This is a genomic window from Photobacterium indicum (genome assembly GCF_003026215.1).
Lineage (GTDB): Bacteria > Pseudomonadota > Gammaproteobacteria > Enterobacterales > Vibrionaceae > Photobacterium > Photobacterium indicum.
The window spans coordinates 1-115,343 of record NZ_PYOC01000015.1; the positions used below are offsets into that span (position 1 = coordinate 1).

The window sequence follows — 115,343 nt, forward strand, 5'->3', positions numbered from 1 at the left end:
TCGACTTAAAATTTCACGAGTGCCCACACAGATTGCATGGTCAAATTGTTAAAGAACATACTGACTAGGTTGCTGGCTAAGCGCCGTGCTCCGTGTCAGTGAGGTCGCATTATAGAGACTTCGATCACATTGGCAAGGGGTATATTGAAATAAAACCGTCATATTCGTTTGGGTGTCTACTTATCGTTCGAATGGTCGATTTATCGATGTAAATCACACCACAACCTCGCTATTCTCTTATGTAATGATTCAATAAAGGTAGCTCTTATGCACTCAGCACCACGATCTTATAAAGGAATAACGCCGACTATTAATGAAAATGTTTATATCGACAGCTCAGCAGTCCTTATCGGAGACATTGAATTAAACGCTGATGCCAGTATTTGGCCTTTGGTGGCAGCAAGAGGCGATGTAAACCACATCAAAATTGGCGCAAGAAGCAATGTACAAGACGGGGCTGTTTTACATGTCACACGGAAAACACCCAATAACCCCACTGGTCATCCTTTAATTATTGGTGATGATGTGACAATAGGGCACAAAGCAATGTTACATGGCTGCCATGTTGGTCATCGTGTATTAGTCGGAATGGGTGCAATTCTATTAGATGGCGCCATTATAGAAGATGACGTCATTATTGGAGCGGGAAGTTTAGTACCACCAGGCAAAGTACTTAAAAGTGGTTTCCTCTATATAGGTAGCCCTGTTAAACAAGCGCGCCCATTAACTGATAACGAACGCGCCTTTCTTCCAACGTCAGCTGATAACTATGTCAGGCTTAAAAATGAGTACTTAGCTGAAAGTGAAAATCTTTAACCAATAAAGATACAACCTTCACTATCAAACTCTTCATCTTCTATCTGCTCTTCTGCCAACTCCTCTAAATCAAATCGATTGGCAGAGAAGGCAGCGAGGATCTCAGATTCAGTGACTAGTGGCTGTAAGGTATGTTGCTGCAGCCATTTAAGACTTACCCAACAAGTAATCAACGCTCCACCTTGCTGGGCAGGGAAGTTGACGGCTTGCTTGTCACCATCCCAGTTTTGAAGGTCGGAAAATAAAATATTTTGATTCATCTCGTTCTCATTACTCCTGAAGCATACGGCGTAACTCTCGCAATACCTGCTTGGCACCAGGGCGTAACCCTCGCCATAACATAAAGCTTTCTGCAGCTTGACCAACAAGCATACCTAGCCCATCAACTACTTTTCCAGCACCTAAATCTCTAGCCCATAAATTGAACGCGGTAATTTGAGCGCTATAAACCATGTCATAACAAACCATATCATGTTTGATCAGACTTTCTGGCAAGCCAGGCAACTGCCCACTTAATCCTGCAGAAGTTGAATTAATGATCACATCAAAATTCGGTTGATTCAGTGTATCGATTGCAGCCGACGAAACAGAACCAAAAGACGCAAATAGTTCAGCCAGCTGCTGTGCTTTAGATAATGTGCGATTAGTTATTACTAACTCGGCAGGGTTTTGAGCAAGCAAAGGTAAAATAACACCACGTGCAGCTCCACCAGCTCCAACTAGCAAAATACGCTTACCAGCCAATTCAACTTGATTGAGTAATAAATCTTGAACTAGACCCTCACCATCAGTGTTATCTCCTAAGATACCACCGTCATCTAGCTTCTTGAGCGTGTTGACAGCACCGGCTAATTTAGCGCGTTCGGAAAGTTGAGTCGCATATTGATATGCGTCCTCTTTGAAAGGTGCCGTGATATTGCAGCCTCGCCCTCCCGCAGAGAAAAAGTTATCCGCAGCAGATTTAAAACCATCAGCTGGCGCTAGCTCTGCCGTGTATTCCATCTTCTGCGATGTCTGACGGGCAAATAATGTATGAATGAAAGGTGATTTACTTTGTGCAATAGGGTTGCCAAAAACAACGTACTTATCCATGTGCTCGTAATCCAAAAAACTTGAAGTCAATTAAGGGCCGATAAATCGACCCTATCACTGCATTAAATGAAGCTCAAACAGTTCGTACTGCTACCATTCTCGCGGCTTAAGGTAGTTTTCATACAAATCAGCTTCCGCTGATCCGACCTTAGGCTCATAACAGTATTCCCAGCGAGCGAGCGGTGGCATTGACATTAAGATTGACTCGGTACGACCACCGCTTTGCAATCCAAACAGCGTGCCTCGGTCATACACCAAGTTAAATTCAACATAGCGCCCTCGACGATATAGCTGAAATTCACGTTCTCTCTCACCATAAGGGATATCTTGGCGACGTTGAACAATAGGCAAGTACCCGTCAATAAAGCCGTTACCAACCGCTTGTGTATAAGCAAAGCTTTGTTCAAAGCCCCACTCATTCAAATCATCGAAAAACAAACCACCGACACCGCGCGTTTCATTACGGTGAGGTAAGAAAAAGTATTTATCACACCATGCTTTATGCTGGTCATAAATATCATCACCAAATGGGGCACATAAATGCTTAGCTGTGTTATGCCAATGCTGACAATCTTCTTCAAAAGGATAAAAAGGGGTTAAGTCAAAACCACCACCAAACCACCATACTGGTGCTTCACCTTCTTTTTCAGCAATAAAGAAACGTACATTGGCATGAGATGTCGGGATATAGGGACTATTAGGATGGATAACTAATGACACGCCCATCGCTTCAAAACTACGACCTGCGAGTTCAGGACGGTGAGCAGTAGCAGAAGCTGGCATTTTAGTACCAAAAACATGGGAGAAATTAACGCCAGCTTGCTCAAACACACTTCCTTGACGAAGAACACGGCTACGGCCACCGCCACCTTGTTCACGTTGCCATTCATCTTGTTCAAATACTGCCCTCTTGTCTTGGTTTTCCAAGCTTAGGCATATTTGATCTTGAAGCGACAATAAAAAAGCTTTCACTGCGTGTTTATCAACATGTTCCATTATTTATCCTTGTTCTAGCTAACCACTAACCCTGACGCAGTACAGTATCACTAAATGCATCTCGAATTTCTGTTGGGTTTTCACGTCCACCAGTCTCACCTTCTAAAATAGCACTTAAGTGCTCACCTAACTGACTATGTACTTCAGCCACAGTCTTACACGGTGGTAAGCCAGTTAAATTCGCACTGGTGGAGGTGATAGGTTTACCAAACTGATGACAAAGCTTTTGCACTAAAGGGTGATCACTCACTCGAACGGCGATGGATGTAAATTTACCTGTCAAAAGAGGGGAAATACCTTTCTTCACAGGCATCACCCAGGTAACAGGCCCAGGCCAGGTCGAAAATATTTTCTGCTTTTGTAAATCACTAAGCTGGGTATCATCAATATACGGCTGTAGTTGTTGATAATTTGCCGCAATCAAAATCAAACCTTTCTCGATCGGACGCTGTTTTAAAGCAAGTAGCTTTTCGATAGCTTGTGGATTATCAGGATCGCACCCAACACCAAATACACCCTCTGTCGGGTAAGCAATGACCTCTCCGCTTTGTAACGCAGATACAACTTGCTGCAAGTTGTCCATATCGACCTCGTAAATAACCATATTAAATGCAATAAAAAAGGCGCTCTAAAGAGAGCGCCTCTTAAATTCAATGGCTATTATTTAGCCCTTTAGACGCTCTTGTAAAGCAGCATCTTTCGCAATAACTGCTTCAGCGTTCTTTTGACGATCAGCTTTTACTGCTAATGCTAGCTCTTTGTCGCCAGTCGCTAGAATTTGAGCCGCTAAGTAACCAGCATTTTTTGCACCAGCACTGCCAATTGCAACAGTAGCAACAGGCACACCACCAGGCATCATTGCTGTTGAAAGCAATGCATCCATACCTTGTAGAGGGCCGGCATCAATTGGCACACCGATAACAGGTAATGTTGTAATACCTGCAACAGCACCAGCTAAGTGAGCAGCTAAGCCTGCGGCACAAATAAATACGCCACAACCACGCGCTTCAGCATCAGTCACATAGCTATGCGTTGCTACTGGTGTACGGTGAGCAGAAGTAACTTTCACTTCAGTAGTAATTTCAAAAGATTTTAAAACATCAAGCGTTGCCTGCATTACTGGCAAATCTGAATCTGAGCCCATCAAAACAGCTACAAATGGCTTAGTCATCATCTTTCCTTCCATATTTAAGTGACGTAATCGTTTGCGTCAGTATTATAAAGGAAATTTCGAATAGATCGATAGCGATTATTGTTGAATGTGGTGACACTTCTTATCTGCACATTGCAACTTGATGCCAGTTGCAAAACTTTTCTCTATTAATAAAGGAAAACCACAAGTTTCACATTGCTGTGCGACAGGCTTATTGTTTACAGCAAAACGACATGCTGGATATTGGTCGCAAGCAAAGAATGCTTTGCCATAACGAGACTTTCGTTGAACGAGGTGCCCTTTGTGACAATCTGGACACAAAATTTGAGTATCGTCCGCTTTTTTCTCTAAGGGCTCAATATGCTGGCAATCAGGAAAACTCGCACAACCGATAAACATCCCAAAGCGACCTTGTCGTAAAACCAGTTCATTATCGCAAATAGGACATGGCTTACCAAGGTGCTTCACTATGTGCCCGTCGTTCTGATTAAGTGGACGAATAAAGTCACACTCAGGGTAATTTGAACACCCAAGAAAAGGACCACGCTTGCCATAACGCGTTTGTAATTGACCACCACAGGTCGGGCAGGGTTCTTCTTGCTCTAACGCATGCTCATGGGCATCAAATAACTGGTCGTGAACTTTGCCGGCCATACTACATATTACTCGCTAGGGCAGGGTTATCGATAATTAGTGAATGTATCCATCTTCTGCTCCGTAAAGCAGTTCTTCCATCTGAGTGTAAGCATTTTCATTACCAGGTGCGTTAAAGAGCACCATTAAAATAATCCACTTCAAATCATCTAATACAAAGTCGCTTGTTTCTAGTTCCATCACACGATCAATAACCATCTCACGCGTATCGGCACTTAATACATGAATTTGCTCTAAATAGGTCAAAAATCCGCGACATGTTACATCCATTCGAGCCATCTCTTGTGGAATATAAACACGAATAGACGTTATCGCACTATTATTCATGTACGGTATGGTTTCTGTTTCTTGCAGAGCAGCAAGCTTTTCAAGCCAGTTTAATGCCTTGTAGATATCATCTTGATGAAATCCGGCACGACTAAGCTCATCTGAAAGTTCATCCTGATCAACCAATAGCTCCACGTCGCTTTGGATATAGGTTTCAAACAGGTACATAAGAATATCCATCATGACTAGCCCCTCCTCGTTCTGATATAACCACCGGGCACTGTACTCACAACGCCTTGCAATTCTAAATCTAGTAATTGCATCATAACTTCATGTATGGGCAGTTTACAGCGTTCAGCAACCACATCAACGGGTATTGCTTCTTTGCCTACGGTAGCCAACACGGCTGAAAATGGCAATTTTTCATTTTCAGGTTGTGGCAACGACAAGTTCATTTGGCTATTTATTGCGCATTCCGTCAGCGCACCTACCTCTTCAAATATATCGACCGGACTTTCTACCAGTTTAGCACCAGATTTTATCAAGGCATTACAACCTCGACTGCCAGGATTATGAATCGAACCGGGTAAGGCAAAAACATCTCGTCCTTGCTCTAAAGCATAGCGTGCCGTAATTAATGAGCCACTTCGCTCTGCAGCCTCTATAACAAGAACACCAACCGACAGCCCGCTGATCACTCTATTACGACGAGGGAAATTTTGTGGCCGCGGTTTTTCATCAGGCCAAAACTCAGAAACCAGAGCACCTTGCTCGATAATTTGACTGGCAAGGGTTCGATGACTCGCAGGATAAATATGGTTAAGTCCTGAACCTAATACTGCAATTGTCGCACCACCATTTTTTAATGCGCCATAATGCGCTTGACCATCGATGCCTAATGCTAAGCCACTGGTAACAACATAATTAGCGGCAACCAATGCCGCAGAGAAATCATACGCCGCCTCACGCCCATCAAGACTGGCAGAACGGCTGCCAATAACGGCCAGTTGGGGTTCACGTAACCAACGATCTTCACCACGAACAAACAGCAAAGGCGGGGCAGATGCTATTTCTTTTAATAAAGCAGGGTAAAAAGGAGAGTCTAAGGTAAGAATGGTGTGATTATTTTGCTCTGCCCATATTAGTGCATGATCAATACGTTGCCGTTTGGGGTTATGCAATGCTGCAACTTGCGCTGATGATAAGCCAATGGCACGAAGTTGCTCGGCGGGCATTTCGATTAATTCTATCGGCGTCGCATATTGCAATAATTTGCTAATTCTACAACCCCCTAAATATGGGACCGCCGCTAGAATTAGCCAACTTTCTAATATTGTCATCATTCAACTAAATATGGAGGTAACGCAAGCACACCAGCACGAAAGGGCTCTAGGCTACGTGTTACGACTGCTAAACTAAAATACTCATATGGACGGATAACCATTACTTCGCCAATATACAGATTACTGAGTTGTCGTTTTGCAGATAACCAGTGTTGTGTTTTTTTATACGCATAATTACCTTTATCTCCTGTTACTTCCGCGCCAGGTCTAAATAACTGTAATACATTGCCTGCCGCGAGATTATCTAAATGACCACGATCAAGTACAACAACTTGAGATGTCGCTATATACTCATGTCCTTCTAAGTGCCCTAACACACTGGCTTGAATCTCGGCAGGTGCTGCTGATGGTGAAAAGTTCATATCAACAGCTGCACTATCTAATGGTGCAGGCAATAAAATGTCGTTCTGACTGATCTCTTGACGAAAAGATTCCACCGTCATCAAGCTCATATTCTCTTGTATTTCTGACGTTCTCAGCTTGGCAATCTCTTTGAGTGACACGACTTTCGCTTTGGTCTCATCGTTACGGGTAAAATCAGTTTCAACACGATATACCCACCACTCAGTGCCTAACAATAACTCGGTATCAACCCAGATCCTGTCACCTGATGACATGTATCCCTTCTTATCACTTGCCCCCAAAACCCGAGGAAGTTGAGCTGCGCTTTTGGCTGTGATCAATTTATTTTCAGCTAAATAAGGAAAGAGTAATGTTTCTTGTAGCGTGGTAATAGCAGAGTGCTTAATCCGGATCTGAGGCGATAGCACAACGGTCTTTTTTAACTGTAATTGCGGACGACCATTTATCCATACCAGATGCAATTTATCACCCGGATAGATTAAATGAGGGTTTTGAATATAATTGTTCGCCTGCCAAAGTTGAGGCCATAACCAAGGATTATCAAGAAAGTAGGCAGAGATATCCCATAGCGTATCGCCTTTTTTAACAATATAAATTTCAGGAATATTTTTATCAACAATCGGTAACTCAGCGTTTGCCCAACGAACTGGTAATGAAGATATCAGAATAAACAATAAGACGCCCAGCCTCATGTTGTGCCTTCCTTGTCGATGATTACAGAATCATATAAATACAAGAAGCAACGGTGGCATTCGTTTTAAAAGATGTCCAAAGTAACCTAATCAGGAGGAAACGGTTTTAGGCACAGTTCAACTTTTATTCGTTCGTATACATCTGATACCGAGCAAGTTTGCTGACTGCCTCCAATCTACGGCATTACATTGTGTTCATTCTATTCACCAATAATGCAAAGAATCGTTGCCACCCATCGTTATCGCTTACAATGTTATGCAGCCAATGCTGTTATTTGATCTTTAAAATGACTAGAATTAGAACAAGTAAGTAATTTTCATTTTCAAAACAGTTTAATTTTTTCGAGTATCTATGTCTCTATTGCAAGTATTAACATTCCCTGATGAACGCCTGCGTACTATTGCTAAGCCAGTTGAAGCAATAACACCAGAAATCCAGAACATCGTCGATGACATGCTAGAAACCATGTACGACGAAGAAGGTATCGGTTTAGCCGCAACCCAAGTTGATATTCATCAACGTATTGTGGTGATCGATATTTCTGAAGAGCGTGACCAACCAATGGTACTGATCAACCCAGAAATCACAGATAAACGTGGTGAAGATGGGATTGAAGAAGGCTGTCTATCGGTACCAGGCTCTCGAGCATTAGTTCCTCGTGCGGCAGAAGTTTCTGTTAAAGCACTTGATCGTGATGGTAACCCGTTCTCATTCGAAGCCGATGACCTGCTTGCAATCTGTGTACAGCACGAACTTGATCACTTAGCTGGCAAGTTGTTTGTTGATTACCTGTCGCCTTTAAAACGTCAGCGTATTAAACAGAAACTAGAGAAAATGAAGCGTTTTAACGACAAAGACTAATTAATCCGAGGTTACCTTGAGCAAACCGTTACGTATTGTATTTGCTGGTACACCTGACTTCGCCGCCCGTCATCTGGCGGCGTTGTTGTCTTCACAGCATGAAGTTATCGCCGTATATACCCAACCAGATCGTCCTGCTGGTCGTGGTAAAAAATTAACCGCGAGCCCGGTTAAAAATATTGCGTTAGAAAATGATCTGCCCGTGTATCAACCAGCATCATTGCGCAATGAAGACGCGCAACAAGAACTTGCGGCGTTAAATGCCGATATCATGGTCGTCGTAGCTTATGGCCTACTACTGCCTAAAATTGTGTTAGATACGCCTAAACTGGGTTGTATCAATGTACATGGTTCTATTTTGCCACGCTGGCGTGGTGCTGCACCGATCCAACGCTCAATTTGGGCTGGCGATGAAGAAACCGGTGTAACCATCATGCAAATGGATGAAGGCCTTGATACGGGTGATATGCTAACTATCGCCACACTAGCTATCGAGCCAACAGATACCAGTGCGACGATGTATGACAAGCTGGCGGGATTAGGTCCTAATGCTTTAATTGACTGTCTATCTGAGATTTCAGCAGGCACTGCCATTGCTAAAAAGCAAAATGATGAACTTGCTAATTACGCAAAGAAGTTGAGTAAAGAAGAAGCTAAAATTGACTGGGCAATGGAAGCAACCGCGATTGAGCGTTGTATTCGCGCATTTAACCCATGGCCAATGAGCTACTTTGCTGTTGCTGAACAAAATGTCAAAGTATGGCATGCCGTTGTTGAAGCTGACAACCAAGGTAAAACACCGGGAACAATTTTATCAGCCGATAAACAAGGCATCACGGTTGCGACAGGTAAAGGTGCACTTCGCCTTATCGAACTTCAACCTCCAGGAAAGAAAGCCATGAAAGCGCAAGATATTTTAAACTCGCGCCGAGAGTGGTTTGAACCTGGCACTCAACTGTAATGTTAAAGCCAGTGCCCAATCACTGGCTTTTTATTTTCCACGTCGTTAAAAATAAATTCAGGAAATACGCATGAACGTAAGAGCCGCAGCAGCCCAGGTTGTTTTTCAGGTTGTTGATCAGGGGCAATCCCTTTCAGCTGCACTACCAGCAGCCCAGCAGAACATTCGAGAACGTGATCATGCTTTGCTGCAAGAGATTTGCTACGGCGTATTACGCTGGTTACCCCGTTTAGAGTCGATTACTACTCACCTAATGGACAAGCCTTTAAAAGGTAAGCAACGCGTTTTCCACCATTTGATTTTAGTGGGTTTATACCAACTAGGTCATATGCGTATTCCCGCTCATGCTGCTGTCGCCGAAACAGTTAATGCCACTAAAGATCTCAAGAAAACCCAGCTACGTGGCTTAATTAATGCCATTTTACGTAACTACCAGCGCCAACAAGAACAGCTAGATGCACAATCAGTCAGCCACGATGCCGGTAAATATGGCCATCCAGGTTGGTTATTAAAAATGCTGAAAGCTAGCTATCCTGAGCAGTTGGAAGCGATTGTTACAGCTAATAACACCAAAGCCCCAATGTGGTTGCGCGTCAACCGCCAACACCATACGCGCGATGAATACCGCGCATTACTTAATGATGTTGGCATCGAGACAGACTTACACCCAGAAGCCGCTGATGCACTTCGTTTGTTGTCACCTTGCGATGTGAGCAAACTGCCTGGTTTTGCTGATGGCTGGTCATCAGTACAAGATGGTGCCGCCCAATTAGCAGTCGATTTCTTGCAACCACAAGCTGGCGAACTGATTCTTGATTGCTGTGCAGCGCCTGGTGGTAAAACTGCACATATCATGGAGCGTCAACCAACGGCTAAAGTGGTTGCCATTGACTGTGATGAACGCCGTTTAACCCGTGTTCATGAAAACCTTGCCCGCCTTAAGCTTGATGCAACAGTATTGTGTGCCGATGCACGTTACCCTGCTGATTGGTGGCACGGTGAAAAATTTGACCGCATCTTACTCGATGCACCTTGTTCTGCCACGGGGGTTATTCGTCGTCATCCAGATATTAAATGGTTGCGTCGAGCAAGCGACATTGAAGCGCTCGCAATCCTTCAAGCTGAGATTTTTGATGCTATGTGGTTACAGCTGAAATCTGGTGGCATCTTGGTATATGCGACCTGTTCGATTACACCACAAGAAAACAGCGAACAAGTGAAAGCATTCCTTGCCCGCACAGCCGATGCGACCTTGATCAATCGTGGACAAGAAGCCGATAGTGATGTGGAACAACCTGGTCGTCAGATCTTACCGGGTGAATCTGATATGGATGGTTTCTACTACGCTGTTCTGCAAAAAAGCTAACACCAAAGCGTACCTCAAAAAGCCTAAATCGTTCTAACTCAAGACATATCATTATGCTCTTGAGTTAGAAGCGTAGTAACCTACACAGAATACTTTAATCAGGCATATGCTATGAAAATCATCATTCTCGGCGCAGGTCAGGTCGGTGGCACACTGGCAGAGAACCTTGTCGGTGAAAACAACGACATAACGATTGTTGATAAAGACCCAGAACGTCTGCGAGAACTGCAAGATAAATACGACCTTCGGGTTGTACAGGGTTTTGCGAGCCATCCACGTACTCTACGTGAAGCAGGGGCTCAGGATGCTGATATGTTAGTTTCGGTCACCAATTCTGACGAAACCAATATGATTGCCTGCCAAATTGCATTTTCTTTATTTAATACCCCTAACCGCGTCGCTCGTATCCGCTCTCCGGAATACCTCAAAGAAAAAGATTCTTTATTCCAATCAGATGCTGTTCCTGTCGATCACTTGATTGCTCCAGAAGAGCTGGTAACAGGGTATATCGAACGCTTAATTGAATACCCTGGCGCACTGCAGGTTGTCAGTTTTGCCGAAGATAAAGTCGGTTTAGTTGCCGTTAAAGCGTATTACGGTGGGCCATTAGTCGGTAATGCATTATCAGCATTACGTGAGCACATGCCACATATCGACACCCGTGTTGCGGCTATCTTTCGCCAAGGCAAACCGATTCGTCCTCAAGGCACCACCATTATTGAAGCCGATGATGAAGTATTCTTCGTTGCAGCCAGCAATCATATTCGCTCGGTGATGAGTGAACTTCAACGTCTAGAAAAACCTTATAAGCGTTTAATGATCGTCGGTGGCGGTAATATTGGTGCCGGTCTCGCCCGTCGATTAGAACAGGCTTATAGTGTTAAGCTCATTGAGCGTAATCCTGAGCGCGCTGAAAGCTTGTCTGAAATGCTCGAAAACACCATCGTGTTCTGTGGTGATGCATCCGATCAAGAGTTATTAAGTGAAGAGCACATCGAACAAATTGATGTATTTATTGCTGTGACTAACGATGATGAAGCAAACATCATGTCTGCCATGCTTGCTAAACGCATGGGAGCCAAAAAAGTCATGGTGCTTATTCAGCGCGGGGCTTATGTCGATTTAGTGCAGGGCGGGGCGATTGATATTGCAATATCGCCACAGCAAGCGACGATTTCAGCATTATTAACTCACGTACGAAAAGCCGATATTGTCAATGTATCGTCATTACGTCGCGGAGCAGCTGAAGCGATTGAGGCAATAGCCCATGGTGATTCAACGACCTCTAAAGTTGTTGGTCGCTCCATTGGTGAAATCAAGCTACCACCAGGCACGACCATTGGCGCAATCGTCCGTGGTAATGAAGTCTTAATTGCTCACGACCGAACCATGATTGAACAAGATGATCATGTTGTTATGTTCCTCGTCGACAAAAAATACATCCCTGATGTTGAGCGTCTCTTCCAACCTAGCCCATTTTTCCTATAACTTATGGTTAATTTCCGTCCCATAATGTTCGTGATCGGGTTGGTTTTATCTAAAATCGCCCTTTTCATGTACATCCCAACCCTGGTTGCCTTTTTTACAGGTACTGGTGGGTTCATCGATTTCGCCACCGCGGTTATTATTACTCATACCGTGGCTTTTCTATGTCTAACATTTGGTAAAACCAAAGAGTTTAAGCTGGGGGTCAGGGAGATGTTCCTGATCACAACCTTAGTGTGGACAATTTCCAGCGCCTTTGCGGCACTGCCTTTTGTCTTCATCAATCACATCAGCTTTACCGATGCCTACTTCGAAACCATGTCGGGCATTACGACAACGGGCTCAACGGTGCTTAGTGGGTTAGATGATATGGCACCCAGTATTCTGCTTTGGCGTTCAACATTACAATGGCTAGGTGGTATTGGATTTATTGTAATGGGCGTCGCCATTCTACCCATGTTAAACGTAGGTGGGATGCGACTGTTCCAAACCGAATCGTCAGATTGGTCAGAAAAAAGTTCACCAAGAACCAAAAGTGTTGCCAAGAATATAGTTAATGTTTACATAACCTTAACTATATTGTGCATCATTGGTTTTGTAATGACAGGCATGAATACGTTTGATGCAATAAACCATGCTTTTACCACCTTATCAACAGGTGGCTATTCAACCTCTGATAGCTCAATGAATAACTTTTCCCACAGCGCACATTGGGTTGCAACCTTCTTTATGTTCGCGGGTGGTTTACCATTCCTCTTATTTGTACAAGCACTGCGAAAAAGAAGCCCAGGAGCTCTATTTGCAGATGCCCAAGTAAGAGGCTTCACTTTATTAGTACTATCAGCAGGATTAGTGGTTGCACTTTGGTTAACCTGGAAGCTGGACTACAACTTTATTGATGCACTGCGCGTATCGCTGTTTAATATAATTTCTGTGGTGACAACAACAGGGTTTGGCCTTGATGACTTCACTGCATGGGGACCGCTACCCAGCATCATTTTTGCTTTCATTATGTTGGTGGGTGGGTGTTCAGGATCGACATCGGGGGGGATTAAAATCTTCCGTTTTCAAGTCGCTTTTGCCTTGTTACGCAAACAGATGATGCAGCTGGTTCATCCTTCAGGTGTATTTATCCAACGCTATAATGGTCGCCCAGTCACTGATGGTATCGTACGTTCGGTTGTAGCTTTTGCGCTAACTTTTATTCTGACCATTGTGGTTATTGCCGCGATATTAGGCATACTTGGCTTAGATCCTGTCACCAGTATTACAGGTGCTGTTACCGCCGTTGCCAATGTAGGTCCTGGAATGGGAAGTATTATTGGACCAACGGGTAATTTTGCCAGCTTACCCGATATGGCTAAATGGACATTAAGCATTGGAATGTTAATGGGACGCTTGGAAATACTCACCGTGCTCGTGGTCTTTTTTCCTGCATTTTGGCGTGACTAATATACTGTTACCAATAAAAAAGAGAGCATATATGCTCTCTTTTTTTCTATCTGTACCAAAGCGTGTATGCCGAATAACTTAACTCAAGGTACTTATTTCAGCGAGAATGAGAACGGATAAGGCTACTTGGAATCATTAAATCGGTTTAACGTAATAATAAATGGCAAAGAAATGGCAGACCGTTCCACCTAAAACAAACATATGCCAAATCGCGTGGTTATAAGGAATGCGTTTATTCACGTAAAAAAACACACCTAACGAATAAATAACCCCGCCTAAACCCAATAATACTAAGCCACCAGTCGAAATTGAGATCGCTAACTGATAGACCACAATCACAGATAACCAACCCATCGTCAGATAAGTAATCAAAGATAAGCGCTTAAACCGGTACACAAAGATAATTTTGAGAGCAATGCCAATAATGGCAAGTCCCCATATGACAGACATTAAGGTAATAGCCAATGGGGTACGTAAAGAGATCAATAAGAAAGGAGTATAAGTGCCAGCAATTAATAAAAAGATAGCGCTATGATCAAACGTTTTTAAAGCCCGCTTAGCACGTTCATAAGGGATAGCATGGTAAAGCGTTGAGGCGAGGTACAGTAAAATAATACTGCTTCCATAAATGCTCAAGCTCGCCATACTCATAAAGTCAGCATTCTCAGCGTTGCCCTGGTTCAGTAACAGTACCAAACCAACAATACCGAAAATTAAACCTAAACCATGGCTAACACTATTCGCGATTTCTTCTGTCACTGAATAACCTTGCTTCAGTGCGACACTCTTTACCATCCTCAGCTCCCGATAGCGTTAATACTCAATAGAAAAGCAGTATGACACATTTCAGGGTACACGTGTAAGCTGAATTTTCCATTCATCAATATCAACACATCAGCCCCTTCTCGTCATGAAAAGGGCCAACACAATTTTAGGTTGTTTGATCAAGGTAATCGAGCACTTTCTGACCAGCTTCAGTCGGTGTGCATTGCGCTGAAATATGGCAATGACGCTTCAACTCACCCCGGCCTAAAAACCCAGATAACATCCCTGAAATCCCCTTTAAGCGTCGATCGAGTTCAAACCATAGTTGCAAACCATCACAGTCTCGATAAGCGACAACTTCAAGCTCACGCCAAAGACCATGATATGGCCCTGATACGGGTACAAATTCGAATTCTTGTACAAACGGTAAATCAAACCCAGAAGCAGCTTCACATTCCACTTGAAGAATACGTAACCCTGCGTTTTCTAATGCGGTAAAAACACCATCCATCAATGGTTCAGGACGTACAGTCAGTGTATCGGTATCTTTAGGATCGCGTGCTAAAGGTATATCAAGGTAGGTATCGAGCCACACTTTAGCATCACCAATTGTCACCGGAGTATTGAATGGCAACTCAAAATCAACGTCAAATTCGCGTTCTTCATTAACGCCGATAACAAATGATTCTGGCAGCGACCATGAAGCCAAGACACAGGTTTGCGGTCTTTTTTCTTTACGGTGCTCGCTATCACCACGACTGACAGGCACTTCATCAATATAGCGGCAACATAGCTGCACGTTGATATTATCGATCTGCTGCTCGGTTGCTCCCCCCTGGACATGAATTACTACAGGTAGCTTTTCACCAGGAATCAACACATCACGCTTTAAAACAGTATCAACTTTTGCAGCACCAATCCCTAAACTGGCAAAACTCTTACGAAAGAAAGACATGAAAACTCCTGTTAAAAATGACAATGAAACGGTTAAAGAATCATATGAAATCAGTTTGTTTATCTTGCAAAGGTAGAAACAAAACCGCAAGCTCTTTAAAAATTCATTGTCATTTTTGAGGCAACTGATACCAACAAGGTTATTGATTACTTAAGTAAGTCGACGGTTGCTTGACGTGCGCGATCGGGATCGCGAGCAATAATACCGTCAACAATTCGCTGATGAATATCCAATTTAAGTAAGCGTTCACGAGTGATAATGCGGAAATAGTTTTCAAATACAGCTTTAAACAAGTTACCAAATGGGCTGATAAAATGATTACCTGATGCAAAATAAATTAACTGATGAAAACGAGTATCAATTTCAATCCATTTATCTTGATTAAAATCATCCCCTAGCAGGTGCATTTCTTGCATTAAATACTGCAGTTCTTCACGATCAGCATCACTCGCATTTAATGCCGTTAATGCCGCCGCTTCTGGCTCTAATGTCATACGAACCTGTTGAAATTCTGCAACCAGCTCTGAATGCTCACTAAAATTTAACCATGCCAATAAGTCCTGATCCAAGTAATTCCAATTACGCTTCGGTAATACACGCGTACCAATACGGGGGCGAGGATGTACCATGCCTTTCGCAGCAAGCATTTTAATCGCCTCACGTACCGCAGTACGGCTCACACCGTACATTTCACCAAGTTCAATTTCACCCGGTAAAATATCACCAGGGGCATTTTCCCCTTGTAAAATACTTCGACCAATCGATTCTGCTAACTTATAAGACAAGTTACGATTAAGTACACTTTTCTGCTGTTCCATCAATGTTCCCTCTACGGCTATTTTTATAATAGTTGCCAATTTTTATATTGCGCATTACATCACAAAGTCACGGTGCTGGAACCGCTTATCTTCACAGTTGCTACACATAACAACGCATTCTCTATTTTCAGCCAAATATCAGCATAATTACCATCATCTTCCGTTGATGCATCGCTCGACTTATCGGCACCTTGCTGCTATTCTCAGCGCCGAAAATAATACCAAACAACCCGGTCATTTTGTTCTGGATGGGCTTTGCCTATGGGGATACCCCTGCTTAATGATTGTTTATTCTTTTTTGGCCACGGATGAGCCTGACTATTGGTGAATCATGCGACCCGCATCTCCCGTCAGGTATGTAAGAAATACCCCTCGCAGTCCATCACGTTTACGCAGTACCGCTCATGCGCCGACATTTAAACCTAAAAATGTACCGCAAAGCACCGCTGATATTCATGCAATACCAACCTCTCAGCCCGTTTTAACCAATCCGGTTACTGATGAACAAGCTGCGTAAGTATTCATGATGTAACTCAAAGGCAGTGATCATTTCACTGCCTTTTGTTTATCTAATCGAATCAACTTTTCAAACCCATCCCCAATAAGCAAATTCCGTTGCTGTCTCCAGTTTGAATCAACGCATTTTTTGATATAATTATTTCATAATAAAATTATATCAATATTTGCTCAGCCTTAATTTTGGAGAAAGTAATGAAAACGCATCGTGTAAACGAGCTTATCGAGTTAATCCACCCTGAATGGAAAAAAAATTCAGACCTAAATTTAGTTCAATTTCTACTGAAACTAGCAGAAGAAGCAAAGTATGAAGGTAAATTAGAAGATTTAACTGACGATATCCTGATTTATCATCTGAAAATGCGTAATAGCGACGAGAATGCCATGATCCCAGGCATCGCTAAAGATTGTGAGAATGACTTCAAAACCGCCATTCTTCGTGCACGTGGCATAATCAAGTAACCCCCCAGAATTCCCATCATATATGGCTGAACATCAGATCAGCCTATTTTAACTTCTCATCTGTTACACCCTTTGGGGCTGTCATCTGCACCTATTGCTGAAACTATGACCTTGTTAGAGTAATCAGAAAAATGACTGTTATATAATCAACTGATAACATCTATCGGTAATTATTTACATTAACGGTCAGGCAACGTATCTGAACCGATCCTTTTGCTGTGTCAGTGCAAGGAAATCCAAGGAAAGTAATGTCATGAGCCAAGAGAAAATTAAAATAAAGGATGTCACCCCTCAACAATTTAACCCCAAAACACATAAAGGCACATCAGATCGTTTTAATCCAAGCAACCAAATTTATGTCCGTGCCGTAAAAGGGGTTTATCAGCAACTTCGCCAGCGGATGGGGTGGCTATTAATGGTGCTCTTTATGGGCGTACCCTGGATTCCTTATGGTGATCGACAAGCAATCTTGTTAGATATCGGTCAGCAGCAATTTAACTTCTTTGGCACGACATTATGGCCTCAAGATCTCACCATTCTGGCATCATTTTTCATGATTGCCGCGTTCGCACTCTTTTTTGTTACCACCTTTTTAGGGCGTGTTTGGTGTGGGTATTTCTGTCCGCAAACAGTCTGGACCTTTATCTATATCTGGTTCGAAGAAAAACTAGAAGGCTCGGCCAATAAACGCCGTAAGCAAGATTCACTCAAGCTAACCAAAAAACTACTGGGTAGAAAAATACTCAAGCACATCGCATGGTGGGCAGTAGCACTCGCAACAGGGCTTACATTTGTCGGTTACTTTGTCCCTGTCAAAGATTTAGTAGTCGATTTTTTTACGTTTAATGTCAGCTTCTGGGCGGGTTTCTGGGTACTATTTTTTGCGGTATGTACCTATGCCAACGCCGGCTGGATGCGATCAATTGTTTGTATTCACATGTGCCCATATGCACGATTCCAATCAGCCATGTTTGATAAAGACACCTATATTGTCGGTTACAATGAGGAACGAGGCGAAGCCCGAGGCCCTCGTTCTCGCAAGAAAGACCCGAAAGAACTAGGCTTAGGCGATTGTATTGACTGTGATTTATGTGTTCAGGTTTGCCCAACGGGCATTGATATTCGTGATGGGCTGCAATATGAATGTATTAACTGTGGTGCTTGTGTCGATGCATGTGACAAAACCATGGATCGTATGGGGTATGAAAAAGGGCTGATCAGCTATACCACTGAACACAAGCTAGAAGGTCATAAAACCCATGTTATGCGTCCTAAATTAATCGGCTATGGCGCAGTCATGTTGGTAATGGGCGGATTATTTTTCTACTTAATTGCCTCGGTTCAACCGATGGGGCTGGATGTGCTTCGTGATAGAAGCCAGCTATTTAGAATCAATAATGAAGGGTTAGTTGAAAATACCTATACCTTGAAAATTCTGAATAAAACCCAACAAGACACCACCTTTTCGCTGTCAGTCGAAGGGTTAGAAGAAATCGAATGGTATGGCGCTCAAACCGTAAAAGTGTCTGCAGGTGAAATCTATACCTTGCCAATCAGCTTAGGCGTTGACCCTTATGTTATGAAAGCGCCAATTGCCGATATCACCTTTATTTTGCACAAAGGCGAGGGCGAAAATGAAACCACACTGCAGACTGAAAGTCGTTTTATTGGTGAACTTCGCTAGTCTTACTTAATCAGTAATATCAATAAAAGGGCCAGAACAGGGCCCTTTTTTATTATGATGGTATAAGATACATCACTAATTTGGTTCTGGATGTTGCCGCAATGACTCAACAAAGCTTTAGTTTTTCTGACCTCACGCCTGATTTATTACTCGATGCGCTCGACAGTGTGGGTGTGTATGCCGAATCAGGATTACTGGCGCTAAACAGTTATGAAAATAGGGTTTATCAGTTTAAAGCTGATGATGGCGCCCGCTACGTGGCAAAATTCTATCGCCCACAACGTTGGACTAACGAGCAGATTCAAGAAGAACATGATTTTACACTTGAGTTAGCGGATCAAGAAATTCCAGTTGCGGCACCTATCGTATTTTCGGGTGAGACTTTAACGCATTTTAAAGGTCATCGTTTTACCTTATTTCCAAGTATGGGGGGTCGTCAGTATGAAGTTGATAATATTGATCAACTTGAGTGGGTGGGGCGCTATCTAGGGCGTATCCATAACATAGGTAAAAGCAAAAGCTTTGTTCATCGTTCCACAATGAGCCTTGATGAGTACCTTTATCAACCACGTAAAATTTTAGAAGATGCCGATTTTATTCCTGACTACCTCAAAAAAACTTTTTTCTCAGATCTCGATCTACTCATTAAAGAGCTAGACCAACGTTGGCACTCTGATTGGCAATCCATTCGCTTACATGGCGATTGTCACCCAGGTAATATTTTATGGCGCGATGGCCCTTTATTCGTCGATCTCGATGATGCGCGTAATGGTCCTGCAGTCCAAGATTTATGGATGCTATTAAATGGTGATCGTAATGATCGACTCGCACAACTTGATACCTTGTTAGAAGCTTACACTGAATTTTCTGATTTCAATCCAAAAGAATTGCAACTTATTGAACCTTTACGCGGTCTTAGAATGGTTCACTACATGGCTTGGTTGGCAAAACGTTGGCAAGATCCTGCATTTCCCCGTGCATTCCCATGGTTTGCAGATGCAAAATACTGGGAAGGACAAGTGCTATCATTTAAAGAGCAAATCGCGACATTAAATGAACCGCCGCTGCAACTAATGCCACAGTGGTAATCATCTAGAAAATAACACAACATAAATAAAACAATGGAAAGTAGCTAAAGGCTATTTCTTAAAACTCAGGGAGTACACCGCAACATGATGAAGAAACTTTTGGCTCTAGCGAGCGTAGCACTATTATCTTTTTCCGTTCAAGCTGCCAAGTTTACTGAAGGCGATTACTACAAAGTACTTGAACTACCTAAATCAAGCAGCCCGATCGTTACAGAATTTTTCTCTTTCTATTGCCCACACTGTAATAGCTTTGAGCCAATGATTCAGGAACTGAAAAAGCAACTGCCAGATAATGCTAAATTCCAGAAAAATCATGTTTCTTTCATGGGTGGCTCTATGGGTAAATCCATGAGTAAAGCTTTCGCGACATCTATCGTTCTCGGTATCGATAGCAAGATGACACCAGTACTTTTCAATCGTGTTCATGGGATGAAAAAGCCACCGCGTAATGATGCAGAATTACGTCAAATCTTCGTTGATGAAGGTGTTAAAGCAGAAGATTTCGATGGTGCCTACAATAGCTTTGCCGTTAATTCGATGGTTAATCGTTTTGATAAAGGCTTCCAAGATAGTGGTCTAACGGGTGTTCCAGCTATTATTGTTAACAATAAATACCTAGTACAGACAGGTAAAATACAATCTTCTGATGAGTACTTCGAGTTAGTGAATTTCTTACTTAAAAAGTAATATTCAAGCGAGTACACAGCAGTATAGAAGGGGGCTTATATGCCCCTTCTTTTTATCCCGCATTAGGTATTACTTTTTATGGATAAGATCCTCATCAGCGCCTGTTTATATGGCTTACCAGTACGTTATGATGGAAAAGATAACCAGCTGACCTATAGCTTATTACAACAGTGGATACAACAAGATCGCTTAATCATATTATGCCCAGAGGTTTCTGGTGGGTTACCCACACCTCGACCGCCAGCAGAAATTCAAGCAGACGGAACCATCAGAACCAAGAACAATATCGATGTTACTGACGCCTTTTTACAAGGCGCACATCAAGCCGTCAGACTGTGCCAGCAACATAATATCAAGTTCGCGATCTTGAAAGAAAATAGCCCCTCATGTGGCAGCCATTTTATTTACAATGGGCAATTCAATGGCACAAAGGTTACCGGGCAAGGTTTAACCGCAGCTGCACTAACAAAGATGGGCATTCAAGTCTTCAATGAAAACCAACTTAGTATCTTAGACGCGGTCCTTGACTCATAAGCCACATCCACCTCCGTTTGATCAAACCACTTGAGCAGTTAAACGCTTTAATAATCGATCCATCGAACGATAACCTAATGCCTCGGCAAGGTGCCCACGCTCTATCTTGTCTTTCCCCGCTAGATCGGCAATCGTTCGCGCCACTTTAATGATTCGGTGGTAAGCCCGAATAGATAAACCAAGTTGATGTAATGCGCTTTCTAGAAATTCTGCATCCTCTTTGACTAGCGCACAGTGAATATCTAGCTCACGAGTAGACAATAAGGCATTAACCTTGCCGCCACGGGCTAACATCACCTTTCTTGCATGATGAACTCGCTGTTGGATAACCGCACTGGTCTCCCCTCGATCCCCCCCTTCAGCCAATGTGCCACGTGGTAGGCCTGGGATTTCTATCGACATATCGAATCGATCCAATAACGGACCAGATAAACGGCTAAGGTAACGTAATATCGCTTGCGGGTTAGTCCGCGACTGGTTGCCTTCGTAATAACCTGTAGGGCTAGGGTTTAAGGCGCCAATCAATTGAAAACGAGCAGGAAAACAGGTTTTACTGGCTGCACGAGAGATCACAATTTCACCAGACTCTAACGGCTCACGCAGTGAATCTAAGACCTTTCGCCCAAACTCTGGCATTTCATCTAAGAAGAGAATGCCATTATGTGCCAAGGATATTTCACCCGGTTTAGGCACAGACCCCCCGCCGACTAAAGCCGCCATCGAACTTGAATGGTGCGGGGTTCTAAAAGGCCGTTGAAGCCAGTTACCTTCATGCAATGACTGCTGAGTCAATGAAGCAACAGATGCTGTTTCTAGGGCTTCTGTGTGCCCCATTTCAGGCAATAAATCACACAGGCGAGAAGCCAGCATGGTTTTACCCGTACCTGGTGGGCCTAAAAACAATAAGTTATGCCCACCAGCCGCAGCAATCTCTAACGCACGCTTACCCTGCTGCTGACCGATAATATCTTGCATATCGCGATCATTTTTAGGGCGTTCTTGGGCTATTTCAGCCTCGTTTCGATGATGTAACTGCAATTGTTGTTGACCACATAAATGCCCACAGACAGCCAGTAAATCGCCAGCAGAACGATGTTTTTCTTTCCCCACCAGCGCAACTTGATCGCCATTATCATCAGGAACAATTAAACATCGTCCAGCCTTCGTTGATGCTAACGCTGCTGGCAACGCCCCTTTAACCGGGCGTAAATCGCCCGATAATGCGAGTTCACCAAGAAATTCATATTCGTGCAGTTTATTCATCGGAATTTGTCCCGACGCAGCCAAAATACCCAGCGCAATTGGCAAATCAAATCGCCCCCCTTCTTTGGGTAAATCGGCGGGTGCTAAGTTGACTGTTAGACGACGTGAAGGGAACTCAAAATTCGCATTTACAATCGCACTGCGAACCCGATCTCGTGCCTCTTTGACCGTGGTTTCTGGCAACCCAACCAAATTGAAGGCAGGCATTCCGTTACTCAAATGCACCTCAACGGTAACGGCGGGCGCGTCAACACCCACACATGCTCGGCTGTGAACAATCGCAAGAGTCATTCTTAATCGTCCTGTTTAGATTACATACTAATAAGTTAATGAAACGCTTCTATTTCGTTTCACAAAAAGCCTATTTATGCAGATTGTTTGCAAAGAAATCATAAGTTTTTTCTTGTCATGCGAGTCATGTCTGTGTTACCACTTAGGTAGAGCGACAATTAATCAATAAAATCGGACAGACAATAAATGCCATTTAACGCCAAAGCCCTACAACTCATTATTATCGTCATCGTGGTGATTATGTCACCACGAGGGGAATGCTAGGCGTTAGGTAGCAAGAAACATAACAAACGCATAAGCCCCCGCACTGAAAGGTTCGGGGGCTTTTTTAAATATTCAAAATCAGCAATAAAAAGCAATGCGGAAGCACGTTTTTAAGGAGCAGCAATGACAGGGGCAGAGTTAGTTGTACACGCGCTGCAGCAACAAGGGATAACCACGATATTTGGTTATCCTGGTGGCGCAATTATGCCAATCTATGACGCACTCTATGATGGTGGCGTCGAACACATTCTTTGCCGTCATGAGCAGGGTGCTGCAATGGCTGCGATTGGTATGGCTAGAGCCACTCAAGATGTTGCTGTATGCATGGCGACATCCGGTCCAGGTGCCACTAATCTTGTAACAGGATTAGCCGATGCTTTTCTTGATTCTGTGCCTATGGTTGCGATTACTGGACAGGTAGCCAGCTCGCATATTGGCACCGATGCCTTCCAAGAAATGGATGTGATTGGTATGTCATTGTCTTGTACCAAACACAGCTACCTTGTTACAGACATTAATGATCTCGCGCCCACGTTAGCTGAAGCGTTTATTGTTGCCAAAGCAGGTCGACCTGGCCCAGTTATTGTTGATATCGCCAAAGACGTACAACTCGCCCAAGCGCCTGTTGAATTACTGCCGTTTATTGAAGAGCCAAGCATTCCGGTTGCAACGTCAGAATCAATCGCTGAAGCGCAGCGTCTTCTCGCCGCCAGCCAACGCCCTGTATTGTATGTAGGTGGTGGTGTTCAACTAGCGAAAGCAACCGACACCGTACGTACTTTTTTAAAACTAAACCCAATGCCAGCGGTCAGTACACTGAAAGGGCTGGGCACAGTAGAGCGTCACGACCCCCATTATTTAGGCATGCTGGGTATGCACGGCACTAAGGCGGCGAACTTAGTCGTTCAAGAATCTGATTTATTGATTGTAGTGGGTGCCCGCTTTGATGATCGCGTAACTGGCAAGCTTGATACCTTTGCACCGCATGCGAAAGTTATTCACCTTGACATTGATGCCTCTGAATTTAATAAATTACGTATCGCAAACGCGCCACTACGCGGTGATATCAATGTGATCTTACCGCAATTAGAACTGTCACAAGACATCTCTGCGTGGGTACAGCACAGTGAAACATTACGTTCTGATTTTAAATGGCGTTATAACCACCCTGGCGATCTAATTTATGCACCACTGTTGATGAAACAACTATCCGATATGATGCCCGACAGCTCGGTAATTTCGACAGATGTCGGCCAACATCAGATGTGGGCAGCACAACATATTCAACCTCGTGAACCACAAAATTACATCACATCTGCCGGCCTAGGTACGATGGGCTTTGGCTTGCCCGCAGCGATGGGCGCGAAAGTCGCCAGACCAAACGATGAATCTATCCTAATATCGGGGGATGGTTCATTCATGATGAATGTTCAAGAGCTTGGCACGTTAAAGCGTAAGCAAATTCCAGTGAAAATGGTGCTGATCAATAACCAACGCCTTGGCATGGTAAGACAATGGCAATCACTGTTTTTTGATGGACGCCACAGTGAAACGATCTTAGATGACAACCCTGATTTTGTCGTATTAGCCAGTGCGTTTGGTATTCCAGGTAAAACAATCACCAAGAAAGAAGAAGTAGAGCCAGCACTAAAAGAAATGCTCGCAAGTAAAACCGCCTATTTGCTGCATGTACTTATTTCTGAAAAAGAAAATGTATGGCCATTAGTGCCACCCGGTGCTGCAAACCAAGATATGCTGGAGAATACCTAATGGAAAGATACCTACTCGATATCAAAGCGGATGATAAACCAGTATTACTAGAGCGAGTTTTGCGCGTTATTCGCCACCGTGGTTTTATAATTAAACAAGTTAATGCAACACAGAATCACGAAAGTAAGATAGCAAGTGTAGAAATTATCGTCGACAGTGACCGTCCGATTACAACGCTGATCAATCAAATAGAAAAGCTTTGGGATATACGCACCGTCAAAACCACATTATTAGAAAACCAAGATTAGTACAGAAGGAAGGTACACGAGATGGCAAACACAGCAGATTACATTTGGTTTAATGGTGAAATGGTTCCTTGGGCAGAGGCAAATGTTCACGTCTTAACCCATGCTATGCACTATGGTACGTCGGTTTTTGAAGGTATTCGTTGCTATAACACCCCTAATGGTCCCATTGTTTTCCGTCATAAAGAACACATGGATCGCTTAAAGAATTCAGCAAAGATTTACCGTTTCCCAATTCCATACTCATCTGAAGAATTAATGGAAATTTGTCGCGAGACGATTCGCGTCAACGAACTAGAATCTGCTTATATTCGTCCATTAGGCTATGTCGGTAATGTCGGTCTAGGAGTTTGCCCACCGGTTGATACTGAAATGGATCTTATTGTTGCGGCTTTTCCTTGGGGTTCTTACCTTGGTGAGGAAGCGTTAGAAAGTGGCGTCGATGCCATGATTTCAAGCTGGAATCGCGCAGCGCCTAATACCATTCCAACCGCCGCAAAAGCGGGCGGTAACTATCTTTCATCATTATTAGTCGGTAGTGAAGCACGACGCCACGGTTATGCAGAAGGCATCGCACTGAGTGTTGATGGTTACCTCTCTGAAGGCGCTGGCGAGAATATCTTTGTGGTGCGTAACGGGATCCTATCTACCCCACCAGCAACAAGCGCAATCTTACCAGGCATCACCCGTGATTCAATCATGGTGCTAGCCAAAGAGATGGGCTACGAAGTACGTGAAGAAAATATCGCGCGTGAAGCACTCTACCTCGCAGATGAAGTATTCATGACGGGTACCGCAGCAGAAATTGTGCCAGTTCGCAGTGTTGACCAAATCTCGGTAGGTGAAGGCAAGCGCGGCCCTATCACCAAAGAAATTCAAGCTGCTTACTTTGGTCTATTCAACGGAACAACAGAAGATAAGTGGGGCTGGTTAGATTACGTTTACCCTAAATCAGATAAGTAAGCGCCCCAATAAGCACACCATATTATTCGTTCATCTTGCCACACTGATTAGAACGGCAAGATGAACAACGCAATAAAAGGATTTTTACTGTTATGCCTAAGTATCGTTCAGCCACCACCACCCACGGTCGTAATATGGCCGGAGCCCGCGCATTATGGCGTGCGACAGGCGTTAAAGATGAAGATTTCGGCAAGCCGATCATTGCTGTCGTTAACTCTTTTACGCAATTTGTACCAGGCCATGTTCATTTAAAGGACATGGGACAGCTAGTGGCAGGGGAAATAGAAAAAGCGGGTGGTATCGCCAAAGAATTCAATACCATTGCCGTTGATGATGGTATCGCAATGGGACATGGCGGTATGCTGTATTCCCTACCGTCGCGAGAACTCATTGCTGACTCGGTGGAATACATGGTTAATGCGCACTGCGCCGATGCAATGGTGTGCATCTCTAACTGTGACAAAATCACCCCAGGTATGCTAATGGCCTCACTGCGACTCAATATTCCAGTGATCTTTGTTTCTGGTGGTCCGATGGAAGCTGGTAAAACAAAGCTGTCTGATCAGATCCTAAAGCTGGATCTTGTTGATGCCATGATTCAAGGTGCAGATCCTACGGTGTCTGACGAACAAAGCGAACAAATAGAACGTTCTGCTTGTCCTACGTGTGGTTCATGTTCAGGCATGTTCACAGCGAACTCCATGAACTGTCTAACGGAAGCATTAGGATTAAGCCAACCAGGTAATGGTTCAATGCTGGCGACTCACGCCGATCGCGAGCAACTCTTCATCAATGCGGGTAAACGTATTGTTGATCTGACTAAACGTTATTACCTCAACGATGATGAAACCGCATTGCCGCGTAATATTGCCAATAAAAAAGCCTTTGAAAATGCCATGGCGCTCGATATTGCCATGGGCGGTTCAACCAATACCGTATTGCACCTATTGGCTGCGGCACAAGAAGGTGAAATAGATTTCAATATGGACGACATCGATCGTATGTCTCGTCTTATACCACACCTTTGTAAAGTAGCTCCCTCAACACCCAAATACCACATGGAAGATGTACACCGTGCTGGTGGTGTTTACAGTATTTTAGGTGAGCTTGATCGCGCTGGTCTGCTGCACAACGACACTCACAATATACTTGGTCAAACATTTGCTGAATCACTGGCTGAATACGATATCGCGGTAACAGAATCACAAGCGGTGAAAGATTTCTTCCGTGCCGGCCCTGCTGGTATTCGCACCACCAAAGCCTTCTCGCAAAGCTGTCGCTGGGACACCTTAGATGACGATCGCACCAATGGCTGTATTCGCAGTAAAGAAAATGCATTTAGCCAAGATGGCGGGCTCGCTGTCCTTTCTGGCAACATCGCACTCAAAGGCTGTATTGTTAAAACCGCAGGCGTTGATGAAAACAGCTTAACCTTTAGCGGACCAGCCGTAGTTTTCGAAAGCCAAGATACTGCTGTTGAAGGTATTCTTGGGGGCAAAGTGAAATCTGGCGATGTGGTTGTTATTCGTTATGAAGGCCCTAAGGGGGGGCCGGGAATGCAAGAAATGCTTTACCCAACCACTTACCTTAAATCAATTGGTTTAGGCAAAGAATGTGCCTTAATTACTGATGGTCGTTTCTCTGGCGGCACAAGCGGCTTATCGATTGGTCATGTTTCACCTGAAGCAGCCTCTGGTGGTACGATTGGCCTCGTGAACGATGGCGATATCATTAATATCGATATTCCTAACCGCAGTATTGAATTACAAGTTGATGACGCAGAGCTTACCCAACGCCGTGTAATAGCAGATCAGCAAGGTTGGAAGCCTGTTAACCGTCAACGTGAAGTATCTTACGCATTACGTGCGTATGCATTACTTGCAACCAGTGCCGATCAAGGCGCTATCCGTGACAAATCTAAACTCGAAGGATAATAATGATGAGCGAAGTAACACAGGCCAAGGATGTAGAGCTATTAAGCGGAGCCGATTACCTTCGCAATATTCTTCGCGCACCTATCTATGAAGTGGCGCAAGTTACGCCTCTCCAAGATATGGATCGATTGTCAGCAAGGATCGGCAATCACATCCAGTTAAAACGAGAAGATCGCCAGCCAGTTCACTCGTTTAAACTGCGTGGTGCTTACAACATGATGTCTCAGCTAACTCCTGAGCAACGTAAAGCGGGGGCTATTGCAGCCTCTGCGGGTAATCATGCTCAAGGGTTAGCATTATCCGGCCATAAGCTTGATGTTAGTGCAACCATCGTTATGCCACTGACCACACCTGCGATTAAAGTCGATGCGGTGAGAAGCTTTGGTGGCAAAGTGGTTTTGCATGGTAATAATTTTGATGAAGCCAAAGCCCACGCTGAAGAATTAGCGCAACAATATGGTTATACCTTCATTCCACCTTTTGATCACCCATCCGTAATTGCAGGACAGGGCACCATAGGGATGGAGCTGCTCCAACAAAATGGGCATCTTGATTATGTTTTTGTTCCTGTTGGGGGCGGCGGTTTAGCGGCTGGAATATCGGTATTACTTAAACAGTTAATGCCGAATATTAAAATCATCGGTGTGGAAGCTGAAGATTCAGCCTGCTTGAAAGCCGCGCTCGATGCAGGTTGTCCGGTTACACTCGACCAAGTTGGCATGTTTGCTGACGGTGTCGCTGTAAAACGCATTGGTGAAGAAACATTCCGCTTATGCCAGCAATATCTTGATGAGGTTATTACTGTTAGCAGCGATGAAATTTGCTCTGCCGTTAAAGATATTTTTGAAGATACCCGAGCCATTGCAGAACCATCTGGTGCACTCTCTTTAGCGGGACTCAAAAAATACGCAGAGGTACACCAGCTACAAGATAAGCAGCTAGCATCCATTTTATCGGGAGCTAACCTCAACTTTCATGGTCTACGCTATGTATCAGAACGTTGTGAATTAGGTGAGAAACGAGAAGGTCTCTTAGCGGTAACAGTGCCTGAGAGGCCTGGGGCTTTTCTTGATTTTTGCCATATATTAGGTGGCCGAGCAGTAACTGAGTTTAACTACCGCTACAACGACGATGCACTGGCTAATGTCTTTGTGGGTGTGCGCTTAATGCAAGGGCAAGAAGAGCTGGATGGCATCATTCACGATCTTCGAAAAGGGGGCTACCCCGTTGTCGATTTATCAGATGATGAAATGGCAAAAGTTCACGTGCGCTATATGATTGGTGGGCGCCCATCAAAGCCACTAAAAGAACGTTTATATAGCTTTGAATTTCCAGAGTACCCTGGCGCACTATTAAAGTTTCTTAAGACGTTAGGTACACATTGGAATATCAGTCTATTTAATTACCGTAACCATGGTGCAGATTATGGTCGAGTATTATGTGGCTTTGAGCTGGAAGATAAAGATCTGCTGTCTTTTACTAGCCACCTACGTGAATTAGGCTACCAATGGAAAGATGAAACTGAAAACCCAGCATATAAGTTTTTTCTTGCCCAATAGCGACATGAATAATAAGCCAACAAAAAAGCAGCCTATTGGCTGCTTTTTTTATTTTCGTTTTACTGAGGCAACATAATCAATCCAGCAAGAAACAAAACTCATATTATGTTCAATTAACTTCGAGCGCATCGAACGAGGCACTTGTGCAAATAGATCTAGTAACACTTGAATGTCATTTTTATCTTCAGATGATATTGGTCCTTCATCTTCATAGATAAACCAAATTAGTGGTCGTCCTGTTATATCGGCAATACTCACTAATGTTGATATTCTAGGTTCTGTTTTCCCCGATTCGAGATCGAGATACGTCTGACGAGCCAACCCTAATGCCTTTGCCATCGCAACTTGGGTAATATCTTTTCGCTCTCTCGCTTCTCGAATTTTAGTTGCTGTCCGTAATTTTACGTTTTCCACCCGTGTATCATCCATTAATCATTACAACAGGCCGTTCAAATAGCGCCATAAATCAGCCGACCTTTGCATTATTGACTTACATATTAGACTAGTATGACGTTGATATGATTATCATCACCCTATGTACAGTTAATATGTGATATCACCCCGCACATGCCCACCTAGCTGTACAATTAAAGCCAGCAAACGCCCACAATAACATGCAATTTAGATACTTGTTCACCGCTAACTGTATAAAAATAGACTACTTACGTTTGTGAGTTAACGCTTTGGTATATTCCGCCATAAAGCCCGCTAAATTAATGCTCTGCTGCAAAATAATGTTACGAGCAGAATGAGGTAATCGGCTAAAGTATTGTAGCAAACGGTCAATCTCTTCTTTATATTCACTTTCTAAAATTTCAATGCCTTCATCCCCGTAAACAAACCAGGTTAACGGACGCTCGGTTATTTCAGAGATTTCTGATAGTAAACGTACTTTTGGTTCCGTTTTACCGGTTTCGAGATCAAGGTACGTCTGACGAGCAACCTGTAATTGTTGAGCCATATGAACTTGTGTTAACCCTTTCCACTCTCGTGCTTCTTTAATACGCGCAGCGATCTTGGCTTTAGAATCTGTCATGCCTAACCTCCAATACAAAAATAAATGAAGAATGCCTAGCAACCATGACAACACTTGCATGTAGTAAGCCAACTTGCAGATTGATTTACCAACCTAACAAATCAAAGACTTAATTAAAAATCAGCAACTTATTCTTATATTGGATTGCAGAAAGTAAAAATGCGTTATGGTATTTTCATTTCGCAATAAATGCGTCACTGATGTATTAAAGAATAGACCCAGCATATTTATACGGGCATCGAAACGACAAAAGGCGCCATAATTGGCGCCTTTTTCTCAATAGTGAAACACTTATTGATAAGTGCTTTTACTCAACAGTAACGGCTTTCGCTAAGTTGCGAGGCTGATCAACATCGGTTCCTTTAATCAATGCAACATGGTAAGACAATAGCTGCATCGGTATCGTGTAAAAAATCGGTGCGATGAACTCATCCACTTTTGGCATGGTGATAATTTTCATGCCTTCACACTCTTCAAAACCAGCGTCACTATCAGCAAACACGTACAGCAACCCACCACGCGCACGCACTTCTTCAATATTTGACTTAAGCTTTTCTAATAAATCATTGGTCGGTGCAACCACAATCACAGGCATATCGGCATCAATCAGTGCCAAGGGCCCATGTTTAAGTTCACCCGCGGCATACGCTTCTGCATGAATATAAGAGATCTCTTTTAATTTTAAAGAGCCTTCCATTGCGATTGGGTAAAACTCGCCGCGACCTAAGAATAAAGCATGGTGCTTATCGGCAAAATCTTCTGCAAGTTGCTCAATAGGCTTATCAAACGCCAATGCTTTTTCAATTTGAGTCGGTAGCTGGTGGAGGGAAGTAACGATCTCTTTTTCTTTTTGCGGATCAATGACACCTCTCTGTTTACCCAATGCCGTTACGAACATCAACATTGTTGCGAGTTGAGTAGTAAAGGCTTTGGTTGATGCCACACCAATTTCAGTGCCTGCACGTGTCATGAACGCCAGATCAGATTCACGTACTAACGACGAGCCTGCGACGTTACAAATTGTCATAGCAGACATGTAACCTTTTTCTTTCGCCAAGCGTAGCGCAGCTAACGTATCTGCCGTTTCACCAGATTGCGACAGAGTGATCAGCAGGCTGTTAGGGCGAGTAACAAACTTGCGGTAACGGAACTCAGAGGCAATCTCCACGTCACAACTAACACCTGCTAATGCTTCAAACCAGTAACGTGCTGTCATACCCGCATTATACGAGGTACCACACGCCACAATTTGCACGTGTTCTACGTTACGTAAAATATCAGCAGCACCAGCACCAATACTTTCAACAATTACCGTGTCATTGCTGATACGACCTTCCATAGTGTTAATCAAAGCACTTGGCTGTTGATAGATTTCTTTTTGCATGAAGTGGCGGTATTGACCTTTATCTGCCGCATCTTGCTGCAAATTAGATTCATGTACTTCACGCTCAACCGACTCACCATTTAGGTCGAAGATATTCACTTCGCGACGTGTAATCTCGGCCACATCACCTTCTTCAAGGAACATAAAGCGACGCGTTACATTCAGTAGGGCTAGTTGATCAGACGCTAAGAAGTTTTCACCAATACCTAAACCAATGACCAATGGGCTACCAGAACGAGCCACGACTAAACGATCAGGATCTCGACGATCCATAACGACGGTACCGTATGCGCCTTCCAGTTGAGCTGCTGTTTTCTGTACCGCTTCTAATAATGTTTTAGCGCTACGTAATTCCCACTCGACAAGGTGAGCAATCACTTCAGTATCGGTTTGAGAAGCAAAAGAATAACCACGTTCAATAAGTAATGAACGTAATACTTCATGATTTTCGATAATGCCATTATGCACTAGCGCAATGTTTTCACCAGATACGTGTGGATGAGCATTCGCTTCTGAAGGCTCACCATGTGTAGCCCAGCGAGTATGCGCAATACCTGTACCACCAATAATAGGGTTGCTGTCGACTGCATCTGCCAGTTCTTTTACTTTACCTAAGCGACGAACACGTTGCAGATTACATTCTGTATCCAGAATAGCGACACCAGCAGAATCATAACCACGGTATTCAAGACGACGTAAACCTTCGACTAAAATTTCAGCCACATCACGTTGTGCTACTGCACCAACAATTCCACACATATTTTGATCTCCTAAATTTTATTCAACTGAGGTACAGATAACCTGTACCCCTTGATGTTCTATTTGTTCTTTCGCTTCAGCGCTTAAGCCATCATCAGTCACCAGCGTACTGATATTGCTCCACGGCAGTTCCATGTTGGGAATTTTTCGACCAATTTTGTCTGATTCAACCATTACGACAACTTCACGGGAAACTTCTGCCATGACTCGGCTCAAGCCAATCAATTCATTAAATGTTGTAGTACCACGAGCAATATCAATGCCATCTGCACCAATAAACAACTGATCAAAATCGTATGACCGCAATACTGATTCCGCCACTTGACCTTGAAAAGCTTCTGAATGGGGATCCCATGTGCCTCCCGTCATCAACAATGTAGGTTCATTTTCAAGCTCATTTAAGGCATTCGCTACATTCAACGAATTCGTCATCACAATTAAGCCTTGTTTGCTGCCTAATAAACTAATGAGCGAGGCGGTAGTACTACCACTGTCGATGATGATGCGATTATGGTCACGAATACGTAAAGCGGCCGCTTTAGCAATGGCTAACTTACGAATCGAAACATTGTCTTCAACATCGGCGGAAACTATTTCTGAAGGCATCGCAATAGCACCACCATAGCGGCGTAGCAATAAGCCATTAGTTTCTAATGCGGTAAGGTCTTTACGGATGGTAACTTCTGAAGTAGCAAAGAAAGTCGCGAGCTGATCAACGCTAACTTCACCTTTTTCATTCACTAAGCTCACAATAGTGTGGCGACGTTGCTGAGTGTTTCTTTTAGACATTATGTTTTGATTCGTTAGCATTAAGTTTCGAACTGAAACTTAATGATAGCAAAACAAAACAAATAAGATCAATACGAAGAAGGAATATTGCCGTATTTTTTTAATCATAAGAGGCTGCTTTGTGGCTACTATCACGAAACACGGGGATCAACAGACGAAAAAAAGGCAGATAGAAATCTGCCTTTTTCCATTTTAACAATACAGTGACTACATTATTTTTGCTTTACTGGGCGTTTCCAACCTTTGATAGTACGGGCTGGAGCGCGAGTAATGACTAACTCACCTTCACCAATATCACGGTTAATCGTTGCACCAGCCCCAATAGTCGCCCCTTTGGCAATTTTAACAGGAGCGATTAATTGGGTATCAGAGCCAACAAAAACATCATCGCCAATTTCAGTCTTAAACTTATTCACACCATCATAATTACAGGTAATAGTACCAGCACCGATATTGACCCGATCACCGATATCAGCATCGCCTAAATACGTAAGATGATTTGCTTTAGAGCCACGTCCAAGACGTGATTTCTTCATTTCAACGAAGTTACCCACGTGAGAGTCACCCACCAGCTCAGCCCCTGGGCGCAAGCGAGTAAATGGACCCACAGTACAGTCTTCACCGACAGTCGCACCTTCAATCACGCTGTAAGGCCGAATAACACTGTTATCATCAATCTCACAATCTTTTAGCACACAGCCCGCACCAATAAGTACATTGTTACCGATTGAAACGTTACCTTCGATGATCACGTTAACGTCAATCTCAACATCCGTACCACATTGCAACTTACCACGCAGATCAAAACGTGACGGATCGCGTAGCATTATGCCTTGCTCTAATAGACGTTCAGCTTGCATAGCTTGATATGCGCGCTCTAGTCGTGCCAATTGAATGCGGTTATTAACACCTTCAACTTCAATTGGATTAACCGGATGAACAGCTTCGACAGCACGGCCTTCATCATGCGCTATCGCAATAATATCGGTTAGGTAGTACTCACCTTGTGAATTTTCATTTTTCAGCTGACCTAACCAACGCTTCAGATCGCCACCATTTGCGACCATCACACCAGTATTAATCTCTTTGATCAGCTTTTGCTCTTCACTGGCATCTTTCTGTTCAACAATCGCCACAACCGGGCCATTACGGCGCACAATACGCCCGTAACCAGTCGGGTTATCGAGTACGACAGTAAGCAGTGCAATACCGCCGTCAGGCTGAGCATCAAGTAAGTTAGTTAATGTGTCACCGCTAATCAATGGTACATCACCATATAGGATCAGTACTTTTTCATTATCAGCTAAACCAGGAGAGGCTTGATTAACCGCGTGACCAGTACCGAGTTGTTCAGCTTGCAGTACCCAGCTTACAGGCTCATCAGCCAGCACTTGCTGCATCGTATCACCGCCATGGCCATACACTAAATGGATATGGCTTGCACCAAGATCACCACAAGTATCAATGACGTGTTTAGCCATAGGCTTACCAGCAAGCGTGTGAAGTACTTTAGGCAGGTTTGAATACATACGGGTGCCTTTTCCCGCAGCGAGAATCACAGCGCTAAAGCTCATGATGGTTATCCTTTTTGATGCATATATGAAATCAAAACTGCAAGCATTGTAGCGCTCTAATTGATGATATTTAAGAGTAATGCCTTAATTTCCTCTAAGTATTAACTGTATTTTGACGCATATAACACCCTATAGACCCAAAGAGTTGCCCCCAAAAGTACCCGTGAGGTAAATATTAGATATAAAAAAAGCGACCCTAAGGTCGCTTTTTACGTCATACGTCTGACTTAACGCATTTTTTTCGTCAGCTCGATTACTCGTAACTGAGCGATTGCTTTAGCCAGATCACTGGCCGCTTGAGCAAAGTTGATATCGCCATGCTGATTATGGATTTGCTCCTCAGCTTGACGTTTAGCTTCTTCAGCCTTAGCTGCATCCAAATCTTCACCACGAATAGCGGTGTCAGCAAGTACCGTTACTGTACTTGGCTGAACTTCAAGCATACCACCAGAAAGATAAATAACTTCTTCCTCGTCATTCTGCTTGGTGATTCGAATCATACCCGGCGTGATAGCGGTCAGCAGCGGTGTGTGTCCTGCGTGTATACCCAGTTCACCTTCGCTACCGGTCACCTGAACATTTTGAGCTCGACCAGAGAATAATTTCTTCTCTGCGCTTACAACGTCAAGGTGGAAGGTTATCGCTGCCATGTCACCTCCTACTTAGCTTAAAGCTTCTTCGCGTTTTCCAACACGTCTTCGATCGCGCCGCAGTACATAAATGCCTGCTCTGGGATGTCGTCGTATTCGCCAGCAAGGATACCATTGAAGCTACGTAGCGTATCTTTCAGTGATACGTAGATACCAGGAGACCCCGTAAAGACTTCAGCAACGTGGTAAGGCTGAGTTAGGAAACGTTCAATCTTACGTGCACGTGATACGGCTTGCTTATCTTCTTCAGATAGCTCGTCCATACCTAGAATTGCAATGATGTCTTTCAGCTCTTTATAACGCTGTAGCAAGCTTTGAACGCCACGTGCAATGTCATAGTGCTCTTGACCAACAACCAATGGATCTAGCATACGAGATGTAGAATCCAATGGGTCGATCGCTGGGTATAGACCCAAAGAAGCGATTTGACGAGAAAGTACAACAGTTGCATCCAAGTGCGCAAACGTTGTTGCTGGTGATGGATCCGTCAAGTCATCCGCTGGTACATATACCGCTTGAACAGATGTGATAGAACCACTCTTCGTTGACGTGATACGCTCCTGAAGTACACCCATCTCTTCAGCCAGTGTTGGCTGGTAACCTACCGCTGATGGCATACGACCTAGTAGAGCCGAAACCTCAGTACCCGCAAGGGTATAACGATAGATATTATCGATGAATAGTAGTACGTCACGACCTTCGTCACGGAAACGCTCTGCCATCGTTAAACCAGTCAAAGCAACACGTAAACGGTTACCAGGAGGCTCATTCATCTGACCGTAAACCATCGCAACTTTTGATTCCGATGGGTTTTCGATGTTTACAACACCCGCTTCCTGCATTTCGAAGTAGAAGTCGTTACCCTCACGAGTACGCTCACCAACACCTGCGAATACAGATAGGCCTGAGTGCTGAAGTGCTATGTTGTTGATAAGTTCCATCATGTTGACGGTCTTACCTACACCAGCACCACCGAACAAACCGATTTTACCACCCTTAGCGAATGGACAAATCAAGTCGATAACTTTAACGCCAGTTTCTAGCAGTTCAGTCGCGTTAGACTGTTCTTCGTAGCTTGGTGCTTCACGGTGAATAGCGTAACGCTGTTCTTCACCGATCTCACCACACTCATCAATTGGCTGACCTAGAACGTTCATGATACGTCCTAGAGTCGCAGTACCAACTGGAACTTCAATTGGGCGGCCTGTATTTTCAACAGACAAGCCACGACGTAAGCCATCAGAAGTACCCATTGCGATACCACGAACAACGCCGCCACCAAGTTGCTGCTGAACTTCCAGTATTAAAATACCGTTTTCTTTTGCATCAACTTTAAGGGCGTCATAGATCTGTGGTACAGAGTCTTGTGGAAACTCTACGTCGACTACCGCACCGATGATCTGTACGATCTTACCTGTAGCCATCGTTAATCCTCTAAACTTATTAATTCTTTGCCTTAAACAGCAGATGCACCGGAAACGATTTCTGACAGTTCTTGTGTAATAGCACCTTGACGGGCTTTGTTATACACAAGCTGTAGATCGTTAATAATATCTCCAGCGTTATCTGTTGCAGCTTTCATCGCAACCATTCTAGCCGCTTGCTCACTCGCAAGGTTTTCAACCACGCCTTGATACACTTGTGATTCAACATAGCGAACCAGTAGGGTATCTAGCAGAGGTTTAGGCTCGGGCTCATAAATATAATCCCAAGAGTGGCTACGCTGCATTTCTTCGTCTTCTGACTTAGGCAAAGGTAGCAATTGATCGATCACTGGTTCCTGAACCATAGTGTTTACAAACTGGTTGTAAACTAAGTACAGGCGATCCAATTGGCCTTCATCATATTTCTTTAGCATGACACCAACAGTACCGATCAGCTCTTCAATCGTTGGGCTATCGCCCAAACCTGAAACCTGAGCGACAACGTTGCCACCGTAGCTATTAAAGAATGCCGTAGCTTTAGCGCCAACTAACGCTAAATCCACTTCAGCACCTTTATCAGACCAAGTTTTCATGTCTGCCATAGCACGTTTAAACAAGTTAATGTTCAAACCACCACACAAACCACGGTCTGTTGAAATAATGATGTAACCTACACGCTTGGCTTCACGCTCCTCAAGATAAGGATGCTTATACTCGAGGCTACCAAGGGCGATATGACCGATCACTTTGCGCATAGTTTGTGCGTATGGACGTGATGATTCCATTGCGCCTTGCGTTTTACGCATTTTAGACGCTGCAACCATCTCCATCGCTTTAGTGATCTTTTGCGTGTTTTTAACACTACCGATCTTGTTACGAATCTCTTTTGCGCCGGCCATCGTTACTCTCCGTTAGTAGGTGATCGCAAACGCGATCACCAACCAATTACCAAGTTTGGGTAGCTTTGAAATCTTCAACCAGTTTAACGAACTGAGATTCGACTTCACCGTTCCACGCACCCGTTTCATCAATCTGAGATACTAGCTCAGCAAATTGACCTTTAGCATAAGAAAGCAACGCAGCTTCGAAGTCAGCAAGCTTAGTCAGCTCGATGTCATTCAAATAGCCTTTTTCAGCAGCAAAGATAACCACTGCCTGTTCAAAAACAGACATAGGTGCATATTGCTTTTGCTTCATCAACTCAGTCACTTTCTGACCGTGATCAAGCTGCTTTTTAGTTGCCGCATCAAGGTCAGACGAGAACTGAGCAAATGCTGCTAGTTCACGATACTGTGCAAGAGCAGTACGAATACCACCAGACAGTTTCTTAATGATCTTGGTTTGAGCAGAACCACCTACACGAGATACAGAAATACCAGGGTCAACAGCTGGACGGAGACCACCGTCAAACAGCTCTTTCTGTAGGAAGATCTGACCATCAGTGATGGAGATTACGTTCGTCGGTACGAATGCCGATACGTCACCAGCTTGCGTTTCGATAATTGGAAGCGCAGTCAGTGAGCCGGTCTTACCTTTAACTTCACCATTAGTGAACTTTTCTACGTAATGCTCGCTTACACGAGATGCACGCTCTAGAAGACGAGAGTGTAAATAGAAAACATCACCAGGGTAGGCTTCACGACCTGGTGGACGACGAAGAAGTAGAGAGATCTGACGGTAAGCAACAGCTTGCTTAGACAAATCATCATATACGATCAACGCATCTTCACCGCGGTCACGGAAATACTCACCCATTGCACAACCAGAATATGGTGCAAGGTATTGTAGTGCAGCCGCTTCAGAAGCAGATGCAACAACAACGATAGTATTTTCCAATGCGCCATGTTCTTCCAGCTTACGAACTACGTTAGCAATAGTTGAAGCTTTCTGGCCAATAGCAACGTAAACAGAGTAAATACCAGAATCTTTCTGGTTGATGATGGCATCGATTGCCATCGCCGTTTTACCTGTTTGACGGTCACCGATGATCAGCTCACGCTGACCACGACCGATTGGAATCATCGAATCGACAGCTTTATAACCAGTCTGAAGTGGTTGATCAACTGACTTACGATCGATAACACCTGGTGCAATAACTTCTACAGGAGACGTTATATCGGTATCAATAGGGCCTTTACCATCGATCGCCTCACCCAGTGTGTTAACAACACGACCAAGTAGCGCAGGACCAACAGGAACCTCAAGAATACGACCAGTACCTGTTACTTTCATGCCTTCCTGAAGGTCAGCATATGGGCCCATTACAACAGCACCAACCGAGTCACGCTCAAGGTTAAGTGCTAGTGCAAAACGGCCACCAGGTAATTCAATCATTTCGCCTTGCATTACGTCTGCAAGGCCATGGATACGAATGATACCGTCACTTACTGAAATGATGGTACCTTCGTTGCGTGCTTCACTAACAACATTGAAATTTTCAATACGTTGTTTGATCAGTTCGCTAATTTCCGTGGAATTAAGTTGCATGCTCCAATTCCCTAATCAAGACTGCAAAGTATCGCTCAGGCGGGTTAATTTACCGCGTACTGAGTTATCGATTACCAGGTCTCCAGCTCTAATTACGACCCCAGCAATCAGGGTCTCGTCTACACTGCAGTTCAGCTTCACTTCACGATCAAGACGCTTACCAAGTTTCTCACTAATAGCTGCAAGCTGAGCATCATCTAAAACCACCGCAGAAATCACGTCAGCTTCGATAACTTTTTCATGTTCATTTTTTAAGAACAAGAACTCGTCACGGATATTAGGTAGTACTTTAAGGCGTCCATTTTCAGCCAAAACTTTTAATAAGTTCTGGCCGAATTCGTTGAGTTGCTCACCGCAAACTGAAACAAAAATTTCAGTTAGCTTTTCAGCAGCAAATCCACTATCCAAGATATCTTGCATAGTTTTATCATTTACCACTTCACCAGCAAAAGTAAGCATTTCAGCCCATTGGACTAGCTCACCATTCTCAACCGCAAAATCAAAGGCTGCTTTAGCGTAGGGGCGTGCGATAGTAGTCATATCCGACATGTGCTTGCCCCTTTAATTACAGTTCTGCAGTGACTTTGTTAAGAAGATCAGCATGAACGTCTTTATCGATCGTACGTTCAATGATTTTCTCAGCACCAATCACAGCTAGAGTTGCAACTTGTTTTCTCAGGTCATCACGAGCGCGATTGCGCTCAGCTTCGATTTCAGCTTGGCCTTGAGCAAGAATATTCTTACGCTCAGCTTGCGCTTCTATTTTAGCTTCATCGATGATCTGAGCTTTACGTTTGTTTGCTTGCTCAATAAGCTCGCTCGCTTCACGTTTCGCATCTTTCAATTGATCAGAAGCATTCGCTTGCGCTAGATTCAGGTCTTTGGCTGCGCGATCTGCTGCAGCCAAACCGTCAGCAATTTTTGTCTGACGTTCTTCAATCGCTTCCATAAGCGGTGGCCATACATATTTCATGCAGAACACGACAAATAGGAAAAAAGCGATAGCCTGACCCAGCAAAGTTGCATTCATATTCACAACGCATCTCCTTAAAAAGGGTTGCTATGGGTCCATTTGCGACTGTAATAAACCATAAGGTTAAAAACAGCTATTGATTAACCAGCTAGCTGACCAACAAATGGGTTTGCGAATGTGAATAGTAGAGCGATTACGATACCGATCATTGGAACCGCATCAAGAAGGCCGGCGATGATGAACATCTTAACTTGTAGCATTGGTGCCATCTCAGGCTGGCGTGCAGCACCTTCAAGGAATTTACCGCCTAAAAGTGCGAAGCCGATCGCTGTACCAAGGGAAGCAAGACCTACAATGATGCCCACGGCAATTGCAGAAAAGCTTAGTAAAGTTTCCATCACTATCTCCAGTTTATAGTTGTCGGCTAAAATGCCAGTAAAAAATTGAACAAAAAAATTTACAAATAATTGTTAATGATTGTCTTCATGTGCCTGAGACAGGTACACAATAGTCAACATCATGAACACAAAAGCTTGAATCGTAATGATCAGAATGTGGAAAATTGCCCACGGTACCGAACCTAGCCATTGTGCCCACCACGGCATTAGTGCCGCAATTAGAATAAACACCACCTCACCAGCAAACATGTTGCCGAACAGACGCATACCCAATGAAATAGGCTTCGCAAGTAGCGATACCACTTCAAGAAGAAGGTTGAACGGAATCATAATTGGGTGATTGAACGGATGCAGAGCCAGTTCTTTAGCAAAGCCGCCAAGACCTTTCACCTTGATGCTGTAATAAATCATCAATGCGAATACGCCCAACGCCATTGCCATGGTGATGTTAACATCTGCAGTTGGTACTACCTTAAGATAAGGAATACCCAGACCATGTTCTGCGGCATACGGAATAAAATCAATTGGAATTAAATCCATGATGTTCATCAGCATAATCCAACAGAAAATAGTAAGTGCCAAAGGAGCTACCAATGGGTTGCGGCCATGAAAAGTATCTTTAACGTTGCTATCAACGAATTCAACCAATATTTCCACAAAACACTGTAACTTACTTGGAACTCCTGATGTCGCCTTTTTTGCTACTGAATGGAAAAGCCCTAAAAAGATAAGACCAGTCAATACAGAGAAAAATAGGCTATCTATATGCACCGTCCAGAAGCCACCATCACCCACTGCCAAATTGGTCAGGTGGTGAGTAATGTAGCTTGACGGCGTTAGCGCTTCACCTGGCGCAGCCATAACTCATCCTATTTGTTGCTGTTAATAAATAAAACTGGCCCAAAGATGTTAATTCCAAGAACCAGCAAATAGGTCAGCTTGAGGGGAACAAGTTCCACCTCCATATACAGGTAAACAATGGCAAATAGGATGACTGTAATGAGGATTTTTAACACTTCCCCACCAAAAAATGATGCCATCACCAGTCGTGCCTTGCGAGCACCACTAAAGAGAAAAGCACACGTGGCAAAAACCGTATTGGCTATCACAAAGATGCCACCACCGATTAATGCCGAGATTCCCCAGTCAACACTGACAGCAAATACTGCCATTAATGCCGTTGTTAAAACGACGCCAGCTTGCAATAACAGTAACCGCTTCGCCAATTGGCGTCCTGGTCTAACTAGCGCCGATACCATGTATTCGTTCCTCGAGTCCATTCCACTACACAATCGTCGTGCTGGGAAAACTGCGAAAATTATACGGCTCATTAGATTGAATGCAATCTAATAGCAGCAAAAAAAAGAGTAAGATTTTACAACACAATAACTTGATCACGTCGTTGTAAAATTTGCAACAAAATATGCACATTACCGATCACAGTTCCTGACCAAAGATTGCAATAAGTTGCTTAAATTTGTGCGCTTCATCAAAACTGATAACAATCTTGCCTTTACCATTTTTTTGGTGGTTAATTGCTACCTGCGTTCCCAATCGTTCACTTAAACTATTTTCTAGTGCTTTAACCTCTAAATTCTCAGCAGGTTTAACACGTTCGCTAACAGGGTTAAGCAGTTTTTTGACTAACTTTTCAGTGTCACGCACATTCAGCATTTTAGCCACAACGGTTTCTGCAGCTTCTAACTGCATATTAGCGTCCAAGCTAAGCAGAGCACGTGCATGGCCCATATCAAGTTGACGACGTTCAAGCATACGCTTTACGGGGGCTTCTAACTGATTTAAACGCAGTAAGTTAGACACAGCAGCACGAGACTTACCCACCGCTTCCGCGATTTGCTGATGAGTCAGAGAAAACTCACTCTGTAAACGTTCTAATGCCTGCGCTTCTTCAATTGAATTAAGATCTTCACGTTGAATATTCTCAATCAATGCAATCGCAATCACTGCGCGGTCATTAACATCCTTAATAATACAAGGGATACTCTGAAGCCCAGCTTGACGAGCAGCTCGCCAACGTCGCTCACCAGCGATAATTTCATATTGTTGAGATGCCAACTTTCGCACCACAACAGGCTGAATAATACCTTGCGCACGAATAGAATCACTTAACTCAGCAAGTGCTTCCTCCGACATTTCTTTACGCGGTTGGTATTGGCCAGGCTGGAGCAGATGAATCGATAATTCTCTTAACGCACCATCTGCTGATAATGATTGTGCTTTTTCTGCACTTTGCTGCTTTGCTTGCGCCACAGAACTTGTTGCTAGCAATGCATCAAGGCCTTTTCCTAGGCCTCGTTTACTCATGTTCATGATCAACCCTTATGCGTTGATAGCATCGGCGCTATGTGCCAGTTCGTCACGGCGAATCATTTCACCGGCTAAGGCTAAATAGGCTTTTGCACCACTTGAATATTTATCGTAATACATTGCAGGGCGACCATGGCTCGGTGCTTCAGCAAGACGTACATTACGCGGAATAACAGTACGATACACTTTATCACCAAAATGCTTCTTAAGCTGTTGAGAGACTTCGTTTGATAGCCTATTTCGAGGATCAAACATTGTCCTTAACAAACCTTCAATTTTAAGATCTGCATTCACAACGGCAGTCAATTTGCTGATGGTATCCATCAATGCCGTTAAACCTTCCAGCGCAAAATATTCGCATTGCATAGGCACTAAAACGGAATCAGCAGCAGTCATAGCGTTGATTGTAAGAAGATTAAGGGCGGGAGGGCAATCAATAAATATGAAATCATAGTTATCACGAACTACCTCTAAAGCATTACGTAAACGAACTTCACGTGCAAATACTTCCATCAACTTAATTTCTGCTGCCGTAACATCCCCATTGGCAGCTATCAAATGATAGCCCCCAGTGGTATCTGTAATGACTACATCGTTAAACGGGGTTTCTTCGACTAAAAGCTCATATGCCGTTGCATCCACTTGGTATTTATCAACGCCGCTCGCCATCGTTGCGTTACCTTGCGGATCTAAATCTATAACTAAGACTTTTCGTTGCGTTGCCGCTAATGAAGCCGCTAAATTAACGCAAGTCGTGGTTTTACCCACGCCTCCTTTCTGATTTGCTATAGCAATGACTTTTCCCACGAAAAAACCTCATCCTTTATTCTTTTGCAGTCAAGATTACTAAATGACGCTCCCCTTCTAACTCAGGGATTTGCAAAGATTTGACTTCAGTCACAGAACACCACTCAGGTAACTCTGCCACTTCCTGTTCACTAAATTGACCCTTTAAAGCCAGAAAATGTCCATTTTCCGCTGGTAAATGGTGACACCAAGATACCATATCATTCATTGATGCAAATGCACGGCTGATCACTCCATCAAAACCTTGCTCTGGTTGGAATTCTTCAACACGGCTTTGCACTGGGGTTACATTGGTAATCTTCAGCTCATGAACAACTTGTTTGATAAAACGAATGCGCTTACCCAAGCTATCAAGCAGCGTAAAGTTTTTCTCTGGACACATAATCGCTAACGGAATCCCCGGTAAACCAGGCCCCGTACCAACATCAATGAAGTTCTCCCCCTGAAGGTGAGCACTTACCACAATACTATCCATGATATGTTTCACTAACATCTCATTAGGATCGCGCACTGATGTTAGATTGTACGCTTTATTCCATTTATGCAGCAGTTCTACATAACCGACAAGCTGTTGAACTTGTTGTTCTGTGACTTGCAATTCAGTTTGTGCGATTAACTGCACTAAACGTTGTTTCATTGATAATTCCTATTCGCCTTTTTTCAGCATACCGTGCTTTTTCAAGTAGACCAGCAGCAAAGAGATTGCAGCAGGGGTAATACCTGAAATACGAGAAGCCATACCAATTGTTTCTGGTTTCGCATCGTTTAATTTAACAATGACTTCATTTGATAAGCCTTTAACAAGGCTGTATTCCAAATCGAATGGTAATTTTGTGGTTTCATGACGCAGTGACTTTTCAACTTCGTCTTTCTGACGATCAATGTAACCCTGATATTTCACCTGAGTTTCAACTTGCTCGCTGGCTTGTGTATCAATATGAGCAGGTGAAAAGTCTTCAAGTTGCGTTAATAATTTATACGTTATCTCAGGGCGACGTAAAAGATCTTCGCCATTAGCTTCTCGTGCAATCGGTGTTTTAAGGATCTTATTGATTTCATCAACATGATCCGAGTTTGGGTTGATCCAAATATCTTTTAAACGCTGACGTTCTTGTTCGATATTCTCAACTTTTTGATTAAATCGAGCCCAACGATCATCATCCACTAAACCAAATTCACGACCAATTTCAGTCAAACGTAAATCAGCATTGTCTTCACGCAGCAACAAACGGTATTCCGCGCGAGATGTAAACATACGGTACGGTTCTTTGGTACCCATGGTAGACAAGTCATCAATCAATACGCCCATGTAGGCCTGATCACGACGAGGACACCAACCTTCTTTGCCTTGTGACTGAAGGGCAGCATTCATGCCAGCAAGTAAACCTTGTGCAGCCGCTTCTTCGTAGCCGGTTGTACCATTTATTTGACCAGCAAAGAATAAACCGTCGATAAACTTAGTTTCAAATGTTTGCTTTAAATCACGAGGATCAAAGAAATCATATTCAATCGCATAACCAGGACGCATGATGGCAGCATTTTCAAAACCATCCATTGAACGGACAATTTGTATCTGAACATCAAACGGTAAACTGGTTGAAATACCGTTTGGATATAATTCGTGAGTCGTTAACCCTTCTGGTTCAATGAAGATTTGATGACTATTTTTGTCAGCAAAACGCATGACTTTATCTTCAATTGACGGGCAGTAACGCGGGCCGATACCTTCAATCACCCCAGAATACATTGGGCTACGATCTAGATTATTGCGAATAACATCGTGCGTTTTTTCGTTTGTGTAGGTGATATAACATGGGATCTGACGTGGATGATCCGACGTTTTGCCCATAAACGAAAAAGTCGGGATTGGATTATCACCGTGTTGCGCTTGAAGACGGCTAAAGTCGACCGTTCTAGCATCAATCCGTGGTGGCGTACCTGTTTTTAAACGATCAACGCGGAAAGGTAACTCACGCAGACGTGATGCCAATGCGATCGAAGGTGGATCACCTGCACGACCGCCGCTGTAATTTTCCAATCCAATGTGGATCTTACCACCAAGGAATGTACCCACGGTTAATACAACCGACGTAGCCCGAAATTTTAATCCCATTTCAGTAACAACACCGATAACACGATCATTCTCAACGATCAAATCATCAACAGCTTGTTGAAAAAGCATTAAATTTGGTTGATTTTCAAGTGCTTCACGTACAGCTGCTTTGTAAAGTGCACGGTCTGCTTGTGCACGAGTGGCACGAACAGCTGGACCTTTTGACGAATTTAACGTTCTAAATTGGATCCCGCCTTTGTCGGTGGCTTTGGCCATCAAACCGCCAAGGGCATCCACTTCTTTAACCAGGTGTCCTTTCCCGATCCCGCCAATTGCTGGGTTACAAGACATTTGACCTAACGTGTCGATGTTATGTGTCAAAAGTAAGGTTTTTTGTCCCATTCTGGCTGCGGCTAATGCAGCTTCAGTGCCGGCATGACCCCCACCAACAACGATGACATCAAAATTTTCCTGGTAAAACATGAAACTACCTCAGGTAATCAAAGAGCCTGTGAGTTACTACGAGCAAAAGGGGGATTATTCTATCCTTTTTCTGATGAAGAAAGAATCTTTAGTGAAGATCATTTGATCAGCAAAAAGTGGTTTGCTTATTATATATAAGATCTTATTTAGAGATCTTCTATTAGATCTATTATTAGGATCGCCCGATCGTGTGGATAACCGATAAATGATCCTAATGATCATAGTGTTACTGTAGATCATTAGTTGTGGAGTAGCTTTGATCATCATAAGGATTAGCTGGGATCAAAATAGCTACTTATGCACAGGGGTAGAGTGGGGATAAAGTTATTCAATGGATAACTATGGGTTGATCACCGTTTAGATCTATAGTTATCCACAGAAAATAGTTTCAAATTAGCCTAAATATTGGGTAGTTTTGAAGCTAATTTTTACTACAAAGGTGTTTTTTCCACTCAACGAACCAACTTTCAGCGGCATCTTCAGGCACAGAGTGTTGTGAAATATCGACGTCTAATCGCTCACCAAGCTTCATTGCATGGAGAGAATTAAGTAAATTATCGATGTTAATTCCCGCTGCGCAGAACGTATCGTAGCTACTATCACCCAAGCCTATTACGCCATATTTCAGGGCTGATAAATCTGGTTTTTGCGCTGTGAGCTGACTAATAAAGGGCTGAATATTGTCTGGGAAATCACCCGCACCATGGGTTGAACAGACGAATAACCAGATTGAATTGGTATTGAGTTCACTTAAATTAGCGTGATTAATGACTTCAGTACTATGGCCATCTTGCTCTAATAGCTCTGATAAATGGTCAGCGACGTACTCAGCGCCACCTAAGGTGCTGCCTGTGATTAAGGTTATATTGCTCATACTGTCCTCAGTATTGGAGATAATGACCTTGATTGTACTGTTTAGTGAGGGAGATAAAAGAGACTAAATGTAGGGAATTGAGAGAATAAACGTATGGAGAAAAGCATCCACAGGGCAATAAATACCCTATGGATATGATCAGAGCATGATCGAATTACTTACCGATACAGAAAGAAGTAAAGATCCTTCCTAGAAGATCATCAGAGGTGAACTCACCGGTGATCTCACTTAAATGTTGCTGAGCAAGACGAAGTTCTTCTGCCAGTATTTCGCCAGCCATAAAACCTTCTAGCTGTTCTTTACCTATTTCTAAGTGCTGAGCGGCTTGTTCCAGTGCTTCGAGGTGACGACGACGTGCCATAAAGCCCCCTTCAGTTGTACCTGAGAAGCCCATACATTCTTTTAAATGTTCACGTAGGCTATCAATGCCTTCACCTGTACGGGCTGATAGACGAACAAGAGTAGGGTTGTTGACATGGCAAATCCCTGCATCTTCACCCGTTAATTCCACTTTATTGCGAATAACGGTTAAGCCCATGCTTTCTGGTAGGCGTTCAATAAAATCTGGCCAGATATCTTTCGGATCGGTGTCGTTGGTTGTGGTGCCATCAACCATGAACAATACGCGATCTGCTTGTTGAATTTCTTCCCAAGCTCGTTCAATACCAATGCGTTCCACTTCATCAGATGCTTCCCGTAAACCGGCGGTATCGATGATGTGCAATGGCATACCATCGATGTGGATGTGTTCACGTAGCACATCACGTGTAGTGCCGGCAATATCGGTAACAATCGCGGAATCTTTGCCTGATAATGCATTTAGCAAGCTCGACTTACCTGCATTAGGGCGACCAGCAATAACCACCTTCATCCCTTCGCGAATAATTGAACCTTGGTTCGCTTCACGGCGTACAGCTTCAAGATTATCGATGATGCCGTGTAAGTCATTACTCACTTTTCCATCTGATAAGAAATCGATTTCTTCTTCTGGAAAGTCGATCGCAGCTTCAACATAAATACGTAGATGAATAACGGCTTCCACCAATTCATTCACTTTGGTTGAAAATGCTCCTTGAAGAGATTTGAAGGCACTTTTAGCCGCTTCTTCTGAACTGGCATCAATTAAGTCTGCAATAGCCTCTGCTTGGGTTAAATCAAGCTTATCGTTCATGAAGGCGCGTTCAGAGAACTCACCTGGGCGTGCAGGGCGAATGCCATCAAGCTTTAGGATACGACGAATCATCATATCCATTAGTACAGGGCCGCCATGCCCTTGTAATTCAAGAACGTCTTCACCTGTGAAGGAGTTAGGACCTTTAAAAAAGAGTGCGATGCCCTGATCCAGAGCGCTGCCATCTTCATTTTTAAAAGGGAGATATTCGGCGTAACGAGTTTTTAATTCACGACCAGCAACAGCAAGAGCAACCTCTTTAGCCTTTGGACCTGAAACGCGAATGATGCCTACACCACCTCGACCAGGAGGTGTAGCTTGAGCAACGATGGTATCAGTATGTTCGTTCATATCTTTGGCTTAGCTTAAAAAATTCGCAGCAATTGTAAACAGAGTCGGTAGGAAAGCCCAGTAATTGCTGACTCACCGCATAATGGCAATAGCTTTGAATATAGATGGAAAGAGGGGATTATGACTAATGGCCCAATAAAAAAGGCGACCCTTAGGCCGCCTTTCGATAACTTAGCTGGTCATGCTACTTGCTGTGTAGACCTTTCTTTTCCAGAGAACGATAAATTAACGTTTGCTGGAGCAAGGTAACTACGTTCGATACTAACCAGTATAGAACGAGACCGGATGGGAAAAATAGGAAGAAGAATGTGAACATAACAGGCATAAATGTCATGATCTTCTGCTGCATAGGATCCGTTACAGTTGTCGGGCTCATTTTCTGAATCATGAACATCGACACACCCATTAGCAATGGCAGGATGTAGTACGGGTCTTGTGCTGACAAGTCGTGAATCCAACCGAAGAATGGTGAGTGACGCAGTTCAACTGATTCCATCAGTGACCAGTACAATGCAATGAAAATTGGCATCTGCAATACAATTGGAAGACAGCCACCCAGTGGGTTCACTTTCTCTTTTTTGTACAGTTCCATCATTTCTTGGCTCATGCGCTGGCGGTCATCGCCTAGACGCTCACGCATTGCAGTCAGCTTAGGCTGAAGCATGCGCATTTTAGCCATTGAGGTGTACTGCGCTTTAGTTAGCGGGTACATCGCACCACGAACGATGAAAGTAAGCATCATAATCGCGATACCCCAGTTACCTACGATGCCTTGGATGAACGACAGTAGTTTATGTAACGGGCTTGCGATAAACCATAACCAACCGTAATCAACCGTTAGGTTTAGGTTCGCTGCAGTTGCTTCCATTTCTTTTTGTAGCTTAGGGCCAACCCAAAGTGTTGCTGTAAGGGTTTGCTCTGTGCCAGCGGCAATTGTTGTGGTTGGAAGACGCACGCCGATGTAACCCAGGCCATTGCTAGCACGAGTAAATAGGTTTGATGCTTCTTCTGAACGTGGAATCCAAGCCGATACGAAGTAGTGTTGTAGCATTGCTGCCCAGCCGTTCGTCGTTGTCATGTTCAGGCTTTTATCCTGCATGTCATCGAAGCTGTACTTCTTATAGTTAGTTGTATCAGTTGAATATGCGCCACCACGGTACGTCGGCATCGTAAGGCTACCACCATCGTCCATCAGGTTCTGACGAAGCTGCGCATACATTTGTACACTTGCTGCAGAAGCAGATTGGTTATCAATGGTGTATTCAACATCAACAGCGTAGCTGCCGCGTTTAAGTACGAATGTTTTGGTGTATGTAATGCCATCTTTTACGTATGTCATTGGTACACGTAGTTCGTCTTGGCCATCAGCCAGCGTAAAATCTTTTGCTGTTACAGCTAATTGTGCACGACCGTTAGCCGAATCAATACCATTAGCACCGATTAGACCTGATTGTGCGATGTAGCTGAGACCTGGTTCGTCCTTAAGAAGAATGAATGGGTCAGCTGAATCTAATTCGTTATCGTAAGCTAATAACTTAGCTTCAGTAACATCACCACCTAGCGTATCGACAGAAAGAGCCAGTACATCGGTATTGATAGTGATTAAGTCTTTAGATGTTGTTTCTTGATCAGGAATTGGTTGACCATCACCTGAATGTGAAGGGACATCACCACTATTGTTAACTTGTTGCTCTGTACCCTGGCCTTGCGGCTGTGGGCTGTTGTCCATATTCCACTGTTGGAACAGTAGGAAAGAGACAAACAGTAGGGCAATTAACAGAATATTGCGTTGGGAATCCATCGTTAATTATCTCTGTCGTTATGCTTGGTTGGCGGAACGGGGTCAAAACCACCGTTGTTTAAAGGGTGACATCTTAATAGACGTTTCGCCGCGAACCAACAACCTTTTACGACTCCATGCATTTTTATTGCTTCAATAGCATATTGAGAACATGTAGGAGTAAAACGACAACGCGGTCCAAGTAGCGGACTTATTATCAGTTGGTAAAGGCGGACCAGCCGGATGGCTAGCCACGCGAAGGGCGAGACAGGCGATGCCATAATTTATCCAACAACTTAAATAACTCTTCGTTGCTCAACTCACTGGCACTTTTCTTTGCAATCACGACGAAATCGTTTGCTGGCAAATCATGTTGCTTTAAGCGGAAACTTTCTCGAACAATACGTTTGAAACGGTTTCTACCTGGGGCAGTTTTAATTTGTTTTTTGGGAACAGCAAGACCAAGACGAGGATGATTGAGGTCGTTAGGACGGGCTAGAATAGTTAAATGAGGAGAGCCAGCACGATGAGCTTGCTGGAAGACTTTTTTATAATGCTCGGGAGTTAACAAACGTAACTCCCGAGAGAAGGCTAGCTTATTCAAAATAATCAGAGATTATTTAGAAAGGCGCTTACGGCCTTTTGCACGACGTGCATTGATTGTTGCGCGACCGTTCTTAGTTGCCATGCGAGCACGAAAGCCGTGGCTGCGCTTGCGCTTTAGAACTGAAGGTTGAAAAGTGCGTTTCATTGGTATTACCTTAAATTAACTGATCAGTTTTTAAGTTTGTTATTTAGTTTCGGATATAAAAATATCCTCGACCTCTAACAAAGAGGCGGAATTGTAATCACTGACTGCCAAAGAGTCAATAATTATGCCCATATTGTCGTATGGGCGGTGAATTATACTTTTTGTGAGCCAGAGCGCAAGGATCCTTCGTTGATCCCGACCTGATTTAAGAACTTTTTTAATCTTAGATCGTTTGGAGTGGTGAAGATCTGCTCTGGTTTGCCTTGTTCGACGAATTCACCATCGGCCATAAAGATCACTCTATCAGCAACTTCGCGTGCAAATTGCATTTCGTGAGTAACCACTAACATGGTTTGATGACGGGTTGCTAATTTTTTCATTAATGTAAGTACTTCACCGACCCATTCAGGGTCTAAAGCGGATGTCGGCTCATCAAATAGCAATAGTTCGGCTTCTAATGCCATTGCGCGTCCGATCCCCACTCGTTGCTGCTGACCACCAGAAAGTGCTGCCGGAAAGGCATCTCCTTTATCACCAAGCCCAATATCATCAAGAATTTGCTGAGCTCGTTGGTAGGCTTCGTCTTTTTTCCAGCCTTTTACGGTGATTAAGCCTTCTGCCACGTTTTGCCGCGCCGTTAAATGAGCAAATAACGCATAATTTTGAAAAACAAAGCCTGTTTTACGTCGTAACGCTAAAATATCGTTCTTTTTGGCTTGAGTTGTATCAACCGTCACGTCATCAATGGTGATTTTTCCTTGATTAGCGGTCTCTAAAAAATTAATACAGCGCAATAACGTGGATTTTCCGGTGCCTGAAGGGCCAATCACCACCACAATTTCACCCTTGGTGATCGTTAAATCCAGATCTGAAAAGACAGTGCTATCGCCAAAGCGTTTGGTGAGTTTTTTTATATCAATCATCGTACATACGCCTTGTTGAGTTTTGCTTCAGCCCAGTTTTGTACTTGCGTTAGTACAAGCACTAATCCCCAATAAATAAAGGCAACAGCCAAAAATGCTTCAAAAAATTTAAAGCTGGAAGACGCTTCCATTTGTGCTTTTGCCATAATTTCAGCGACCCCAAGCGTGAAGGCGAGTGAGGTTGATTTAATCATGTCGATAAAATAATTCATTAAAGACGGTAAAGCGATGCGAGTGGCTTGCGGTAAAATAATACGACGCATTGCCTGCATTTCGGTCATGCCAATGGCAAGGCTTGCTTCCCGTTGGCTGCGATCTACCCCAATTATGGCCGCTCGAATGCTCTCTGCCATATAGGCAGCAAAGTGTAAGCTCAATCCGATAACTGATGCACTGAAAGCATCCAAACCAATAAATATAGGAAAGACTTGAGGCAAGCCGTAATAAAGCAGGAACAATTGCACAAGCAAGGGGGTTCCGCGAAAGAAACTGATGTAAAGTTGGCTCAGTTGGTTTAATACTGGCAGTTTATAAACTCGTACTAATGCCAGTGTTATCGAGATAATTAGTGCAAATCCGAGTCCCCATACTGCCATCGATAGTGTTGTACCAAGGTACTTCATCAAGATTGGCATCAGAGAGAGCATATAGTTGAAATCGAAACCCATGATGGCTACTTGTCCGTTGATTGTAGATGTTGTCAGAGACACAAAGACTCACCATTGGTGAGCCTTGTTTTGAGGTAAAATGTATCGAAGCTTAACTTCTTTATATTTTACTTGGTGATATCAGTATCAAACCATTTAATTGAAATGTCAGCCAATGTGCCATCTTCACGCATTGCGTTTAGCGCGGTATTGACTTCATTACGTAGCTTCTCGCCTTTTTCATCTTTCAAAAAAGGCCACGCATTTTCAATTGTCTCAAATGGTTGTCCTGCTAATTCTAGTGGTAAATTCGCTTTTTTGATCAATTCAATTGAAGAAAGGCGATCCATTACAAATGCATCGGTGCGGCCTAAAGCGACGTCGTGCTCGATACCCGCATCGTAGGTTTTGATGTTGATTTGCGCGGCATTATCAAGTTGACGTAATAGTTGCTCGTAATTAGAACCTAAGTTAACCCCGACGGTTTTATCTGCAAGATCAGCTGTCGATTTAATCTCGGTATTACCTTTACGTACTACCAGTTGTGCGCCATCGATAACATAAGGTTCAGCAAAAAAGAATTTAGCTTGGCGTTCGGGTGTAATGGTGATTTGGTTTGAAATGGTATCAATACGGCCTGTTTCTAGTAAGCCAAATAAACCAGAGAAGCTGGCGGTAACGTACTCAACGTTATAATCGTTACGTTTGCCGATTTCATCCCATAAATCGACTTCAAAACCTTGAAGTTGATCCATTTTTACAAAAGTGAAAGGGAAATAGCGTCCTGACATACCAACTTTCACATCTGTTGCCGCCATTACTGTTTGGCTTGCTGCTAAAGTTAGTGCTACCGCTGTAAATGTTGTCTTTATCCAGCTTTTCATCCTGCTTACTCCATGTATGGCTTACATCATTATCTATTTCTGCCATCCTACTTGGTAGACTTTGGTTTTTTTAAATAACTTAGAGTTATTTTACATAACCTTGGGTTAGGTCTAGTGGATCTTAGCCCAGTGTTAATAGTATTGTGGGTAATATCTGGGTAAATTGTGTTGATCCAATGCTTGACTGTGCAGTTTATGTGAATAAGTCTGATCTTATTCACTGGATCTGCGATCTCTTTGCTGGTGATCCAGAGCCAGCAGGTATAAAATTACATCCCTTTTTGTGTTTTGTTACTCAGTGTGGAGTCGAACTTGTCATCTTCGCTATGGTTGCAGTGCCTTCAACGTCTTCAAGAAGAGCTACCAGCAACAGAATTCAGCATGTGGGTTCGCCCCCTACAAGCTGAGTTAAACGATAATACGCTGACCCTTTTTGCTCCTAATCGTTTTGTTCTCGATTGGGTAAGGGATAAGTACCTTAATAATATTAACCGTCTACTGAATGAATTCTGTGGGACGGATATACCGATCTTGCGTTTTGAAGTGGGCAGCCGACAAGTTGTTGTGCCACCTTCTCAAACCATCGCACCTGCCGCACCGGCAGTGATGTTAGCGCCAAAGCCATCACCTGCAACGCAAATATTGCAAGATGATGCTCCATCACGCTCATGGGAGCCTGCACCATCACCCGTACAACCTGAATCGAAATCAGGCTATCGTTCGAATGTGAATCCTAAACATAATTTTAATAATTTTGTTGAAGGTAAATCGAATCAACTGGGTTTAGCTGCTTGTCGTCAAGTGTCTGATAATCCTGGTGCTGCGTATAACCCATTGTTTCTTTATGGAGGCACGGGTTTAGGTAAAACGCACTTATTACATGCGGTCGGCAATGCGATTGCTGATCGTAAACCCAATGCGCGCGTGGTTTACATGCACTCTGAGCGCTTTGTACAAGATATGGTGAAAGCACTGCAAAATAACGCCATTGAAGAATTTAAGCGTTATTACCGCAGTGTCGATGCATTATTGATTGATGACATTCAATTCTTTGCTAATAAAGAACGTTCACAAGAAGAATTTTTTCATACCTTTAATGCCTTGCTTGAAGGTAACCAACAGATCATTTTGACATCCGACCGTTATCCTAGAGAAATCAATGGGGTAGAAGATCGTTTGAAATCACGTTTTGGTTGGGGATTAACTGTTGCGATTGAGCCACCAGAGTTAGAAACTCGGGTCGCTATCTTAATGAAGAAAGCAGAAAATCATAATATTCGACTGCCCGATGAAGTGGCCTTCTTTATTGCTAAGCGTTTACGTTCAAACGTACGTGAGCTTGAAGGCGCATTGAATCGTGTTATCGCTAATGCCAACTTTACTGGTCGTGCAATTACGATAGATTTTGTGCGTGAAGCCTTACGTGATTTACTCGCGCTGCAAGAAAAGCTTGTTACCATTGATAATATTCAGAAGACTGTTGCTGAATACTATAAAATAAAGATGTCAGACATGCTGTCGAAGCGTCGTTCACGTTCCGTGGCGCGACCGCGTCAAATGGCGATGGCATTGGCTAAAGAATTAACTAATCACAGTCTTCCTGAAATCGGTGATGCTTTTGGTGGTCGAGATCACACCACTGTCTTACATGCTTGCCGAAAAATAGTGCAGTTGCGTGAAGAAAGCCACGATATAAAAGAAGATTATTCAAACCTAATAAGAACATTATCGACCTGATATGAAATTTACCGTCGAACGCGAACATTTATTAAAGCCTTTGCAGCAGGTATCTGGTGCTTTAGGCGGTCGTCCTTCTTTACCTATCTTAGGTAACATTCTGCTTAAAGTGGAAGAGGGATACCTGTCGATGACAGGAACCGATTTAGAAGTCGAACTGATTGCAAAATTAGCACTAGAAGCTGATTTTGAAATTGGTGCCGTGACTGTGCCCTCCCGTAAGTTTCTCGATATCTGTCGTGGCTTGCCTGATAGCGCTAAGATTGCCGTTACACTTGAAGGCGATCGCATTCTAATCCGTTCCGGTCGTAGTCGTTACTCACTATCGACGTTGCCTGCCGCTGATTTTCCTAATATCGAAGATTGGCAGAGTGATGTTGAATTCACGCTACCGCAAGGTCGCATGAGCCAGCTTATCCAGAGCACGCAGTTTTCAATGGCACATCAAGACGTACGCTACTACTTGAATGGCATGTTGTTTGAAACCGATGGTAGCCATTTGCGCTCGGTAGCAACAGATGGCCACCGTATGGCTGTATGCGCGATCGACTTAGCGCAAGAGCTGGCAACTAAGCAGATCATTGTGCCGCGTAAAGGCGTATTGGAATTGGTACGCTTGCTAGACAACGCCGAAGCAATGGTTGATATCCAAATTGGTAATTCGAACATCCGAGCAACCGTGAATAATTTTGTATTCACCTCGAAGCTAGTGGATGGGCGTTTTCCTGATTACCGTCGTGTTATGCCACAAAGTAGCAATAAGTTTGTTGAAGCGAGTTGTGACGAATTACGTAAAGCGTTTTCACGTGCTGCGATCTTATCAAACGAAAAATTCCGAGGTGTGCGCGTTAACTTGTCAAAAGGTGAAATGCGTATAACGGCTAATAACCCTGAGCAAGAAGAAGCGGAAGAGTTTCTTGATGTCGATTATCAAGGGGATGACTTAGAAATCGGTTTTAACGTTAGCTATGTATTGGATGTGCTTAACACCTTAAAATGTGACCAAGTACGTTTGTCGCTAACCGATGCTAATGCCAGTGCATTAGTTGAAGATTGCGCCAATGATGAAGCGATGTATGTTGTGATGCCAATTAGATTATAAAAAATGGCACTTACTCGTTTAATCGTTAAAGATTTCAGAAATATTGAAGCGTGTGACTTAGCTTTGTCACCACGCTTTAATTTTTTGGTTGGTGCGAATGGCAGTGGAAAAACCAGTGTATTGGAAGCTATCCATTATCTGGGGCATGGCCGTTCGTTCCGAAGCCACCTTACCAGTCGTGTTATTCGTCATGAGCAACAAGAGTTGTTTATTCATGGACGAGTACTGACTGACAATCAATTAGAACTTCCGCTGGGCATCAATAAAAAACGTGATGGCACAACGGAAGTGAAAGTCTCTGGTGAAAGCGGTCAAAAGCTATCGCAATTAGCCCAAGTATTGCCCCTGCAATTGATCACACCTGAAGGGTTTGAGCTTTTGATTGGTGGGCCGAAATATCGTCGATCTTTTATTGATTGGGGTGTGTTTCATATAGAGCCGAAGTTCTATAATGCTTGGAGCCGTATTAAGCGACTCACCAAACAGCGCAATGCACTGTTAAAAACAGCACGCAGCTACCGTGAACTCAGTTATTGGGATCAAGAGTTAGCAGTGTTAGCTGAAGAAATCAGTGTATGGCGAGACGAATACCTTATTGCGGTAAAACAAAAAGCGGCTGAAATCTGCCAAGGTTTTTTACCTGAGTATGAAATCCAGTTGTCTTATTACCGTGGTTGGGAAAAAGAAACCCCTTATGCTGAGCTGCTAAAACGCAATTTTGAGCGTGATTGCCAGCTTGGCTATACCGTAAATGGTCCGCATAAGGCTGATTTACGAATGAAGGTGGCTGGTACGCCTGTTGAAGATGTGTTGTCGCGTGGACAACTTAAACTGATGGTATGCGCATTGCGTTTAGCGCAAGGACTTCATCTAACAGAAGCAACGGGCAAACAGTGTATTTACCTTCTTGATGATTTTGCTTCCGAGCTGGATAGCCATAGGCGTGCGCTGTTAGCGCAACGGTTAAAAGAAACCAACGCCCAGGTTTTCATTAGTGCGATCAGTGATGAACAAATTGCAGATATGCATGATGAAAATGGCAAGATGTTTCATGTGGAACACGGTAAAATAACCGCAGGATAATTAAAGCGAGAGTAACTCAATGTCCAACAATTACGATTCATCAAGCATTAAAGTGCTTAAAGGCCTTGATGCCGTACGTAAGCGCCCAGGGATGTATATTGGCGATACTGATGACGGTACTGGTTTGCACCATATGGTGTTTGAGGTCGTCGATAACTCTATCGATGAAGCTCTTGCTGGTCACTGTGAAGACATTATTATCACAATCCACGAGGATAACTCTGTTTCTGTCAGTGATGACGGACGTGGTATTCCAACCGATATTCATGAAGAAGAAGGTGTATCTGCCGCTGAAGTAATCATGACGGTACTGCACGCGGGTGGTAAATTTGATGATAACTCATACAAAGTATCTGGCGGCCTACACGGTGTAGGTGTCTCTGTTGTGAATGCGCTATCTGAAAAGGTAGAGCTAACGATTAATCGTCATGGCTCGATTCATCACCAAATCTATCACCACGGTGTGCCAGATAAGCCACTTGAAGCGATCGGTGAGACAGACAAAACGGGTACGCGTATTCGTTTCTGGCCAAGTGAAGATACATTTACCAATGTTGTTTTCCACTATGAGATTCTGGCTAAGCGTCTTCGTGAGTTATCGTTCCTTAACTCTGGCGTATCTATTCGCTTGATTGACGAGCGTGAAGAAGGCAAGCAAGACCACTTCATGTATGAAGGTGGTATCAAGGCGTTTGTTGAACACTTGAACCGCAACAAAACACCAATTCACTCGAAAGTGTTCCATTTTGACTTTGAACGTGAAGATGGCATTTCGGTTGAAGTTGCTATGCAGTGGAACGATGGTTTCCAAGAAGGCATCTATTGTTTCACTAACAACATCCCACAGCGTGATGGTGGTAGTCACTTAGCGGGTTTCCGTGGCGCGTTAACGCGTACGTTAAATACGTTTATGGATAAAGAAGGCTATTCTAAAAAAGAAAAGACTTCGACATCAGGTGATGATGCGCGTGAAGGCCTAACGGCTGTTGTTTCCGTTAAAGTACCGGATCCAAAGTTTTCAAGCCAAACCAAAGACAAACTGGTATCAAGCGAAGTGAAACCTGCTGTTGAATCAGCAATGAATGAAAAACTGAGTGAGTTCTTATTAGAGAATCCATCAGACGCTAAAATTGTTTGTAGTAAAATTATTGATGCATCTCGTGCACGTGAAGCTGCGCGTAAAGCACGTGAAATGACACGTCGTAAAGGTGCTCTTGATCTTGCTGGTTTGCCGGGTAAATTGGCTGATTGCCAAGAAAAAGATCCTGCACTATCTGAATTATACATAGTGGAAGGGGACTCTGCTGGCGGTTCAGCCAAGCAGGGACGTAACCGTAAAAATCAGGCAATCTTACCGCTTAAAGGTAAAATTCTTAACGTAGAAAAAGCACGTTTTGATAAGATGCTATCTTCTCAAGAAGTGGCCACACTGATTACCGCAATGGGTTGTGGTATCGGACGTGATGAATATAACCCTGACAAATTGCGTTACCACAACATCATCATCATGACGGATGCCGATGTCGATGGTTCTCACATCCGTACGCTGTTATTGACATTCTTCTACCGTCAAATGCCAGAGCTGATTGAACGTGGTCACATCTATATTGCTCAGCCACCGCTTTACAAGGTGAAGAAAGGTAAGCAAGAGCAATACATCAAAGATGATGAAGACATGGATCAATACCAAGTGTCTCTAGCATTAGATAACGCATCATTGTTTGCAACTGAAGGTGCACCAGCTATTACTGGTTTAGCACTAGAAGAATTAGTGAAGCAATATAATGCCGGCATGAAGCTGATTGAGCGCATGAGTCGTCGTTATCCATTACTGATGTTAAATGAGTTTGCATACCAACCTCGTCTTTCTACCGAAATGCTGAGTGATGAAACTGCAATCGAAGCGTGGGCTACACCGTTAGTTGCAGCGTTGAATGAAAAGCAATCTGGTGAAAGCCAATACAGCTTTGCTATTCAGCGTGATGAAGAAAACAATGTTTTCTTACCGCAAGTGATTGTACGTACACACGGCGTTGAATACGATTACACGCTAAGCTATGACCTTCTAAATTCACGAGAGTACAGCAAGTTAGCTGATCTTTCTGAAGCGTTAAATGGCTTAATAGAAGAAAATGCTTACGTGCAACGTGGCGAGCGTAAACAATCGATTTCAAGCTTTAAAGAAGGCTTAGATTGGTTGATTAAAGAATCTCGCCGTGGTGTATACCTTCAGCGTTACAAAGGTCTGGGTGAGATGAACCCTGAACAGTTGTGGGAAACGACAATGGATCCTGAATCTCGTCGTATGCTACAAGTAACGATTAACGATGCTGTTGCAGCTGATGAGTTGTTCACCACACTAATGGGTGATCAAGTAGAACCTCGTCGTAACTTCATTGAAGAAAATGCATTAAAAGTGGCGAATTTAGACGTGTAGAACGTTCGGTTTTAGCCTCGTAACAGCGCAAAACGCCACTTTGATAGTGGCGTTTTTTATTGCTTAAATTTCAAACTCTTCTGGGATTATCCCATATTACCAACTACAGCAACGCCTCTGTCATCAGGAATTTCATTAAACGATAAGACCTGCAGACCACGCGCACAGACCCTTGAATAACGGGCTAGCAGTGGGCGCAATTGTGGCAACACCAATAAGATTGGGGTGTGGCCATTAATGCGCATGTTGTCTAATACTTCAGGTAAGCTGCGTTGTAATTTATCAATCACCGTTGGCTCTAAGGCAAAGCCGTCTAACTGGACGTGTCCTCCTGATTGCGCTTGGCTTAATGCCCCTAGTAGCATATTTTCTAATTCCGAAGAAAGAGTAACGGCAGGGACTTCGGTTTTCATGCCAATTAAATTATTGAGCAGTACGCGGCGTAAAATACAACGAACATCTGCAGCTAATAAAATTGGATCTTTGGATAGTTCTGCTGACTCGACCATTGAATTTGCAATGCTGACAATGTCAGACAGTGATACGCCATCAACGGTTAACTGACGGAATACACGCAGTAATTGTTGAGCGGTCAATTTTTGTTGCAGATCGTCAGCTAACTTACTGTTCAGTGTCGCAAGGCGTTCAATAATTCCCGCAACTTCTTCGGGGCTAAGAATGTCTTCAATGTAATCATTAATTACCTTGCTGACATGGGTCGAGATAATGGTTGCATGATCAACCACGGTATAGCCAAGATTTACCGCTTTGTCTTTTTCTTGCGCCGCGATCCAGACTGCTTCCATGCCATAAGCCGGGTCTTTGGTGAGAATGCCATCGACATTGCCATACACTTGGCCGGGGTTAATTGCCAGTAGGCGATCTATTTCAAGCTCGGCCTGGACAATTGTCGCGCCTCTCACTGCAATTTGGTACTGGCTTGCTTCTAATGCCAGATCATCTTTGACATGAATTTTCGGGATCACAAAGCCACGTTGTTCCGTTAATGTCTTACGGATACCGACTAAGCGGCTTAGCAGCTCAGCCCCCTGACGGCGATCAATTAAGCTTACTAAGCGAAAGCCGACATTTAAGCTCAAGGCATGAACAAGGGGGATATCACTAACAATCAGTTCTTTATTTTCTGGTTGGCCGTGTTGCTCAACAATCTCTTCGGCACGGACTAGGTCATCGTCATTATTTGTTGAGTGTTCTTTTTTTGTCAGTCGCCAGCCAGTAAAAGCCACTGCGGCAGAAAAACATAAGAATGCGAGGTGGGGCATACCTGGGATTAAACCCAGAATTAACATGATGCCCGCTACCACAAACAGTACGACTGGCGATGCTAGCATCTGCTTACTGATTTGCTGTGACAGGTCGTTACTGTCAGTGACGCGGGTAACAATGATGGCAGCCGCAGTTGCCAATAACAATGATGGGATCTGGGCGACAAGACCATCACCAATGGTTAATAACGCATAGGTTTGGAAGGCGTCAGAAAATGATAGTCCGTATTCGAACACACCAATGCTGATACCACCGATGATGTTAATAAACAGGATTAGCATCCCGGCAATAGCATCACCTCGAACAAACTTTGACGCACCATCCATCGAACCATAGAAATCGGCTTCTTGTGCAACATCTTCACGGCGTTGTTTAGCTTGAAGGTGATCGATAATACCGGCATTTAAGTCCGCATCGATGGCCATCTGCTTACCTGGCATCGCATCAAGAGTAAAGCGGGCACTTACTTCGGAAATACGCTCTCCACCTTTGGTAACCACTACAAAGTTAATGATTATCAAGATGACAAAGACCACCATACCGACAACATAGTTACCGCCGATCACCACATCACCAAAGGCTTGGATCACTTTACCGGCAGCATCGCCCCCGTTCTGACCGTTCAACAAAACCACGCGGGTAGAGGCAACGTTCAGTGCCAGACGTAGCAAGGTAGCAATCAGCAAGATGCTCGGGAATACCGAGAAATCAAGAGATCGCTTACTGTATACGCTAACCAGCATCACGAGCAGTGAAAGTACGATATTGAAGGTAAACAACATATCCAGCACCAACGGTGGGATAGGCAGCATGACCATCGCCAATATGATCATAAGGACCAATGGGATCCCCAGTTGTCCTTTAGCTAATAGCGTTAGTAGTGGGGCTAGTTTCTGTTTCATTGATGCTCAGTTCCAATTAGCGGTGCAATTCTTTGGGAATAGAGACCTGTGGGAATTCAGGTTTACTAGGTTGTCGACCCTGCTTGTATTGTTCCATCTGAAAGACAAAAGTCAGTATATGGGCAACGGCGACATATAAGGGGGCTGGAATTTCCTGCCATTCATTTGTCGAATAATAAACAGCACGTGTCAGAGCCGGAATTTCGACGATCGGGCAATTGTGATGACGAGCAATTTTCCGTATCTCCAGTGCCATCTGATCGGTACCTTTAGCCAAAACAAAAGGGGCGCTGGCTTTATCTAAATCGTATTTTAAAGCAATAGCATAATGGGTTGGGTTAGTGATCACTACGTCTGCTTGTGGCACGGTTTTATGCATTTGCCGTTGCGACATTTGTTGCTGTAGTTGTCTGATCTTGGCTTTGACCTCTGGCTTACCTTCGCTGTTTTTATGCTCTTCTTTTACTTCCTGCTTAGTCATCTTGAGCTGCTTGGTGTAGTCCCAGCCTGCATACGGTAACTCTAATACCGCAATCAGCAGCAGTGCTAAGCCAAAACTAAATAACCCCTGCCATAAAATATCGATTGTTTGCAAAATCGCTTCGGTCATCGGTAAGCGTTGCAGGGCAATAATTTGTGTCAGGTGGTTGCTCAGTAGCCAATATAAAGTACCGCCAATCAGGCTGACTTTTAGAATGCTTTTAATCAGTTCGACGAGCGATTTGGTTGAAAACATTTTTTTGATCCCCGATATAGGGTTCATTTTTGAAAATTTAGGTTGGGCGGCAGTGACAGAAACATTCCACCCACCTCGAATAATGTTGGCCAAAATAGTGACCAGTAACAGCAGCCCAAAAATGGGACTGATGGTAAATATCATCGATGTTAAGCTGAATGACAGATGCTTTAACATGAACTCAGGTTCAAATGCCGCTTCTTTGGGAAGTGCCAGGTTCAAGGTGGCGATTTCGTCAAACATATGCGCTAAATCACTGGAAAAAGCACTTAACAGTAATGCTGCACCTAAGGTCATCAGGGCTGTAACCAACTCTTTTGAGCGCGGAAGGTTACCTTCTTCGCGGGCTTTGCGGAGCTTCTGCTGACTGGGCTGTTCAGTTTTATCTTGGCTACTGTTCTCGCTCATGGTTGAACTGTCTCCAAGTTCGCCATCATGGCCAATGTTTCACTGCATAAGCGAGTGAAGTTTTCCGGAATACTTGAAGTCGTGATGAGCAGGCACATCAGACCGAGTAGCATGGTCATCGGAAAGCCGAGTGCAAAAACATTTAGCTGAGGAGCGGCGCGGTTCATCATGCCGAAAGCACCGTTAACCAGTAGCATCGCGCATACAGCGGGAAGTGCTAATAGAAAGGCAGCCGCAATCAGCCAGCCTAACCGCATTACCACGGAATACAGTGCATCTTGGCTCGGCATTTCGCCAACGGGCCACACCTTAAAGCTTTGCACGACCACATCGAGTGCCACTAAATGACCGTCTAGCGCGAGAAACAACAGCAATATGTAGAGCTGGTAGTATTTACCAAGTGTTGGAATGCTAACGCCATTAATCGGGTCATTGCTCATCGCCATGCCTAACCCCATTTGCATTGATAAGATCTGCCCCATCGTGGTAAATACCCCAAAGAGTAATTCCAGCATTAGTCCCATGATACCGCCAATAATCATTTGCTGGGCACCCAGTATTAATGCATCTAGCGATAAGGGATCAACACTAGGCATGGGGGGCATCAGGGGTGCTGCAAGAAGGCTGATACAAAACGCCAGCCCAACTCGAACTTGAGTAGGAATGGTTGAACCACCAAAGACTGGCATCATTAGCATGGCGGCACCTAAACGAAAAAAGGGCCACCAGATTTGGCCTAGCCAAGCGGTAAGCTGAGCCGCGGAAACATCAAGCATGTCTTAGCCGATTAGGTGAGGGATGTTTAAAAATAAGCGTGCGAATAGATCGCTTAACGTGCGCAATAACCACGGGCCAGCAAAGCCGAGCATGGCAAACGTCATCAGTAGGCGAGGTAAAAAACTGAGGGTTTGTTCATTGATCTGGGTTGCCGCTTGGAAAATACTGACCACCAAGCCAACCAGCAGGCTTGGTATAATTAATACACAAACCATGCTTACAATGATCATTAACGCATCACCAAAAAAAGTCGCGACAAATTCAGAATTCATAATTAGCCAAAACTCGCACTTAATGTACCCACGGTCATCGACCAACCATCGACCATCACAAATACCATTAGCTTAAACGGTAATGAGATAATCAAGGGTGATAGCATCATCATACCCATCGCCATTAAGACACTGGCAACGACCATATCGATGATCAAAAATGGAATGAATAACATAAAACCAATTTGAAAGGCTGTTTTTAATTCACTCAGAATGAAGGCTGGCATTACGAGCAAGAAGTCTAGGTCATCAACACTATCTGGTGCTGGTTCATCTGCAATTCGTAATATTTGTTCTAAATCGGTTTCTCGGGTCTGCTGTAGCATAAACTGACGCAATGGTTGTTCAGCCACTTTAGCTGCCTCGAACATCGTCATTTCACCATTCTGGTAAGGTACAACGGCATTGTCGTAAATATTGTGGATCACTGGTCGCATAATAAACAGTGATAATGTTAGTGCAATACCAACCAATACTCGGTTCGGGGGGCTTTGCTGTAAGCCCATCGCTTGGCGCAAAATACCGAGTACAATGATGATGCGGGTAAAACTGGTCGTCATCAATAACATCGCAGGCAAAAATGCCAGCGCGGTCATAAGCAGGAATATTTGCAGCTTGACGCTATATTCCTCTTGGCCGTTAGGGCCATTGATGGTCAAAAGAGGGAGGTCTTGTGCAAAAGCTGAATGACTAAATAACAGGAGTGCCAGCAATATTCCGAGCAAGCGCATTACTTGGTTAAACCTTTTAGCATGTCGTTATCATCAACAACACTCACCAAGCGCAGGCCATATTTATTATTCACAATAACGACTTCAGCGTGGCCGAGTAGGGTACCATTCACTTTGACATCCATGGCTTCGCCACTGATTTTATCTAACTCGATAACTGTTCCTAAACCGATATTCATCAAATCACCCACCATTAACTCTGTACTGGCTACTTCAAGTGTCAGGTTAACCGGAATATTACGAATGAAGTTCATGTCTTGTGATGATGTGGCTTCAGGGGCCTGGACTTGGCCCAAAGTACCTAAATCCAGATCACCCAGATCATCCAAATCAAGACTCAAATCATTATTTTTTTCAGACATACTGGTTCCTATTACTGCTTGATAATGCTTTGAATTTGAAGCACTAAACTTGCGTTGTGTTCGGCAATTCGTGCTGTAAATAGCGATGTTTTTCCAGCTCTTACTGTTACTTCATTGGGCAGTTCCACGGGAATAATATCGCCTGTTTTTAAATCCATAACTTTTCCCAGAGCTAAATTACGCTCACATAACGTGGTGGTTAATCGCATTGGAGTTTGACAAATTTTGGTTTGGATTTTTGCTTGAAGCTCCGGATCTGTTTCTACGTCAGTGGTTTTACATTGTTGATCGCGTAAAAAGTCTAACCCAGCAAAGGGTAAGGCGATCTCAAACCAGCCTTTATGACCGCAAACATCAATCGTAAAACGACAAACCTGATACAACTGATTATTTTGCATTGGGTTGCCAAGTCGAAGCGTATTCTTTTCGGTCAAGTGGTTATTCCAGCTGGTAATGCTGTGCCAACCATGTGCAAATTGTTCTAGTGCTAGATTGAAAAAGCGCTTAACTAGACGTAACTCAGTATCACTCATATCGTTGTTGCGGCGGATGTTATTACCGTTGCCGCCAAAAAATAGATCGACCATGAAAAACAACAACTCGCCATCAATTGAAACGGTGCCATGTAAATCATGTGGGCTAACCGTAAACTCACGATATAAACAGGGTTTTTTAAGCTGCTGTAAGTAGTCTTGTAATTTTAAGGTGTCTTGTTGATCAAAACTAAACTCGACTGGGTGACGTAAAAGGTGATGAAAAGACTGTCGTGCAGAACGTTCAAATTGCTTGCAAACATTGTCGATGATCGCTTGTAATGCGCCAATGCGATGTTCAGGACTTGCGAGATCAAAATCACGGACCTCTGTCTGATCAAGGTTTGAAATGATTTTGCTCTTTTTCATCATGACCTTATTTTAAATAATGAGTTTAAATAATAAAAAATATGGAATCAGCATCACACGAAACCTATGGATATTATTTACGGTATACAATTTTTAATTGAGTGTAATTCAACCTATGTAATCGTAAATAATGATAAATAACAAATCATATGAAACTTATAGCTATTATTAACACGGTACAAATTTTAATTGAGTGCAATTCAACCTATGTAATCGTAAATAATGATAAGTGATAAATAATAAACAATATTAATAGCATTATTTAGAGTTGTAGTAGTTGTTAATTTTTTTGATTTGTTTTTCAATTTTTGTAAAAAAACAGACTTTCTCTAAAAAACAAGAAAATATATAACGGATTACTAATATAACTCAGCATAAGTCACATGATGCGGGCGAGACTACCTTTTGACCACTATGTTTGTCAATCCAAATATGCCATTACATAAGCCGTCAAAATATTATCATATTTAACAATGTATTTACCGCAATATATTGACGCTTGACATATTGTTATGGATGGTTTCTTATTCAGCTAAATAATAAGAATGAAAAAGCCATACTATTAACAACCAACAATACTAACAATACTAACAATAATGGTAGTTGCACCTCCTATTTTGTATGTTTTTTATTCTAGTATGTTTTATTGTTTAGTGTTGAGATGGCATATAAACATCATCAAAAAGAAATAATGATTAATTAATTCAAACTATTAATTGATCACTCTGTTGTAATTAGGTTTTTTAAAATAAAAAACAGCGTTTTTACAGGTTTTATTGTTGACTAAGGCTTTGAAAAATAATGGTTATAAAAAGCATTATTACAATATTAGCACTAGTGGTTTCTTGTACCGTATGTGCAGGTGATAATGTTTGGATATCACCATTGGATAGTAGTACTTGGGTATTCTCCGGTAATAAAACTGAGTGTGTTATCTCTCATGATGTCGAGGGTTTTGGTGTTGTTAAAATAATCGCCGAAGCAGGAGTTGGCACACGCTTAGAAATAAAATCGAAAGAACTAAAAAATCTAACGGGTGAGCATTCTGTTAATTCAATGCCAGCATTCTGGGCTGTTGAAAAAGTAAGCAATATTAACTATCAAGGTAATATATCTTTTTCTTTGTTGACCAGTGAACTTATTTTTAATAATGCCGATGAAATTTTTGAACGTTTAGATCAAGGCGAGTGGATTAAAGTTGGTTTAAACGAGCAGGGTCAAAAAAATGACACTCTTGTTATTTCTAATGTAAATTTTGAATTATCGGCAAAACGATTTCTTTCGTGTAAAGACGATTTGATATTACTCAACTATCAGCAGGTTAGATCTTCTGAATTTTATTACCCATCAGGTTCAACGTTAGTTTCTAAATCAGACGTTAGAACAGTATACGGTATAGCTGAGTATGTGAAAGTTATTCGATCAATTAAGAAAGTCTTGATTGATGGTTATTCAGACAGCCAAGGACGATCGACGGTTAATTTACGAGTTTCACGTGAGCGGGCTGAAGAAATGGCTGCACTACTGATTGAATTTGGTGTTCCTCAAAATATGATTCAAATTCGCTCTCATGGCGATCGTTATCCAATCGCTGATAACGCGCTAGCTGATGGGAGAAAGAAAAATCGACGTGTCACGGTACGTTTAATCAAGAACTCTGCGGCAGGTGTGCAATGATAAATGAGTGGCAAGTATTGATGTTTCAACCGCAAAATCCTGCGCTTGAACAAGCTTTATCAACTGGAAAAGCAAAGGGTTACAATTTGACACGTACGACCTGCGTGTTTGATTGCCTGAATCTGGTGGCTCAAAAGGATTGGGACTTATTACTCTTACCGGCTTGCTTGAGTGACGGTACTGAAGCCGCTGATATGATTAAATTGTTTCAGCGTCATGGGTATCATGGCGCAGTTGTCGTGCTGTCTGAACTTCAAAACTTTTCGGAAGTTACCCGAGCTTTACAACAGGGAGCGATGGATTACCTGTTGATTCCTTTTGGTCATACTCATTTAGCGCAACTTGTCCAACGTTTGGTACAGACGCAGCAGCAACAATACATGGTTGCCGAATCGTGCAAAAGTAAGCAGATGTTCCAATTGGCACAACGTGTTGCACAGACGGATGCCTCTGTTCTGATCAGTGGTGAAAGTGGTAGTGGCAAAGAGGTATTGGCACAGTTCATTCATGACTCATCTCCGCGTGCTGCAGGGCCGTTCATTGCCATCAATTGCGCTGCTATTCCAGAAACTATGATTGAATCAATTTTATTTGGCCATACCAAAGGGGCGTTTACTGGAGCCACTTCTGCACAGGCGGGTAAATTAGAGACAGCCAATGGCGGTACTCTTTTATTGGATGAAATCGGTGAGTTGCCACTTGCTCTGCAAACCAAATTATTAAGGGTATTGCAGGAGCGTGAAGTTGAGCGTTTGGGTAGTCATCAAAAAATTAAGCTTGATATCCATGTGTTAGCTGCAACCAATCAAGACTTAGAAAAAGCCATTGCCGCTGGTCGCTTCCGAGCTGATCTGTATTATCGCCTGAATGTTTTTCCCCTTCATTGCGCGTCATTGAAAGATCGCAAAGACGATATTATTCCGTTAGCAAATAACTTACTTCGTCGTCATATGCCGCCAGGGCAAGCGAGCACGGAGTTTACCAAAGCCGCCCAAAAGGTATTGTGTAGCTACGATTGGCCGGGCAATGTCCGCGAACTGGAAAATGTTATTCAGCGCGCCTTAGTCATGAGCCGTGGTTGTTTGATCCGCGAAGAAGATCTGATGTTACCAACGTTTGAAAATATAACGAGCGAGCGGAGCACGTTCGCTTCGACATCAGCCTCATTGAGTGTGGTAAAAACTACAAGCAAATCACAGACCTCTTGCACTAAGCCTGACTTACAAAAAAGCCGTAAGCTTGCTGAATTTGACACGATCATTGAGACTCTGCGTCGTTTTGATGGTCATCGCAGCAAGACGGCAGAAGAGCTAGGGGTATCAACCCGGGCACTACGCTATAAAATTCAAACCATGCGCGAGCAAGGGCTAGATATCGAAAAAATCCTAACGGGGCAAAATGCAAATTTAGTCCCAATAAACGTTAATTTTTCCTAACCGTTATTACGAGAGCTGTCATGCAAGACAATGTGATGAGCATGAATCTGCCATTAAGTCAGATGAGCGAAATTCAAGCGCAAATGAAAACGCTTGAACATATTCAGATCGCCCCTAACCCAATGACGGTTAATCAAGCGAATTCTGTCAATTTTACCGATGTTATTTCTCAGTCACTCAACAGTGTCGATCTGCAAGGCAAAGAAGCATCGGCTTTAATGACAGCGGTAGATACGGGAAAAAGTGATGATTTGGTCGGTGCCATGGTTGCCAGCCAAAAAGCCAGTCTTTCTTTTGCTGCTCTTGTGCAAGTACGAAACAAGCTGCTGACCGCCTATGACGATGTCATGAAAATGCCAGTTTAACGGGAACGTTTAAGTGACTGAATTAATGAAACAACGGCTGTCAGATATGGCGAGCCCTTCTGCGATGGGACGACTGCTTACGGGCACTCGTCTTATTGTGTTATTAGGCCTTATTGCTGCGTTAGTGACAACCGCCGTAGTGATTGGTTTGTGGCAAGGTAGTAGCCAGTACCGTCCATTGTATGGCGAACAAGAAAAATTTGACCGTAGCCAAGTGATTTCAGTTCTTGAGCAACAAGGAATGGATTACTACATCGAGCCTCAGGAAGGCAACGTGATGGTTGATCGCGATAGTGTAGGTAAAGCGCGTTTAGCGCTGGCCGCTGCGGGTATTGAAGCTCAATTACCAGCTGGACTTGACATTTTATCGCAAGATTCCAGTTTAGGGACTAGCCAGTTTATTGAAAATGCCCGTTATCGCCATGGTTTAGAAGGCGAACTAGCATTGAGCATTATGGCGTTAGATGCCATTACCAATGTGCGTGTGCACTTGGCTATTCCTAAAAAAACCTTGTTTGTGCGCCGAGAGAAAGAGCAGCCATCGGCATCGGTTGTTTTATCGTTAAGTTCTGGGCGTGAACTGACGACCGAGCAAGTGACCGCCATTGTTAATTTAGTGGCGGGCAGTGTGCCGGAACTTAATGCTGAACGCGTGAATGTTATTGACCAGCAAGGCCGATTATTGTCATCGGTGATTAACAGCGAAGGTAAACATAGCCGTAACAGCAGCAGTTATTTGGAATACGTCCAAAAGCTCGAACAAAGCTATATCAAACGTGCGGCGCGCATGCTGCGACCAATGGTGGGTATTGATAACTTCCAAGTGGAAGTGGCTGCCGATATTAATTATGACCGCACTGAAGCAACAGAAGAAAGCTATGCGCCTGATGGTTCGGTTCGCAATGAATTTAACACGGTAGATCGTCGTATCGGTAAAGCGGCCCAAGGTGTGCCTGGGGCATTAAGTAACCGTCCACCGGAAGATGGGGAAGAGGAAGATCCAAATGCCGGTAATGAACGCAGTGAATCATCCCGTGATTACGCCTTAGATCGCGTACTTAAACATACCCTATACCAACAAGGACAGGTGAAGAGTTTAAGCGTCTCTATCTTATTGAATGGTCAGCCAGATACCTTTCCCCCAGAGCAACTGGCAAACATCAAGCAATTGTTAGCCGATGCGATTGGGATCAATGAAGTTCGTGGCGATCAGTTCAGTGTCTTGGTTTATCCATTCACCAAAGCAGAAGCCAACCTATTGGCTGATGAGCCAGTATGGTGGATGCAGCTAATCTGGTTAGATTACTTACGCTATATATTATCTGCCGTTGTAGCATTGGTGATTTTGTTAGTGCTTGTACGTCCAGCGATTCGTCAGTTGTCTGGCAGTAACAAGTCGACAGCATTAACAGCCCCCAATGATAAGTTAGCCGCCATCACGGGTGAATCAGGCAGTGAAAATACAGCATTAAACAATGATACTAGCCCAGAAATTGAAGCTGTACCCGCGACCGAAAAAACAGAAATTACAAGCTTAAGCTCGGTTGTAACGAGTGAAAATTATCTAGAATTGCCAAGCCCTGAAACGGGACTAGAAGTGCAATCATCTTACCTTCAGATGTTATCTGAAAAAGAACCAGAGCGTGTTGCTCACGTCGTTAAACAATGGATTACGCCCAAAGATGATGACAACTGAGAATAACCTGAACATTGAACAAGCTGCGATCCTACTGTTGAGCATGGGTGAAAATGCGGCTGCTAATGTCTTAAAACAACTTGATCGCGAGCAAGTGCGCCAACTATCGATTGTTATGGCGAGTATTCCTGCGGTGAAAAAAGATCAGGCTGAACAAGTTTTTCAGCGTTTTTTTACTGACTTTCAAAGTGAATCTGGTATTTCAGGTGCTTCACGTACCTACCTTGAGCGAACGTTAAACAAGGCGCTAGGTCAGTCATTGTCTCAGCCATTGCTGGATTCGATCTATGGCGATTCACTGAAGCATAACTTGCAACGTTTGCAGTGGTTAGAGCCTGCAAAATTAGCGGAATTGATCTCCGGTGAACACCCACAGATGCAAGCGGTTTTTCTTGCTTATTTAGATCCTGACGTTGCCACTAATCTGCTGGACAGATTGCCGCCAGAAAACCTCGATGACTTGCTATATCGCTTAGCGAACCTGAAAGAAATTCACCCTAATATGATTGATGAAGTCCATGTTTTATTAGAGAAATTCTTAGCGCAGGTTGGGCAGCAAAATAGTACGATTGTTGATGGTTCACAGAAAGCGAGTGAAATCATCAATCGCCTGAAAGGTGAGCAAAGCCAGAAAGTAATGACAGGGCTAAAAGTACTTGATCCTGAGTTGGTTACGAAACTTGAGTCGCAAATGTACAACTTCAGTATATTGGTTCGCCAAACGGAAGAAACCCTTGAGCGCTTGGTTGAAGAGGTCGATCAAGAACTATTGGCAACGGCATTGAAAGGTTGCGAGCAAGCACTGCAAGATAAAATCTTCGCCACCATGCCAAAACGTGCCGCACAATACTTACGTGAAGCAATGGAAGGCAAAGGCCGCGTGCGTCTTAGTGCGGTGGAAGATGCGAGAGAGCAGCTTATTATTGCATTGCGCCAGCTGGCTGAAGCTGGTGAGGTTGAATTACAACTATTTAGCGAACCTGTTGTGGAGTAGTTATGAAGAAATCAGCAATGAATATTATTCATCCGCAATCGGGCCAATATCGCTCGTATCATTTTCCACCATTAGTTGAGCCGGAAGAAGATCTGTTTGGTGATGAAGGTGGTGGATCATATCAAGATGAATTTCATAATGGCTTTCAAGAAGGCCAAGAAAAAGGTCATGAGAAGGGCTATCAAGAAGGATTAGCGCAGGGACAGCAAGCGGGTCAGCAACAAGGTATTGAGCAGGGACGCCAGCAAGGTGTCCGTGAAGGTGTCGAGCAAGTCAGGCAGACTATGGGTGGAACAGTGAGTTCAGTAGATGACCTAATGCAGCAGGTTCAGCAGGTCTTTCATCAACATGTTCGTCTGCAAAGCGAAATGATTTGTGATTTGGTGCAGAAGGTTGCTCGTCAGGTTATTCGTGCTGAACTGACCTTAAAACCTAGTCAGATGGTGCATTTAATTGAAGAAACCCTCGCGCAAATGCCAGAGCAAAAACCAGATCTTGTGATTCATCTTAACCCCCAAGATTGCCAACGGTTGGTTGACTTAGTACCTGAGCAAATTGCAACTTGGAACTTAACGCCAGATGATAGTCTCGCCATCGGTAGCTGCCGTGTGGTGACGAAAGACTCTGAGGCCTTTTCTGATAGTGAAGAGCGTCTAGAGGCGTGTATGGATTCAGTTAAAGATAACTTGCTAACTAATGCGTGATTTATTCCAAGAGTTAAATGCTCGCCTATCTTTAGCTGTTGAGCATGTGCCTGATGTGCCTATCGCCCGAACCTACGGACGATTAACACGCATGGCAGGGTTAACATTGGAAGCGGTTGGTTGCCGTTTATGTACTGGTCAACGTTGTATGATTGAAACCGATCATGGCACCTTAGTGGAAGCTGAAGTGGTTGGTTTTGATCGTAATGCATCGGTATTGATGCCGATCCGCCATACCACTGGGTTACGGCCTGGTAGTCGAGTGTTTCCATTACACGGTGACAGCAAAATTAACGTTGGTTATAGCATGCTTGGCCGAGTCTTAAATGGCCTAGGTGAGCCATTAGATAGTCGTGGTCCCATTGCTGCCGATCAGCGGATAAACCTGCAAGGTGAAACGATTAACCCATTGCAGCGCTTACCTATTTCAACTCAGTTGGATGTTGGCGTCCGTGTCATTAATGGCATGCTCAGCGTTGGTAAAGGCCAGCGCATGGGGTTGTTTGCCGGCAGTGGTGTCGGTAAGAGTGTGCTGTTAGGCATGATGACCCGCAACACCACAGCAGAAATTACCGTGGTTGGGTTAATCGGTGAACGTGGTCGAGAAGTACGTGAGTTTATTGAGCATTCATTGGGCCCTGAAGGGATGAAGAATGCAGTAGTGATAGCATCGCCTGCCGATGATCCACCATTAATGCGTTTACGTGCTGCAATGCTCTGTCACCGTATTGCCGAGTTTTTTCGCGACCAAGGCCACGATGTATTGTTGCTAATGGATTCGTTAACCCGTTATGCCCAAGCTCAACGTGAGATAGCCTTGGCTGTTGGTGAGCCACCGGCAACCAAAGGGTATCCGCCTTCGGTGTTTAGCATGCTGCCTCAGCTTGTTGAGCGTGCGGGTAATGGTGCTACGGAAAAAGGCTCTATTACCGCGTTTTATACCGTGCTATCAGAAGGCGATGATCAGCAAGACCCAATAGCTGATGCCGCCCGAGCCATTTTGGATGGTCATATCGTTTTGAATCGTGAATTAGCCGAACAAGGTCATTACCCAGCAATTGATATTGAACAATCAATCAGCCGAGCAATGCCGCAAGTGGTTACTCCTGAGCAATTACAAAAAGCGCAACAAGTAAAGCAGTTGTATGCCCGTTATCGCCAAGTACAAGATTTAATCTCGCTGGGCGGATACCAGCAAGGGCAAGATCAAAACCTCGATATGGCAGTGCATTACTACCCTGAAATCTGTGGTTTCCTGCAGCAGGGAATGAATGAACGGATACTTCTTGCAGATAGTCAGCAGCAATTAATGCAGCTGGCCGGAGGGTAATAACCGATGATGAAGAGAGTCAAAATTGTTCAAAGTTGGCGTGATCAACAACAGCGACAATTTAATAAATTGCAACAGCAACAGGGACAGATCAATCAGCAAATGAATGCTCATCAACAAAGGTTATCGTTACTGGAAGATTTATCGGGGCAGTATTCTGTCGCCAGTGGTAGTCAGGCTTCGGCTTTATTATTGAAAGGCATAGGTCGTTTCCGGCATCAACTTGATAACCTGACTAACCTTCAACGTCAAGAACTTGCGTTATCGCAGGTTGAATTACGCAGTATGAATGAGCGGCTGGTCAAGCAGCATAGCCAAGTCCAAATGGGCAATAAGATCATTGATAAGCGGTTAACGAAAATTCAAAATCAGCGTGATAAGCAAGAGCAAAAAGTGCTCGATGAATTATCGATAATCCGCTTCTTTCACCGCCGTTCTTGAGCGGTACAGGCAATGCACATGATTCGTATATGAACATTAAATGTTTGGACTATAGCTGTATTGTTGTTGTGGTTTTAGCAGTTTATCCATCATTTGTTTTTGTTGTGCCAATAAACGGCCATTAGCATTATTCTGCTCTTGGCATTGCAGCGTAACGTCATACAATTGTTGCCATAATTGGCGAGCTTGCTGGCTATACTGGGGAGGTAAAGCGGCGAGTAAACACTTCATTCCTGCGTCATCGGCTGTCATACCTAATGCGATAAGGTGCTCACCACGGTGTTGTGCATGGTTATTTAATTGCTGCATTAACAGCTGAAGTTCGACGTTATGCGTAAGCAAGGCCTTACTGTCACGATTTTGTAATAGCAGCTGTTGATGCTTAAGTTGTTGAGCCAGCTGTTGATAGCTTTTCACATCCTGTGCCAGCTCAGTGATGAGTGCTTTAACCAGTTCAGCTTGAGTCGCCATGCATTGTTACCTTTATTAACGTATGTATTGTGTCGCTATTATTCGTTGTCTTGGTAAAAATCGAGCATGCTGCCAGCCAGATCATCAAGGTTAATTGATACCTTCCCTGCATTTAGCATTGCTTTCATTTCTGCAACTTTATTCATATCGATATCACTGGTTTTATCCATTGATTCTTTTGCCGACTGTAGCGATTTTAACTCACTGCTTAGCTCAACCTGCGCGACATTTGAAGTGCTAGGCTTTGCTGTTTTGTTCGTCACTTCCGGTGGTAAAACCATCGGCTGTGAATGCGATATTTTTCCAATCATAGGGTTCACATAAAACAGTAGTTGCGGTTATAGAGATAAGAGCGACCAGAGATAGAAACTCTTAAATTATTTTTCATTGCTCGAAGAGGAATAATACTAGCATCAAAAATTGGTTCGGACTTTTTGAGGCCCTACAATGATGGCATAAATTTCTTTTTGGGAAGACAGATTACGTACTCGAATCGAATCACCCTTCACGCCTGACTCCAAAGCTACCCCTTTCATTGTTGCATTCATTTTGCCAAATTTAGCCTCAATAAGCACTCCATCATTACGTTGCACGAGTTCCGGCAGCTCGACCATTCTTGGGCTAATGATTTTACCTGCAACAATCTTTCGTCGGCTCGTTAATCCGGTCAGCGCTTGTTTTGAGGTGAAATACCCGTGGCGTAAATACGCCACATTACTCCGCTTCATACTGAGCATTTTTGGGGTGATCTCTTGGTGACGATTTAAGGTCATTCTCGCGACAACTAACTGCCGATAAATCGCCACCTCGGCTTTTGCCCGGGCTTTCCAATAAGTCGGTTTCTGGCATTCCAATGTGATGGTTAATCGCCCTGCAGGTTGTAGTGGATCGCTCAAGGATTGGCTAACCGGAGTATTACAAGCAGGAATGTCGGATAGCGGCTGCAAGGTTATTTTGTAATCTTGGCTACCTAATGTTGCGGCATAACGACGAACATTTTTTTTCAGATAACGCTTAACCGCGCGTTCGGTCTTGGCGGTTGCTTCGCTGACTTGCTCTATGTGGTTGGTGGCAGCTTGCACTGTAGACGAGAGGAAACCGCCACCCATGATTAAGCTTGCAATTAGTACCATTTCCGATCGGAAGTGACACTTCCGCTTTATTGTTGGCCGCACGTTTTTTGCACCGTTAAGTTGCTAATATTAAACAAGTAAGCCATTGGCATGATTGTTGCTTGTTACTGGTTGGATTTCACCATCATGCGGTTTGTAGTATGGCAATAAATTTTGAGCAAGCGTTAGGGGTACACCCTAATACATTGGCGTTTCGAACACAACGCGCAAAAGTACTGGCAAGTAACCTCGCCAATGTTGATACCCCGAATTATAAGGCTCGTGATATCAGTTTTGAAGATGCGATGAGCCAAATCGCGGGTGAAGCAAGAGCAAAACATCAAGCTCGCTTCCGCTCACAATCACCAAAGACTGAATTGCTGTACCGCAATCCACAACAGCCAAGCCAAGATGGTAATACGGTCGAACTGGGAACTGAACAAGCAAAATTTGCCTCAAATGCCATGGCATTTGAAACCAGCATGAGCTTTTTGAATATGAAGATTAGCGGCTTAAAGCAGGCCATTAAGGGACAGTAATTACGATGTCATTTTCCACTATATACGACATTGCAGGTTCTGCGATGTCGGCTCAAACCATTCGCCTGAACACCGTGGCAAGTAACTTAGCCAATGCCGATGTTGTTTCTGGCTCAGATAAAACGGGCTATCACGCTAAGCGTCCTGTTTTTTCGACCGTGATGACTGATATGGATAGCCAGGTACCCGGTGCGAAAGTACAGGTTGATGATGTGATTGAAAGTACAGAGCCGTTGCGTCGCCGTTATGAACCCAATCACCCGAAAGCAAATAACGAGGGTTATGTGTTTCATTCTACGGTGAATGTAGTTGAAGAAATGGCTGACATGATGGCCGCCTCACGTAACTTTGAAACCAACGTTAATGTGATGAGCCGAGCGCGCAGCATGCAGCAAAGTATTTTACGTCTAGGCCAAAGTTAGGAGCCATAAATGAGTTTGCCCCACGTTAATACCGTTAACCAATACAGCCATGGTTCGACTGAACGAAACAGCCAGCAAGTGGCTGGTAATGGCATGAACCCATCAAGTAATGAGTTTCTTACCATGATGGTGGCACAGATCCAAAACCAGAACCCCCTTGAGCCTGCGGATGGTACGCAGTACCTCACCCAGCTTGGCATGATGTCGGCGGTGGAAAGTTTGGAAGGCGTCAAAACGGGCATGATGAACATGAACATCGGCATTACTAACCTTGAAATGCTTCAAGCCACCAATTTAGTGGGCAAGAAAGTATTAATGGAAGCAAATCAAGGTGTGGATGTTTCAGAAGGTCAAATCATTGATGGTCGTGTGCAGTTTGATCAACCAGCAGATACCGCCAAAGTTATGGTTTATAACGAAGAAGGGAAAGTGGTTGATGAAATTAAATTAGGGCCACAGGCTACTGGCATGGCTGAATTTAAAATTGATGGCGACAAGCTAGGAAAGGGGACTTATACCTTTGAAGTAGTTGCTGAAAAAGGTGATGACGCCTGGACCCAGAAAATGATGATTGCTGCCGACGTTGAATCGGTCAACATCCCTGCTGATGGTGGCACGATCATGCTGAGCTTAAAAGGCCTTGGCAAGATGTCTATGTTCGATATGCGTGAAATTACAGCTTAAAAGCATTAATTACAGCTCAAAACCATTAGAAAATTAAAAATAATTCAAAAAGGTAACAACTGTTATGTCTATGAATATCGGTATGAGTGGTCTGATAGCGACCTCTGAACAAATGAACTCTATCAGCCACAATATTGCGAATGTTGGTACGGCTGGTTATAAATCGTCACGTACTGAGTTCCAGGATATCTATGCGCCTGAGTTTGGTGGCGGTGAGATGAACGGTGTCGAAGTTGCCGCTATTCGTCAGAGCTTCAAAAACGGCACCACCACTCCAACAGGCCGTAACGGTGATTTGGCAATTAACGGTGAAGGTTTCTTCATGGTTGAAAATAATGGCCAAAATATGTTTACCCGTAATGGCGTATTTAACCTTGATAAAGATGGCAATTTAGTCGCAAGTGACGGCAGCCATCTGCAAGGTTATGGCGTGTCTGGCTCTGGTCAAATTCAAACGGGTACTATTACTGACCTCACGGTTGAGACGGGAGATATGCCGGCGCGAAGTTCAACAAAAGTGAATATGGAGGTGAATTTAGATGCGAATTCCCCTGTCATTGATCCCAAAACGCCATTTGATCCGGAAGACCCTTCGACATTTACCTCAAGTGCAACCACGACGGTGTATGACTCGTTAGGTGCCGAGCATGAAGTGACGCAGTATTACGTTAAAACCGCTGATAACGCGTGGGATGTTAACTATGTTGTTGACGGTGATAAAGCAAGTGCTCAGAAAACAACATTGGCCTTTGATGATAAGGGCAAATTAACGACAAATAGTAGTTTTGATTTAGCATTCACGCCAAAGAATGGTTCAGCTGATCAGACAATTAAATTTGATGCAGCAGAAACTACCCAGTTTGGTAAGGAATTTGCCATTACCAAAAACAGCCAAGATGGCCACGCACCCGGTCAGGTTGCGGGTTGGTACTTTGAAGGCGATGGTCGCGTATTTGCCCGTTATTCTAACGGCCAGACCAAAGTACAAGGCCAGGTTTCGCTGGCTCGATTCCCGAACCAGGAAGGTTTGCAGCAAGCGGGTAACACCCGTTGGACCCAAAGTTTCTCTTCAGGTGCAGCACTGGTGGGTGCAGCAGGTACCGGTCAGCTCGGTAATGTTCGTACTGGTATGTATGAAAACTCGAACGTTGATTTGAGTAGTGAAATGGTCAATTTGATGTCGGCACAAAGTAACTATCAAGCGAATGCCAAAACCATCAAAGTGGCTCAGGAAATGACTCAAATTCTGTTCCAGAACCTGTAATCGGAGCCTAGCAAATGGATAAGATGTTATTTACTGCCATGTCGGGCGCGAGCCGCGTAATGATGGCGCAGCAAGTGCATGCTAATAACCTCGCTAACGTCAACACTGCAGGTTTTCGTGCCGATATTGAACAGGCTGAAAGTGTGGCAGTAAAAGGTAATGGTTTTGAGACCCGAACCTTGGTCGCAGCGCGAGCGGGTGGTACCGACTTTTCACAGGGTGCCTTACAGCATACTGATAATCCATTTGATATGGCGATTCGTGGTGACGGTTTTTTTGCGGTTGAAGCCGGAGACAATGACGAAGCGTATACCCGCACAGGTAACTTCCACTTAGACGCTGAAGGCACATTGCTGTTGGGCGACCGCCCTGTTTTGGGTACGGGTGGCCCTATCGTGATCCCTGAATATCAACAGTTAGATGTCGGTGCTGATGGCACGATTTCTATCGTACCGTCAGGTAGTAGCTTGGTTCAGGAAGTGGGCCAATTAAAGCTGGTGAAGCCAGATTTAGCGAATTTGCATAAAAGCGAAGATGGTTTATTCCGTGTCGCTGGGCAAGGGGGTCAGGCTGAAGCGGATGAGAACGTAACCGTCGCTTCTGGTTACATTGAAACCAGTAACGTCAATGCGGTTGAATCGATGATTAATAACATGTCTTTGTCTCGAAATTTTGAATTTCAAATCAAAATGATGAAAACCGCGGAAGACTTAGCAAGCGCGGGTAACCGAATTGTTCGCGGTAGCTAATCCATCTCCGTTAATAAAACAGTTCGTAGAGAAAATAGTATTTTTCAGGAGTAATACACATGCACGCAGCTCTTTGGGTCAGTAAAACTGGTCTGGCGGCACAAGATACCCAAATGCAGGTTATTTCAAATAACCTGGCAAACGTCAATACAGTTGGCTTTAAACAAGATCGCGCTGTATTTGAAGATCTGTTTTATCAAATGAAGAAACAGCCAGGTGCAATGACCGACCAGCAAAATGAAAACCCAGGCGGTCTTCAGTTAGGTAACGGCGTACGCACCGTTGGTACTCAAAAGCTGATGAAAACGGGGGCTTACCAAAATACCGAACAACCAACCGATTTAGCGGTGCTGGGTTCTGGCTTTTTCCAAATTGAGCTGGCCGATGGTAATACTGGTTATACCCGTAATGGTCAGTTCCACCGCAACTCAGAAGGCATGATGGTGACGGCTGCGGGTTTACCGTTAATGCCAAACATCGAAATCCCGGAAAATGCGACTAACTTCAGTGTTGGAACCGATGGCATGGTCACCATCTCAACCGCTGATGATCCGCAACCGCAAGAAATCGGTCAGGTTACTTTAGCGAACTTTGCCAACCCTGCGGGCTTACAGTCGCTGGGCGGTAACTTGTTTAAAGAAACTGGCGCATCGGGCGCACCGATTGAAGGTGTGGGTGGTGAAGATGGATTAGGTCAAATTAGTCAGTTTAGCCTTGAAGGTTCAAACGTTAACGTTGTTGAAGAAATGGTTAATATGATCACGACTCAACGTGCGTATGAAATGAATGCCAAAGTGGTCTCAAGTGCCGATCAAATGCTGAAATTTGTCAGTCAATCAATGTGAGTATAGCGGCATGTTACGCGTTATTTTTTTACTCGGTATGTTATTTCTGACGGGTTGTGCGCCGGTGTCAAGCTTTGTTGAGGTGCAGCCGAAAGAGAATGTGCCTGCCATGGAGCTTCCCGAATATATTATTGATCCTGATGGCAGTTTATTCAGTGCCAACTATAGCATGGCACTGTTTCAGGATCGCCGAGCCTTTCGTATCGGAGATATCTTAACGGTTGATCTCTCTGAGCAGACTCGCTCCAGTAAGAAAGCAGATACCAGTTATGGTAAAGACAGTAATCTCGGGATTGCCGCGCCAATGATTGCTGGAAAATTACAACCGAAAGGGCAATTTTCCATAGATGCTGAGCGTGACTTTAAAGGCACATCATCAAGCTCACAGCAAAACTCACTGTCGGGCAGTATTACCGTGATGGTGGTAGACGTGTTGCCTAATGGCGTACTGCGGATCCGTGGTGAAAAATGGCTGAAGCTCAATCAGGGCGATGAATATATTCGCTTGTCAGGTCTCGTACGTGTCGATGATATCGACGGTACGAACCGCGTGTCTTCCCAACGTTTGGGTGATGCCCGAATTACCTATTCTGGCCGAGGTGCACTCGCGGATGCGAATGAAGCTGGCTGGTTATCTCGATTCTTTAATAGCTCTTGGTTCCCAATTTAATGGTTATAAAAAAACACCTTATTGGTTTACTCCTTATTCTGTGCCCGTTATCGCTTCAAGCGCAACCATTGTTCAGTGTGGTTGATATTCAGGGAATTCGTGAGAACCAACTCGTCGGTTATGGCTTAGTGGTGGGCTTAAGTGGCACCGGGGACAAAAGTCAGACCAAATTTACCTCACAGTCGGTTAAAAACATGCTGAGCCAGTTTGGTGTTCAGTTACCATCGAATGTCGATCCAAAATTAAAGAACGTCGCAGCAGTGGCGGTTAATGCCACTCTTCCAGCCCTTGCTAGTAAAGGTCAGTCACTGGATATCACCGTGTTATCGATTGGTGACGCAAAAAGCTTGCGTGGCGGTACTTTGTTGCTTACTCCGTTAAAAGGGGCCGATGGTCAGATCTATGCCATTGCACAAGGTAACTTAGTTGTTGGTGGGGTAGTCGCGCAAGGCAGTAGTGGTAGCGGTATCACCATTAATGTTCCCACCGCGGGCTTAATTCCCAATGGCGGTATTATTGAACGTGAAATTTCATCTTCGTTTTTAAGCGCTTCAACGGTTGTTCTTAACTTGAAGAAACCTGGATTTAACACGGCGCGAAATATCGAAAAGGGGATCAACGAACTCTTTGGTCCCGATGTTGCTTTGGCACAAAGCCATGCACGTATTAATGTTCGTGCCCCGCATGATCCGAGTCAGCGGGTGACATTTTTGGCGATGCTTGAAAATTTAGACATTGAAACTGGCCCTCGCCCTGCGCGGGTGGTGTTTAATGCCCGAACCGGCACCATTGTGGTGGGGAAAAATGTCAAAGTACATACCGCTGCAGTAAGTCACGGTAACCTGACGGTGAGCGTGATGGAAAGCTCCAATGTTAGCCAACCGAATGCGTTTGGCCGTGGCAATACAGCGATAACACCTGAATCGGATGTGTCGATCGATCAAGAACGTGGCAAAGTATTTATCTGGCCTGACAGCGATGAAGGTACCTCGCTGCAAACGATTGTCGATGCAGTTAACAGCCTTGGCGCTACCCCCAACGATCTAATGGCTATTTTAATCGCATTAGATGAAGCGGGTGCACTAGATGGTGAGTTGGTGGTGTTGTAATGAAAATTGTTGATAGTGAAAATAACCCCACGCTGTATAACGACCTAACCAGTATTCAGAACATCAAAGCCAATTCCAATAAGCAAGAAGCGTTAGAACAGGCCGCAGGGCAGTTTGAAGCGGTGTTTTTACAAACAGTATTGAAGCACATGCGTCAGGCATCTGATGCGATGCAAGATGAAGAAGACGGCTTATTTAATAGCCGTCAGCAAAAGTTCTATCGTTCGATGCACGACAGCCAGATTGCGGTTGAAATGAGTCAGCAGCAGAGCTTGGGCATTGCAGACATGTTGATTAAGCAACTGGGTCAACATGAAGCATTTAAGCCACAGCAACAACTGGTCGCTGTTAATTTACAGGGCGAGGCGATGCCTTCAGGGGCCCATTTACCGTCAGCGGCGGTGAGTCCGGTATTCAATGAAACCGATCGTCCTTACAGTAAAGCATCGCAGCCACATTGGTGGCGAGATAGCACGCCCTTATCTCTGCAACTTAATAACCATTTTGATGACGAAGAATTATGAGCTTAATTAATATCGGTTTATCAGGCTTGAATGCCGCCAATGCGGGGCTTTCAGTCACATCACATAACATTGCTAACGCGATGACGCCCGGTTTCAGCCGCCAGCGTGTCGGCTTTGGCGCCCAGGTGAGTGCGGGCTCTCAGGGGGCTGGTGTCGGTGTCAGCAGTGTCGAGCGTATGGCCGATAATTATCTTAATCAGCAGATCTATAAACAGAACGGCTCATGGGGATTCAATAAAATCAGCTCTCAATATATGCAGAAAACCGAGAGCCTACTCAATAATGCCAGCACCAATCTTAATACCGGTCTCGATCGTTTTTACGCGGCATTAAGTGAAGCGTCAGCCGCCCCGCAAGATATCGCATTTCGTCAGACCATTGTTAGCCAAAGCGAATCGATGGTGCAGCGTTTCAACAACCTGAGCTCGCAGCTTGATGGCCAAACCAAGCAAGTAAGCGGGCAGTTAGACGCTACAGTTTCTGAAGCCAATACCTTAATGGCGGGCATTGCCAGCATGAACGAAAGTATTCGTGATGCCGGTGTCAGTGGTAAAAGTATGACTGACTTGCTCGATGCAAGAGACGAATCTGTTCGCCAGCTATCGGCACTGGTAGATGTGAATACGACTTACAATGACGACGGCACAATTAGCCTCTCCTTAGACAAAGGGCAACCGTTAGTTAGCGGTAGCAGTGCCAGTGTGCTGAAAAAAGACAATGACGGTTCATTAGCATTGCAACGTGGTAATGGCACTTTAGCGCTCGATGGTAATATCGGTGGCACCATTGGTGGTTTGATTGACTATCGTGATGGTGAGCTTAACGAGCTGCAACGTGAATTAGATGTGATGGCATACAGTTTTGCCACTCAGTTTAATGAAGCACATCAAGCGGGCTTTGATCTTAATGGTGATCCGGGTAAGGCGGTATTTGGTGGGGTTGATAGCATTGACGGTGCTGCTAAGAATTTAACGCTATTGGTTGATGATCCTAATCAACTGGCTTTTGCTGCAAAGGCTGATGAACCCGGCAACAGTGAAAATCTGCAACAGCTGATTGAACTAAAAAATACACCAGTATCGATTGATCAGACCAAACTCAGTATTAAAGATGCTGAAACCTACCAGATAGCTATCGCGAAATTAGAGGGTAAATCTCTCAATAACGGTTACACCGGTTTAACCGGTGACTGGGCGATCAAAACCGCACAGATTGAAGCTGATACTGAAGCCTCTAAATCATTGGTGGGGCAAGCTCAGGGGGAACGCGACAGCATCAGCGGGGTAAACCTCGATGAAGAAGCCGCGAGTATCATGACTTATACCCAGATGTATCAGGCCAATGCGAAAGTAATTTCAACTGCGCAACAGTTGTTTGATGTCACCCTATCGATGTTTCGTTAATCGGTATTAAAGTAAAAGGAAAGAGAGATGCGTTTAAGTACAGCTCAGCTTAATACCGTTATGCTAACCAGCATGCAAAGTTCGACAACCGGGGTGAACAAATCATTTATGCAGCTGAACTCGGGTGAAAAGATGCTTAAACCATCTGATGATCCGCTGGGTTCGGTACAGTTAATGATGCTAGATCGCGAACAGGCCAATATCGGTCAGTTCCAGAAGAACATTACCAACCTTGAAGCGCAACTGGGTAAGACTGAATCACATCTTGATGCGTCAAATAACGCGGTATTGCGCGTACAAGAGTTGGTCACCAGTGTACTGAATGCCAGTAACAGTACAGTGGAAGGACGTGAAGCCATCGCGACTGAATTAGAATCGTTGCTTGATCAGTTAGCCGATACTGCAAACAGTAAAAACCCCAATGGTGATTACATTTTTGCAGGCACCAAGACAGATACCCAGCCAATCACTAAAGATCCGGCAACCGGTAAGTATGTTTACAATGGCAATGGTGATCAACGGATGGTAAAAGTGGCCGAATCGATGAGTATTCCGGCTAACCAGACCGCAGAAGATATTTTCTTTAACGGTGGAAGTGATATATTCAACACCCTTGACAAAACCATCGCTGATCTGCGTAATCCGGCAATTGAAGGTGCCAGCTTAACGGCTAGCGTAACAGCGGCTCAAAGTGATATTGATAGCACATTAAATTCAATCAACCGAGCCTGGACAGACGTCGGTGGTCAGCGTAATGCCTTGACCATGGTGCAAGGTTCTCACGAAGATAACAAATTGGTGAACAGTAAGTTGATCGGTGATGTAAAAGATTTGGATTACAGTGAAGCTATTTTAGAGATGAACTCTCAAATGGCCGCGTTGCAAGCCACACAGATGACCTATAGCAAAATCCAGAATTTATCCCTGTTTAAATTGATGTAACTGGGGTCACCCGAATGAGCTAGAACAGGCTCAGCCAACAGAAGATGAGGCCACCTTGGTTAATCAAATAACCTCCAGTCATAGTACGCTGCGCAGTAGTGATAGTACCCAAACCGATCGCATTGCGAAGCAACAGCCCGTTGCTGCTGTTGCGAAAGTTGTAGAAAAAAAAGCCAAACAAGAACAACAGCACTCGGCGACAAGCGGTAAGAAGCGCAGTTTATTGGTGCAAACCAGCCAGGCGCACCAACAAGCTGCGCAAGCACAAAGTGCGCAAAAAGCCCTGCAAAATGCCAATGATATGCTGGGCCAGTTACGCCAGTTAGCGCGCCGTTCGCTGAATACGCAAGAAGGTAAAAAAGATCAGCTGCAGCAGTCGCTTCATCAGTTGAAGAATAAACTGACTAAGCTGACACGTGAAGCCAAATATGAAGGCGAGCCAGTACTGCATCACGATCTTACTCCACGCTTGAGTGGCGAACAGCACAGAGAAGAATTTTCATTTAAAGGCATGCGCTTAAATACCTTGCGCCAACAAGATGAAGTTTTACGCTTTCAGTTTGACTCTGGTGTGCCAAGTTCAGTTCGTAGCCGCATTGATAATGATGAAAGCAATCATGAGATTGCCGAGAAGCTTAATAAAGCATTTGCTCCGCGCAGTATTCAGGTAGAAGTTGATAAATACGGTGATTTGGCCTTCAATGTCCCCAAGTCGCAGTGGCCAGAAATCAAAAAAGGCATCTGGATGTCTGGTGGCGGGCAAATTTTACCAGCAGGCAACCCCATAAAAGCCAAGCTTGAACAGCGTGATAAAACCGCGATCGAACCGCAAGACTTAGAATTTGGCAAACCACAGTCAACTCGCAAGGCGCTGGCCGATATTGAACGCATGATGCAAAAAGTGCAGCAATCATTGGCACATATTACTAAGGTACAGCAGCAGGTGAGCCAAGATTTAGAACAATTGGTGGCAACCAATATGATGAAGTCTGGGGTAATAAACGACGAAGGGGTCATTGAAGCCAGTTGGTTAGCAGCGCCGAACAATGTTTCTTTGCAGCTGCTTGATAACGCGGTACCGACTTTGCTCGCCCAGGCCAATGCCTCGCGCCATAATGTGGTGGCATTGCTAGAGCCCTAGCCGTCATTGATCTGACATGAATTTAACGTTCTTACTACGACATCAGTCGTGACATAAAAAAGCGAGCCTCTGGTTCGCTTTTTGCTTTTTGCCACTCGCCAATAAGTGCTCTGCCTTGAACTTTGGCAGTAATGTCACTCTTACTTAGGTTTATTATCAAGAAAGTGAAAAAAGTGTTTAAGCAATTAAAAAAGTGGGTCGCATTAGTAAGGTAACGACAGAGAAGCAGTATCTTCATCGCCCCGATAGAGATGTTGCTTGTTTAATTAAAAATAACATTTTTATACCGAATTAAAGGAAGACTTATCATGGCGATGTCCATCAACACTAACTTTGCATCAATGAATGCTCAGCGTAACCTGCAAACTACTCAGGGTTCACTAAACGGTTCACTAGAGCGTCTATCTACTGGTTTACGTATTAACAGCGCAAAAGATGATGCTGCGGGCCTGCAGATTGCTAACCGTATGGATTCTCAGGTTAGCGGCCTGAAAGTAGCACAGCGTAACGCCAACGATGGCATCTCTATGGCGCAAACTGCTGAAGGTTCTCTGCAAGAGTACACTAACATTCTGCAGCATATGCGTGATCTGTCTGTGCAGTCTAAGAACGGTACTAACTCAGAATCTGACCGTAAAGCATTGGATAAAGAATTCAGTGCGATGACTAAAGAATTGGATCGTATCAAAGACACCACTACCTTCGGTAAAGGCGAGAAGTTATTTGACAAGCTGGGCGCTGGTGTTGATTTCCAAGTCGGCGCAGAAGTTGATGTGAAAGTGAATGATCCAGCAGTGATGACTGAGGCTAATTCAAAGATAGTTTCTGCTGAAGTTAAAGCTGCGCTTGGTGGTATTGATGATACAAAGTTAGCTGCCTTTAACACAGCTGCGGGAGTAGTTGGTTCTGGTACTGCAGGTACTCCTGTGAAATTAACGCAAGCTCAGGCAGATAGTCTAAACGAAGTCTTAGGTGCCGGTTCATTTGCTAAAGATCAAGACGTTGTAGCTGGCACTGGTTCATTTACAGCAGATCAGCAAAAGTTAGTTGACCTAGCTACTGCTGCTGCTGCTGATATTAAGCTCGACGGTACTGGTTTCACTGCTGATGCATCAGGTGTTGGGGCTAATGACTTGACTGCAATGAAAACAGCAATGGACGCTGCGGGTGTCTCAAGTTCTGCTTTTTCATCTGATGCTAACGTAATTCAAGTGAAAATCGACAGCGACTCATTGGATACGTCAAAGTTAGGTAATGTCTTAACGGCTGCTGATTCAGGTCTAGCGATGGATGCTATCGATGATATGATCGATAACGTGGGTTCTATCCGTGCTGAGCTGGGTTCTACCCAAAACCGTTTCAGTTCTACTATCAATAACCTTGGCAACATCGCAGAGAACATGTCTGTTGCTAAAGGCCGTATCATGGATGCAGACATCGCGGCAGAATCTGCCAACATGACTAAGCAAAACACCATGATGCAAGCGGGTATTACAGTGCTTTCACAAGCAAACCAGATGCCAAGCATGGTTTCTCAGCTACTACGTTAATTTTCGTAGTCAGCCTGTGGTAAGCCACGGTTTATCACACCTACCAGAGCGGAAGTATTACTTCCGCTTTCTTTTTATCTGGCCTTTATAAAACCGACCACACCCTTTAAAACCAACAATTTAAATGTGGTATGTTTTTTGCTTGTTGTCGTTAGCGTAATGGCTTGTGCACTATATCGCGCAGCATGCACTATAGGCGATTAAAGCTGAAATAGGCAAATATTCTCCTTGGCGGAGATTCAAGTTGGCGGAGAGTAAATCATGTTAATGACAGGGATAGGTTCAGGTATTGACTACGAAAGTATGATTGCCGCGATCGTGGGTGCCGAACGTGCTCCGAAAGATAATCAGCTTGCACGCCAAGAGGGCATGAACCATGCCGAGAAGAATGCGCTGCAAGAGATTCAGTTCACCCTCAACAGCTTTCGCGACAAAGTTGAAGATCTGAACTCCAACCGCGAGCTCCAAAAATTAAAGGCGTCGTTAAGCAACGATGATGTGTTATCAGCGTCGGTAGACAGCAATGCGGTGCCGGGCGAATACAGCTTTGAAGTCAAGCACCTAGCGCAAGCTCAGCGTGATCAGCTATTCAAGGCACCTGAAGACAGTATGTTCTCAACGGGCACCATCAGTTTTGGTGCGGTCAGCGTTAAGATTGACGGCGCAGGTGGTTTACAAGAAAAATTAACTACCGAGCAGACCGATAAGAAGGCGGCGCACGTGGATCAGGTTTATCAGAAGATTTCTGATGACAAGAATTTGAATTTGGATCTGACGAAGCAGGCCGATCGCGACATAGCTAAAGATATCTTGGAAAATTCAGCCAACTCTGATTTTGATCCGGATCGTCTTGCAAGTTACACCGAACAGCAAAAAACGTATGACGATAAAATCACCCGTTTGAACACGCAGGGTGTGACCATTGAAGAGCTGCAGTTAGCGATTAATAACGACCCTAAGAATGACGGGGTAAAAGCCACTTTGGTGCGCAGTGGTACCGACGTTAGCATGGTATTAAATGCTAAAGAAACCGGAAAGGATAATGGTTATAGCATAACGAGCAGTTTGAAGGCGAGTGATTCGAGTTATCCAGATCCGGTTCCAGCAGATCCGGCAAATCCACCGAAGTTTACAAGTTATGATCCAGCGGTACATCTGCAAGACCCGTTAGATGCCACAGTCATGTTCGGTACCATGGAACTGACGTCGGCCACCAACAAAATGGAAAACGTGATCGATGGCATCACCCTCAATTTAAAAGCCGCCAATAAAACTGGTGAGACGGTCAACGTTAAAGTCGAGCGTGATGAGGCATCAGTCAACAGCACTATCAAGTCGTTTGTTGAAGACTACAACAAAATTATTGAAACCGTTAATACCTACACCAAGTCGAGTGAAGATAAGGCCGCAGCGCTGTCGGGAAATTCGGCGACCCGCAGTATGGTCAGCCGTTTGCGTGGCGTGATTGGTGCTGAATACGGTTCATCAAACTATAACACCCTGTCTCGGTTAGGTATTACCACCAACCGCGAGGGTGGTACGCTTAAAATTGATCAGAAGAAGCTGGATAAAGCACTGGAAGATGATTTCGATGCCGTTTCAAAGCTCTTTTTAGGTGATGAGAGTAATAGTCAGATCGGCATGATGGATCAAATGATGCTGGTGCTGGATGACTACCACAAAAATGGCGGTACCTACGATCGCCGTATTGATCAGCTAGAAATTAACAATAAACAGATAGCAGAAGACCGTGAAAAGTTAGATTCACGTATGGAAGCCAAAACCCTGTCGTTACGTGCCTATTATGCGCGAATGGACACCCAGATAGCCCAAATGAACCAGACACAGAACATGCTGGTCAGCATGCTGATGTAGCAAAGAGTGAAGCATAATAAATGATGAACAGTGAAGGCCTAGGCGCCTACCAACATTCGCAAAACCATGCCCAAGCCGCGGCTGCTAGCCCGCATCGTCTGATTCAGATGTTGTTAGAAGGCCTGCTGGACAATTTAAGCCGTGCCCGTGGTTTTATGGAACGCGGCCAGATTGCTGATAAAGGCATGATGATTTCAAAATGTCTCGACATTTTAAATGGCCTTAGCTCGGTCTTAGACGAAGAAAAAGGCGGCGATGTTACCGTCGAATTGTTTCGTTTATATGACTACTGCGGCAGGCGCCTGTTTGAAGCCAATATCAATGATGAGCTCGAAGGCATTGATGAAGTGACCCGCTTAATTACCGACATTCTTGAAGGCTGGGTGGTTCTTAAGCCAAACCGAGTGCAGGTCGGTAATGAGTCTTGAGCAGCAACTTCAGGGCATTATAGCTAGTTTTGAAAAGGCTTTGGCCAAGCAAGATTGGCAAACCCTTGGAGTGCTAGACAGCAAGTTGCAGCACGCGATTCCCAAAATTAAACAACAGCCACTGACAGTAGCCGATAAACAGCAACTGCAGCGGTTGAATGCGTTTTATAGCACCATGATTGCAGCAGGTGAGCGCGAAAAAGCGTACACCCAGCAGCAGATCCAGCAGCAAGAATGCAATAAAGAAGGCGTACTTGCGTACTTGCAAAACAGTTAATGAATGAATGACATGAATATTTCAGCCACTATCGCTGCGCAACAAAGCGCGACAAGCAATGTAAAAACAAGCCATGTTGCAGAAAAAAGCGTCAGCTCAAATAAAGCGTCGTCATCGACAGCAACGTCTGATGTTAAGCCTAACGAGCTGGATGGCGACTCGATGAGTTTTGCTCAGTTCGAGCAAAAGATAAAACAACAGCCAGAGCAATCGGAAGAACCTACGAAAGCTGATGATAATGCGCTACCGACAGCAGAAGAGCTGGCACTGCAGATTGAGCAGTTATTGGCGCAAGTCGCCGATCCCGCTGCACAGCCACAAGCGGCTTTGTTAGCGAATGGCCAGTTAGCGAATGGTCAAGCGGAAGCCGCTAAAACTGAAGCGTTAGCGTTGGCCCAGCAAGTGTTGGCAGCTTCAACAGCGACACTTGCTCAACCGTTATCGACGATGAACCCATTACCTGGCCAAGCGTTGCCAACAGGAGCAGATAAAGCGGCTCTGCTGGAAAGCGCACAGCAATTTCTGACTCAGAACTCGGATTCTTTTGCTCAGGTAAAAGCGGGGGACGGTTCTTTTGCGTTGGCGAAAAATGCCGTGATGTCGCGAGATGGGTCGTTATTGTCTGCAGATAACCCAATGACGATGAATGAGACGGCACTGATGGATAAGTTAGCCAACGCGCTGCTGCCTACCTCATCCACCTCGCCACTCGCGATGAATGTGGCGAGTAATATCAATAGTAATACCGGCCAGGTACTTAACGGCCAGAGCCCGTCACAATTGGTTGCTGCTTCTTCAAGTGTCAGCCAGCAGTTGCAGGCGAGTGTAGATATTACCAAACCTGAATGGGGGCGCGATCTTGTTGAGCAGCTTCGTTCTCGACTACAGCTGAGCAAAAGTGATCAAATTCAACATGCTCATATACGCTTAGACCCGCCTGAACTGGGGCGTTTAGATGTTAGCCTGCGCATGGATGGTGACAAAGTCTCGGTGCATTTTACTGCGGCACACCCGCAGTTACGCGAAGCATTGGCGACTAATGCCGATCGCCTGCGGTTTGATTTTGACGGTAGCCAGATGCAGTTAACCGATGTTTCGGTTTCAAGTGGTATGTACCAACAGTCGCAACAGCAATCAGGTCAAAGAGATGAGCCAGAAATCATGACTAACCAGTTTATAACGGCCAGTGAAAAAACAGATCAGAGGTCAGCAATGGCGACATCTGTTGGCCGTTATGAATCCATGATTTAAATACATTTAAAGGTTTTGCTATGGCTGATGAAGCTAAACAAGAAAATAAAAGTAAAAAGATCCCACTGATTATTGCTGCGATCGTATTGGTTGTTGCTTTAGCTGGTGCTGGCGGCTGGTGGTATTTCCAGCAACAAGCAAAGAGCATGGCAATGGCAGTAGAGGTTGAGCCACAAGTGCCAATTGCTGCACTGGTTAAAAAACCGGTATTTCTCGAACTGAAAAAATTTGTGGTGAGTGTTCCGGGTGATGATCGTCTTCATTATTTAATGATGGAAATGTCGGTAATGAGCTACGACCAAGATGAGCTCGATAAGCTACAAGATTTCCTGCCAGTTATTCGTAATGCAGTGATCACATTATTGAGTAAACAGCATTACAACGACCTGACGCAACTCGGCGTGATGGAGCCGCTGCAAATCGCATTGCGCGATAAGCTACGCAGAGTCATGAATGATATGGCGAGCAGTAATGGTATCGATCAAGTACTGATCACCAAAATGGTGATTCAGTAAAGGAGACGGATGTGCACAGTGCAGCAATGTCTTATGACGCACAAGGGCTTCATGCTTATCAAAAAAGCCATCAACTTGGCCAGAAGGCGCGTGAACAGCGGTTAGTGAGCAAACATGCAAGCTTAGTTAAGCGTGTGGTTCGCCATCTTACCGCGCAAGTCACAACGGTGATGTCGTTAGAAGATATGGAGCAAATCGGCCTAATGGCACTGCTCGATATTATTCGTCGTTATTCTGATGAAGATGATGCGTCATTAGAGCGTCTGGCTGTGCAACGGATCCGTGGTGCGATTCTTGATGAGTTACGCCGTATGGATTGGCGTTCGCGCCGTTCACGCCAGAAAAGCCATGAACTACGAGATGCCGAGCGGGTTTTAGCTCGTCAGCTTGGGCGTATGCCAACTGATCAAGAACTTGCCGCCGAATTGGATATAGAGTTGGGAGACGTTAAGCAACGTCGGGTTGATACCCAGGCCGAAAGCCTTACCAGTATGGAAGCCTTACAAGAAGACGGTGAGCAATTCTTTGGTTTGAGTTTTCAATGTAACAGCTACGAGCGCGTGGCATTGAAAAAAGCTATGGCTCAGGCCTTAGCGCGATTATCGGAGCGAGAACAAGTCATGTTGAGTTTTTACTACGAACATGAAATGAACTTAAAAGAGATCGGCTTAGTGTTTGAGTTAACCGAGGCACGTGTTAGTCAGATCCATAAGAAAGCCCTGAAAAGTTTAAACAGTATGTTAACGGATTGGCGAGAGTCAGTTTAGCGGAGTTGTCACATGCAAATTATTATTGGTTTCATCATTGTATTCGGAAGCATTGTCTATGGTTACACCCATGCATCTGGACGGTTATTAGCCCTTTGGCAACCCGCTGAATTTATTATTATTCTTGGCGCAGGCTTTGGGGCCATGGTGATCTCAAATCCCCCCTATGTCTTAAAAAATATCCTGACTCGTCTTAAGATGATGCTTGGTAAAGGGTATAGCGAAAATTATTATAAATCAGTGTTAGAGCTGATGTTTGAGCTGCTCGAAATTATTCGTAAAGACGGCATTAAAAAGCTTGATGATCATATCGAGAACCCACAAAACAGTAGCATCTTTAGTAAATACCCAGAAGCGATCCGCTCTAATGTACTGGTCAGTTTTATTACCGATAATTTACGTATGATGGCGATGGGAAAAATGAACCATCATGATCTGGAAGCGGTGTTAGAGCTTGAGCTTCATGCCTTAGAAGGGGATTTGATTCGCCCTGCAAAAGCGTTAGGTAAAGTGGGCGAGGCAATGCCGGGTTTTGGTATTGTTGCTGCGGTACTCGGTATAGTGGTAACCATGCAGAGTATCGGTGGTGACCTAGCACTGATCGGAGTAAAAGTTGCGGCCGCATTGGTGGGAACCTTCTTTGGTATTTTAATGTGTTATGGCGTATTCGAGCCTCTTGCTGCCGGCGTTGCGAACCTTGTTAAAAAAGAGATGATGGCAATGCATATGGTATCGGCCATTTTGGTCTCTCAGGCTCAGGGTAAGCCGACGTTACTGGCTTTGGATGCAGGGCGTAAAGTCTTACATACTGAGGTTAAACCCTCTTTTGCCGAGATGGAAAACTGGATGACAGGGCAATAGTCAATCATGAGTAAAGAACCCCATATTATTATCGTTAAGAAAAGGGCGCGAGGTCATCATGATGAGCATCATGGTGGTGCCTGGAAGGTTGCTTTTGCCGATTTTGCTATCGCGATGATGGCGTTTTTTATGGTGCTGTGGTTGATGGGGATCACAACTCAGGAGGAGCGGATTGAAATTGAGCAGCGGCTGCAAACCGCCTCTGTTTTTGATAACATTTTCGAAATCACCAACAGTCCATACCCCATTGACTTTGATGGTAATGCTTCTCCATTTGAAAACCCTATCAATAGTAGTACCAATAGTAAAAGAAGGAGTGATACGTCTGTTGCGCAGCAAACTCCTCAAGGAGATGACAAGGCGAGTGCGGGGCGAGGGCCTAAATTAAATTCGATGTTGGCAGGTAAACAGCTTTCAACCGCGCAGCTGACGATGTTAGCTAAGGGGTTAAATGAAATGGCGGAAGCACTGTCGGCGTCTAATAATATTGTGTTGGAAATTGTACCGCAAGGTCTGCGCATTTTGATCCAAGATGATGATGATCATTTTATGTTTCAGCGTGGCGGTATTGAAATGACCCCTTTCTTTGAAGATATGTTGTATAACCTTGCCCCAGTACTGGGCCAGATAAAAAACCGGATGGTGATCAGTGGGCATACAGACAGTATCCCTTTTCATCGCCGTGATTACAGTAACTGGGACTTATCGGGATCTCGGGCATTGAAAGCGCGTCAGGTGTTAGTCGACTCCGGTCTTCCGGTTGCGAATATCCTGCAAGTTGCAGCGATGGCAGCGCGTATGCCTGTTAATAAACAAGATCCTAAAAGTGGTAAGAACCGTCGCATTGAAATGATGGTTTTAACCAAGGACGCTGATGATCAACTTGCGCAACTCTTTGGTAAAGATCAACTAGAGGCGAAAGGCCCTGCTGTTAGCAAAGCACGAAGTTATGCCGAGTCTAACCGGCCAGTGTCACGCCTTGATGTGATGGTGAACTAGCCATAGAGTTTATTTTATGCGAAACCTGAGTTGCCATTGCTTCTCAGTATCCGCTGCAAGATAATGGCAGGCCTACCACAGATCACGAAGCCATGGCGCAATATTTGGGCTGGGAATTGAAGGCATTCGCAAGTCATTAAATGTGGATGACTAGGTGTTTCCGTTGATGTTGCTGAAAGTCTTATGATTTTTTTAAGGAAGACTCGTGCTTCCTTATTTTTATTGGGTTTTTATTGTTAAAATAAAACCTTTTGCATTGTTTTTTTTAAAAGTAATTAACTTTTCATGACGGTATCACCATTTGGATATTGTTATAAAAAGGGCGTTACTAATTATTATTAGTGAGTGAAGTAATGACGGTATCGGCGTTTAAAATTGCGGTTGACGATGGTTCAACAAATGTAAAAGTAAGCTGGATTGAAAACAACCAGTTAAAAACCATCGTTTCTCCAAATTCTTTCCGTAAAGATTGGAAAAGTGCAGCGCTGCGACGCGATAAAAAAGTTTATAACTACACCATTGGTACAACGAAATACACTTACGATGCAACGTCAGATAAAGCATTAGCAACGACGCATGTTGATTATCAATACGATGATCTGAATCTGCTTGCTGTGCATCATGCATTAATGCAAACCGGCCTAAAACCATGCACCGTTACTTTAGTCGTCACTCTGCCAATTACTGAGTTTTATAACTCAGAAGACTGCCAGCGTAATGAAGAAAAAATCAGCAAGAAACGTGCGAATTTAATGCGTGAGATCAGCTTAAATAAAGGCGAGCTATTTGAAGTCGCTGATGTAGAAGTCATGCCAGAGAGCTTACCTGCAGTGCTATCAACCTTGATAAACTCAGATTGTAATGAATTCTCACGTTCACTGGTTGTTGACTGTGGCGGTACAACGTTAGATATGGGTATTATCGTTGGTCCGTTTGATGATGTTTCCGCTGTTTATGGTAATAACGAAATTGGCGTTTCAATGGTTACAGATGCCGCGCGTAAGGCATTGGCCTCTGCAGATAGCGACTCTAGCTTCTTAGTGGCAAATGAACTGATTAAACGTCGCTATGATTTAGACTTCGTTAAAGAAGTTGTTAACGACGAGTCACAGATAAATAATATTCTGGATAAGATTGAAATTAAGATCCAAGAACTGGGTTCAGCTGTTGCTTATGAAGCAAAGAAATTTGCCAAAAACCCTAACCGTGTTTATCTGGTTGGTGGTGGTGCGCCGTTGGTATATGATGCGATTCAAGCTGCTTATGAAGTATTAGGCGATCGTGTGGTGCTGATTAAAGATGCACAGTCGGCATTGGCTCGTGAATTATGCCTATACAATACCGATGTTGAAGAGGTTCACATTGAGCGTGAAACCTTAGTTGAGGTCGAAGATGAGTAGTAATCAGTTAAAGCGAGTTAACTACTCAATTTATCTGGATCCTGTCAATTCTAATGCTGACCGCTATGCGGTTGGCGTTATGCAGGGCTGGGCGAAAGATCGTAAAGAGATGATGTCAGATCCAAGTGCAGGCGTAGCCCTGCATTACAGTCTGCATATGCATAAGAATATTTATCTAGCAGGAATGTTTCTTTACTTACTTAGCCCCGCACTTAGTAATGCCCTTGCAGGATCGTTAACTGAAGAAAGAATTAAGATAGACACGCTAGAACAGCAGTTAGAAAACTGTGGGCTAGCATTGCCTTCTACTAAGTCGTCATTGCCAGCGTTTGATACTCATGCATTGATTGATGAGTTGAAGGCTGCGGTAAATATGAAACCGTTGATGGATGAAATTCAACAGCTCAAGGCAGGATTGACTGAATCCAATACCGAAACTGCAGCGGTACAAAATGGACTATCAGAAAGTGATATAGCGACATTGCAGCAGAATTTGGCTGCTGAAATAAAAGCGCATAGTCAGCATCGAGAAATCGCTGAATTAAAAGCACTACTGAAAACACAGAATAAGCTGATTAAGTCGCTTTCAAATGGGCAACCATTACCTGAAATTGAAAAGCCTGAACCTGAACTGGATTTATCACAACAAATTGCGAATATTCAGAAGGTGAAAAAGAAAGGTATCTTTTAATTGTTATCAATAAAACCGCACCAAAGCGCATGCTCTGCCAACCGATAATACCTAAGGCGAAGTAACCTATCAGGTTGCTCATCCATCGTGTTTTTATCGGTGAGTACTGCGCTTTGAATGCCTCATCTACAACAGTTTGTTCAGACATAGCCTTGAAAAATACCTTTCTTCCCCTTATATCTATTGATGAAGAGCAAGACGCCTCAAGTAGGGTTATGTGCTTGGTTTGTCCTTTAAGGAAAACCACTTCATTATTTATATTGCTTCATTAGAAGGATAGGTATTATGCGCAACGTAGATTTCACTCCTCTTTATCGTTCAGCTATTGGCTTTGATCGTTTATTCAATCAAATGGAAAAAAATGTGAGTAACGCAAATACTGGTTACCCGCCATATAACATTGAGCAACAAGATGATAATCACTACCGTATAACAATGGCTGTTGCAGGTTTTGCTGAAGAACAACTCGATATTACACAGCAACAGAATAAACTGATTGTGCGCGGTATTCGCGAAAGTGAAAAAGAAGAACGCCAGTATTTATATCAAGGTATTGCTGAACGTGATTTTGAGCGTAAGTTCCAGCTTGCTGATTATGTCAAAGTTATCGATGCTCAAATGGTGAACGGTTTACTTCATATTGATCTTGAACGTGAGATCCCAGAAGAGCAGCAACCAAGAAAAATCGCCATTAATGGTCGTCGTATCGTTGAGGATGAATAAAGACTAAGTCACTTTATTCATAAAAGAGTAGTGAAGGTCAGCTCATGCTGACCTTTTTTGTATCTATAGGTTTGGTTTGCAAGCTGACCTGCTATTGCTAAAAGATCTGCTATCAATGTTTCATGTGAAACATTGCGAAAGGGCATTATTGAGCTTTAGTAATGTAAAAAGAATAGGTTGCATTACTATCACCTATTCTTTGATTAATTAGCCTTCAGCATACGCCTTGGCAACTTCTTCAGCGATAACCGCAATGCCTTTTTGCATATCTTCGCTACTTTGAACATAGTTCATTCGCAAGCATTCATGACCGTGTTGCCAGTCATCATCTAAGCCAATAAAAAAGTATTCGCCTGGAACAATTAATACTCCTCGCGCTTTTAAGCGACGATAGAGTTCCATTGTCGTAATCGGTAACCCTTTAAACCATAACCATAAGAACATCGCACCTTCGGGTTTATGAATACGAAAACGTGGGTCTGTAATCGCGGTTTGTAACAGCTTTACCGCGTCCTGTGATTTTCGTAAGTAAAAAGGTTTGATGACTTTTTCACTTAAAGCCAGTAAATCATTTCTCTCCATCATCTTATTGATGATGGCCGGACCAACGCTCCCTGGTGCTAAACTGAGTACGCCATTCATATTGGTTATTGCTGTGGTGATTTCTTCACTCGCGATTACAATGCCACAGCGAACGCCTGGTAAACCTAATTTTGAAAGGCTCATACATAGAATGGTATTTTCATTCCAGAAGGGGGTAACATCAGCAAAAATAATATCAGGAAACGGCATGCCGTAAGCATTATCAATGATTAATGGAATCTTGTGTTCTTGAGCCAGCTGATCTAAATGGTGAATCTCTTCATCGGTGAGTACATTACCCGTTGGATTCGTTGGGCGAGAGGCGCAAATAACCCCGATATTGCTATCGACTTTTAACTCTTTAAAGTCGATGTGGTATTTGAATTGACCGTTATCCAGTAAGGTGATTTCAGGGTGATAAGAAATAAACATATCATCACTTAATCCTGAATCGCCGTAGCCAATATATTCAGGTGCTAACGGGAGTAATACTTTTTTCTTGCTACCGTCTGGAAACTCTCCAGCCAGCAAATTGAAAAGGTTAAAGAATGCACTCTGGCTACCGTTTGTTAGCGCAATATTTTTCGCGCTAATATCCCAGCCATACGTGTCACGGAGCAAATCGGCGAGGGCAGTGATGAAGGTATTCTTCCCTTGGGGTCCATCATAATTTGTCATTGCCGCTGCGAGTTCACCCGTACTAACCATCTCTTTGGCTATATCGTTAAAGTAATCCACCATGAAGGGAATTTGTGCGGGATTGCCGCCACCTAGCATGATTGCGTCTGGATTTCTTAAGCCATCATTCAAGTCATCCATCAATTGAGTGATACCTGAATAACGAGCGAACTTATCTCCGAATGTAGAAAACTCCATGTGTACTACCGACCTTAGTGTATTGTTCTAATCATTATTTGTTAAATAAGTGTATAAGTTGTATTCACATTTCAACATACATGATTGTACTGCAGAGGGAAAGAACAAGAAGCAACCAATTTTTCTGGTCTGATGTTTCATGTGAAACAATGGGTTTTATATTTAAATCACTTAGATTTTGCTGAATTTCTGATGGTTATATTTCACTTTAATGCTGTTTCACGTGAAACACAGACATAAAAAACCCCACACTAAAGTGTAGGGTTTATATTCTTTTTGCGGCGAGTTATTTCTGAACTAAAGAAATATCTGCAACTTTTAAGAATTCGTTACGTAAAAGGTTAAGCATCGTTAGACGATTCACTTTAAGCTTTTCGTCATCAGCCATAACCATTACGTTATCGAAGAATGCGTCTACAGGTTCACGTAGCGTTGCTAGCTCAGATAGGGCTTGTTGGTAGTTACCTTCGGCAAATACTGGCGCAAGCGCTGCAATCATCGCTTCTACTTTTTCTGCTAATGCTTTTTCGGCATCTTCAATCAGTAGTGAGCTATCTACGGTCAATGGCAATTCACCATCAAACTTAGCCAAGATATTACCAACACGTTTATTGGCTGCGGCTAATGATTCTGCTGCATCTAATGAACGGAAGTGGCTCACGGCTTTAACACGCTTATCGAAATCAGCTGGCTGTGTTGGGCGTAATGCTAATACTGCTAGAATTACGTCGACACTATGCCCCTCATCTTGATACCAAGCGCGGAAGCGACCTAGCATAAAGTCGATAACGTCATCTTCCACGTTAGCATTTGTCAGCTTGTCACCAAACTGAGCACGTGCCTTCGCGATAAGATCAACTAAGTCTAGGTTGTAACCTTTCTCTACGATGATGCGTAGCACACCGAGTGCTGCACGGCGTAGGGCGAATGGGTCGCTGCCTTTTGGTGCTTGACCAATACCGAAGATACCTACTAGCGTATCAATCTTATCTGCCATCGCGACAGCCGCTGAAACACCAGTACTTGGTAACTCGTCACCTGCAAAGCGTGGCATGTACTGTTCATATAACGCTAATGCTACATCTTCAGCTTCACCATCATGGCGAGCGTAATGCATGCCCATCACACCTTGGGTATCGGTAAACTCGAATACCATTGATGTCATTAGGTCACATTTGGCTAATAGGCCAGCGCGTTTAGCATTTGTTACGTCTGCATCGATTTGCTCTGCAATGTAACCAGCAAGCTCAGTAATACGATCGGTCTTATCTTTAATCGTACCAAGTTGCTTTTGGAAGATAGCCGTTTCTAGTTCAGGAAGGCGATCAACCAATGGGCGTTTACGGTCTGTTTTAAAGAAGAATTCAGCATCCGCTAGGCGAGGGCGAACAACCTTTTCATTACCTTCGATGATCTGACGTGGGTCTTTCGACTCAATGTTTGTCACGAAAATAAACTTAGGAATTAGGTTGCCTTCAGCATCGTAAACCGGGAAGTACTTCTGGTCACCTTTCATGGTGTAAACCAGTGCTTCAGACGGTACGTTTAGGAAGTTTTCTTCAAATGATGCTGTTAATACAACAGGCCATTCAACTAAAGATGTGACTTCTTCAACTAGCTCATCTTCAAGATCAGCAATGCCACCCACTTCCAGTGCCGCTTTCTTAGCACCTTCAAGAATGATTGCTTTACGTGCTTCGTAATTTGCCATTACTTTGCCACGTTCTTCAAGAATAGCTGGGTACTGATCTGCATTATCAATCGTAAATTCAGCTTCACCCATGAAACGGTGACCACGAATGATGCGTGCAGAGTCAGCGCCGAGAATATTGCCTTCGATGAGTTCGTCACCTAACAGCATGGTTAGGGTTTTAACTGGGCGAATAAACTGTATTTCGTTGTTACCCCAACGCATAGGCTTAGGGATCGGCAATTTAGCTAATGCTGCTGCAGCAAGGCCACTGAGTAGTTCTTGAGCTGGCTTACCTTTCACTTCTTGCTTGTACAGTAACCATTCGCCTTTCTCTGTTTTCAGAGTATCAGCTTGCTCGACAGTAATACCATTACCACGTGCCCAGCCTTGAGCGGCTTTCGTTGGGTTACCTTCTGCATCAAAAGCGGCAGAGATAGCAGGTCCACGTTTTTCAACGACGCTATCAGCTTGGCCTGTAGCCAGTGCTGTTACTTTTAGCGCTAAACGGCGAGGCGTTGCAAACCACTCTATACCTTGGTGTACAAGTGCGGCTGCTTTTAACTCTGCTTCAAAGTTTGATGAAAATGCTTCAGCAAGTGTGCGAAGAGCTTTAGGTGGTAGCTCTTCAGTTCCTAATTCGATAAGGAAATTTCTTTCAGTCATGCGACGTCCTTACTTATCTTTTTTGCACATCGGGAAGCCAAGTGCTTCACGAGACGCGTAGTAAGCTTCAGCAACTTGTTTAGTCAGGTTGCGAATACGTAAGATGTAACGCTGACGCTCGGTAACCGAGATCGCTTTACGTGCATCAAGCAAGTTAAACGCATGACCTGCTTTTAGAATACGTTCGTAGGCTGGAAGAGATAACGGAGTCTCTAGTGCCAATAGCTCCTTACATTCTTTCTCGCACTGGTCGAAGAAAGAGAATAAGAAATCTACGTCTGCGTGTTCAAAGTTATACGTTGATTGCTCAACTTCATTTTGGTGAAAGATATCGCCATAGGTTACTTTACCTAGTGGACCATCAGTCCAAACAAGGTCGTAAACTGAGTCAACGTTTTGGATGTACATCGCCAAACGTTCGATACCGTAAGTGATTTCACCTGTTACAGGTTTACACTCAATACCACCAACCTGCTGGAAGTAAGTAAACTGTGTTACTTCCATACCGTTTAGCCAAACTTCCCAGCCAAGACCCCAGGCACCCAGTGTTGGGTTTTCCCAGTTATCTTCAACGAAGCGGATGTCATGTACCTGAGTATCAACACCCAGTACTTCAAGTGAGCCAAGGTATAGTTCCTGAATATTGTCAGGAGATGGTTTTAGCATTACTTGGAACTGGTAGTAGTGCTGTAGGCGGTTTGGATTTTCACCGTAACGGCCATCAGTAGGACGGCGTGATGGTTGTACATATGCTGCTGCAATTGGCTCTGGACCTAAAGCGCGAAGACATGTCATTGGGTGAGAAGTACCAGCACCAACTTCCATGTCTAGAGGTTGAACTATTGTACAACCCTGCTTGCCCCAGTAATCCTGCAGTGCGAGGATCATACCCTGAAAGGTTTTAATATCGTAATTCTGCATTGTGAACTTCGCGAGATTAGTGGATGAAAAGTAATATTCCAGTATACCTCGCATGGCTTTTACCGAGTAGGGTTAGTGCGTGTTTTTTATTCGTCTTTGACTCTTTTGCAGGACTATTTTTTTAAACATCGATGTGTTTATATCTCCACTGTGTTTTTTTGACATTATCTTGATGTGCAAAAAATCAGTGTTCATTATAATAGAAGCAGTTTCTGGCTCATTATCTTTAAAATAATGAGTGAGTGGTAGTGATTAGACATCGATCATAAATCGAGAATATGGAATAACAAATGGTGAAGGCAATGGATTTTTCAATGGTATCCAATCAAACATTATCAAAGAATAAAGTATCCAATAAGTGGGTACGTACAGCGGTATTTGCAGTGATGACATCTGTTGTTGCTACTGGCTGTACAACGGTAAACCCATACTCGCGTGAAGAGCAAACTGCGAAATCAACCAGTGGGGCACTTATCGGTGCGATTTCTGGTGCTGTTATTGGTGTGGCTTCTTCAAGTAAAAGTGACCGTGGTAAAGGTGCATTAATTGGTGCTGCATCAGGTGCTGCACTTGGTGGTGGTATCGGTTACTACATGGACGTGCAAGAAACCAAATTACGTCAGCAATTAGAATCTACGGGTATTAGCGTTACCCGTGATGGCGATAATATTGTATTAAACATGCCGAACGAAATTACATTTGGTATTGATCAGTCAGATCTAAGTTCACGCGCTGTTGCCGCGTTAAAGAATGTTGCTCTTGTTGCGAAAGAGTACGACAAGACGCTTATTAATGTTTACGGCTTCACTGATAGCACTGGCTCTGCATCGTATAACCAACGTTTATCGCAGGTTCGCGCAAGTGAAGTGAGTAGTAACTTGATGCGTGGTGGTGTTGCGGCTAATCGTGTTATTACCAAAGGTATGGGTGAAGCAAAGCCAATTGCCTCAAATAAAACTGAGCAAGGCCGTGCTGAAAATCGCCGTGTAGAAATCGTGTTGAGTCCGCTTTCTTAATCTCGATGCTTTTTCTGGTTACCAACTGTTAGCTTAACGGTTGGTAATCTTCTTGCCTTAATCTTCTCTTTTATTCTTGTATCCTTTTATCTCTCTCGTTATTATGCCGTTTCCTTTGGGGAGTAGCCTCTCGATCTATCGAGATAATCGTCAACATACTTGAAGCAAAATCTTCATGGCGATTATGACTCACACTAATCCTACTTTAGTGAGTTTGGCGAGACCATTGGTAAACCAGCATGAACCGGGGTGGGGCATGTACGTTTACCTGTGGTTTTTATAAATATCCTCGCCCCCAAGAGCATGTCGTGAGCGTATTAGCTGTATCCATTACTACTGTTGCCTTAGCTGAAATTGGCGATAAAACCCAACTACTATCTCTACTGTTAGCGAGTCGCTATCGTAAACCTGTACCCATTATTCTGGCTATTTTTCTTGCGACGATTGCTAATCACGCACTGGCTGCTTGGCTGGGTGTCGTTGTTGCCGACTATCTCACACCTGATGTATTGAAATGGACACTCGTGGTTAGCTTTGTGGTGATGGCGGGTTGGATTCTCATTCCTGATAAACTGGATGATGACGAGAATATTTCTAACCGTGGTCCGTTTGTCGCCAGTTTTATTGCTTTTTTCATTGCGGAGATCGGGGACAAAACCCAAGTCGCGACAACCATGCTAGGGGCTAAATACAGTGATGCGTTATTGCTTGTCGTATTAGGTACAACGGTAGGTATGTTATTAGCGAATGTGCCAGTGGTGTTGATTGGTAAATTATCAGCAGAAAAAATGCCGCTAGCATTGATCCGTAAAGTAACAGCAGCCTTGTTTGCTGGCCTTGCACTGGCTGCTGCATTTGGTTTGTAGTGGTTATTGATGTTCCACGTGAAACACGTTCTTATCACGTTAACTACCAGATAGTATGACCTTTTTGTGAATTGTGATGCTGATAGCTGTGTGGAAAAAAACGGCATGATACAGTGATAATACTAGCATGGTGTTTAGTAGGAGGAAGGTATGAACCGGTTTCTCGCTATATCTCCACAGAGTCAGTTTTGGTTGTTTAACACTGCACTTATTCTTAATATTTTAGGAATGGTACTAACGGATATGTGGCTACCGATGGTGGTTGGTGCCATTGTGACAACCTACTTATCGGTCGATGCGCTTGTTCGGCTGCGTTATGTGATTCCAATGAAAAAGGAGATCCGTGACTTAAGGCATGAATTAGAAAGTGCGCGCAAAGAAGTTAAAGAAAGCTACGAGTAGGCGATGGTAATCAGATTGTAAACACTAAAAAGGCAGCTCTTAGAGCTGCCTTTTTTAATTTGAACCTTTACGGATTAGAAAGCGGTATGGCAGAGTTTCTGTATCAGCGGCAACCAGAGTGTGATCCATAAAGCGACAAAAGCTTGGTATGTCTCTTGTTGTCGATGGGTCATCTGCAAGTATTAGTAATGTCTCGCCTTCTTCCATTTTTCTAACTGTTTTACGTACCATCATTACAGGTTCTGGACAGCGCAATCCTTGTGCTTCCAAGTTATGTGTTGGGTTTTCAAATAATGCTGTCATAACGATTTCATTCTGGTTTCGAAGGCTTGATCATACTGATGGATAATAATTAATCAATAAGGGTTGGCAAATCAAAGTAAACTGTGTAACTTATTTAACAGGTGCTTAACATTTCTTCTGAAGGATTAGGAGGTATCGAATGCTGACACAGATTGATCGATTAACTATTTATTGCGTGCTGTGCTTTATAACTTTTTGCTCTCTCGTTTTACGCAGCCCCAATGATATGAGTATTTTTGCGCTTGGTGGGTTAATTGCCGCCGCGATCGGACTTTGGTTCGAATTAACCAATTCACCAGAACTCGAAGAGGAAGATGGTTAACTTTCACCTCTTACACTATACATCTACTACACTCTCCCTAGTTTTCTTGGGCTTCCCCGCTTTTTTGCGGGATTTTTTTTATCTGTCCCTTCATAATCTAATTGTTTTGGTAACTGTGCTGTTATCGCTAAGTAAGTGAAGCTTGATATGGAATTAGAAGAAGTCTACCGCCGTGATTTAAATTTATTGGTAGCATTGAAAGTATTGCTTGATGAATGCAGCGTCAGCCGGGCAGCTATACGGTTGAACTTGAGTCAATCGGCGATGAGTCGGGTTTTAGGTCGCTTACGTGATTTGTTGGCTGATCCGTTATTTACTCGGCAAGGGCAGCATCTTATTCCGACCCAGCGTGCATTAGAAATAAATGAATCATTAAATGATCCCTTGGAAGCACTGCGTATTTTACTTACACCAAGTGGCTTTCGACCTGAGTTATGCGATCAACGGTTTGTTATCGCGACTACCGATTATGCAATGCAAACCATTTTACCTTTTGCCTTACCGCGCATTTATGAAGAAGCCCCAAATATCTCATTGAAGTTTGAGCCGTTACAGCATGACCATTTACTTACTCAGCTCACAACAGACGGGTGCGATATGGCAATATGTCGCCCAACCAGTATCGATACCTCATTATGTCGAGATCATCTTGGCTTAGTGAGTGTTTTTTGCATGCTCTCAAGAAACCACCCAATGGCTGATAAAGATCTTACCCTTGATGATTATTTGTCGTTTCCTCATGCCATGATTGCGATAAGCGATGGGGTGAAATCGTTAATTGATGAAGCATTGCGTGGTTACCCTGAGCGGAAAATGGCCTTACGTGCATCGCATTTAGAAGCCGCCCTAGCCATAGTGGATAAGATGCCACTGATCATTACGGTGCCTGCTGATTTAGCGTATTTAGTCGCAGACAGATATGACTTGGTTGTGAAGCCGTTACCCTTTGAATTTGAGCCGTTTGATTATTCACTACTGTGGCATCCACGTTGTGAACACTCTGCTTCTCAGGTGTGGTTGCGGAATCTGATAAAAGAAGAATGCAGTCGCCTTATTGGTCAGCGCATTCGCGATATGGGACTAGCATGAGTGATCTAATGAGGTGAGGAGGTTGCTATTTTTATCTTGCCTCGATAAAAAGGGCCAGCATAAGCTGGCCAAGGTAGTCTTACTTTTTTCTGATTTGTTGCTTGGCTTTGTTTGAATAAGCCAGTATTAACAGCGGTACTGTTTACAGTTTAATAACGACACGACCCGTTACCTGGCCGTTGGTGATGTCTTCTGCGCACTCGGCTACTTCTTCTAAACTTACTTCGCGACAAGCTTGTTGATAGTAGCTTGCTGGCAATAGTTCAGTGAGTTTCTTCCACGCTTGCTGGCGTTTTTCGAATGGGCAAGATACAGAGTCAACACCTTGTAGTCTTACATTTCGTAGAATAAATGGCATAACAGTTGTAGGTAGATCAAAACCACCGGCTAGGCCGCACGCAGCAACAGCTCCGTTATAATCCATTTGTGCTAGTACTTTGGCGAGTACTTTACTGCCTACGGTATCAACAGCACCTGCCCATAGTTGTTTTTCTAGCGGGCGAGCTGGTTCTTCAAACTCGCTACGTTCAATAATGCGGCTTGCACCAAGCTCTTTTAGCAATGGACCGTTTACTTCGCTTCGACCAGTAACAGCTGCTACTTGATAGCCAAGTTGGGCTAGTAGAGTTACAGCAACAGAGCCCACACCACCACTTGCACCTGTGACGACAACTTCACCCGACTCAGGCGTTACGCCAGCATCGATAAGTGCTTGTACACATAGCATTGATGTTAGACCTGCAGTACCAATCATCATTGCTTGTTTACCATCAAGATTTTCAGGTAGTGGTACTAGCCAATCAGCGTTAAGGCGTGCTTTTTCTGCCATGCCGCCCCAATGTCCTTCACCAACTCCCCAGCCAGTAAGCACAACTGCATCACCAACCTGATAACGATTATCGCTAGACTCGAGTACTCGACCTGTTAAATCGATACCTGGAACCATTGGGAATTGACGAACAATTCGGCCTTTGCCAGTAATCGCTAGACCATCTTTGTAGTTTAATGAAGAGTAATCTACATCGATTAATACATCACCTTCAGGCAGCTCAGATTCATCAACTTGACGAATGCCTGCAATAGTTTTTTTCTCTTCTTGATCAAGAACAAGTGCCTTAAACATAGGTGTGCTCCGAGTATTAATGAAAGGGGGCGTTGAATATGTGCAGAGTGTAGCTTTGATATAACTATGAATGAAATGAAACATTATCATTTTATACATGCTTTTTTTGCATAGACAGATATCGATGATTAAATCTGTGTGTTTTTTCTTCGTAAAAAAGCCCGTGTCGTCACGGGCTTTGTTGATTTATTGCTGTTTATGTCGAGTTACACGCGTTCAAATACCGTCGCGATTCCTTGACCTAAACCAATACACATTGTTGCTAAGCCAAACTGAACATCATGATGTTCCATTTGGTTGATCAATGTTGTTGAAATACGTGAACCTGAACAACCAAGCGGGTGACCAAGCGCAATTGCGCCACCATTTAGGTTCACCTTCTCATCAATTTTATCGAGTAAGCCTAGATCTTTAGCACAAGGAAGCGACTGTGCCGCAAAGGCTTCATTAAGCTCAACCATGCCAATATCATCAATACTGAGACCTGCTCGTTTTAGGGCTTTTTGAGTCGCAGGAACGGGTCCGTATCCCATAATGGAAGGATCGCAACCAGCAACAGCCATTGATTTAACACGTGCGCGAATGGTTAATCCTAATTCTTTAGCGCGGTGTTCGCTCATCACCAGCATTGCAGATGCACCATCCGATAACGCTGATGAAGTGCCTGCTGTAACTGTACCGTTAACCGGATCAAATACAGGTCGTAGGTTAGATAGCCCTTCAACGGTTGTTTCTGGACGAATCACTTCATCATAGTCGTAAAGTTTAAGGACACCATTTTCATCATGGCCTTCGAGTGGCAATATCTCATTCTTAAAGCGACCTTCAATGGTTGCTGCATGTGCACGTTGATGTGAGCGTGCGGCAAACTCATCTTGCATTTGACGACTAATACCATGCATACGGCCCAGCATTTCAGCTGTTAGCCCCATCATTCCTGCTGCTTTTGCGACAGATTTTGACATGCCAGGGTGGAAATCTACACCGTGGTTCATTGGTACATGACCCATGTGCTCAACACCACCGATGATGCAGCTTTCAGCGTCGCCAACCATAATGGCACGTGTTGCATCATGCAGTGCTTGCATTGAAGATCCACATAGACGGTTAACCGTTGTGGCGCCCACAGTATGTGGAATACCAGCCAGAAGTGATGCATTACGCGCAACGTTAAAACCTTGCTCTAATGTTTGTTGAACACATCCCCAGTAAATATCTTCAATTGAATTGGGATCTAGCTGCGGATTACGACTGATTAACCCTTTCATTAAGTGTGCAGATAAATCTTCAGCACGCACATTTCGAAATGCGCCCGCTTTAGAACGTCCCATCGGGGTACGGATACAGTCAACAATTACTACGTTATTCATTTTAAATCCCTCGTCCTTAAGCGTTTACTTGCTGTGTGTAGTAACTTTCACCTTTAGCTGCTTTTTCTCGCAGGCCGGTAGGTACTTCATAAACGGCACCAAGATGAGCAAACTTATCAGCCATGGCGACATATTCAGCTAAGCCTAGTGTATCGATATAACGGAATACACCGCCGCGGAATGGAGGGAAGCCTAAGCCATAAACCAGTGCCATATCAGCTTCTGCTGGCGTGGCTATTATGCCTTCTTCTAAACAACGAACAACTTCATTGATCATTGGTATCATCATACGCGCGATAATATCATCGCTGGTAAAGTCTGTTGCTGTACCTAAAACAGGGGCAAGTAAGTCTGCTACAGCAGGATCAATATTCTTCTTCGGCTTGCCTCGGCGATCTACCGAATAAGCAAAGAAGCCGTTCCCATTTTTCTGACCAAAACGTTGTTGCTCAAACATTACATCAACAGCATCTTTGTAGTTTTTACTCATTCGCTCAGGGAAACCTTCAGCCATTACTGCTTGCGCATGGTGAGCGGTATCAATACCAACCACGTCGAGCAAGTAAGCGGGGCCCATTGGCCAGCCGAATTGTTTCTCCATCACTTTATCGATTTGGGTAAAGTCAGCACCGTCGCGTAGCAGTAAGCTAAAGCCGGCAAAGTATGGGAATAGCACACGGTTTACAAAGAACCCAGGGCAGTCATTGACAACAATCGGCGATTTACCCATTTTGGCAGCGTAAGCGACAACGCGTGAAATTGTTTCTTCTGAAGTGTGTTCACCACGGATAATTTCGACGAGAGGCATACGATGGACGGGGTTAAAGAAGTGCATGCCACAGAAATTTTCAGGACGCTTTAGGGATTGTGCCAATAAATTAATAGGGATCGTTGAGGTGTTAGAAGCGATAACCGTTGTATCTGAAACATTGCTTTCAACTTCAGCTAAAACTGCCGCTTTAATTTTGGGATTTTCAACAACCGCTTCTACGACAACATCGGCGTCTTCCGCACCTGCGTAATGTAGGCTAGGGGTAATCCCTGATAATACTTTAGCCATCTTAACGCCATCAATTCGACCACGTTCAAGTTGCTTGTTCAGTAATTTTGCTGCTTCCGCCATGCCTAGATCAAGCGACGGTACAGCGATGTCTTTCATTAATACCGGTACACCTTTTAAGGCTGACTGGTAGGCAATACCACCCCCCATAATTCCAGCACCTAATACAACCCCTTTTTTGGTTGGCTGGCCTTCTTTCGCTGCTTTTTTGGCTTTGCCTTTTATGTACTGATCATTAAGGAAAATCCCAACTAACGATTGGGCGACATCTGTTTTGGCTAACGTGATGAAGTGCTTATTTTCAACGGCCAGTGCTTCATCACGAGACATCCGTGCAGCGGCTTCAATGGTAATAACTGCGGTCATTGGGGCTGGGTAATGTTTTCCCGCCACTTGAGCCACCATTGCTTTTGCCATCGTAAAGCTCATTGTTGCTTCAATTTTATTGAGCGTTAATGGCGCTTTCTTTTGTGCACGACGCTTTTGCCAGTCGAGTTTTCCAGCTATTGCGTCTTTTATCATGGATAACGCGGCATCTTTTAAAGCTGCTGGTGCTACGACGGCATCCACAAGCCCTAGTTTTAGTGCATCTTGGGCTTTTTTGTCTTTCCCTGCAGTGATGATCTCCATAGCAGAGTCAGCACCTAAAAGGCGAGGTAAACGAACCGTTCCTCCAAATCCGGGCATAATTCCAAGGCGAGTCTCCGGTAAACCAATACGCGCAGTGGTATCTGCTAAACGGAAATCTGTGGCGAGAACACACTCACAACCACCACCCAGTGCATGCCCATTAATTGCCGATAATGTCGGCACAGGCAGATCTTCCAGCTTATTGAAGATATCGTTGGCACGGGTTAGCCATTGCGATAACTCTTCTGCTGGTTTGGCAAATAAACCGAGAAACTCTGTGATATCGGCACCGACAATAAAGGCATCTTTATCAGATGTTACTAACAAGCCTTTTAAATCGGGTTGTTGATAAAGAGCATTTAATGCTTCGTTAAGGCACTCTAAGGTTTTCAGATCGAATTTATTTACAGCACCTGGAGCGTTGAGATTGAGTTCCGCAATGCCATCATCCAGATAACGAACGGATAGGGTTTCACCTTGGTAAATCATGTTCTATCTCCGTGAATTCTGATTCTATGCCAGATTAGACTTAACTGGTTTGACCTGTTTGTAGGTTAAATATTAGTCTGGACTTGTTAAGAAACTATTTCAACACTTATTTAAAACAATTGTTTAACTTTTTATTGCGCTGTTCGTCACATAATATTCGGTAGGGAATTTTTTTATTGATAATTAATGGGTTGCTAAAGTTTCTCTACTTTTAGTATGAATTTTATGACTGGTGAAATGTTATGGTTGTGTTATTTGTCGGTGGCTGTATGTATCGGCTCGTTTTAGGTCTTACTAATGTGAGGTGGGTGGTAATCTGTGATGTTGTTATTTCTGACTAATAATAGTTTCATCTATATATAGAGGCGATATTTTCATTCCTGTGCTTTTTTATGTTGTTTCTATGAATTGCCCTGTAGTGGGAAGGCAGATTTGAATTTGTTGTGGTACGTGTTGTGGTATCCTGCGCGATTATTTATCTGATTTTGTTTGTGGCTTTTGAATGGCAGTATTTGAACCCTATTTAGTACCAGCAGCAGATGCTGGTTTTGAAGAAGAGATTAAAAAGAGTCGTTTCATTACGTATCTAGCACATACACCTAGTATTGAAGCTGCAAAGGAATTTGTTCAACAGATAAAAACTAAGCATAGCGATGCTCGGCATAATTGCTGGGCTTTTGTTGCAGGTCGTCCTTCAGATTCTATGATGTGGGGCTTTAGTGATGACGGTGAGCCGTCAGGAACGGCTGGAAAACCAATACTGGCACAATTAACGGGTTGTGGTGTGGGCGAAATAACGGCCGTTGTCACTCGCTATTCTGGCGGTATCAAGCTTGGAACTGGTGGATTGGTAAAAGCATACGGTGGTGGCGTTCAACAAGCCTTAACTGTGCTGCAAACCAAAGAAAAGATAATAACCACAGAACTCAGCTTGAGCTGTGAGTATAATCAAGTGTCATTGGTCGAAACATTGCTGACTGAATATTCGGGTGTACAACTTCATGCCGATTATGGACATCAAGTTGATATGATACTTGAACTTGATAATCGTGATGTTGAAGCATTCAGTGCCAAGCTTAAGAATCGTAGTGGTGGGCGCATTATCCCAACTTCAGATTTAGACAAATAACCACATTAAGGATGAGAGCCACTAAAGGCCATGCAATTTCGATCTATAATTAGAATCGTCGGGCTATTGCTCGCGTTATTCAGTGTCACTATGCTTGCTCCTGCTCTGGTAGCGTTTATTTATCGAGATGGTGCAGGTTTCCCATTTGTCGTCACTTTCTTTCTGCTATTTACCGGTGGAGCTTTTCTATGGCTACCGAATAGACATCACCGACATGAATTGAAAGCGCGTGATGGCTTTCTGATTGTGGTGCTGTTCTGGACCGTAATCGGTAGTGCTGGTGCTGTACCTTTTATATTATCTAAAACGCCAGATCTCTCTATAACTGATTCTTTCTTTGAATCCTTCTCTGCTCTGACGACAACGGGCGCAACCGTGATTGTTGGGTTAGATGATTTACCTAAAGCCGTCCTTTTTTATCGGCAGCTTTTACAATGGTTCGGCGGGATGGGGATCATCGTATTAGCTGTGGCTATTTTACCCGTTTTAGGTATCGGTGGTATGCAGCTTTATCGGGCAGAAATTCCAGGTCCCGTGAAAGATAGCAAAATGACCCCGCGTATTGCTGAAACGGCAAAAGCCCTTTGGTATATCTACCTTGCTTTAACGATAAGTTGTGCCGGCGCATTTTGGATGGCGGGAATGAGCGTTTTTGATGCCATTGCTCATAGCTTTTCGACGGTAGCGATTGGTGGTTTCTCGACACATGATGCCAGCATGGGGTATTTCAATAGCCCAACTATCAATATGATCACCGTGGTTTTCTTGCTTATCTCTGCGTGTAATTTTTCATTACACTTTGCGGCCTTCGCAAATGGCGGTATCCATTTACGAACTTATTGGCGAGATCCTGAGTTTAGAGCTTTCTTCGGAGCTCAATTTATATTGTTTGCGATTTGCTTTGCGATGTTATTACAGCATCACTCTTATGATACTTATTACGATGCTTTTGATCAGGCGCTATTTCAAACAGTATCAATATCAACAACTGCAGGCTTTACCACGACTGGATTCTCAGATTGGCCCTTGTTTTTGCCTGTTTTGTTATTGTTTTCTTCTTTTGTTGGTGGCTGTGCTGGTTCAACTGGCGGTGGAATGAAAGTAATTCGTATGTTGTTACTTTTCTTGCAAGGTGTACGTGAACTTAAGCGTCTTATTCACCCCCGTGCTATTTATACAATTAAAGTGGGCAATAAAGCGTTACCTCAACGAGTGGTTGATGCTGTGTGGGGGTTCTTTTCTGCTTATGCATTAGTATTTGTTGTCTGCATGTTGGCTTTGATTGCTACCGGAATCGATGAGCTAACGGCATTTTCAGCAGTAGCTGCAACATTGAATAACCTGGGACCTGGTTTAGGCGAGGTTGCGGTACATTTTGGTGATATTAATTCATCGGCTAAGTGGGTGTTAATTATTTCTATGCTATTTGGTCGCTTAGAAGTCTTTACCCTGCTGGTTTTATTTACGCCAACCTTCTGGCGAAACTAAGGAGAGACTGTGGAAAAGGTTTTATTTCTTCATTCCAGTACTGATGGTCAAACAATTAAAATTTTTAAGCACATTGAAGAACAACTTGGCAATGAGTATCAATGTGAGGTTATGGATCTCCATCAGTCTCCCAATATCGATTTTTCTCTTTATGATCGTATCTTGATTGGGGCGGCTGTTCGTTATGGCCATTTAAATAAAAAGCTATACCAATTCATCGAGCAAAATCGAAAGCAGCTTGATGAATCAAAAGTCGGATTCTTTTGTGTGAACCTTACAGCACGTAAAGAAGGGAAGAACACCCCTGAAACCAGTGCGTATATGAAGAAGTTTCTTTTAAAGTCACCATGGGTACCTACATTACAGGCTGTTTTTGCTGGTGCGCTGCGTTATCCAAGCTATAACTTTTTTGATCGCACCATGATAAAGCTAATAATGAAGCTTACGGGGGGAGAAACGGATACGTCAAAAGAAGTGGAATATACCAATTGGGAAAAAGTGTCTGAGTTTTCCGTTGAGTTTAAACACTTCTAAGCTGAGGCAATAAGCTGTTTGATCGCTTTTTGTTCGTAATGGCTCTTTTGAGTGGAATTATAGAGATAAGGCTTGCTTCGATCGGTTTCCCCCCTATAATGCCACCTTATCGATACGGAGAGCGGCTTCTAATAAGGAGTTAGCGACGAAACGGTATCGCGGAAATTTAAAACGAAATGAGTTGAAAATAGTGTTTGACACTTCAGTTTAATTCGCTAGAATGGCCGTCCACTTCAAGAGAGGAGCGAAATGCTTAAAAGCATCACTTTTCGTTTGAAGTATTGTTCTTTAACAATTTGACCATGCAATCTGTGTGGGCACTCGTGAAATTTTAAGTCGAAAGATTTATCAATGAACTGAGTGACCTTAA

118 protein-coding genes and 1 riboswitch are annotated in these 115,343 nt (G+C 43.8%); of the genes, 61 read left to right on the forward strand and 57 right to left on the reverse strand.

Annotated features, from left to right (window positions below; translation table 11 throughout):
• Window positions 1-267: 267 nt before the first annotated feature.
• Window positions 268-816 (forward strand): gamma carbonic anhydrase family protein, encoded by a 549-nt coding sequence (locus C9J47_RS23800; RefSeq protein ID WP_107255722.1) that lies wholly within the window; start codon window positions 268-270, stop codon window positions 814-816.
• On the opposite strand, the gene C9J47_RS23805 is transcribed toward C9J47_RS23800, so the two are convergent.
• The 9 genes from C9J47_RS23805 to C9J47_RS23845 all read right to left on the reverse strand — a co-directional run bounded on the left by C9J47_RS23805 (window position 813) and on the right by C9J47_RS23845 (window position 7,376).
• Entirely contained in the window at window positions 813-1,076 is a 264-nt protein-coding gene (locus C9J47_RS23805) for a DUF1488 family protein (protein WP_107255723.1), read from the reverse strand. The two genes, C9J47_RS23800 and C9J47_RS23805, sit on opposite strands and share 4 nt — an antisense overlap.
• Window positions 1,077-1,086: 10 nt before the next feature.
• Window positions 1,087-1,908 (reverse strand): shikimate dehydrogenase, encoded by an 822-nt coding sequence (gene aroE / locus C9J47_RS23810; protein ID WP_006233399.1) that lies wholly within the window; start codon window positions 1,906-1,908, stop codon window positions 1,087-1,089.
• A gap of 90 nt (window positions 1,909-1,998) precedes the next feature.
• Window positions 1,999-2,904 (reverse strand): oxygen-dependent coproporphyrinogen oxidase, encoded by a 906-nt coding sequence (gene hemF / locus C9J47_RS23815; RefSeq protein ID WP_107255724.1) that lies wholly within the window; start codon window positions 2,902-2,904, stop codon window positions 1,999-2,001.
• Window positions 2,905-2,929: 25 nt separating this feature from the next.
• Window positions 2,930-3,487: an L-threonylcarbamoyladenylate synthase type 1 TsaC gene (tsaC, locus tag C9J47_RS23820; protein ID WP_211321788.1), complete on the reverse strand. Its 558-nt coding sequence runs from the start codon at window positions 3,485-3,487 to the stop codon at window positions 2,930-2,932.
• A gap of 81 nt (window positions 3,488-3,568) precedes the next feature.
• Window positions 3,569-4,078 (reverse strand): 5-(carboxyamino)imidazole ribonucleotide mutase, encoded by a 510-nt coding sequence (gene purE / locus C9J47_RS23825; protein WP_242610876.1) that lies wholly within the window; start codon window positions 4,076-4,078, stop codon window positions 3,569-3,571.
• Between the two features lie 75 nt (window positions 4,079-4,153).
• Complete coding sequence (locus tag C9J47_RS23830; protein ID WP_107255726.1) at window positions 4,154-4,711, reverse strand: DNA topoisomerase family protein; 558 nt, start codon at window positions 4,709-4,711, stop codon at window positions 4,154-4,156.
• 36 nt (window positions 4,712-4,747) lie between these two features.
• Window positions 4,748-5,221, reverse strand: a complete 474-nt coding sequence (locus C9J47_RS23835; protein WP_006233394.1) for a DUF494 family protein — start codon at window positions 5,219-5,221, stop codon at window positions 4,748-4,750.
• A gap of 2 nt (window positions 5,222-5,223) precedes the next feature.
• Window positions 5,224-6,321, reverse strand: a complete 1,098-nt coding sequence (gene dprA / locus C9J47_RS23840; protein WP_170107570.1) for a DNA-processing protein DprA — start codon at window positions 6,319-6,321, stop codon at window positions 5,224-5,226.
• The gene (locus C9J47_RS23845; protein WP_107255727.1) at window positions 6,318-7,376 is read right to left on the reverse strand and encodes a LysM peptidoglycan-binding domain-containing protein; all 1,059 of its coding nucleotides are present in this window, start codon (window positions 7,374-7,376) and stop codon (window positions 6,318-6,320) included. The genes dprA and C9J47_RS23845 overlap by 4 nt, the downstream gene beginning before the upstream one ends.
• Window positions 7,377-7,728: 352 nt before the next feature.
• Here C9J47_RS23845 and def point away from each other — a divergent pair, with 352 nt between their 5' ends.
• The 5 genes from def (at window position 7,729) to C9J47_RS23870 (ending at window position 13,502) form a co-directional block, all read left to right on the forward strand.
• Window positions 7,729-8,238: a peptide deformylase gene (gene def / locus C9J47_RS23850; RefSeq protein ID WP_006233391.1), complete on the forward strand. Its 510-nt coding sequence runs from the start codon at window positions 7,729-7,731 to the stop codon at window positions 8,236-8,238.
• Window positions 8,239-8,254: 16 nt separating this feature from the next.
• A complete protein-coding gene (gene fmt, locus C9J47_RS23855; RefSeq protein ID WP_107255728.1) occupies window positions 8,255-9,199 on the forward strand; it encodes a methionyl-tRNA formyltransferase in 945 nt (314 codons plus the stop codon).
• Between the two features lie 70 nt (window positions 9,200-9,269).
• Window positions 9,270-10,565 (forward strand): 16S rRNA (cytosine(967)-C(5))-methyltransferase RsmB, encoded by a 1,296-nt coding sequence (gene rsmB, locus C9J47_RS23860; RefSeq protein WP_107255729.1) that lies wholly within the window; start codon window positions 9,270-9,272, stop codon window positions 10,563-10,565.
• A 111-nt stretch (window positions 10,566-10,676) separates the two neighbouring features.
• Window positions 10,677-12,053, forward strand: coding sequence for a Trk system potassium transporter TrkA (gene trkA, locus C9J47_RS23865; RefSeq protein WP_107255730.1), 1,377 nt, complete (start codon window positions 10,677-10,679; stop codon window positions 12,051-12,053).
• A 3-nt stretch (window positions 12,054-12,056) separates the two neighbouring features.
• Complete coding sequence (locus C9J47_RS23870; protein ID WP_107255731.1) at window positions 12,057-13,502, forward strand: TrkH family potassium uptake protein; 1,446 nt, start codon at window positions 12,057-12,059, stop codon at window positions 13,500-13,502.
• A gap of 135 nt (window positions 13,503-13,637) precedes the next feature.
• Here the strand turns inward: C9J47_RS23870 and trhA are convergent, their stop codons facing one another.
• The 3 genes from trhA to C9J47_RS23885 all read right to left on the reverse strand — a co-directional run bounded on the left by trhA (window position 13,638) and on the right by C9J47_RS23885 (window position 16,040).
• Window positions 13,638-14,297 (reverse strand): PAQR family membrane homeostasis protein TrhA, encoded by a 660-nt coding sequence (trhA, locus tag C9J47_RS23875; protein ID WP_107255732.1) that lies wholly within the window; start codon window positions 14,295-14,297, stop codon window positions 13,638-13,640.
• 136 nt (window positions 14,298-14,433) lie between these two features.
• On the reverse strand, window positions 14,434-15,222 hold the full coding sequence (locus C9J47_RS23880) for a sporulation protein (RefSeq protein ID WP_107255733.1): 789 nt from the start codon (window positions 15,220-15,222) through the stop codon (window positions 14,434-14,436).
• Window positions 15,223-15,368: 146 nt separating this feature from the next.
• The gene (locus C9J47_RS23885) at window positions 15,369-16,040 is read right to left on the reverse strand and encodes a FadR/GntR family transcriptional regulator (protein WP_107255734.1); all 672 of its coding nucleotides are present in this window, start codon (window positions 16,038-16,040) and stop codon (window positions 15,369-15,371) included.
• A 331-nt stretch (window positions 16,041-16,371) separates the two neighbouring features.
• On the opposite strand from C9J47_RS23885, the gene C9J47_RS23890 reads away from it, so the two are divergent.
• The 6 genes from C9J47_RS23890 to C9J47_RS23915 all read left to right on the forward strand — a co-directional run bounded on the left by C9J47_RS23890 (window position 16,372) and on the right by C9J47_RS23915 (window position 21,011).
• Window positions 16,372-16,557, forward strand: coding sequence for a hypothetical protein (locus tag C9J47_RS23890; RefSeq protein ID WP_081450130.1), 186 nt, complete (start codon window positions 16,372-16,374; stop codon window positions 16,555-16,557).
• A gap of 194 nt (window positions 16,558-16,751) precedes the next feature.
• Entirely contained in the window at window positions 16,752-17,018 is a 267-nt protein-coding gene (locus C9J47_RS23895; protein WP_006233383.1) for a YihD family protein, read from the forward strand.
• Window positions 17,019-17,271: 253 nt separating this feature from the next.
• Entirely contained in the window at window positions 17,272-18,702 is a 1,431-nt protein-coding gene (gene ccoG / locus C9J47_RS23900) for a cytochrome c oxidase accessory protein CcoG (protein ID WP_107255735.1), read from the forward strand.
• A gap of 101 nt (window positions 18,703-18,803) precedes the next feature.
• Window positions 18,804-19,790, forward strand: a complete 987-nt coding sequence (locus C9J47_RS23905; protein ID WP_107255736.1) for a serine/threonine protein kinase — start codon at window positions 18,804-18,806, stop codon at window positions 19,788-19,790.
• A gap of 84 nt (window positions 19,791-19,874) precedes the next feature.
• Complete coding sequence (locus C9J47_RS23910; RefSeq protein ID WP_107255737.1) at window positions 19,875-20,477, forward strand: thiol:disulfide interchange protein DsbA/DsbL; 603 nt, start codon at window positions 19,875-19,877, stop codon at window positions 20,475-20,477.
• A gap of 78 nt (window positions 20,478-20,555) precedes the next feature.
• Window positions 20,556-21,011 (forward strand): 2-thiouracil desulfurase family protein, encoded by a 456-nt coding sequence (locus C9J47_RS23915; RefSeq protein ID WP_107255738.1) that lies wholly within the window; start codon window positions 20,556-20,558, stop codon window positions 21,009-21,011.
• A gap of 21 nt (window positions 21,012-21,032) precedes the next feature.
• Here C9J47_RS23915 and C9J47_RS23920 read toward each other — a convergent pair whose 3' ends face one another.
• A complete protein-coding gene (locus tag C9J47_RS23920) occupies window positions 21,033-22,565 on the reverse strand; it encodes a YifB family Mg chelatase-like AAA ATPase (protein ID WP_107255739.1) in 1,533 nt (510 codons plus the stop codon).
• A 387-nt stretch (window positions 22,566-22,952) separates the two neighbouring features.
• Between C9J47_RS23920 and ilvG the strand changes: the two genes are divergently transcribed.
• The 5 genes from ilvG (at window position 22,953) to ilvA (ending at window position 29,300) form a co-directional block, all read left to right on the forward strand.
• Window positions 22,953-24,599, forward strand: a complete 1,647-nt coding sequence (gene ilvG / locus C9J47_RS23925; RefSeq protein WP_107255740.1) for an acetolactate synthase 2 catalytic subunit — start codon at window positions 22,953-22,955, stop codon at window positions 24,597-24,599.
• Window positions 24,599-24,847, forward strand: a complete 249-nt coding sequence (ilvM, locus tag C9J47_RS23930; protein WP_041394599.1) for an acetolactate synthase 2 small subunit — start codon at window positions 24,599-24,601, stop codon at window positions 24,845-24,847. Before ilvG ends, ilvM begins: the two co-directional genes overlap by 1 nt.
• A 21-nt stretch (window positions 24,848-24,868) precedes the next feature.
• Entirely contained in the window at window positions 24,869-25,807 is a 939-nt protein-coding gene (gene ilvE / locus C9J47_RS23935; protein ID WP_107255741.1) for a branched-chain-amino-acid transaminase, read from the forward strand.
• A gap of 92 nt (window positions 25,808-25,899) precedes the next feature.
• A complete protein-coding gene (ilvD, locus tag C9J47_RS23940) occupies window positions 25,900-27,741 on the forward strand; it encodes a dihydroxy-acid dehydratase (RefSeq protein ID WP_107255742.1) in 1,842 nt (613 codons plus the stop codon).
• Window positions 27,742-27,746: 5 nt separating this feature from the next.
• Entirely contained in the window at window positions 27,747-29,300 is a 1,554-nt protein-coding gene (gene ilvA / locus C9J47_RS23945; RefSeq protein WP_107256287.1) for a threonine ammonia-lyase, biosynthetic, read from the forward strand.
• 48 nt (window positions 29,301-29,348) lie between these two features.
• Here ilvA and C9J47_RS23950 read toward each other — a convergent pair whose 3' ends face one another.
• The 27 genes from C9J47_RS23950 to C9J47_RS24080 all read right to left on the reverse strand — a co-directional run bounded on the left by C9J47_RS23950 (window position 29,349) and on the right by C9J47_RS24080 (window position 53,826).
• Window positions 29,349-29,729 (reverse strand): helix-turn-helix transcriptional regulator, encoded by a 381-nt coding sequence (locus C9J47_RS23950; protein WP_107255743.1) that lies wholly within the window; start codon window positions 29,727-29,729, stop codon window positions 29,349-29,351.
• 229 nt (window positions 29,730-29,958) lie between these two features.
• The gene (locus C9J47_RS23955; RefSeq protein WP_006233371.1) at window positions 29,959-30,336 is read right to left on the reverse strand and encodes a helix-turn-helix transcriptional regulator; all 378 of its coding nucleotides are present in this window, start codon (window positions 30,334-30,336) and stop codon (window positions 29,959-29,961) included.
• Window positions 30,337-30,643: 307 nt separating this feature from the next.
• A complete protein-coding gene (glmS, locus tag C9J47_RS23960) occupies window positions 30,644-32,479 on the reverse strand; it encodes a glutamine--fructose-6-phosphate transaminase (isomerizing) (protein WP_107255744.1) in 1,836 nt (611 codons plus the stop codon).
• A gap of 18 nt (window positions 32,480-32,497) precedes the next feature.
• Complete coding sequence (locus C9J47_RS23965; protein WP_107255745.1) at window positions 32,498-33,268, reverse strand: DeoR/GlpR family DNA-binding transcription regulator; 771 nt, start codon at window positions 33,266-33,268, stop codon at window positions 32,498-32,500.
• Window positions 33,269-33,480: 212 nt separating this feature from the next.
• Window positions 33,481-34,842, reverse strand: coding sequence for a bifunctional UDP-N-acetylglucosamine diphosphorylase/glucosamine-1-phosphate N-acetyltransferase GlmU (gene glmU, locus C9J47_RS23970; RefSeq protein WP_107255746.1), 1,362 nt, complete (start codon window positions 34,840-34,842; stop codon window positions 33,481-33,483).
• 227 nt (window positions 34,843-35,069) lie between these two features.
• On the reverse strand, window positions 35,070-35,492 hold the full coding sequence (locus tag C9J47_RS23975) for a F0F1 ATP synthase subunit epsilon (protein ID WP_107255747.1): 423 nt from the start codon (window positions 35,490-35,492) through the stop codon (window positions 35,070-35,072).
• Between the two features lie 17 nt (window positions 35,493-35,509).
• On the reverse strand, window positions 35,510-36,916 hold the full coding sequence (gene atpD / locus C9J47_RS23980; RefSeq protein ID WP_107255748.1) for a F0F1 ATP synthase subunit beta: 1,407 nt from the start codon (window positions 36,914-36,916) through the stop codon (window positions 35,510-35,512).
• Window positions 36,917-36,948: 32 nt separating this feature from the next.
• Complete coding sequence (gene atpG / locus C9J47_RS23985) at window positions 36,949-37,815, reverse strand: F0F1 ATP synthase subunit gamma (protein WP_107255749.1); 867 nt, start codon at window positions 37,813-37,815, stop codon at window positions 36,949-36,951.
• 46 nt (window positions 37,816-37,861) lie between these two features.
• Window positions 37,862-39,403: a F0F1 ATP synthase subunit alpha gene (atpA, locus tag C9J47_RS23990; RefSeq protein WP_107255750.1), complete on the reverse strand. Its 1,542-nt coding sequence runs from the start codon at window positions 39,401-39,403 to the stop codon at window positions 37,862-37,864.
• A 15-nt stretch (window positions 39,404-39,418) separates the two neighbouring features.
• A complete protein-coding gene (gene atpH, locus C9J47_RS23995) occupies window positions 39,419-39,952 on the reverse strand; it encodes a F0F1 ATP synthase subunit delta (RefSeq protein ID WP_107255751.1) in 534 nt (177 codons plus the stop codon).
• Window positions 39,953-39,968: 16 nt separating this feature from the next.
• A complete protein-coding gene (atpF, locus tag C9J47_RS24000) occupies window positions 39,969-40,439 on the reverse strand; it encodes a F0F1 ATP synthase subunit B (protein WP_107255752.1) in 471 nt (156 codons plus the stop codon).
• 77 nt (window positions 40,440-40,516) lie between these two features.
• Window positions 40,517-40,774, reverse strand: coding sequence for a F0F1 ATP synthase subunit C (gene atpE / locus C9J47_RS24005; protein WP_005372317.1), 258 nt, complete (start codon window positions 40,772-40,774; stop codon window positions 40,517-40,519).
• A gap of 72 nt (window positions 40,775-40,846) precedes the next feature.
• On the reverse strand, window positions 40,847-41,635 hold the full coding sequence (gene atpB, locus C9J47_RS24010) for a F0F1 ATP synthase subunit A (RefSeq protein WP_107255753.1): 789 nt from the start codon (window positions 41,633-41,635) through the stop codon (window positions 40,847-40,849).
• Between the two features lie 8 nt (window positions 41,636-41,643).
• Entirely contained in the window at window positions 41,644-42,033 is a 390-nt protein-coding gene (locus C9J47_RS24015) for a F0F1 ATP synthase subunit I (RefSeq protein WP_006233360.1), read from the reverse strand.
• Window positions 42,034-42,211: 178 nt separating this feature from the next.
• Window positions 42,212-43,105: a ParB/RepB/Spo0J family partition protein gene (locus C9J47_RS24020; RefSeq protein WP_211321789.1), complete on the reverse strand. Its 894-nt coding sequence runs from the start codon at window positions 43,103-43,105 to the stop codon at window positions 42,212-42,214.
• A gap of 9 nt (window positions 43,106-43,114) precedes the next feature.
• A complete protein-coding gene (locus C9J47_RS24025) occupies window positions 43,115-43,909 on the reverse strand; it encodes a ParA family protein (RefSeq protein ID WP_011220105.1) in 795 nt (264 codons plus the stop codon).
• A 16-nt stretch (window positions 43,910-43,925) separates the two neighbouring features.
• Window positions 43,926-44,546, reverse strand: a complete 621-nt coding sequence (gene rsmG / locus C9J47_RS24030; protein WP_107255754.1) for a 16S rRNA (guanine(527)-N(7))-methyltransferase RsmG — start codon at window positions 44,544-44,546, stop codon at window positions 43,926-43,928.
• A gap of 9 nt (window positions 44,547-44,555) precedes the next feature.
• Complete coding sequence (gene mnmG / locus C9J47_RS24035; protein WP_107255755.1) at window positions 44,556-46,445, reverse strand: tRNA uridine-5-carboxymethylaminomethyl(34) synthesis enzyme MnmG; 1,890 nt, start codon at window positions 46,443-46,445, stop codon at window positions 44,556-44,558.
• 421 nt (window positions 46,446-46,866) lie between these two features.
• On the reverse strand, window positions 46,867-47,319 hold the full coding sequence (mioC, locus tag C9J47_RS24040) for an FMN-binding protein MioC (protein ID WP_107255756.1): 453 nt from the start codon (window positions 47,317-47,319) through the stop codon (window positions 46,867-46,869).
• 154 nt (window positions 47,320-47,473) lie between these two features.
• Window positions 47,474-48,841 (reverse strand): tRNA uridine-5-carboxymethylaminomethyl(34) synthesis GTPase MnmE, encoded by a 1,368-nt coding sequence (gene mnmE, locus C9J47_RS24045; RefSeq protein ID WP_107255757.1) that lies wholly within the window; start codon window positions 48,839-48,841, stop codon window positions 47,474-47,476.
• Between the two features lie 184 nt (window positions 48,842-49,025).
• Entirely contained in the window at window positions 49,026-50,642 is a 1,617-nt protein-coding gene (gene yidC / locus C9J47_RS24050; protein WP_107255758.1) for a membrane protein insertase YidC, read from the reverse strand.
• Window positions 50,643-50,644: 2 nt separating this feature from the next.
• The gene (gene yidD, locus C9J47_RS24055) at window positions 50,645-50,902 is read right to left on the reverse strand and encodes a membrane protein insertion efficiency factor YidD (RefSeq protein WP_006233352.1); all 258 of its coding nucleotides are present in this window, start codon (window positions 50,900-50,902) and stop codon (window positions 50,645-50,647) included.
• Window positions 50,869-51,225 carry a ribonuclease P protein component gene (rnpA, locus tag C9J47_RS24060; protein ID WP_107243619.1) on the reverse strand — a complete coding sequence of 119 codons (357 nt, stop codon included), beginning with the start codon at window positions 51,223-51,225 and terminating at the stop codon, window positions 50,869-50,871. The genes yidD and rnpA overlap by 34 nt, the downstream gene beginning before the upstream one ends.
• Before the next feature lie 12 nt (window positions 51,226-51,237).
• Window positions 51,238-51,372: a 50S ribosomal protein L34 gene (gene rpmH / locus C9J47_RS24065; RefSeq protein WP_006233350.1), complete on the reverse strand. Its 135-nt coding sequence runs from the start codon at window positions 51,370-51,372 to the stop codon at window positions 51,238-51,240.
• A 152-nt stretch (window positions 51,373-51,524) separates the two neighbouring features.
• Window positions 51,525-52,295 (reverse strand): amino acid ABC transporter ATP-binding protein, encoded by a 771-nt coding sequence (locus C9J47_RS24070; protein ID WP_107255759.1) that lies wholly within the window; start codon window positions 52,293-52,295, stop codon window positions 51,525-51,527.
• Window positions 52,292-52,963 (reverse strand): amino acid ABC transporter permease, encoded by a 672-nt coding sequence (locus C9J47_RS24075; RefSeq protein ID WP_107256291.1) that lies wholly within the window; start codon window positions 52,961-52,963, stop codon window positions 52,292-52,294. The genes C9J47_RS24070 and C9J47_RS24075 overlap by 4 nt, the downstream gene beginning before the upstream one ends.
• A gap of 107 nt (window positions 52,964-53,070) precedes the next feature.
• Window positions 53,071-53,826, reverse strand: coding sequence for an amino acid ABC transporter substrate-binding protein (locus C9J47_RS24080; protein ID WP_107255760.1), 756 nt, complete (start codon window positions 53,824-53,826; stop codon window positions 53,071-53,073).
• 312 nt (window positions 53,827-54,138) lie between these two features.
• Between C9J47_RS24080 and dnaA the strand changes: the two genes are divergently transcribed.
• Genes dnaA through gyrB form a run of 4 tightly spaced genes read left to right on the forward strand, consistent with a single transcriptional unit; the run spans window position 54,139 to window position 60,185 of the window.
• Window positions 54,139-55,563 carry a chromosomal replication initiator protein DnaA gene (dnaA, locus tag C9J47_RS24090; protein WP_107256167.1) on the forward strand — a complete coding sequence of 475 codons (1,425 nt, stop codon included), beginning with the start codon at window positions 54,139-54,141 and terminating at the stop codon, window positions 55,561-55,563.
• A gap of 1 nt (window position 55,564) precedes the next feature.
• Window positions 55,565-56,665 (forward strand): DNA polymerase III subunit beta, encoded by a 1,101-nt coding sequence (dnaN, locus tag C9J47_RS24095; protein WP_107256169.1) that lies wholly within the window; start codon window positions 55,565-55,567, stop codon window positions 56,663-56,665.
• 3 nt (window positions 56,666-56,668) lie between these two features.
• Entirely contained in the window at window positions 56,669-57,748 is a 1,080-nt protein-coding gene (gene recF, locus C9J47_RS24100) for a DNA replication/repair protein RecF (RefSeq protein WP_107256171.1), read from the forward strand.
• 19 nt (window positions 57,749-57,767) lie between these two features.
• On the forward strand, window positions 57,768-60,185 hold the full coding sequence (gene gyrB / locus C9J47_RS24105) for a DNA topoisomerase (ATP-hydrolyzing) subunit B (protein WP_107256173.1): 2,418 nt from the start codon (window positions 57,768-57,770) through the stop codon (window positions 60,183-60,185).
• 86 nt (window positions 60,186-60,271) lie between these two features.
• Here the strand turns inward: gyrB and flhA are convergent, their stop codons facing one another.
• From flhA to C9J47_RS24140, 7 genes are read right to left on the reverse strand one after another with little or no spacing between them, the layout of a single operon-like run.
• Window positions 60,272-62,374 carry a flagellar biosynthesis protein FlhA gene (flhA, locus tag C9J47_RS24110; protein WP_107256175.1) on the reverse strand — a complete coding sequence of 701 codons (2,103 nt, stop codon included), beginning with the start codon at window positions 62,372-62,374 and terminating at the stop codon, window positions 60,272-60,274.
• Window positions 62,375-62,390: 16 nt separating this feature from the next.
• Window positions 62,391-63,518: a flagellar biosynthesis protein FlhB gene (gene flhB / locus C9J47_RS24115; protein ID WP_107256177.1), complete on the reverse strand. Its 1,128-nt coding sequence runs from the start codon at window positions 63,516-63,518 to the stop codon at window positions 62,391-62,393.
• Window positions 63,515-64,294 carry a flagellar biosynthetic protein FliR gene (gene fliR, locus C9J47_RS24120; RefSeq protein ID WP_107256180.1) on the reverse strand — a complete coding sequence of 260 codons (780 nt, stop codon included), beginning with the start codon at window positions 64,292-64,294 and terminating at the stop codon, window positions 63,515-63,517. Before fliR ends, flhB begins: the two co-directional genes overlap by 4 nt.
• A gap of 3 nt (window positions 64,295-64,297) precedes the next feature.
• Window positions 64,298-64,567, reverse strand: a complete 270-nt coding sequence (fliQ, locus tag C9J47_RS24125; RefSeq protein WP_107256182.1) for a flagellar biosynthesis protein FliQ — start codon at window positions 64,565-64,567, stop codon at window positions 64,298-64,300.
• A 2-nt stretch (window positions 64,568-64,569) separates the two neighbouring features.
• Window positions 64,570-65,298: a flagellar type III secretion system pore protein FliP gene (gene fliP, locus C9J47_RS24130; protein WP_107256184.1), complete on the reverse strand. Its 729-nt coding sequence runs from the start codon at window positions 65,296-65,298 to the stop codon at window positions 64,570-64,572.
• On the reverse strand, window positions 65,298-65,660 hold the full coding sequence (fliN, locus tag C9J47_RS24135; protein ID WP_107256186.1) for a flagellar motor switch protein FliN: 363 nt from the start codon (window positions 65,658-65,660) through the stop codon (window positions 65,298-65,300). Before fliN ends, fliP begins: the two co-directional genes overlap by 1 nt.
• Window positions 65,661-65,671: 11 nt before the next feature.
• Entirely contained in the window at window positions 65,672-66,562 is an 891-nt protein-coding gene (locus tag C9J47_RS24140; protein ID WP_107256188.1) for a FliM/FliN family flagellar motor switch protein, read from the reverse strand.
• Window positions 66,563-67,363: 801 nt separating this feature from the next.
• Between C9J47_RS24140 and C9J47_RS24145 the strand changes: the two genes are divergently transcribed.
• The 8 genes from C9J47_RS24145 to C9J47_RS24180 are packed head-to-tail and all read left to right on the forward strand — an operon-like array spanning window position 67,364 to window position 75,205.
• Window positions 67,364-68,239, forward strand: coding sequence for a MotY family protein (locus C9J47_RS24145; protein ID WP_107256190.1), 876 nt, complete (start codon window positions 67,364-67,366; stop codon window positions 68,237-68,239).
• Window positions 68,236-69,675, forward strand: coding sequence for a sigma-54 dependent transcriptional regulator (locus tag C9J47_RS24150; RefSeq protein ID WP_245903604.1), 1,440 nt, complete (start codon window positions 68,236-68,238; stop codon window positions 69,673-69,675). Before C9J47_RS24145 ends, C9J47_RS24150 begins: the two co-directional genes overlap by 4 nt.
• A 20-nt stretch (window positions 69,676-69,695) precedes the next feature.
• Entirely contained in the window at window positions 69,696-70,040 is a 345-nt protein-coding gene (gene fliE / locus C9J47_RS24155; RefSeq protein ID WP_107256192.1) for a flagellar hook-basal body complex protein FliE, read from the forward strand.
• A gap of 13 nt (window positions 70,041-70,053) precedes the next feature.
• Window positions 70,054-71,736: a flagellar basal-body MS-ring/collar protein FliF gene (fliF, locus tag C9J47_RS24160; protein ID WP_107256194.1), complete on the forward strand. Its 1,683-nt coding sequence runs from the start codon at window positions 70,054-70,056 to the stop codon at window positions 71,734-71,736.
• Entirely contained in the window at window positions 71,723-72,730 is a 1,008-nt protein-coding gene (gene fliG, locus C9J47_RS24165) for a flagellar motor switch protein FliG (protein ID WP_107256196.1), read from the forward strand. Before fliF ends, fliG begins: the two co-directional genes overlap by 14 nt.
• Before the next feature lie 2 nt (window positions 72,731-72,732).
• On the forward strand, window positions 72,733-73,434 hold the full coding sequence (fliH, locus tag C9J47_RS24170; RefSeq protein WP_245903606.1) for a flagellar assembly protein FliH: 702 nt from the start codon (window positions 72,733-72,735) through the stop codon (window positions 73,432-73,434).
• A complete protein-coding gene (fliI, locus tag C9J47_RS24175; protein ID WP_107256199.1) occupies window positions 73,427-74,764 on the forward strand; it encodes a flagellar protein export ATPase FliI in 1,338 nt (445 codons plus the stop codon). The genes fliH and fliI overlap by 8 nt, the downstream gene beginning before the upstream one ends.
• 6 nt (window positions 74,765-74,770) lie before the next feature.
• Window positions 74,771-75,205, forward strand: coding sequence for a flagellar FliJ family protein (locus C9J47_RS24180; protein WP_107256201.1), 435 nt, complete (start codon window positions 74,771-74,773; stop codon window positions 75,203-75,205).
• Window positions 75,206-75,241: 36 nt separating this feature from the next.
• On the opposite strand, the gene flgN is transcribed toward C9J47_RS24180, so the two are convergent.
• The 3 genes from flgN to flgA all read right to left on the reverse strand — a co-directional run bounded on the left by flgN (window position 75,242) and on the right by flgA (window position 76,809).
• On the reverse strand, window positions 75,242-75,676 hold the full coding sequence (gene flgN / locus C9J47_RS24185; RefSeq protein ID WP_107256203.1) for a flagellar export chaperone FlgN: 435 nt from the start codon (window positions 75,674-75,676) through the stop codon (window positions 75,242-75,244).
• Between the two features lie 38 nt (window positions 75,677-75,714).
• The gene (gene flgM, locus C9J47_RS24190; protein ID WP_245903608.1) at window positions 75,715-75,987 is read right to left on the reverse strand and encodes a flagellar biosynthesis anti-sigma factor FlgM; all 273 of its coding nucleotides are present in this window, start codon (window positions 75,985-75,987) and stop codon (window positions 75,715-75,717) included.
• A gap of 102 nt (window positions 75,988-76,089) precedes the next feature.
• A complete protein-coding gene (gene flgA, locus C9J47_RS24195; RefSeq protein ID WP_245903610.1) occupies window positions 76,090-76,809 on the reverse strand; it encodes a flagellar basal body P-ring formation chaperone FlgA in 720 nt (239 codons plus the stop codon).
• A gap of 140 nt (window positions 76,810-76,949) precedes the next feature.
• Here flgA and flgB point away from each other — a divergent pair, with 140 nt between their 5' ends.
• The 24 genes from flgB (at window position 76,950) to ibpA (ending at window position 98,417) form a co-directional block, all read left to right on the forward strand.
• On the forward strand, window positions 76,950-77,327 hold the full coding sequence (flgB, locus tag C9J47_RS24200; protein ID WP_107256209.1) for a flagellar basal body rod protein FlgB: 378 nt from the start codon (window positions 76,950-76,952) through the stop codon (window positions 77,325-77,327).
• A 5-nt stretch (window positions 77,328-77,332) separates the two neighbouring features.
• On the forward strand, window positions 77,333-77,749 hold the full coding sequence (flgC, locus tag C9J47_RS24205; protein ID WP_107256211.1) for a flagellar basal body rod protein FlgC: 417 nt from the start codon (window positions 77,333-77,335) through the stop codon (window positions 77,747-77,749).
• Window positions 77,750-77,758: 9 nt separating this feature from the next.
• A complete protein-coding gene (locus C9J47_RS24210; RefSeq protein ID WP_107256213.1) occupies window positions 77,759-78,433 on the forward strand; it encodes a flagellar hook assembly protein FlgD in 675 nt (224 codons plus the stop codon).
• 64 nt (window positions 78,434-78,497) lie between these two features.
• Window positions 78,498-79,697 (forward strand): flagellar hook protein FlgE, encoded by a 1,200-nt coding sequence (gene flgE, locus C9J47_RS24215; protein ID WP_107256215.1) that lies wholly within the window; start codon window positions 78,498-78,500, stop codon window positions 79,695-79,697.
• Between the two features lie 14 nt (window positions 79,698-79,711).
• Window positions 79,712-80,446: a flagellar basal-body rod protein FlgF gene (flgF, locus tag C9J47_RS24220; RefSeq protein WP_107256217.1), complete on the forward strand. Its 735-nt coding sequence runs from the start codon at window positions 79,712-79,714 to the stop codon at window positions 80,444-80,446.
• 59 nt (window positions 80,447-80,505) lie between these two features.
• Window positions 80,506-81,291 carry a flagellar basal-body rod protein FlgG gene (flgG, locus tag C9J47_RS24225; protein WP_107256220.1) on the forward strand — a complete coding sequence of 262 codons (786 nt, stop codon included), beginning with the start codon at window positions 80,506-80,508 and terminating at the stop codon, window positions 81,289-81,291.
• A gap of 10 nt (window positions 81,292-81,301) precedes the next feature.
• Window positions 81,302-81,961 (forward strand): flagellar basal body L-ring protein FlgH, encoded by a 660-nt coding sequence (gene flgH, locus C9J47_RS24230; RefSeq protein WP_107256222.1) that lies wholly within the window; start codon window positions 81,302-81,304, stop codon window positions 81,959-81,961.
• The gene (locus C9J47_RS24235) at window positions 81,961-83,070 is read left to right on the forward strand and encodes a flagellar basal body P-ring protein FlgI (protein WP_170107572.1); all 1,110 of its coding nucleotides are present in this window, start codon (window positions 81,961-81,963) and stop codon (window positions 83,068-83,070) included. Before flgH ends, C9J47_RS24235 begins: the two co-directional genes overlap by 1 nt.
• Window positions 83,070-83,594, forward strand: coding sequence for a rod-binding protein (locus C9J47_RS24240; protein WP_107256226.1), 525 nt, complete (start codon window positions 83,070-83,072; stop codon window positions 83,592-83,594). Before C9J47_RS24235 ends, C9J47_RS24240 begins: the two co-directional genes overlap by 1 nt.
• Complete coding sequence (flgK, locus tag C9J47_RS24245) at window positions 83,591-84,997, forward strand: flagellar hook-associated protein FlgK (RefSeq protein WP_107256228.1); 1,407 nt, start codon at window positions 83,591-83,593, stop codon at window positions 84,995-84,997. The genes C9J47_RS24240 and flgK overlap by 4 nt, the downstream gene beginning before the upstream one ends.
• Window positions 84,998-85,024: 27 nt before the next feature.
• Window positions 85,025-85,939 (forward strand): flagellar hook-associated protein FlgL, encoded by a 915-nt coding sequence (gene flgL / locus C9J47_RS24250; RefSeq protein ID WP_107256230.1) that lies wholly within the window; start codon window positions 85,025-85,027, stop codon window positions 85,937-85,939.
• A gap of 55 nt (window positions 85,940-85,994) precedes the next feature.
• Entirely contained in the window at window positions 85,995-87,080 is a 1,086-nt protein-coding gene (locus tag C9J47_RS24255) for a hypothetical protein (RefSeq protein WP_107256232.1), read from the forward strand.
• A gap of 308 nt (window positions 87,081-87,388) precedes the next feature.
• Window positions 87,389-88,630, forward strand: a complete 1,242-nt coding sequence (locus C9J47_RS27495) for a flagellin N-terminal helical domain-containing protein (RefSeq protein WP_107256234.1) — start codon at window positions 87,389-87,391, stop codon at window positions 88,628-88,630.
• A gap of 261 nt (window positions 88,631-88,891) precedes the next feature.
• Window positions 88,892-90,505 (forward strand): flagellar filament capping protein FliD, encoded by a 1,614-nt coding sequence (gene fliD / locus C9J47_RS24265; protein WP_245903612.1) that lies wholly within the window; start codon window positions 88,892-88,894, stop codon window positions 90,503-90,505.
• A gap of 20 nt (window positions 90,506-90,525) precedes the next feature.
• The gene (fliS, locus tag C9J47_RS24270) at window positions 90,526-90,933 is read left to right on the forward strand and encodes a flagellar export chaperone FliS (protein WP_107256236.1); all 408 of its coding nucleotides are present in this window, start codon (window positions 90,526-90,528) and stop codon (window positions 90,931-90,933) included.
• Entirely contained in the window at window positions 90,923-91,210 is a 288-nt protein-coding gene (locus tag C9J47_RS24275; RefSeq protein ID WP_245903615.1) for a hypothetical protein, read from the forward strand. The genes fliS and C9J47_RS24275 overlap by 11 nt, the downstream gene beginning before the upstream one ends.
• 12 nt (window positions 91,211-91,222) lie before the next feature.
• Window positions 91,223-92,461, forward strand: coding sequence for a flagellar hook-length control protein FliK (locus C9J47_RS24280; RefSeq protein WP_170107573.1), 1,239 nt, complete (start codon window positions 91,223-91,225; stop codon window positions 92,459-92,461).
• A gap of 20 nt (window positions 92,462-92,481) precedes the next feature.
• Window positions 92,482-92,976 (forward strand): flagellar basal body-associated FliL family protein, encoded by a 495-nt coding sequence (locus C9J47_RS24285; RefSeq protein WP_107256240.1) that lies wholly within the window; start codon window positions 92,482-92,484, stop codon window positions 92,974-92,976.
• 11 nt (window positions 92,977-92,987) lie between these two features.
• Entirely contained in the window at window positions 92,988-93,743 is a 756-nt protein-coding gene (locus C9J47_RS24290; protein ID WP_107256242.1) for a FliA/WhiG family RNA polymerase sigma factor, read from the forward strand.
• A 12-nt stretch (window positions 93,744-93,755) separates the two neighbouring features.
• Window positions 93,756-94,604, forward strand: a complete 849-nt coding sequence (motA, locus tag C9J47_RS24295; RefSeq protein WP_107256244.1) for a flagellar motor stator protein MotA — start codon at window positions 93,756-93,758, stop codon at window positions 94,602-94,604.
• Window positions 94,605-94,610: 6 nt separating this feature from the next.
• Window positions 94,611-95,603: a flagellar motor protein MotB gene (locus tag C9J47_RS24300; RefSeq protein WP_107256246.1), complete on the forward strand. Its 993-nt coding sequence runs from the start codon at window positions 94,611-94,613 to the stop codon at window positions 95,601-95,603.
• Window positions 95,604-95,956: 353 nt separating this feature from the next.
• A complete protein-coding gene (gene parM / locus C9J47_RS24305; protein ID WP_107256248.1) occupies window positions 95,957-97,003 on the forward strand; it encodes a plasmid segregation protein ParM domain-containing protein in 1,047 nt (348 codons plus the stop codon).
• Window positions 96,996-97,694 carry a hypothetical protein gene (locus tag C9J47_RS24310; RefSeq protein ID WP_107256250.1) on the forward strand — a complete coding sequence of 233 codons (699 nt, stop codon included), beginning with the start codon at window positions 96,996-96,998 and terminating at the stop codon, window positions 97,692-97,694. The genes parM and C9J47_RS24310 overlap by 8 nt, the downstream gene beginning before the upstream one ends.
• 285 nt (window positions 97,695-97,979) lie before the next feature.
• Complete coding sequence (gene ibpA / locus C9J47_RS24315) at window positions 97,980-98,417, forward strand: small heat shock chaperone IbpA (RefSeq protein WP_107256252.1); 438 nt, start codon at window positions 97,980-97,982, stop codon at window positions 98,415-98,417.
• A 207-nt stretch (window positions 98,418-98,624) separates the two neighbouring features.
• Here ibpA and C9J47_RS24320 read toward each other — a convergent pair whose 3' ends face one another.
• From C9J47_RS24320 to glyQ, 3 genes are all read right to left on the reverse strand, one after another.
• Complete coding sequence (locus C9J47_RS24320) at window positions 98,625-99,875, reverse strand: valine--pyruvate transaminase (protein WP_107256254.1); 1,251 nt, start codon at window positions 99,873-99,875, stop codon at window positions 98,625-98,627.
• A 286-nt stretch (window positions 99,876-100,161) separates the two neighbouring features.
• A complete protein-coding gene (glyS, locus tag C9J47_RS24325; protein WP_107256256.1) occupies window positions 100,162-102,231 on the reverse strand; it encodes a glycine--tRNA ligase subunit beta in 2,070 nt (689 codons plus the stop codon).
• A gap of 9 nt (window positions 102,232-102,240) precedes the next feature.
• The gene (glyQ, locus tag C9J47_RS24330; RefSeq protein WP_107256259.1) at window positions 102,241-103,152 is read right to left on the reverse strand and encodes a glycine--tRNA ligase subunit alpha; all 912 of its coding nucleotides are present in this window, start codon (window positions 103,150-103,152) and stop codon (window positions 102,241-102,243) included.
• A 302-nt stretch (window positions 103,153-103,454) separates the two neighbouring features.
• Here glyQ and C9J47_RS24335 point away from each other — a divergent pair, with 302 nt between their 5' ends.
• The 3 genes from C9J47_RS24335 to C9J47_RS24345 all read left to right on the forward strand — a co-directional run bounded on the left by C9J47_RS24335 (window position 103,455) and on the right by C9J47_RS24345 (window position 105,436).
• Entirely contained in the window at window positions 103,455-104,168 is a 714-nt protein-coding gene (locus C9J47_RS24335; RefSeq protein ID WP_245903617.1) for a YiaD family glycine zipper/OmpA-like lipoprotein, read from the forward strand.
• A 112-nt stretch (window positions 104,169-104,280) separates the two neighbouring features.
• A riboswitch (yybP-ykoY riboswitch) is annotated at window positions 104,281-104,384 on the forward strand.
• Between the two features lie 92 nt (window positions 104,385-104,476).
• On the forward strand, window positions 104,477-105,034 hold the full coding sequence (locus C9J47_RS24340) for a TMEM165/GDT1 family protein (protein ID WP_170107576.1): 558 nt from the start codon (window positions 104,477-104,479) through the stop codon (window positions 105,032-105,034).
• A gap of 150 nt (window positions 105,035-105,184) precedes the next feature.
• On the forward strand, window positions 105,185-105,436 hold the full coding sequence (locus C9J47_RS24345; RefSeq protein WP_107256265.1) for a hypothetical protein: 252 nt from the start codon (window positions 105,185-105,187) through the stop codon (window positions 105,434-105,436).
• Window positions 105,437-105,490: 54 nt separating this feature from the next.
• Here C9J47_RS24345 and tusA read toward each other — a convergent pair whose 3' ends face one another.
• Window positions 105,491-105,739: a sulfurtransferase TusA gene (gene tusA / locus C9J47_RS24350; protein WP_011216896.1), complete on the reverse strand. Its 249-nt coding sequence runs from the start codon at window positions 105,737-105,739 to the stop codon at window positions 105,491-105,493.
• A gap of 139 nt (window positions 105,740-105,878) precedes the next feature.
• Here tusA and C9J47_RS24355 point away from each other — a divergent pair, with 139 nt between their 5' ends.
• Together C9J47_RS24355 and C9J47_RS24360 are read left to right on the forward strand one after the other, a co-directional pair.
• Entirely contained in the window at window positions 105,879-106,061 is a 183-nt protein-coding gene (locus tag C9J47_RS24355) for a hypothetical protein (protein ID WP_107256267.1), read from the forward strand.
• Between the two features lie 147 nt (window positions 106,062-106,208).
• Window positions 106,209-107,150 carry a LysR family transcriptional regulator gene (locus C9J47_RS24360; RefSeq protein ID WP_107256269.1) on the forward strand — a complete coding sequence of 314 codons (942 nt, stop codon included), beginning with the start codon at window positions 106,209-106,211 and terminating at the stop codon, window positions 107,148-107,150.
• Between the two features lie 142 nt (window positions 107,151-107,292).
• On the opposite strand, the gene acuI is transcribed toward C9J47_RS24360, so the two are convergent.
• The 3 genes from acuI to fadB form a co-directional block, all read right to left on the reverse strand.
• Window positions 107,293-108,273, reverse strand: coding sequence for an acrylyl-CoA reductase (NADPH) (acuI, locus tag C9J47_RS24365; protein WP_107256272.1), 981 nt, complete (start codon window positions 108,271-108,273; stop codon window positions 107,293-107,295).
• Window positions 108,274-108,479: 206 nt separating this feature from the next.
• Window positions 108,480-109,643 carry an acetyl-CoA C-acyltransferase FadA gene (fadA, locus tag C9J47_RS24370; RefSeq protein WP_107256274.1) on the reverse strand — a complete coding sequence of 388 codons (1,164 nt, stop codon included), beginning with the start codon at window positions 109,641-109,643 and terminating at the stop codon, window positions 108,480-108,482.
• A gap of 16 nt (window positions 109,644-109,659) precedes the next feature.
• A complete protein-coding gene (gene fadB, locus C9J47_RS24375; protein WP_107256276.1) occupies window positions 109,660-111,822 on the reverse strand; it encodes a fatty acid oxidation complex subunit alpha FadB in 2,163 nt (720 codons plus the stop codon).
• A gap of 502 nt (window positions 111,823-112,324) precedes the next feature.
• Between fadB and C9J47_RS24380 the strand changes: the two genes are divergently transcribed.
• Genes C9J47_RS24380 through hemG form a run of 3 tightly spaced genes read left to right on the forward strand, consistent with a single transcriptional unit; the run spans window position 112,325 to window position 114,973 of the window.
• A complete protein-coding gene (locus C9J47_RS24380) occupies window positions 112,325-112,951 on the forward strand; it encodes a YigZ family protein (RefSeq protein ID WP_107256278.1) in 627 nt (208 codons plus the stop codon).
• A gap of 30 nt (window positions 112,952-112,981) precedes the next feature.
• Window positions 112,982-114,439 (forward strand): TrkH family potassium uptake protein, encoded by a 1,458-nt coding sequence (locus C9J47_RS24385; protein WP_107256280.1) that lies wholly within the window; start codon window positions 112,982-112,984, stop codon window positions 114,437-114,439.
• Between the two features lie 9 nt (window positions 114,440-114,448).
• Window positions 114,449-114,973 carry a menaquinone-dependent protoporphyrinogen IX dehydrogenase gene (gene hemG, locus C9J47_RS24390; RefSeq protein WP_107256282.1) on the forward strand — a complete coding sequence of 175 codons (525 nt, stop codon included), beginning with the start codon at window positions 114,449-114,451 and terminating at the stop codon, window positions 114,971-114,973.
• Window positions 114,974-115,343 lie beyond the last annotated feature (370 nt).

Coding starts and splice junctions, on each gene's coding strand:
- C9J47_RS23800 (WP_107255722.1), top strand. CDS start 268: ATGCACTCAGCACCACGATCTTATAAAGGAATAACGCCGACTATTAAT.
- C9J47_RS23805 (WP_107255723.1), bottom strand. CDS start 1,076: ATGAATCAAAATATTTTATTTTCCGACCTTCAAAACTGGGATGGTGAC.
- aroE (WP_006233399.1), bottom strand. CDS start 1,908: ATGGATAAGTACGTTGTTTTTGGCAACCCTATTGCACAAAGTAAATCA.
- hemF (WP_107255724.1), bottom strand. CDS start 2,904: ATGGAACATGTTGATAAACACGCAGTGAAAGCTTTTTTATTGTCGCTT.
- tsaC (WP_211321788.1), bottom strand. CDS start 3,487: ATGGACAACTTGCAGCAAGTTGTATCTGCGTTACAAAGCGGAGAGGTC.
- purE (WP_242610876.1), bottom strand. CDS start 4,078: ATGATGACTAAGCCATTTGTAGCTGTTTTGATGGGCTCAGATTCAGAT.
- C9J47_RS23830 (WP_107255726.1), bottom strand. CDS start 4,711: ATGGCCGGCAAAGTTCACGACCAGTTATTTGATGCCCATGAGCATGCG.
- C9J47_RS23835 (WP_006233394.1), bottom strand. CDS start 5,221: ATGATGGATATTCTTATGTACCTGTTTGAAACCTATATCCAAAGCGAC.
- dprA (WP_170107570.1), bottom strand. CDS start 6,321: ATGATGACAATATTAGAAAGTTGGCTAATTCTAGCGGCGGTCCCATAT.
- C9J47_RS23845 (WP_107255727.1), bottom strand. CDS start 7,376: ATGAGGCTGGGCGTCTTATTGTTTATTCTGATATCTTCATTACCAGTT.
- def (WP_006233391.1), top strand. CDS start 7,729: ATGTCTCTATTGCAAGTATTAACATTCCCTGATGAACGCCTGCGTACT.
- rsmB (WP_107255729.1), top strand. CDS start 9,270: ATGAACGTAAGAGCCGCAGCAGCCCAGGTTGTTTTTCAGGTTGTTGAT.
- trkA (WP_107255730.1), top strand. CDS start 10,677: ATGAAAATCATCATTCTCGGCGCAGGTCAGGTCGGTGGCACACTGGCA.
- C9J47_RS23870 (WP_107255731.1), top strand. CDS start 12,057: ATGGTTAATTTCCGTCCCATAATGTTCGTGATCGGGTTGGTTTTATCT.
- trhA (WP_107255732.1), bottom strand. CDS start 14,297: ATGGTAAAGAGTGTCGCACTGAAGCAAGGTTATTCAGTGACAGAAGAA.
- C9J47_RS23880 (WP_107255733.1), bottom strand. CDS start 15,222: ATGTCTTTCTTTCGTAAGAGTTTTGCCAGTTTAGGGATTGGTGCTGCA.
- C9J47_RS23885 (WP_107255734.1), bottom strand. CDS start 16,040: ATGGAACAGCAGAAAAGTGTACTTAATCGTAACTTGTCTTATAAGTTA.
- C9J47_RS23890 (WP_081450130.1), top strand. CDS start 16,372: ATGCGACCCGCATCTCCCGTCAGGTATGTAAGAAATACCCCTCGCAGT.
- C9J47_RS23895 (WP_006233383.1), top strand. CDS start 16,752: ATGAAAACGCATCGTGTAAACGAGCTTATCGAGTTAATCCACCCTGAA.
- ccoG (WP_107255735.1), top strand. CDS start 17,272: ATGAGCCAAGAGAAAATTAAAATAAAGGATGTCACCCCTCAACAATTT.
- C9J47_RS23905 (WP_107255736.1), top strand. CDS start 18,804: ATGACTCAACAAAGCTTTAGTTTTTCTGACCTCACGCCTGATTTATTA.
- C9J47_RS23910 (WP_107255737.1), top strand. CDS start 19,875: ATGATGAAGAAACTTTTGGCTCTAGCGAGCGTAGCACTATTATCTTTT.
- C9J47_RS23915 (WP_107255738.1), top strand. CDS start 20,556: ATGGATAAGATCCTCATCAGCGCCTGTTTATATGGCTTACCAGTACGT.
- C9J47_RS23920 (WP_107255739.1), bottom strand. CDS start 22,565: ATGACTCTTGCGATTGTTCACAGCCGAGCATGTGTGGGTGTTGACGCG.
- ilvG (WP_107255740.1), top strand. CDS start 22,953: ATGACAGGGGCAGAGTTAGTTGTACACGCGCTGCAGCAACAAGGGATA.
- ilvM (WP_041394599.1), top strand. CDS start 24,599: ATGGAAAGATACCTACTCGATATCAAAGCGGATGATAAACCAGTATTA.
- ilvE (WP_107255741.1), top strand. CDS start 24,869: ATGGCAAACACAGCAGATTACATTTGGTTTAATGGTGAAATGGTTCCT.
- ilvD (WP_107255742.1), top strand. CDS start 25,900: ATGCCTAAGTATCGTTCAGCCACCACCACCCACGGTCGTAATATGGCC.
- ilvA (WP_107256287.1), top strand. CDS start 27,747: ATGAGCGAAGTAACACAGGCCAAGGATGTAGAGCTATTAAGCGGAGCC.
- C9J47_RS23950 (WP_107255743.1), bottom strand. CDS start 29,729: ATGGATGATACACGGGTGGAAAACGTAAAATTACGGACAGCAACTAAA.
- C9J47_RS23955 (WP_006233371.1), bottom strand. CDS start 30,336: ATGACAGATTCTAAAGCCAAGATCGCTGCGCGTATTAAAGAAGCACGA.
- glmS (WP_107255744.1), bottom strand. CDS start 32,479: ATGTGTGGAATTGTTGGTGCAGTAGCACAACGTGATGTGGCTGAAATT.
- C9J47_RS23965 (WP_107255745.1), bottom strand. CDS start 33,268: ATGTCTAAAAGAAACACTCAGCAACGTCGCCACACTATTGTGAGCTTA.
- glmU (WP_107255746.1), bottom strand. CDS start 34,842: ATGAGCTTTAGCGCTGTGATTCTCGCTGCGGGAAAAGGCACCCGTATG.
- C9J47_RS23975 (WP_107255747.1), bottom strand. CDS start 35,492: ATGGCAGCGATAACCTTCCACCTTGACGTTGTAAGCGCAGAGAAGAAA.
- atpD (WP_107255748.1), bottom strand. CDS start 36,916: ATGGCTACAGGTAAGATCGTACAGATCATCGGTGCGGTAGTCGACGTA.
- atpG (WP_107255749.1), bottom strand. CDS start 37,815: ATGGCCGGCGCAAAAGAGATTCGTAACAAGATCGGTAGTGTTAAAAAC.
- atpA (WP_107255750.1), bottom strand. CDS start 39,403: ATGCAACTTAATTCCACGGAAATTAGCGAACTGATCAAACAACGTATT.
- atpH (WP_107255751.1), bottom strand. CDS start 39,952: ATGTCGGATATGACTACTATCGCACGCCCCTACGCTAAAGCAGCCTTT.
- atpE (WP_005372317.1), bottom strand. CDS start 40,774: ATGGAAACTTTACTAAGCTTTTCTGCAATTGCCGTGGGCATCATTGTA.
- atpB (WP_107255753.1), bottom strand. CDS start 41,635: ATGGCTGCGCCAGGTGAAGCGCTAACGCCGTCAAGCTACATTACTCAC.
- C9J47_RS24015 (WP_006233360.1), bottom strand. CDS start 42,033: ATGGTATCGGCGCTAGTTAGACCAGGACGCCAATTGGCGAAGCGGTTA.
- C9J47_RS24020 (WP_211321789.1), bottom strand. CDS start 43,105: ATGAACATGAGTAAACGAGGCCTAGGAAAAGGCCTTGATGCATTGCTA.
- rsmG (WP_107255754.1), bottom strand. CDS start 44,546: ATGAAACAACGTTTAGTGCAGTTAATCGCACAAACTGAATTGCAAGTC.
- mnmG (WP_107255755.1), bottom strand. CDS start 46,445: ATGTTTTACCAGGAAAATTTTGATGTCATCGTTGTTGGTGGGGGTCAT.
- mioC (WP_107255756.1), bottom strand. CDS start 47,319: ATGAGCAATATAACCTTAATCACAGGCAGCACCTTAGGTGGCGCTGAG.
- mnmE (WP_107255757.1), bottom strand. CDS start 48,841: ATGAACGAACATACTGATACCATCGTTGCTCAAGCTACACCTCCTGGT.
- yidC (WP_107255758.1), bottom strand. CDS start 50,642: ATGGATTCCCAACGCAATATTCTGTTAATTGCCCTACTGTTTGTCTCT.
- yidD (WP_006233352.1), bottom strand. CDS start 50,902: ATGGCATCGCCTGTCTCGCCCTTCGCGTGGCTAGCCATCCGGCTGGTC.
- rpmH (WP_006233350.1), bottom strand. CDS start 51,372: ATGAAACGCACTTTTCAACCTTCAGTTCTAAAGCGCAAGCGCAGCCAC.
- C9J47_RS24070 (WP_107255759.1), bottom strand. CDS start 52,295: ATGATTGATATAAAAAAACTCACCAAACGCTTTGGCGATAGCACTGTC.
- C9J47_RS24075 (WP_107256291.1), bottom strand. CDS start 52,963: ATGGGTTTCGATTTCAACTATATGCTCTCTCTGATGCCAATCTTGATG.
- C9J47_RS24080 (WP_107255760.1), bottom strand. CDS start 53,826: ATGAAAAGCTGGATAAAGACAACATTTACAGCGGTAGCACTAACTTTA.
- dnaN (WP_107256169.1), top strand. CDS start 55,565: ATGAAATTTACCGTCGAACGCGAACATTTATTAAAGCCTTTGCAGCAG.
- recF (WP_107256171.1), top strand. CDS start 56,669: ATGGCACTTACTCGTTTAATCGTTAAAGATTTCAGAAATATTGAAGCG.
- gyrB (WP_107256173.1), top strand. CDS start 57,768: ATGTCCAACAATTACGATTCATCAAGCATTAAAGTGCTTAAAGGCCTT.
- flhA (WP_107256175.1), bottom strand. CDS start 62,374: ATGAAACAGAAACTAGCCCCACTACTAACGCTATTAGCTAAAGGACAA.
- flhB (WP_107256177.1), bottom strand. CDS start 63,518: ATGAGCGAGAACAGTAGCCAAGATAAAACTGAACAGCCCAGTCAGCAG.
- fliR (WP_107256180.1), bottom strand. CDS start 64,294: ATGCTTGATGTTTCCGCGGCTCAGCTTACCGCTTGGCTAGGCCAAATC.
- fliQ (WP_107256182.1), bottom strand. CDS start 64,567: ATGAATTCTGAATTTGTCGCGACTTTTTTTGGTGATGCGTTAATGATC.
- fliP (WP_107256184.1), bottom strand. CDS start 65,298: ATGCGCTTGCTCGGAATATTGCTGGCACTCCTGTTATTTAGTCATTCA.
- fliN (WP_107256186.1), bottom strand. CDS start 65,660: ATGTCTGAAAAAAATAATGATTTGAGTCTTGATTTGGATGATCTGGGT.
- C9J47_RS24140 (WP_107256188.1), bottom strand. CDS start 66,562: ATGAAAAAGAGCAAAATCATTTCAAACCTTGATCAGACAGAGGTCCGT.
- C9J47_RS24145 (WP_107256190.1), top strand. CDS start 67,364: ATGGTTATAAAAAGCATTATTACAATATTAGCACTAGTGGTTTCTTGT.
- C9J47_RS24150 (WP_245903604.1), top strand. CDS start 68,236: ATGATAAATGAGTGGCAAGTATTGATGTTTCAACCGCAAAATCCTGCG.
- fliE (WP_107256192.1), top strand. CDS start 69,696: ATGCAAGACAATGTGATGAGCATGAATCTGCCATTAAGTCAGATGAGC.
- fliG (WP_107256196.1), top strand. CDS start 71,723: ATGATGACAACTGAGAATAACCTGAACATTGAACAAGCTGCGATCCTA.
- fliH (WP_245903606.1), top strand. CDS start 72,733: ATGAAGAAATCAGCAATGAATATTATTCATCCGCAATCGGGCCAATAT.
- fliI (WP_107256199.1), top strand. CDS start 73,427: ATGCGTGATTTATTCCAAGAGTTAAATGCTCGCCTATCTTTAGCTGTT.
- C9J47_RS24180 (WP_107256201.1), top strand. CDS start 74,771: ATGATGAAGAGAGTCAAAATTGTTCAAAGTTGGCGTGATCAACAACAG.
- flgN (WP_107256203.1), bottom strand. CDS start 75,676: ATGGCGACTCAAGCTGAACTGGTTAAAGCACTCATCACTGAGCTGGCA.
- flgM (WP_245903608.1), bottom strand. CDS start 75,987: ATGATTGGAAAAATATCGCATTCACAGCCGATGGTTTTACCACCGGAA.
- flgA (WP_245903610.1), bottom strand. CDS start 76,809: ATGGTACTAATTGCAAGCTTAATCATGGGTGGCGGTTTCCTCTCGTCT.
- flgB (WP_107256209.1), top strand. CDS start 76,950: ATGGCAATAAATTTTGAGCAAGCGTTAGGGGTACACCCTAATACATTG.
- flgC (WP_107256211.1), top strand. CDS start 77,333: ATGTCATTTTCCACTATATACGACATTGCAGGTTCTGCGATGTCGGCT.
- C9J47_RS24210 (WP_107256213.1), top strand. CDS start 77,759: ATGAGTTTGCCCCACGTTAATACCGTTAACCAATACAGCCATGGTTCG.
- flgE (WP_107256215.1), top strand. CDS start 78,498: ATGTCTATGAATATCGGTATGAGTGGTCTGATAGCGACCTCTGAACAA.
- flgF (WP_107256217.1), top strand. CDS start 79,712: ATGGATAAGATGTTATTTACTGCCATGTCGGGCGCGAGCCGCGTAATG.
- flgG (WP_107256220.1), top strand. CDS start 80,506: ATGCACGCAGCTCTTTGGGTCAGTAAAACTGGTCTGGCGGCACAAGAT.
- flgH (WP_107256222.1), top strand. CDS start 81,302: ATGTTACGCGTTATTTTTTTACTCGGTATGTTATTTCTGACGGGTTGT.
- C9J47_RS24235 (WP_170107572.1), top strand. CDS start 81,961: ATGGTTATAAAAAAACACCTTATTGGTTTACTCCTTATTCTGTGCCCG.
- C9J47_RS24240 (WP_107256226.1), top strand. CDS start 83,070: ATGAAAATTGTTGATAGTGAAAATAACCCCACGCTGTATAACGACCTA.
- flgK (WP_107256228.1), top strand. CDS start 83,591: ATGAGCTTAATTAATATCGGTTTATCAGGCTTGAATGCCGCCAATGCG.
- flgL (WP_107256230.1), top strand. CDS start 85,025: ATGCGTTTAAGTACAGCTCAGCTTAATACCGTTATGCTAACCAGCATG.
- C9J47_RS27495 (WP_107256234.1), top strand. CDS start 87,389: ATGGCGATGTCCATCAACACTAACTTTGCATCAATGAATGCTCAGCGT.
- fliD (WP_245903612.1), top strand. CDS start 88,892: ATGTTAATGACAGGGATAGGTTCAGGTATTGACTACGAAAGTATGATT.
- fliS (WP_107256236.1), top strand. CDS start 90,526: ATGATGAACAGTGAAGGCCTAGGCGCCTACCAACATTCGCAAAACCAT.
- C9J47_RS24275 (WP_245903615.1), top strand. CDS start 90,923: ATGAGTCTTGAGCAGCAACTTCAGGGCATTATAGCTAGTTTTGAAAAG.
- C9J47_RS24280 (WP_170107573.1), top strand. CDS start 91,223: ATGAATATTTCAGCCACTATCGCTGCGCAACAAAGCGCGACAAGCAAT.
- C9J47_RS24285 (WP_107256240.1), top strand. CDS start 92,482: ATGGCTGATGAAGCTAAACAAGAAAATAAAAGTAAAAAGATCCCACTG.
- motA (WP_107256244.1), top strand. CDS start 93,756: ATGCAAATTATTATTGGTTTCATCATTGTATTCGGAAGCATTGTCTAT.
- C9J47_RS24300 (WP_107256246.1), top strand. CDS start 94,611: ATGAGTAAAGAACCCCATATTATTATCGTTAAGAAAAGGGCGCGAGGT.
- parM (WP_107256248.1), top strand. CDS start 95,957: ATGACGGTATCGGCGTTTAAAATTGCGGTTGACGATGGTTCAACAAAT.
- C9J47_RS24310 (WP_107256250.1), top strand. CDS start 96,996: ATGAGTAGTAATCAGTTAAAGCGAGTTAACTACTCAATTTATCTGGAT.
- ibpA (WP_107256252.1), top strand. CDS start 97,980: ATGCGCAACGTAGATTTCACTCCTCTTTATCGTTCAGCTATTGGCTTT.
- C9J47_RS24320 (WP_107256254.1), bottom strand. CDS start 99,875: ATGGAGTTTTCTACATTCGGAGATAAGTTCGCTCGTTATTCAGGTATC.
- glyS (WP_107256256.1), bottom strand. CDS start 102,231: ATGACTGAAAGAAATTTCCTTATCGAATTAGGAACTGAAGAGCTACCA.
- glyQ (WP_107256259.1), bottom strand. CDS start 103,152: ATGCAGAATTACGATATTAAAACCTTTCAGGGTATGATCCTCGCACTG.
- C9J47_RS24335 (WP_245903617.1), top strand. CDS start 103,455: ATGGATTTTTCAATGGTATCCAATCAAACATTATCAAAGAATAAAGTA.
- C9J47_RS24345 (WP_107256265.1), top strand. CDS start 105,185: ATGAACCGGTTTCTCGCTATATCTCCACAGAGTCAGTTTTGGTTGTTT.
- tusA (WP_011216896.1), bottom strand. CDS start 105,739: ATGACAGCATTATTTGAAAACCCAACACATAACTTGGAAGCACAAGGA.
- C9J47_RS24355 (WP_107256267.1), top strand. CDS start 105,879: ATGCTGACACAGATTGATCGATTAACTATTTATTGCGTGCTGTGCTTT.
- C9J47_RS24360 (WP_107256269.1), top strand. CDS start 106,209: ATGGAATTAGAAGAAGTCTACCGCCGTGATTTAAATTTATTGGTAGCA.
- acuI (WP_107256272.1), bottom strand. CDS start 108,273: ATGTTTAAGGCACTTGTTCTTGATCAAGAAGAGAAAAAAACTATTGCA.
- fadA (WP_107256274.1), bottom strand. CDS start 109,643: ATGAATAACGTAGTAATTGTTGACTGTATCCGTACCCCGATGGGACGT.
- fadB (WP_107256276.1), bottom strand. CDS start 111,822: ATGATTTACCAAGGTGAAACCCTATCCGTTCGTTATCTGGATGATGGC.
- C9J47_RS24380 (WP_107256278.1), top strand. CDS start 112,325: ATGGCAGTATTTGAACCCTATTTAGTACCAGCAGCAGATGCTGGTTTT.
- C9J47_RS24385 (WP_107256280.1), top strand. CDS start 112,982: ATGCAATTTCGATCTATAATTAGAATCGTCGGGCTATTGCTCGCGTTA.